At 54.5% G+C, this 113,525-nt stretch carries 113 protein-coding genes, 5 tRNA genes, 8 pseudogenes and 1 riboswitch (2 of these 127 only partly in view); of the genes and pseudogenes, 79 read left to right on the forward strand and 47 right to left on the reverse strand.

What is annotated here, in order from left to right:
* The 23 genes from leuC to ACA074_RS09800 all read left to right on the forward strand — a co-directional run.
* Positions 1–549, forward strand: the end of a protein-coding gene (gene leuC, locus ACA074_RS09690; RefSeq protein ID WP_187676931.1) for a 3-isopropylmalate dehydratase large subunit. 870 nt of this gene lie to the left of the window's left edge; the window shows 549 of its 1,419 coding nt (coding positions 871–1,419); its start codon lies beyond the left edge, outside the window; it ends in the stop codon at positions 547–549.
* Positions 550–559: 10 nt separating this feature from the next.
* Positions 560–1,204, forward strand: a complete 645-nt coding sequence (gene leuD, locus ACA074_RS09695) for a 3-isopropylmalate dehydratase small subunit (RefSeq protein WP_497678868.1) — start codon at positions 560–562, stop codon at positions 1,202–1,204.
* Positions 1,205–1,340: 136 nt separating this feature from the next.
* Positions 1,341–2,108 (forward strand): class I SAM-dependent methyltransferase, encoded by a 768-nt coding sequence (locus ACA074_RS09700; RefSeq protein WP_497678869.1) that lies wholly within the window; start codon positions 1,341–1,343, stop codon positions 2,106–2,108.
* 55 nt (positions 2,109–2,163) lie between these two features.
* A complete protein-coding gene (leuB, locus tag ACA074_RS09705) occupies positions 2,164–3,246 on the forward strand; it encodes a 3-isopropylmalate dehydrogenase (protein WP_187676934.1) in 1,083 nt (360 codons plus the stop codon).
* A 66-nt stretch (positions 3,247–3,312) separates the two neighbouring features.
* Complete coding sequence (gene asd / locus ACA074_RS09710; protein WP_187676935.1) at positions 3,313–4,425, forward strand: aspartate-semialdehyde dehydrogenase; 1,113 nt, start codon at positions 3,313–3,315, stop codon at positions 4,423–4,425.
* A gap of 248 nt (positions 4,426–4,673) precedes the next feature.
* Entirely contained in the window at positions 4,674–5,684 is a 1,011-nt protein-coding gene (locus tag ACA074_RS09715; protein ID WP_401272086.1) for an aspartate-semialdehyde dehydrogenase, read from the forward strand.
* A gap of 208 nt (positions 5,685–5,892) precedes the next feature.
* Positions 5,893–8,535 (forward strand): motility hub landmark protein FimV, encoded by a 2,643-nt coding sequence (locus ACA074_RS09720; protein WP_497678870.1) that lies wholly within the window; start codon positions 5,893–5,895, stop codon positions 8,533–8,535.
* Between the two features lie 230 nt (positions 8,536–8,765).
* Positions 8,766–9,590, forward strand: a complete 825-nt coding sequence (gene truA / locus ACA074_RS09725; RefSeq protein ID WP_497679311.1) for a tRNA pseudouridine(38-40) synthase TruA — start codon at positions 8,766–8,768, stop codon at positions 9,588–9,590.
* A gap of 64 nt (positions 9,591–9,654) precedes the next feature.
* Entirely contained in the window at positions 9,655–10,275 is a 621-nt protein-coding gene (locus ACA074_RS09730; protein ID WP_401272083.1) for a phosphoribosylanthranilate isomerase, read from the forward strand.
* A gap of 205 nt (positions 10,276–10,480) precedes the next feature.
* Positions 10,481–11,401, forward strand: a complete 921-nt coding sequence (gene accD, locus ACA074_RS09735; RefSeq protein WP_016984535.1) for an acetyl-CoA carboxylase, carboxyltransferase subunit beta — start codon at positions 10,481–10,483, stop codon at positions 11,399–11,401.
* Positions 11,398–12,705, forward strand: a complete 1,308-nt coding sequence (gene folC, locus ACA074_RS09740; RefSeq protein ID WP_497659111.1) for a bifunctional tetrahydrofolate synthase/dihydrofolate synthase — start codon at positions 11,398–11,400, stop codon at positions 12,703–12,705. Before accD ends, folC begins: the two co-directional genes overlap by 4 nt.
* Positions 12,689–13,345, forward strand: a complete 657-nt coding sequence (locus tag ACA074_RS09745) for an SPOR domain-containing protein (protein WP_489878732.1) — start codon at positions 12,689–12,691, stop codon at positions 13,343–13,345. The genes folC and ACA074_RS09745 overlap by 17 nt, the downstream gene beginning before the upstream one ends.
* A 98-nt stretch (positions 13,346–13,443) precedes the next feature.
* The gene (locus ACA074_RS09750) at positions 13,444–14,004 is read left to right on the forward strand and encodes a CvpA family protein (protein ID WP_007913461.1); all 561 of its coding nucleotides are present in this window, start codon (positions 13,444–13,446) and stop codon (positions 14,002–14,004) included.
* 41 nt (positions 14,005–14,045) lie between these two features.
* Entirely contained in the window at positions 14,046–15,551 is a 1,506-nt protein-coding gene (purF, locus tag ACA074_RS09755; protein ID WP_086793216.1) for an amidophosphoribosyltransferase, read from the forward strand.
* A gap of 80 nt (positions 15,552–15,631) precedes the next feature.
* Positions 15,632–16,843 carry an O-succinylhomoserine sulfhydrylase gene (locus ACA074_RS09760; RefSeq protein ID WP_401271558.1) on the forward strand — a complete coding sequence of 404 codons (1,212 nt, stop codon included), beginning with the start codon at positions 15,632–15,634 and terminating at the stop codon, positions 16,841–16,843.
* The gene (locus tag ACA074_RS09765) at positions 16,840–17,616 is read left to right on the forward strand and encodes an SDR family oxidoreductase (protein WP_401271556.1); all 777 of its coding nucleotides are present in this window, start codon (positions 16,840–16,842) and stop codon (positions 17,614–17,616) included. The genes ACA074_RS09760 and ACA074_RS09765 overlap by 4 nt, the downstream gene beginning before the upstream one ends.
* Positions 17,617–17,706: 90 nt before the next feature.
* Positions 17,707–17,782 (forward strand) — tRNA-Val (locus ACA074_RS09770).
* A gap of 55 nt (positions 17,783–17,837) precedes the next feature.
* Positions 17,838–17,914: transfer RNA gene (locus ACA074_RS09775), tRNA-Asp, on the forward strand.
* A 93-nt stretch (positions 17,915–18,007) separates the two neighbouring features.
* Positions 18,008–18,084: transfer RNA gene (locus ACA074_RS09780), tRNA-Asp, on the forward strand.
* Between the two features lie 416 nt (positions 18,085–18,500).
* The gene (locus ACA074_RS09785; RefSeq protein ID WP_401271554.1) at positions 18,501–21,332 is read left to right on the forward strand and encodes a xanthine dehydrogenase family protein molybdopterin-binding subunit; all 2,832 of its coding nucleotides are present in this window, start codon (positions 18,501–18,503) and stop codon (positions 21,330–21,332) included.
* Entirely contained in the window at positions 21,325–21,864 is a 540-nt protein-coding gene (locus tag ACA074_RS09790) for a (2Fe-2S)-binding protein (protein WP_187676946.1), read from the forward strand. Before ACA074_RS09785 ends, ACA074_RS09790 begins: the two co-directional genes overlap by 8 nt.
* 2 nt (positions 21,865–21,866) lie before the next feature.
* The gene (locus ACA074_RS09795) at positions 21,867–23,102 is read left to right on the forward strand and encodes a c-type cytochrome (protein WP_497678871.1); all 1,236 of its coding nucleotides are present in this window, start codon (positions 21,867–21,869) and stop codon (positions 23,100–23,102) included.
* 1 nt (position 23,103) lies between these two features.
* The gene (locus ACA074_RS09800; RefSeq protein WP_497678872.1) at positions 23,104–24,075 is read left to right on the forward strand and encodes an XdhC family protein; all 972 of its coding nucleotides are present in this window, start codon (positions 23,104–23,106) and stop codon (positions 24,073–24,075) included.
* A 46-nt stretch (positions 24,076–24,121) separates the two neighbouring features.
* Here the strand turns inward: ACA074_RS09800 and ACA074_RS09805 are convergent, their stop codons facing one another.
* The gene (locus ACA074_RS09805; RefSeq protein WP_497678873.1) at positions 24,122–25,405 is read right to left on the reverse strand and encodes an NAD(P)/FAD-dependent oxidoreductase; all 1,284 of its coding nucleotides are present in this window, start codon (positions 25,403–25,405) and stop codon (positions 24,122–24,124) included.
* A 183-nt stretch (positions 25,406–25,588) separates the two neighbouring features.
* Between ACA074_RS09805 and ACA074_RS09810 the strand changes: the two genes are divergently transcribed.
* Positions 25,589–25,665: transfer RNA gene (locus ACA074_RS09810), tRNA-Val, on the forward strand.
* A gap of 481 nt (positions 25,666–26,146) precedes the next feature.
* Positions 26,147–26,602, forward strand: coding sequence for a DUF2214 family protein (locus ACA074_RS09815; RefSeq protein WP_489881444.1), 456 nt, complete (start codon positions 26,147–26,149; stop codon positions 26,600–26,602).
* Between the two features lie 225 nt (positions 26,603–26,827).
* Here the strand turns inward: ACA074_RS09815 and csrA are convergent, their stop codons facing one another.
* Positions 26,828–27,022: a carbon storage regulator CsrA gene (gene csrA / locus ACA074_RS09820; protein ID WP_003179932.1), complete on the reverse strand. Its 195-nt coding sequence runs from the start codon at positions 27,020–27,022 to the stop codon at positions 26,828–26,830.
* Positions 27,023–27,272: 250 nt separating this feature from the next.
* Between csrA and ACA074_RS09825 the strand changes: the two genes are divergently transcribed.
* Complete coding sequence (locus ACA074_RS09825; protein WP_497678874.1) at positions 27,273–27,641, forward strand: SPOR domain-containing protein; 369 nt, start codon at positions 27,273–27,275, stop codon at positions 27,639–27,641.
* Between the two features lie 87 nt (positions 27,642–27,728).
* Complete coding sequence (locus ACA074_RS09830) at positions 27,729–28,640, forward strand: siderophore-interacting protein (protein ID WP_497678875.1); 912 nt, start codon at positions 27,729–27,731, stop codon at positions 28,638–28,640.
* Between the two features lie 54 nt (positions 28,641–28,694).
* Here ACA074_RS09830 and ACA074_RS09835 read toward each other — a convergent pair whose 3' ends face one another.
* Together ACA074_RS09835 and ACA074_RS09840 are read right to left on the reverse strand one after the other, a co-directional pair.
* Positions 28,695–29,075 (reverse strand): endonuclease, encoded by a 381-nt coding sequence (locus tag ACA074_RS09835; protein ID WP_497678876.1) that lies wholly within the window; start codon positions 29,073–29,075, stop codon positions 28,695–28,697.
* A 98-nt stretch (positions 29,076–29,173) separates the two neighbouring features.
* Positions 29,174–29,920 carry a hypothetical protein gene (locus tag ACA074_RS09840; protein ID WP_497678877.1) on the reverse strand — a complete coding sequence of 249 codons (747 nt, stop codon included), beginning with the start codon at positions 29,918–29,920 and terminating at the stop codon, positions 29,174–29,176.
* A 229-nt stretch (positions 29,921–30,149) separates the two neighbouring features.
* On the opposite strand from ACA074_RS09840, the gene ACA074_RS09845 reads away from it, so the two are divergent.
* Positions 30,150–31,202: a DUF3800 domain-containing protein gene (locus ACA074_RS09845; RefSeq protein WP_497678878.1), complete on the forward strand. Its 1,053-nt coding sequence runs from the start codon at positions 30,150–30,152 to the stop codon at positions 31,200–31,202.
* A 29-nt stretch (positions 31,203–31,231) separates the two neighbouring features.
* Here the strand turns inward: ACA074_RS09845 and ACA074_RS09850 are convergent, their stop codons facing one another.
* Together ACA074_RS09850 and ACA074_RS09855 are read right to left on the reverse strand one after the other, a co-directional pair.
* Positions 31,232–32,608: an AbiJ-related protein gene (locus tag ACA074_RS09850; RefSeq protein ID WP_497678879.1), complete on the reverse strand. Its 1,377-nt coding sequence runs from the start codon at positions 32,606–32,608 to the stop codon at positions 31,232–31,234.
* Between the two features lie 146 nt (positions 32,609–32,754).
* Positions 32,755–33,219: a helix-turn-helix domain-containing protein gene (locus tag ACA074_RS09855; RefSeq protein ID WP_428551952.1), complete on the reverse strand. Its 465-nt coding sequence runs from the start codon at positions 33,217–33,219 to the stop codon at positions 32,755–32,757.
* A 243-nt stretch (positions 33,220–33,462) separates the two neighbouring features.
* Between ACA074_RS09855 and ACA074_RS09860 the strand changes: the two genes are divergently transcribed.
* The 3 genes from ACA074_RS09860 to ACA074_RS09870 all read left to right on the forward strand — a co-directional run bounded on the left by ACA074_RS09860 (position 33,463) and on the right by ACA074_RS09870 (position 34,868).
* Positions 33,463–33,843: a hypothetical protein gene (locus ACA074_RS09860; protein WP_497678880.1), complete on the forward strand. Its 381-nt coding sequence runs from the start codon at positions 33,463–33,465 to the stop codon at positions 33,841–33,843.
* 22 nt (positions 33,844–33,865) lie between these two features.
* Positions 33,866–34,270 (forward strand): DUF6957 family protein, encoded by a 405-nt coding sequence (locus ACA074_RS09865; protein WP_497678881.1) that lies wholly within the window; start codon positions 33,866–33,868, stop codon positions 34,268–34,270.
* Between the two features lie 76 nt (positions 34,271–34,346).
* Positions 34,347–34,868: a hypothetical protein gene (locus ACA074_RS09870; RefSeq protein ID WP_497678882.1), complete on the forward strand. Its 522-nt coding sequence runs from the start codon at positions 34,347–34,349 to the stop codon at positions 34,866–34,868.
* On the opposite strand, the gene ACA074_RS09875 is transcribed toward ACA074_RS09870, so the two are convergent.
* Positions 34,796–35,958 (reverse strand): IS3 family transposase gene (locus ACA074_RS09875; RefSeq protein WP_497677316.1). Its coding sequence is split into 2 segments (ribosomal slippage): positions 34,796–35,703 and positions 35,703–35,958, totalling 1,164 coding nucleotides; the frame shifts between segments, so codons are not numbered across the junction. The genes ACA074_RS09870 and ACA074_RS09875 overlap by 73 nt on opposite strands.
* A 294-nt stretch (positions 35,959–36,252) precedes the next feature.
* On the opposite strand from ACA074_RS09875, the gene ACA074_RS09880 reads away from it, so the two are divergent.
* Together ACA074_RS09880 and ACA074_RS09885 are read left to right on the forward strand one after the other, a co-directional pair.
* A complete protein-coding gene (locus ACA074_RS09880; RefSeq protein WP_420865094.1) occupies positions 36,253–36,405 on the forward strand; it encodes an antitoxin VbhA family protein in 153 nt (50 codons plus the stop codon).
* Between the two features lie 42 nt (positions 36,406–36,447).
* Positions 36,448–36,972, forward strand: coding sequence for an HAD domain-containing protein (locus ACA074_RS09885; RefSeq protein WP_497678883.1), 525 nt, complete (start codon positions 36,448–36,450; stop codon positions 36,970–36,972).
* A 58-nt stretch (positions 36,973–37,030) separates the two neighbouring features.
* On the opposite strand, the gene ACA074_RS09890 is transcribed toward ACA074_RS09885, so the two are convergent.
* Positions 37,031–37,330: a hypothetical protein gene (locus tag ACA074_RS09890; protein WP_497678884.1), complete on the reverse strand. Its 300-nt coding sequence runs from the start codon at positions 37,328–37,330 to the stop codon at positions 37,031–37,033.
* A 153-nt stretch (positions 37,331–37,483) separates the two neighbouring features.
* On the opposite strand from ACA074_RS09890, the gene ACA074_RS09895 reads away from it, so the two are divergent.
* Positions 37,484–37,783, forward strand: coding sequence for a hypothetical protein (locus ACA074_RS09895; RefSeq protein WP_497678885.1), 300 nt, complete (start codon positions 37,484–37,486; stop codon positions 37,781–37,783).
* Between the two features lie 358 nt (positions 37,784–38,141).
* Here the strand turns inward: ACA074_RS09895 and ACA074_RS09900 are convergent, their stop codons facing one another.
* The 3 genes from ACA074_RS09900 to ACA074_RS09910 form a co-directional block, all read right to left on the reverse strand.
* On the reverse strand, positions 38,142–38,702 hold the full coding sequence (locus ACA074_RS09900; RefSeq protein ID WP_497678886.1) for a fasciclin domain-containing protein: 561 nt from the start codon (positions 38,700–38,702) through the stop codon (positions 38,142–38,144).
* A 237-nt stretch (positions 38,703–38,939) separates the two neighbouring features.
* Positions 38,940–40,142: an HBL/NHE enterotoxin family protein gene (locus ACA074_RS09905; protein ID WP_497678887.1), complete on the reverse strand. Its 1,203-nt coding sequence runs from the start codon at positions 40,140–40,142 to the stop codon at positions 38,940–38,942.
* Positions 40,143–40,234: 92 nt separating this feature from the next.
* Positions 40,235–40,531, reverse strand: a complete 297-nt coding sequence (locus tag ACA074_RS09910; protein WP_497678888.1) for a hypothetical protein — start codon at positions 40,529–40,531, stop codon at positions 40,235–40,237.
* A gap of 387 nt (positions 40,532–40,918) precedes the next feature.
* Here ACA074_RS09910 and ACA074_RS09915 point away from each other — a divergent pair.
* The 6 genes and pseudogenes from ACA074_RS09915 to ACA074_RS09940 all read left to right on the forward strand — a co-directional run.
* Positions 40,919–41,101, forward strand: a pseudogene (locus ACA074_RS09915) (ice nucleation protein); the annotation flags it as partial.
* Positions 41,102–42,149: 1,048 nt separating this feature from the next.
* Positions 42,150–45,293: an autotransporter outer membrane beta-barrel domain-containing protein gene (locus ACA074_RS09920; RefSeq protein WP_497678889.1), complete on the forward strand. Its 3,144-nt coding sequence runs from the start codon at positions 42,150–42,152 to the stop codon at positions 45,291–45,293.
* A 118-nt stretch (positions 45,294–45,411) separates the two neighbouring features.
* The gene (gene tnpA, locus ACA074_RS09925) at positions 45,412–45,744 is read left to right on the forward strand and encodes an IS66-like element accessory protein TnpA (protein WP_497678890.1); all 333 of its coding nucleotides are present in this window, start codon (positions 45,412–45,414) and stop codon (positions 45,742–45,744) included.
* Entirely contained in the window at positions 45,741–46,076 is a 336-nt protein-coding gene (tnpB, locus tag ACA074_RS09930; protein ID WP_339493220.1) for an IS66 family insertion sequence element accessory protein TnpB, read from the forward strand. Before tnpA ends, tnpB begins: the two co-directional genes overlap by 4 nt.
* A gap of 61 nt (positions 46,077–46,137) precedes the next feature.
* Positions 46,138–47,715, forward strand: a complete 1,578-nt coding sequence (tnpC, locus tag ACA074_RS09935) for an IS66 family transposase (RefSeq protein ID WP_497678891.1) — start codon at positions 46,138–46,140, stop codon at positions 47,713–47,715.
* 22 nt (positions 47,716–47,737) lie between these two features.
* Positions 47,738–48,244: a P-loop nucleotide/nucleoside kinase family protein gene (locus ACA074_RS09940; protein ID WP_497678892.1), complete on the forward strand. Its 507-nt coding sequence runs from the start codon at positions 47,738–47,740 to the stop codon at positions 48,242–48,244.
* 338 nt (positions 48,245–48,582) lie between these two features.
* On the opposite strand, the gene umuC is transcribed toward ACA074_RS09940, so the two are convergent.
* From umuC to ACA074_RS09970, 6 genes and pseudogenes are all read right to left on the reverse strand, one after another.
* Entirely contained in the window at positions 48,583–49,863 is a 1,281-nt protein-coding gene (gene umuC, locus ACA074_RS09945) for a translesion error-prone DNA polymerase V subunit UmuC (RefSeq protein WP_497678893.1), read from the reverse strand.
* On the reverse strand, positions 49,850–50,281 hold the full coding sequence (locus tag ACA074_RS09950; protein WP_497678894.1) for a LexA family protein: 432 nt from the start codon (positions 50,279–50,281) through the stop codon (positions 49,850–49,852). The genes umuC and ACA074_RS09950 overlap by 14 nt, the downstream gene beginning before the upstream one ends.
* Before the next feature lie 488 nt (positions 50,282–50,769).
* Positions 50,770–51,798, reverse strand: coding sequence for a sensor histidine kinase (locus tag ACA074_RS09955; protein ID WP_497678895.1), 1,029 nt, complete (start codon positions 51,796–51,798; stop codon positions 50,770–50,772).
* A gap of 10 nt (positions 51,799–51,808) precedes the next feature.
* Complete coding sequence (locus ACA074_RS09960; RefSeq protein ID WP_497678896.1) at positions 51,809–53,269, reverse strand: ATPase domain-containing protein; 1,461 nt, start codon at positions 53,267–53,269, stop codon at positions 51,809–51,811.
* A complete protein-coding gene (locus ACA074_RS09965) occupies positions 53,266–53,700 on the reverse strand; it encodes a hypothetical protein (RefSeq protein WP_497678897.1) in 435 nt (144 codons plus the stop codon). The genes ACA074_RS09960 and ACA074_RS09965 overlap by 4 nt, the downstream gene beginning before the upstream one ends.
* A gap of 177 nt (positions 53,701–53,877) precedes the next feature.
* Positions 53,878–53,976 (reverse strand): annotated as a pseudogene (locus tag ACA074_RS09970) (inorganic diphosphatase); the annotation flags it as partial.
* Positions 53,968–54,029: riboswitch (Fluoride riboswitch) on the reverse strand. (Overlaps the previous pseudogene by 9 nt.)
* A gap of 410 nt (positions 54,030–54,439) precedes the next feature.
* On the opposite strand from ACA074_RS09970, the gene ACA074_RS09975 reads away from it, so the two are divergent.
* Complete coding sequence (locus ACA074_RS09975) at positions 54,440–55,294, forward strand: diguanylate cyclase domain-containing protein (protein ID WP_497678898.1); 855 nt, start codon at positions 54,440–54,442, stop codon at positions 55,292–55,294.
* 160 nt (positions 55,295–55,454) lie between these two features.
* Here ACA074_RS09975 and ACA074_RS09980 read toward each other — a convergent pair whose 3' ends face one another.
* Complete coding sequence (locus ACA074_RS09980; protein ID WP_497678899.1) at positions 55,455–56,909, reverse strand: TrkH family potassium uptake protein; 1,455 nt, start codon at positions 56,907–56,909, stop codon at positions 55,455–55,457.
* A 486-nt stretch (positions 56,910–57,395) separates the two neighbouring features.
* Here ACA074_RS09980 and ACA074_RS09985 point away from each other — a divergent pair, with 486 nt between their 5' ends.
* From ACA074_RS09985 to ACA074_RS09995, 3 genes are all read left to right on the forward strand, one after another.
* Positions 57,396–58,838, forward strand: coding sequence for an ATPase domain-containing protein (locus ACA074_RS09985; protein ID WP_497679312.1), 1,443 nt, complete (start codon positions 57,396–57,398; stop codon positions 58,836–58,838).
* A gap of 24 nt (positions 58,839–58,862) precedes the next feature.
* Positions 58,863–59,225: a response regulator gene (locus ACA074_RS09990; RefSeq protein WP_497678900.1), complete on the forward strand. Its 363-nt coding sequence runs from the start codon at positions 58,863–58,865 to the stop codon at positions 59,223–59,225.
* A 312-nt stretch (positions 59,226–59,537) separates the two neighbouring features.
* The gene (locus ACA074_RS09995) at positions 59,538–59,903 is read left to right on the forward strand and encodes a histone-like nucleoid-structuring protein, MvaT/MvaU family (RefSeq protein ID WP_497678901.1); all 366 of its coding nucleotides are present in this window, start codon (positions 59,538–59,540) and stop codon (positions 59,901–59,903) included.
* Between the two features lie 45 nt (positions 59,904–59,948).
* Here the strand turns inward: ACA074_RS09995 and ACA074_RS10000 are convergent, their stop codons facing one another.
* Complete coding sequence (locus ACA074_RS10000; protein WP_497678902.1) at positions 59,949–60,089, reverse strand: DUF2256 domain-containing protein; 141 nt, start codon at positions 60,087–60,089, stop codon at positions 59,949–59,951.
* A gap of 178 nt (positions 60,090–60,267) precedes the next feature.
* Positions 60,268–60,831: a TetR/AcrR family transcriptional regulator gene (locus tag ACA074_RS10005; protein ID WP_497678903.1), complete on the reverse strand. Its 564-nt coding sequence runs from the start codon at positions 60,829–60,831 to the stop codon at positions 60,268–60,270.
* Positions 60,832–60,977: 146 nt separating this feature from the next.
* On the opposite strand from ACA074_RS10005, the gene ACA074_RS10010 reads away from it, so the two are divergent.
* Positions 60,978–61,679: a glutathione S-transferase gene (locus ACA074_RS10010; protein ID WP_497678904.1), complete on the forward strand. Its 702-nt coding sequence runs from the start codon at positions 60,978–60,980 to the stop codon at positions 61,677–61,679.
* An 817-nt stretch (positions 61,680–62,496) separates the two neighbouring features.
* Here the strand turns inward: ACA074_RS10010 and ACA074_RS10015 are convergent.
* A complete protein-coding gene (locus tag ACA074_RS10015) occupies positions 62,497–62,919 on the reverse strand; it encodes an arsenate reductase ArsC (RefSeq protein ID WP_187680980.1) in 423 nt (140 codons plus the stop codon).
* 231 nt (positions 62,920–63,150) lie between these two features.
* On the opposite strand from ACA074_RS10015, the gene ACA074_RS10020 reads away from it, so the two are divergent.
* Both ACA074_RS10020 and ACA074_RS10025 read left to right on the forward strand, forming a co-directional pair.
* Positions 63,151–63,372 carry a hypothetical protein gene (locus tag ACA074_RS10020; RefSeq protein ID WP_187680979.1) on the forward strand — a complete coding sequence of 74 codons (222 nt, stop codon included), beginning with the start codon at positions 63,151–63,153 and terminating at the stop codon, positions 63,370–63,372.
* A 52-nt stretch (positions 63,373–63,424) separates the two neighbouring features.
* A complete protein-coding gene (locus ACA074_RS10025; protein ID WP_187680978.1) occupies positions 63,425–63,607 on the forward strand; it encodes a hypothetical protein in 183 nt (60 codons plus the stop codon).
* Positions 63,608–63,664: 57 nt separating this feature from the next.
* Here ACA074_RS10025 and ACA074_RS10030 read toward each other — a convergent pair whose 3' ends face one another.
* Entirely contained in the window at positions 63,665–64,465 is an 801-nt protein-coding gene (locus ACA074_RS10030; protein WP_187680977.1) for a CHAD domain-containing protein, read from the reverse strand.
* A 210-nt stretch (positions 64,466–64,675) separates the two neighbouring features.
* Here ACA074_RS10030 and ACA074_RS10035 point away from each other — a divergent pair, with 210 nt between their 5' ends.
* The 3 genes from ACA074_RS10035 to ACA074_RS10045 all read left to right on the forward strand — a co-directional run bounded on the left by ACA074_RS10035 (position 64,676) and on the right by ACA074_RS10045 (position 67,137).
* Positions 64,676–65,005: a YuaX family protein gene (locus tag ACA074_RS10035; protein ID WP_187680976.1), complete on the forward strand. Its 330-nt coding sequence runs from the start codon at positions 64,676–64,678 to the stop codon at positions 65,003–65,005.
* 477 nt (positions 65,006–65,482) lie between these two features.
* A complete protein-coding gene (locus ACA074_RS10040) occupies positions 65,483–65,851 on the forward strand; it encodes a hypothetical protein (protein ID WP_497678905.1) in 369 nt (122 codons plus the stop codon).
* Positions 65,848–67,137: a sensor domain-containing diguanylate cyclase gene (locus ACA074_RS10045; RefSeq protein ID WP_497678906.1), complete on the forward strand. Its 1,290-nt coding sequence runs from the start codon at positions 65,848–65,850 to the stop codon at positions 67,135–67,137. The genes ACA074_RS10040 and ACA074_RS10045 overlap by 4 nt, the downstream gene beginning before the upstream one ends.
* 366 nt (positions 67,138–67,503) lie before the next feature.
* Here ACA074_RS10045 and ACA074_RS10050 read toward each other — a convergent pair whose 3' ends face one another.
* The 3 genes and pseudogenes from ACA074_RS10050 to ACA074_RS10060 form a co-directional block, all read right to left on the reverse strand.
* Positions 67,504–67,971: a PAS domain-containing protein gene (locus tag ACA074_RS10050; RefSeq protein WP_497678907.1), complete on the reverse strand. Its 468-nt coding sequence runs from the start codon at positions 67,969–67,971 to the stop codon at positions 67,504–67,506.
* Positions 67,972–68,001: 30 nt separating this feature from the next.
* Complete coding sequence (locus ACA074_RS10055; RefSeq protein WP_497616976.1) at positions 68,002–68,160, reverse strand: DUF2256 domain-containing protein; 159 nt, start codon at positions 68,158–68,160, stop codon at positions 68,002–68,004.
* 279 nt (positions 68,161–68,439) lie between these two features.
* A pseudogene (locus tag ACA074_RS10060) lies at positions 68,440–68,670 on the reverse strand (DUF393 domain-containing protein); the annotation flags it as partial.
* A 2-nt stretch (positions 68,671–68,672) separates the two neighbouring features.
* Here ACA074_RS10060 and tnpC (ACA074_RS10065) point away from each other — a divergent pair.
* Positions 68,673–69,464, forward strand: a pseudogene (gene tnpC / locus ACA074_RS10065) (IS66 family transposase); the annotation flags it as partial.
* Positions 69,465–69,550: 86 nt separating this feature from the next.
* Here the strand turns inward: tnpC (ACA074_RS10065) and ACA074_RS10070 are convergent.
* The 5 genes and pseudogenes from ACA074_RS10070 to ACA074_RS10090 all read right to left on the reverse strand — a co-directional run bounded on the left by ACA074_RS10070 (position 69,551) and on the right by ACA074_RS10090 (position 72,734).
* Positions 69,551–69,853, reverse strand: coding sequence for a GNAT family N-acetyltransferase (locus ACA074_RS10070; protein WP_497679313.1), 303 nt, complete (start codon positions 69,851–69,853; stop codon positions 69,551–69,553).
* Positions 69,854–69,993: 140 nt separating this feature from the next.
* Positions 69,994–70,313, reverse strand: a pseudogene (locus ACA074_RS10075) (integrase core domain-containing protein); the annotation flags it as partial.
* Complete coding sequence (locus ACA074_RS10080) at positions 70,283–71,260, reverse strand: sensor domain-containing diguanylate cyclase (protein ID WP_497678908.1); 978 nt, start codon at positions 71,258–71,260, stop codon at positions 70,283–70,285. The gene ACA074_RS10080 and the pseudogene ACA074_RS10075, both read right to left, overlap by 31 nt.
* A 245-nt stretch (positions 71,261–71,505) precedes the next feature.
* Positions 71,506–71,637 (reverse strand): DUF2256 domain-containing protein, encoded by a 132-nt coding sequence (locus ACA074_RS10085; protein WP_497679314.1) that lies wholly within the window; start codon positions 71,635–71,637, stop codon positions 71,506–71,508.
* 35 nt (positions 71,638–71,672) lie between these two features.
* Complete coding sequence (locus tag ACA074_RS10090) at positions 71,673–72,734, reverse strand: SDR family oxidoreductase (RefSeq protein WP_497678909.1); 1,062 nt, start codon at positions 72,732–72,734, stop codon at positions 71,673–71,675.
* A 136-nt stretch (positions 72,735–72,870) separates the two neighbouring features.
* Here ACA074_RS10090 and ACA074_RS10095 point away from each other — a divergent pair, with 136 nt between their 5' ends.
* A complete protein-coding gene (locus ACA074_RS10095; protein ID WP_497678910.1) occupies positions 72,871–73,335 on the forward strand; it encodes a DUF3429 domain-containing protein in 465 nt (154 codons plus the stop codon).
* Positions 73,332–74,651 carry an ABC1 kinase family protein gene (locus tag ACA074_RS10100; RefSeq protein WP_497678911.1) on the forward strand — a complete coding sequence of 440 codons (1,320 nt, stop codon included), beginning with the start codon at positions 73,332–73,334 and terminating at the stop codon, positions 74,649–74,651. The genes ACA074_RS10095 and ACA074_RS10100 overlap by 4 nt, the downstream gene beginning before the upstream one ends.
* Before the next feature lie 65 nt (positions 74,652–74,716).
* On the opposite strand, the gene ACA074_RS10105 is transcribed toward ACA074_RS10100, so the two are convergent.
* Positions 74,717–75,244 (reverse strand): C40 family peptidase, encoded by a 528-nt coding sequence (locus ACA074_RS10105; RefSeq protein ID WP_497678912.1) that lies wholly within the window; start codon positions 75,242–75,244, stop codon positions 74,717–74,719.
* Positions 75,245–75,859: 615 nt separating this feature from the next.
* Between ACA074_RS10105 and ACA074_RS10110 the strand changes: the two genes are divergently transcribed.
* Positions 75,860–76,477, forward strand: a complete 618-nt coding sequence (locus ACA074_RS10110) for a hypothetical protein (protein WP_497678913.1) — start codon at positions 75,860–75,862, stop codon at positions 76,475–76,477.
* A 3-nt stretch (positions 76,478–76,480) separates the two neighbouring features.
* Here the strand turns inward: ACA074_RS10110 and ACA074_RS10115 are convergent.
* Positions 76,481–77,643, reverse strand: a protein-coding gene (locus tag ACA074_RS10115) for an IS3 family transposase (RefSeq protein WP_497677316.1) whose coding sequence is annotated in 2 segments (ribosomal slippage) — positions 76,481–77,388 and positions 77,388–77,643 — 1,164 coding nt in all. Because the reading frame shifts where the segments join, the coding sequence is not laid out codon by codon here.
* A gap of 38 nt (positions 77,644–77,681) precedes the next feature.
* Between ACA074_RS10115 and ACA074_RS10120 the strand changes: the two genes are divergently transcribed.
* Positions 77,682–80,567 carry a TrlF family AAA-like ATPase gene (locus ACA074_RS10120; protein ID WP_497678914.1) on the forward strand — a complete coding sequence of 962 codons (2,886 nt, stop codon included), beginning with the start codon at positions 77,682–77,684 and terminating at the stop codon, positions 80,565–80,567.
* A 75-nt stretch (positions 80,568–80,642) separates the two neighbouring features.
* On the opposite strand, the gene ACA074_RS10125 is transcribed toward ACA074_RS10120, so the two are convergent.
* The 12 genes and pseudogenes from ACA074_RS10125 to ACA074_RS10180 form a co-directional block, all read right to left on the reverse strand.
* Entirely contained in the window at positions 80,643–81,509 is an 867-nt protein-coding gene (locus ACA074_RS10125) for a DUF2726 domain-containing protein (RefSeq protein WP_497678915.1), read from the reverse strand.
* A 155-nt stretch (positions 81,510–81,664) separates the two neighbouring features.
* Positions 81,665–82,354, reverse strand: coding sequence for a hypothetical protein (locus ACA074_RS10130; RefSeq protein ID WP_497678916.1), 690 nt, complete (start codon positions 82,352–82,354; stop codon positions 81,665–81,667).
* A gap of 90 nt (positions 82,355–82,444) precedes the next feature.
* The gene (locus ACA074_RS10135) at positions 82,445–82,777 is read right to left on the reverse strand and encodes a DUF7693 family protein (RefSeq protein ID WP_497678917.1); all 333 of its coding nucleotides are present in this window, start codon (positions 82,775–82,777) and stop codon (positions 82,445–82,447) included.
* A 104-nt stretch (positions 82,778–82,881) separates the two neighbouring features.
* Entirely contained in the window at positions 82,882–83,208 is a 327-nt protein-coding gene (locus ACA074_RS10140) for a hypothetical protein (protein ID WP_497678918.1), read from the reverse strand.
* Positions 83,209–83,389: 181 nt separating this feature from the next.
* Positions 83,390–84,355: an endonuclease gene (locus tag ACA074_RS10145; protein ID WP_497678919.1), complete on the reverse strand. Its 966-nt coding sequence runs from the start codon at positions 84,353–84,355 to the stop codon at positions 83,390–83,392.
* A gap of 405 nt (positions 84,356–84,760) precedes the next feature.
* Entirely contained in the window at positions 84,761–85,327 is a 567-nt protein-coding gene (locus tag ACA074_RS10150; RefSeq protein ID WP_497678920.1) for a hypothetical protein, read from the reverse strand.
* Positions 85,327–87,261, reverse strand: a complete 1,935-nt coding sequence (locus tag ACA074_RS10155) for a hypothetical protein (protein ID WP_497678921.1) — start codon at positions 87,259–87,261, stop codon at positions 85,327–85,329. Before ACA074_RS10155 ends, ACA074_RS10150 begins: the two co-directional genes overlap by 1 nt.
* 10 nt (positions 87,262–87,271) lie before the next feature.
* Positions 87,272–89,518: a hypothetical protein gene (locus tag ACA074_RS10160; RefSeq protein WP_497678922.1), complete on the reverse strand. Its 2,247-nt coding sequence runs from the start codon at positions 89,516–89,518 to the stop codon at positions 87,272–87,274.
* The gene (locus tag ACA074_RS10165) at positions 89,511–90,656 is read right to left on the reverse strand and encodes a tyrosine-type recombinase/integrase (protein WP_497678923.1); all 1,146 of its coding nucleotides are present in this window, start codon (positions 90,654–90,656) and stop codon (positions 89,511–89,513) included. Before ACA074_RS10165 ends, ACA074_RS10160 begins: the two co-directional genes overlap by 8 nt.
* Before the next feature lie 95 nt (positions 90,657–90,751).
* Positions 90,752–91,120: pseudogene (locus ACA074_RS10170) on the reverse strand (endonuclease); the annotation flags it as partial.
* 4 nt (positions 91,121–91,124) lie between these two features.
* Positions 91,125–91,394: a DUF1654 domain-containing protein gene (locus ACA074_RS10175; protein WP_401271535.1), complete on the reverse strand. Its 270-nt coding sequence runs from the start codon at positions 91,392–91,394 to the stop codon at positions 91,125–91,127.
* A gap of 198 nt (positions 91,395–91,592) precedes the next feature.
* Positions 91,593–92,681: an asparaginase gene (locus ACA074_RS10180; RefSeq protein WP_187676955.1), complete on the reverse strand. Its 1,089-nt coding sequence runs from the start codon at positions 92,679–92,681 to the stop codon at positions 91,593–91,595.
* A gap of 349 nt (positions 92,682–93,030) precedes the next feature.
* Between ACA074_RS10180 and ACA074_RS10185 the strand changes: the two genes are divergently transcribed.
* The 8 genes from ACA074_RS10185 to ACA074_RS10220 all read left to right on the forward strand — a co-directional run bounded on the left by ACA074_RS10185 (position 93,031) and on the right by ACA074_RS10220 (position 100,646).
* On the forward strand, positions 93,031–93,480 hold the full coding sequence (locus ACA074_RS10185; RefSeq protein WP_401271529.1) for a hypothetical protein: 450 nt from the start codon (positions 93,031–93,033) through the stop codon (positions 93,478–93,480).
* Between the two features lie 199 nt (positions 93,481–93,679).
* Positions 93,680–94,636 carry a sugar ABC transporter substrate-binding protein gene (locus ACA074_RS10190; protein ID WP_187676957.1) on the forward strand — a complete coding sequence of 319 codons (957 nt, stop codon included), beginning with the start codon at positions 93,680–93,682 and terminating at the stop codon, positions 94,634–94,636.
* A gap of 56 nt (positions 94,637–94,692) precedes the next feature.
* Entirely contained in the window at positions 94,693–96,246 is a 1,554-nt protein-coding gene (locus tag ACA074_RS10195; RefSeq protein ID WP_497678924.1) for a sugar ABC transporter ATP-binding protein, read from the forward strand.
* Complete coding sequence (locus ACA074_RS10200; RefSeq protein ID WP_187676959.1) at positions 96,243–97,220, forward strand: ABC transporter permease; 978 nt, start codon at positions 96,243–96,245, stop codon at positions 97,218–97,220. Before ACA074_RS10195 ends, ACA074_RS10200 begins: the two co-directional genes overlap by 4 nt.
* A gap of 3 nt (positions 97,221–97,223) precedes the next feature.
* The gene (locus tag ACA074_RS10205; protein WP_497617362.1) at positions 97,224–98,243 is read left to right on the forward strand and encodes a LacI family DNA-binding transcriptional regulator; all 1,020 of its coding nucleotides are present in this window, start codon (positions 97,224–97,226) and stop codon (positions 98,241–98,243) included.
* A gap of 24 nt (positions 98,244–98,267) precedes the next feature.
* Entirely contained in the window at positions 98,268–99,185 is a 918-nt protein-coding gene (rbsK, locus tag ACA074_RS10210; RefSeq protein WP_497678925.1) for a ribokinase, read from the forward strand.
* Positions 99,182–99,586: a D-ribose pyranase gene (rbsD, locus tag ACA074_RS10215; protein ID WP_497617364.1), complete on the forward strand. Its 405-nt coding sequence runs from the start codon at positions 99,182–99,184 to the stop codon at positions 99,584–99,586. The genes rbsK and rbsD overlap by 4 nt, the downstream gene beginning before the upstream one ends.
* A 31-nt stretch (positions 99,587–99,617) precedes the next feature.
* A complete protein-coding gene (locus ACA074_RS10220) occupies positions 99,618–100,646 on the forward strand; it encodes a nucleoside hydrolase (RefSeq protein WP_123532934.1) in 1,029 nt (342 codons plus the stop codon).
* Between the two features lie 35 nt (positions 100,647–100,681).
* Here the strand turns inward: ACA074_RS10220 and ACA074_RS10225 are convergent, their stop codons facing one another.
* Positions 100,682–100,888, reverse strand: coding sequence for a hypothetical protein (locus tag ACA074_RS10225; protein ID WP_401271515.1), 207 nt, complete (start codon positions 100,886–100,888; stop codon positions 100,682–100,684).
* Between the two features lie 132 nt (positions 100,889–101,020).
* On the opposite strand from ACA074_RS10225, the gene ACA074_RS10230 reads away from it, so the two are divergent.
* Together ACA074_RS10230 and ACA074_RS10235 are read left to right on the forward strand one after the other, a co-directional pair.
* Positions 101,021–101,326, forward strand: a complete 306-nt coding sequence (locus tag ACA074_RS10230; protein ID WP_489881451.1) for a hypothetical protein — start codon at positions 101,021–101,023, stop codon at positions 101,324–101,326.
* 168 nt (positions 101,327–101,494) lie between these two features.
* Positions 101,495–101,812: an I78 family peptidase inhibitor gene (locus ACA074_RS10235; protein ID WP_401271509.1), complete on the forward strand. Its 318-nt coding sequence runs from the start codon at positions 101,495–101,497 to the stop codon at positions 101,810–101,812.
* 72 nt (positions 101,813–101,884) lie between these two features.
* Here the strand turns inward: ACA074_RS10235 and ACA074_RS10240 are convergent, their stop codons facing one another.
* The gene (locus ACA074_RS10240) at positions 101,885–102,097 is read right to left on the reverse strand and encodes a cold-shock protein (protein WP_003179963.1); all 213 of its coding nucleotides are present in this window, start codon (positions 102,095–102,097) and stop codon (positions 101,885–101,887) included.
* A gap of 288 nt (positions 102,098–102,385) precedes the next feature.
* Positions 102,386–102,688, reverse strand: coding sequence for a hypothetical protein (locus ACA074_RS10245; RefSeq protein WP_497678926.1), 303 nt, complete (start codon positions 102,686–102,688; stop codon positions 102,386–102,388).
* 372 nt (positions 102,689–103,060) lie between these two features.
* Here ACA074_RS10245 and thrS point away from each other — a divergent pair, with 372 nt between their 5' ends.
* The 14 genes and pseudogenes from thrS to ACA074_RS10315 form a co-directional block, all read left to right on the forward strand.
* Complete coding sequence (gene thrS / locus ACA074_RS10250) at positions 103,061–104,983, forward strand: threonine--tRNA ligase (RefSeq protein ID WP_497678927.1); 1,923 nt, start codon at positions 103,061–103,063, stop codon at positions 104,981–104,983.
* Entirely contained in the window at positions 104,983–105,534 is a 552-nt protein-coding gene (gene infC / locus ACA074_RS10255) for a translation initiation factor IF-3 (RefSeq protein ID WP_170827566.1), read from the forward strand. Before thrS ends, infC begins: the two co-directional genes overlap by 1 nt.
* A gap of 59 nt (positions 105,535–105,593) precedes the next feature.
* Entirely contained in the window at positions 105,594–105,788 is a 195-nt protein-coding gene (gene rpmI, locus ACA074_RS10260; RefSeq protein ID WP_002553160.1) for a 50S ribosomal protein L35, read from the forward strand.
* 28 nt (positions 105,789–105,816) lie between these two features.
* A complete protein-coding gene (rplT, locus tag ACA074_RS10265) occupies positions 105,817–106,173 on the forward strand; it encodes a 50S ribosomal protein L20 (RefSeq protein WP_003219940.1) in 357 nt (118 codons plus the stop codon).
* 109 nt (positions 106,174–106,282) lie between these two features.
* Positions 106,283–107,299 carry a phenylalanine--tRNA ligase subunit alpha gene (gene pheS / locus ACA074_RS10270; RefSeq protein WP_003226365.1) on the forward strand — a complete coding sequence of 339 codons (1,017 nt, stop codon included), beginning with the start codon at positions 106,283–106,285 and terminating at the stop codon, positions 107,297–107,299.
* 26 nt (positions 107,300–107,325) lie between these two features.
* Positions 107,326–109,704: a phenylalanine--tRNA ligase subunit beta gene (gene pheT / locus ACA074_RS10275; protein WP_489881455.1), complete on the forward strand. Its 2,379-nt coding sequence runs from the start codon at positions 107,326–107,328 to the stop codon at positions 109,702–109,704.
* 3 nt (positions 109,705–109,707) lie between these two features.
* Positions 109,708–110,010: an integration host factor subunit alpha gene (gene ihfA / locus ACA074_RS10280; RefSeq protein ID WP_002553164.1), complete on the forward strand. Its 303-nt coding sequence runs from the start codon at positions 109,708–109,710 to the stop codon at positions 110,008–110,010.
* Positions 109,991–110,347, forward strand: coding sequence for a MerR family transcriptional regulator (locus tag ACA074_RS10285; RefSeq protein WP_003179985.1), 357 nt, complete (start codon positions 109,991–109,993; stop codon positions 110,345–110,347). The genes ihfA and ACA074_RS10285 overlap by 20 nt, the downstream gene beginning before the upstream one ends.
* Before the next feature lie 89 nt (positions 110,348–110,436).
* Positions 110,437–110,513, forward strand: a tRNA-Pro gene (locus ACA074_RS10290).
* Between the two features lie 777 nt (positions 110,514–111,290).
* Positions 111,291–111,572, forward strand: a complete 282-nt coding sequence (locus tag ACA074_RS10295) for a hypothetical protein (protein WP_497678928.1) — start codon at positions 111,291–111,293, stop codon at positions 111,570–111,572.
* Positions 111,573–111,647: 75 nt separating this feature from the next.
* Positions 111,648–112,415, forward strand: coding sequence for a hypothetical protein (locus ACA074_RS10300; protein ID WP_497678929.1), 768 nt, complete (start codon positions 111,648–111,650; stop codon positions 112,413–112,415).
* A gap of 3 nt (positions 112,416–112,418) precedes the next feature.
* Entirely contained in the window at positions 112,419–112,838 is a 420-nt protein-coding gene (locus tag ACA074_RS10305; RefSeq protein WP_497678930.1) for a tail fiber assembly protein, read from the forward strand.
* A 62-nt stretch (positions 112,839–112,900) separates the two neighbouring features.
* Positions 112,901–113,321, forward strand: a pseudogene (locus ACA074_RS10310) (cell wall hydrolase).
* A gap of 35 nt (positions 113,322–113,356) precedes the next feature.
* Positions 113,357–113,525 (forward strand): annotated as a pseudogene (locus ACA074_RS10315) (lysis system spanin subunit); its annotated part runs 131 nt beyond the window's last position; the annotation flags it as partial.

The raw sequence follows: 113,525 nt of genomic DNA on the forward strand, positions 1-113,525 counted from the left end.
CCGCAAGTCAGCTGGGGCACTTCGCCGGAAATGGTTTTGGCCGTTGATCAGAACGTGCCGGACCCGGCCAAAGAGATGGATCTGGTCAAACGCGACTCGATCGTCCGCGCCTTGAAATACATGGGTTTGACCGCCAATCAGGCGATCACCGACATTCAGCTCGATCGCGTGTTTATCGGCTCCTGCACCAACTCGCGAATTGAAGACTTGCGCGCTGCCGCCGTGATCGCCAAGGGCCGCAAGGTGGCTTCGACTATCAAGCAAGCGATCGTGGTGCCGGGTTCGGGTCTGGTGAAGGCGCAGGCTGAATCCGAAGGTCTGGACAAGATTTTCCTCGAAGCCGGTTTCGAATGGCGCGAGCCGGGTTGCTCGATGTGCCTGGCGATGAACCCGGACCGCTTGGAGTCCGGCGAGCATTGCGCCTCGACCTCCAACCGTAACTTCGAAGGCCGTCAGGGCGCCGGTGGCCGTACCCACCTCGTCAGCCCGGCCATGGCTGCTGCGGCAGCGGTGAACGGTCGTTTCATCGACGTTCGTGAATTGATTTAAGGAGCGCAGCATGAAAGCTTTTACCCAGCACACTGGCCTTGTCGCGCCCTTGGATCGTGCCAACGTCGACACCGATCAGATCATTCCGAAGCAGTTCTTGAAGTCGATCAAGCGCACCGGTTTCGGCCCTAACCTGTTCGACGAATGGCGTTACCTGGATGTCGGTCAGCCGTACCAGGACAACTCCAAGCGCCCGCTGAACAAGGACTTCGTCCTTAACGCCGAGCGTTATCAAGGCGCCAGCGTGTTGCTGGCACGCGAGAACTTCGGTTGCGGCTCCAGCCGTGAACACGCGCCGTGGGCGCTGGAAGAATACGGTTTCCGCAGCATCATCGCGCCGAGCTACGCCGACATCTTCTTCAACAACAGCTTCAAGAACGGCTTGCTGCCGATCATCCTCAGCGACGCTGAAGTCGACGAACTGTTCAAACAGGTCGAAGCCGAGCCGGGCTATCAATTGCAGGTTGATCTGCAAGCACAGACCGTGACCCGCCCGGATGGCAAGGTTTACAGCTTTGAGATCGATGCGTTCCGTAAGCATTGCTTGCTCAACGGTCTGGACGATATTGGCCTGACCTTGCAAGACCACGAAGCGATTGCGACGTTCGAGGCCAGGCACCGTGTGAGCCAGCCTTGGCTGTTCCGCGACGCTTGATTGATTTGAGACTCATGTAGTTAGAGCGGGCCTCTTCGCGAGCAGGCTCGCTCCCACATTGGAATGCATTTCAAATGTGGGAGCGAGCCTGCTCGCGAAGACGGCAGCTCAAACAACACAAATGCAGGATGAGACCATGACCAGCACCACCCAGCACACTCAGGTCGTACAGAAGCAATTCGGTGAACAGGCCGCCGCCTACCTGAGCAGCGCCGTTCACGCTCAAGGCACTGAATTTGCGCTGCTACAGGCTGAACTGGCAGGGCAGGGCGAGGCTCGGGTGTTGGATCTGGGGTGTGGCGCCGGCCATGTGAGTTTTCACGTGGCGCCGCTGGTCAAGGAAGTGGTCGCCTATGACCTGTCGCAGCAGATGCTCGACGTGGTGGCTACCGCTGCCGTTGATCGCGGTCTGAACAATATTTCCACGGTCAACGGCGCCGCCGAGCGTCTGCCGTTTGCCGATGGCGAGTTCGACTTCGTGTTCAGCCGTTATTCGGCGCATCACTGGAGCGACCTCGGTCTGGCCCTGCGCGAAGTGCGTCGGGTGCTGAAGCCGGGCGGCGTGGCGGCGTTTGTTGACGTGTTGTCACCGGGCAGCCCGTTGTTCGACACTTACCTGCAAAGCGTCGAAGTGCTGCGCGACACCAGCCATGTGCGCGATTATTCCGCCGGCGAGTGGTTGCGTCAGGTCAGCGAAGCCGGTCTGCATACCCGCAGCACCACGCGTCAACGCCTGCGTCTGGAATACAGCAGTTGGGTCGAGCGCATGCGCACACCCGAAGTGATGCGCGCGGCGATCCGCCAGTTGCAGCAGTCGATGGGCAACGAAGTGCGCGAATATTTTGAGATTGATGCCGATGGCTCGTTCAGTACAGATGTGATTGTGTTGATGGCTGAACGCTAAGAATTTTTCCGGGAGTGCCAGTAAACGGCGCACCGATTGAAGACACGAGGAAAGCATGAGCAAGCAGATTCTGATTCTCCCAGGTGACGGTATTGGTCCGGAAATCATGGCCGAAGCGGTCAAGGTGCTGGAGCTGGCCAACGACAAATACAGCCTGGGCTTCGAGCTGAGTCATGACGTGATCGGTGGCGCGGCCATCGACAAGCACGGCGTGCCGCTGGCTGACGAAACCCTCGACCGTGCCCGCGCTGCCGATGCTGTGCTGCTGGGCGCCGTGGGTGGGCCGAAATGGGACACCATCGAGCGCGACATTCGCCCTGAGCGCGGTCTGCTGAAAATTCGTGCGCAACTGGGCCTGTTCGGCAACCTGCGTCCGGCGATTCTCTATCCGCAATTAGCCGACGCTTCCAGCCTGAAGCCGGAAATCGTTGCCGGTCTGGACATCCTGATCGTCCGTGAGCTGACCGGTGGCATCTACTTCGGCGCGCCGCGTGGCACCCGCGAACTGGAAAACGGCGAGCGTCAGGCCTACGACACGCTGCCGTACAGCGAAAGCGAAATCCGCCGCATCGCCCGCGTTGGTTTCGATATGGCCATGGTGCGTGGCAAGAAGCTGTGCTCGGTGGACAAGGCCAACGTGCTGGCGTCCAGCCAACTGTGGCGTGAAGTGGTTGAGCAGGTGGCCAAGGATTACCCGGAAGTCGAACTGAGCCACATGTACGTCGACAACGCCGCCATGCAACTGGTGCGCGCGCCGAAGCAGTTCGACGTGATCGTCACCGACAACCTGTTCGGCGACATCCTGTCCGACGAAGCGTCGATGCTCACCGGCTCCATCGGCATGCTGCCGTCGGCCTCGCTGGATGCCAACAACAAGGGCATGTACGAGCCTTGCCACGGTTCGGCGCCAGACATCGCCGGAAAGGGCATTGCCAACCCGTTGGCGACGATTCTGTCGGTGTCGATGATGCTGCGTTATAGCTTCAATCTGCAGGATGCGGCCGATGCCATCGAGAAAGCCGTCAGCGTCGTGCTCGATCAAGGGCTGCGCACCGGCGACATCTATTCGGCCGGTTGCACTAAAGTCGGTACGCAGGAAATGGGCGACGCAGTAGTCGCCGCGCTGCGGAATCTGTAATCTCTCGGGCCCGCTGCGAAATTCAATACAAAGCAGCGGCCCACTTTTCAAGAAGGTGTAGTTGCGATGAAACGTGTAGGTCTGATCGGTTGGCGCGGTATGGTCGGTTCCGTGCTCATGCAGCGGATGCTGGAAGAGCAGGATTTCGATCTTATCGAGCCGGTGTTTTTCACCACTTCCAATGTCGGTGGCCAAGGCCCGTCCGTGGGCAAGGATATTGCTCCGCTCAAGGACGCTTACAGCATTGAAGAGCTGAAAACCCTCGACGTGATCCTGACGTGCCAGGGCGGCGACTACACCAGCGAAGTGTTCCCCAAGCTGCGCGAAGCCGGCTGGCAGGGTTACTGGATCGACGCGGCTTCCAGCCTGCGCATGAACGATGACGCGGTCATCATTCTCGATCCGGTCAACCGCAAGGTTATCGACCAGCAACTGGATGCGGGCACCAAGAACTACATCGGCGGCAACTGCACCGTCAGCCTGATGCTTATGGGCCTGGGCGGTCTGTTCGAGGCCGGTCTGGTCGAGTGGATGAGCGCCATGACCTATCAGGCGGCCTCCGGTGCCGGCGCGCAGAACATGCGTGAACTGATCAAGCAGATGGGCGCGACTCACGCCGCTGTTGCCGATCAACTGGCCGATCCCGCCAGCGCGATCCTCGACATCGATCGTCGCGTGGCTGAAGCCATGCGCAGCGAAGCGTACCCGACCGAGAACTTCGGCGTGCCGCTGGCCGGCAGCCTGATCCCGTGGATCGACAAGGAATTGCCGAACGGCCAGAGCCGCGAAGAGTGGAAGGCCCAGGCCGAGACCAACAAGATTCTGGGTCGCTTCAAGAGCCCGATCCCGGTCGACGGCATCTGCGTGCGCATCGGCGCCATGCGTTGCCACAGCCAGGCGCTGACCATCAAGCTGAACAAAGACGTACCGATCGCCGACATCGAAGGGCTGATCAGCCAGCACAATCCTTGGGTCAAACTGGTGCCGAACCAGCGCGAGATCAGCATGCAGGAGCTGAGCCCGACCAAGGTCACCGGCACTCTGAATGTTCCGGTCGGCCGTTTGCGCAAGCTGAACATGGGTTCGCAGTTCGTCGGTGCTTTCACCGTCGGCGACCAACTGCTGTGGGGCGCGGCCGAACCGCTGCGTCGCATGCTGCGGATCCTGTTGGAACGTTGATCGATTGAAGCCATGAAAGAACCCGTGCCTTGTGAGAGGTGCGGGTTTTTTTATGTCCTAAGTTTCTCGGGCGACTGTGCCAGCCTCTTCGCGAGCAGGCTCGCTCCCACAGGGGAATGCATTTCAAGGTGGGAGCGAGCCTGCTCGCGAAGGGGCCGGTCGAGGCACCGCAAATCCCGGACAGAAATTGCCTGTGCGGCACTCACCCGGTAAAGTGCCGCTCCCCCCGTTTCGCCAGAGGCCGCACCATGACCCAGACCCTAGATATTGCCGTGATCGGCGCCACCGGTACTGTCGGCGAAACCCTTGTACAGATTCTCCAAGAGCGCGACTTCCCGGTCGGCAACCTGCACCTGCTGGCCAGCAGTGAATCCGCTGGCAGTTCGGTGCTGTTCCGTAACAAAAACGTGCGCGTGCGTGAAGTCGACGAGTTCGATTTCAGCAAGGTCAAACTGGTGTTCTTTGCCGCCGGTGCTGCCGTCTCGCTAAGCTACGCCGCTCGCGCTCATGCTGCCGGTTGCTCGCTGATCGATCTGTCCGGCGCCTTGCCGGCCGATCAGGCGCCGCAAGTGGTGCCGGAAGCCAACGCCGCTGTACTCGCCGGTTTGAAAGCGCCGTTCCAGGTCAGCAGTCCAAGCCCGTCGGCGACCACGCTCGCCGTGGTGCTGGCGCCGCTGCTTGATCTGATCGACCTGCAATACGTCAATGTCACCGCCAATCTGGCCGTTTCCGCCCAAGGTCGCGAAGCTGTGACCGAACTGGCGAGACAGACCGCCGAACTGCTGAACATGCGCCCGCTGGAGCCAACATTTTTCGACCGTCAAATGGCTTTCAACCTGCTGGCGCAGGTCGGCACCCCCGACGCACAAGGCCATACGCTGCTGGAAAAACGCCTGGTGCGTGAGTTGCGTCAGGTGCTGGCGCAGCCTTTATTAAAGATTTCCGCAACTTGCGTTCAAGCCCCGGTGTTTTTTGGCGATAGCTTTAGCGTGACCTTGCAGTCAACGAAGGCCGTGGACCTGGAAAAGGTCAATGCCGCGCTCGAAGCTGCGTCGGGTATCGAACTGGTCGAAGCGGGTGATTACCCGACAGCAGTCGGTGATGCGGTCGGGCAGGACGTTGTTTATGTCGGGCGCGTGCGCAGTGGTGTCGACGACCCGGCGGAACTAAATCTGTGGCTGACGTCAGATAACGTACGCAAAGGCGCCGCCCTCAATGCTGTGCAGGTGGCTGAATTGTTGATAAAAGACCTGCTGTAAAAGATACTTGGCAACAATTTGTCGACTGAATCTAGGTGAGCGCTATGCTTGGCCGGAGCACTCGATAACGTTTTACCCTCCGGGACTTTCCGGGGCATCAAAGAAATGATCGCGCGCGACACCTGTCGTCGTCGCGCGCAATGCCTTACGGCAGCGGCAATCAACATCTTCTCGCTGGCCGAGGAACGTTCAAACAAAGGATGAGGCTATGGTTCAAGTTCGCAAACTGGTGTTAGCAATAGCGGCCGCCTCGGCGCTGTCCTCCGGTATGGCGCATGCCCTCGGGCTCGGGGAGCTGACCCTGAAGTCGACCCTGAACCAGCCGCTGGTGGCCGAGATCGAGCTGCTCGACGTCAAGGATCTCACCGCTGCCGAAGTGGTGCCGAGCCTGGCCTCGCCGGAAGATTTCGCCAAGGCCGGTGTTGATCGCCAGGCCTTCCTTAACGATCTGACGTTTACCCCGGTGCTCAACGCCAGCGGCAAGAGCGTGTTGCGCGTGACCTCGAGCAAGCCACTGTCGGAACCGATGGTGAAATTCCTCGTCCAGGTGATGTGGCCGAACGGCCGTCTGCTGCGCGATTACAGCGTGCTGCTGGATCCGTCTAAGTTCTCGCCGCAGACCGCAGATGCTGCCGCTCAGCCAGCACCGTCGCAAACCGTCACTGCGCCGACCACTGGCGCCACTCACTCGAATCAATACACCACCACGCTGCGCGATACCCTGTGGGAAATCGCCGCGAAGGCGCGCACCGGCGGTTCGGTGCAGCAAACCATGCTGGCCATTCAAGCGCTGAACCCGGATGCGTTCATTGGCGGCAATATCAATCGATTGAAAACCGGCCAGGTGCTGCGTCTGCCTGACTCGGTACAAAGTACTTCGCTGCCACAGTCGAAAGCTATTGCTGAAGTCGCTGCACAAAACGAAGCATGGCGTCAGGGGCGTCGTTACGTGGCCAAGCCTGGCACTGGCCAACAGCAACTCGATGCGACCAATCGTGGTCGCGGCAATGCCGGCGCTGCGCCCAATGCCCAGGACAATCTGAGCCTGGTCTCCGCCGAAAGCGCCAAGGCGCGCGGCAACGGCCCGGCCGGCGATGCCAAGGCCCTGAGCAACAAGCTCGCCGTGACCCAGGAAAGCCTCGACACGACCCGTCGTGACAACGAGGAACTGAAAAGCCGCATGTCCGATCTGCAAAGTCAGCTGGACAAGCTGCAAAAGCTGATCGAACTGAAGAACAATCAACTGGCGAAGATGCAGGCCGAAGGGTCGGGCGCTGCGCCAGCCGCTAATCCTGCCGTTTCACCGGTTCCAGCGATCACTGCCGAACTGGCCGCCACTCCGCCAGCCACGCCAGCAGAAGCGGCATCGCCTACGCCGGAATCGGCTATTGCGCCGCCGGCTGAGACACCGGCTGAAACTCCGGTGGTCGAGCCGAAACCGTTTGTCGATGACGAGAAGACGTTCAACGAGCTGCTGACCAATCCGATCCTGCTGGGTCTGATCGGTGGCGGTGCTGTGGTTCTGCTGCTCCTGCTGTTGCTTTTGGCCCGTCGCCGTAAAGCCCAGCAGGAAGCCGAGAAACATGTGCGCATGGCCCGCGCCTTGGCTGAAGAACAAGAGTTCTCCGCCGAGCAGGATTTGCCGGAAAGCAGCTTTGAAGGTCTGGAAACACCGGCCGCCAGCGTCAAACTGAACACGCCAACCCCTGCGCCATCTCCAATCCCGGCAGCAGTAGTTGCGCCGGTGGTCATGGCCGAACCGATTGCCGCGCCACTGGTTGCCCCGGCAGCCGAGCGCTCCGACGACGTGCTGGACAAGGCGCAGTCGCACATCAATGCCGGTCGCCTGAATCAGGCAGCCGCGTTGCTGGAAGAGGGCGTCAGCTTTGAGCCACAGCGCAGCGACCTGCGTCTGAAGCTGATGGAAGTTTACGGTCAGCAAGGTGATCGTGATGCGTTCGTTGCTCAGGAGCGTCAGTTGGTGGCCAATGGCGACAACTTCGCCAAGGTCGAAGAGCTGAAAAGCCGCTTCCCGGCCATGGCCGTAGCGGTCGCCGGCGGTCTGGCGGCAGCGGCTATTGCTGCCGAGCTGGATGCGCAGTACGTCAAGGATCTGCTGCTGGATGAGCCGCAAGCGCCGGAATCGACTCCTGTTGAAGACAATCTCGACAGCGCGTTTGATCTGAGTCTGGACGATCTCGACAACATTACCCCGGTTGAGCCTGCGCCAGTGGTCGAGCCAGAAGCTCCGATCGAGCTCGACGAGTTCCCGTCGGACGATGACCTGAGCTTCGAGTCGGTGCTGCAACAGCAGACCGAAATCAAAGAGAATCTGGACGATCTGTCGGACTTCGACCTGGACATGGACCTTGGCGCTGAGCCTGCGCCCGTGGCATTGGCCGATGACGACTTCCTGCTGGATCTGGACGAAGGCGTGAAGGATCTGCCAGCTGTCGAGGCGCCGGTCGTTGCCGACGTGCCGCAGGATGACCTGGAGCTGCCAGCCGATTTCGATCTGTCGCTGGCTGACGAAATGGACAGCAATCCGGCCGAGCCTGATGCGTTTGCTGCCGAACTGGACGATGTCAACGCCGAGCTGGATCGTCTGTCGCAAAGCATCGCCGAACCGACCTTCACCGAAGCCGATGCGGCAATGGGTGATGATCTGGGCGAAGATGATTTCGATTTCCTTGCCGGTACTGACGAAGCGGCCACCAAACTCGATCTGGCCCAGGCCTACATCGATATGGGCGACAGCGAAGGTGCACGCGACATCCTCAACGAAGTGTTGACCGAAGGTGACGAGAAACAGCGCGGCGAAGCGAAGGAAATGCTTTCCAACCTGGCCTGAGTCAGCGTTCAGCAGTCAATAAAACGGCAGCCCATCGAGGCTGCCGTTTTTGTTTGTTTTTCCAGAGGCAAAAGATCGCAGCCTTCGGTAGCTCCTACATCGGGATCCGCGTTTTTATGTAGGAGCTGTCGAAGGCTGCGATCTTTTGATCTTGAGGCCCTATAATGCCCGCCTTTGCAAAAACAGCAGGCTGTCCCACCTTGGCAAACATAGATAACCCGGTCGCCGAAATGGCCCCCGACGGCTTTTACCGCGTCGCGCTTGGCGTTGAATACAAAGGCTCGCGCTACAGCGGCTGGCAGCGTCAGTTAACGGGTGTGGCGACGGTGCAGGAAGAGCTTGAGAAAGCCCTGTCGAAAGTCGCCAATGCGCCGGTTTCCCTGCAGTGTGCCGGCCGTACCGACGCAGGCGTGCACGCCTGCGGACAAGTGGTGCATTTCGACACTCAGGTCAATCGCTCGCTGAAAGCCTGGGTGATGGGCGCCAATATCAACCTGCCTCACGACATCAGCGTCAGTTGGGCGCGGGTCATGCCGGCGCATTTTCATGCGCGGTTCAAAGCCATCGCCCGGCGTTATCGTTACGTCATCTACAACGACCAGATTCGTCCGGCGCATCTCAACGAAGAAATCACCTGGAACCACCGCCCGCTGGATGTCGAGCGCATGGCCGAGGCCGCTCAGTATCTGATAGGCACTCATGATTTCAGCGCCTTCCGCGCAGGGCAATGTCAGGCCAAATCACCGATCAAGAAGATGCATCACCTGCGCGTCACCCGTCACGGCAAGATGATCGTGCTCGACATTCGCGCCAACGCCTTCCTGCATCACATGGTGCGCAATATCGCCGGTGTACTGATGACCATCGGAGCTGGCGAGCGGCCAGTTGAGTGGATGAAGGAAGTGCTGGAAAGCCGCGAACGCCGTTCCGGCGGTGTCACGGCGCATCCATATGGGTTGTATCTCGTGCAGGTCGAGTACCACGACGAATTCCCGTTGCCCGAACGTTTTATCGGGCCACACTTCCTTACGGGTTTCTCGGAACTTGACGGCTGACGCCCTCGAACGCTTTTGTTACCATCCGGGACTTTCCCGGATTTGCCTCGGAGTTTTTCTCGACATGTCAGCCGTTCGCAGCAAGATCTGCGGGATTACCCGCATAGAAGATGCGCTGGCCGCCGTTGAGGCTGGGGCGGATGCGATCGGATTCGTGTTTTACCCCAAGAGCCCGCGCGCGGTAACCGTGCAGCAGGCTCGGGCGATCATCAAGGCATTGCCGCCGTTCGTGACCACGGTAGGGCTGTTCGTTAATGCCAGCCGCTGCGAGTTGGGGGAAATCCTCGATGCCGTGCCGCTGGATCTGTTGCAGTTTCACGGTGACGAGACCGCTGAGGAGTGTGAAGGCTGGCATCGTCCGTACATCAAGGCGCTGCGAGTCAAGGCTGGCGATGATATTGCTGCCGCCTGCAACGCTTATCCGAGTGCCAGCGGCGTATTGCTTGATACCTACGTTGAAGGTGTGCCCGGCGGAACCGGCGAGGCGTTTGACTGGTCATTGATTCCTCGGGAGTTGAGTAAGCCGCTGATTCTGGCGGGCGGGCTCACTCCAGAGAACGTCGCAGATGCGGTGGCGCGGGTTCACCCGTATGCAGTCGATGTCAGCGGCGGGGTAGAGGCGAGCAAGGGCATCAAGGATCACGCAAAGATTCGCGCGTTTATCAACGCTGTACGCGGGATATGAATGTGACGGCTGGCGAACTGCCGCCGTCCATCAATGCACCTGCATAAAGCAGGCGAGGCTGAGGGTTTCCGGATGGCACGCAGGTCATGTTTCGCACTGACCGTGGCTGTCCAGCAATCATCGCCACACACATGAATTTAGCTGAAGGGCATACGCGGGGCTGCGAACCAGAGCGTTCGGGCCGCCGGTACTGGAGAAAGAAAGCATGAGCAACTGGTTAGTAGACAAACTGATCCCTTCGATCATGCGTTCGGAGGTCAAGAAGAGCTCGGTGCCTGAAGGTCTGTGGCACAAATGCCCGTCCTGCGAGGCTGTGCTGTATCGTCCGGAGCTGGAAAAGACCCTGGACGTTTGCCCCAAGTGCAACCACCACATGCGCATCGGCGCACGTGCGCGTATCGACATCTTCCTCGATGCCGAAGGTCGCAACGAACTGGGTGCCGATCTGGAGCCGGTTGACCGTCTGAAATTCCGCGACGGCAAGAAGTACAAGGATCGCCTGACCGCTGCGCAGAAGCAGACTGGCGAAAAAGACGCACTGATCTCCGTAAGTGGCACCCTGCTGGGCATGCCGGTGGTGGTTTCGGCGTTTGAATTCAGCTTCATGGGCGGCTCCATGGGCGCCATCGTTGGTGAGCGTTTCGTACGCGCTGCCAACTACGCACTGGAAAATCGTTGCCCGATGATTTGCTTCGCCGCCTCCGGTGGTGCGCGTATGCAGGAAGCCCTGATCTCGCTGATGCAGATGGCCAAGACTTCGGCCGTGCTGGCGCGTCTGCGTGAAGAAGGCATTCCGTTCATCTCCGTACTGACCGATCCGGTCTACGGCGGCGTTTCCGCCAGTCTGGCGATGCTCGGCGACGTGATCGTCGGCGAACCTAAGGCTCTGATCGGTTTCGCCGGTCCGCGTGTCATCGAGCAGACCGTACGTGAAAAACTTCCGGAAGGCTTCCAGCGCAGTGAATTCCTGCTGGAGCACGGTGCGATCGACATGATCATCCACCGTCAGGAACTTCGCCCACGTCTGGGTAACCTGCTGGCACAAATGACTGGCAAGCCGACGCCAAAATTCGTCGCGGCGCCAATCGAGCCGATCGTGGTTCCGCCCGTGCCTGCTGGCCTATGACCGAGCGCACCCTTGGCGAGTGGCTCGCCTACCTTGAGCAGTTGCATCCGTCGGCCATCGACATGGGCCTGGAGCGTTCGCAACAGGTAGCGTCCCGCATGGGGCTGGGCCAGCCGGCGCCTCGGGTGATTACGGTCACCGGCACCAACGGCAAGGGGTCGACCTGCGCATTCGTGGCTTCGTTGCTACGGGCGCAGGGCCTGAGCGTTGGTGTCTACAATTCTCCGCACCTGCTGCGTTACAACGAGCGGGTGCAGCTCAATGGTGTCGAAGCCACTGACGCACAGCTGTGCGAAGCCTTTGCAGCGGTCGAGGCCGGGCGCGGCGAAACTTCCCTGACTTACTTCGAAATGGGCACCCTGGCGGCGTTCTGGCTGTTTCAACAGGCCGGGCTCGATGCGGTGGTGCTGGAAGTCGGTCTGGGCGGGCGTCTGGACACGGTCAACGTGGTAGACGCCGATATCGCGCTGGTCACCAGCATTGGCGTCGATCACGCCGATTATCTGGGCGACACCCGTGAGTCGGTGGCCTTCGAGAAGGCCGGTATCTTCCGCCAGGGCAAGCCTGCCTTGTGTGGCGACCTGAATCCTCCGCAACCGTTGCTCGATAAAGCGCGCGAACTGGCATGCCCGTTCTTTCTGCGTGGACGCGACTTTGACCTTGGCATCACTGACCAGAACTGGCAGTGGCGCGGCACCGATGCGCAGGGCCAGGTTGTCGAATTGCACGACTTGCCATTGCTCGATCTGCCGATGGAAAACGCCGCGCTGGCGTTGCAGGCTTATCTGCTGCTCGGTTTGCCATGGAGTGCCCGGCAAATTGTGGCCGCCTTGCAGGCGACTCGCGTGGTCGGTCGGCTGGATCGTCGTTCGTTCCAATGGAACGGCAAGCGCCTGAATCTGTTACTGGATGTGGGTCATAACCCGCACGCGGCCGAGTATTTAGCCCGTTGTCTGGCCTCGCGACCTCCGGTCGGCAAGCGTCTGGCGGTGTTCGGCTTGCTGGCGGACAAGGATCTGGATGGTGTTGTCAGCGAATTGAATGCTAGTGTCCAGCACTGGGCCGTGGCGCCGCTGGATTCGCCGCGCGCGCGTCCGGTAGCAGAATTGCATGCGACCTTGCAGAACCTTGGCGCATCGGTCACGTCTTACGACAGTGTTGCCGCCGCTTTGGAAGGGCAGTGCGCAGTCGCAACCCGCGACGACGAGATTCTGTTGTTCGGATCATTTTATTGTGTCGCCGAGGCCCTTGAATGGCTGGCCCGGCGCTCCACGGAGGAAGCGGCAAATGGCTTTGCTGGATAAAGCGTACAAGCAGCGCATGGTTGGCGCGCTGGTGCTGGTAGCGCTGGCGGTGATTTTCCTGCCGATGCTGTTTTCCCGTCAGGACGAACAGCGGCAAGTGACTGTCGAGGCCCCGGCTGCTCCGCAAGCCCCTTCTGTGCCGCAGGTGCAATTGGAATCGGTGGCCGTGCCTGAGCCGCAAGCTTTGCCGCAAGAACCTGTGCCAACGGATGAAGAGGTCGCAGAAGACACTGCACCTGCTGCACCGATCGCGCCTGCCCCGGCGCCGACAGCTCCCATAGCAATCGCCAAACCGACTGCGCCGCCTGCGGTGGCCAAGCCGATTCCGGCGCCTGCTCAGCCGATCGCTGCTGCGTCGACCAAGCCTGATGCCGCGCAAAGCCGTGTCGATGCCAATGGTCTGTCGGTGAGCTGGTCGGTTCAACTGGCGAGCCTGTCGAGTCGCGCCAGCGCCGAAAGCTTGCAAAAAAACCTGCGCAGCCAGGGGTATAACGCTTACATCCGCTCTGCCGATGGCAAGAATCGGGTGTTCGTCGGGCCGCTGATCGAGCGTGCCGAGGCCGATCGTCTGCGTGATCTGTTGAGCCGTCAGCAGAACCTCAAGGGCTTTGTCGTGCGCTTCCAGCCCGAGCGTGGCTAAGATCTATCGATTCGATTGAAATGCACTGAAAATCGCAGCTTACCGATAGCCATGCGCTCTGCTAAAATGCGCCGCCTTATCCGTCTGTAGGCTGCACTGTGCCATTTACCTGGGTTGACTGGGCGATCGTTGCAATCATCGCCATCTCCGCTTTGATCAGTTTGAGCCGCGGCTTCGTCAAGGAAGCATTATCGCTGGTGACCTGGATCATCGCAGGAGTCGTCGCCTGGATGTTCGGTGGCTCACTGTCCGAGTACCTCGCCGGATACATCGAAACCCCATCGGCTCGCGTGATCGCGGGCTGTGCCATCATGTTTGTCGCCACACTGATCGTGGGCGCAATGATCAATTATCTTATCGGCGAGTTGGTTCGCGTCACCGGGTTGTCCGGGACCGACCGATTCCTGGGCATGGCCTTCGGCGCTGCGCGTGGCGTGTTGCTGGTGGTCGTGGCAGTCGGGCTATTGAGCCTGGGGCCGGTACAGCAGGACGGGTGGTGGAAAGAATCACAGCTCGTGCCAAAGTTTCTATTGGTCGCCGACTGGTCCAAAAACCTGATTCTCGGGTGGAGCAGTCAGTGGCTTGCCAGCGGAATCAGCGTACCCGCTGATATTCCGTTCAAGGAGCAACTCTTGCCGTCGGCGAAAACGCCACAGTGAGTGTTGTTCAGTTCAGATCCATTAAGTAGGGGTTGCGTCGCATGTGTGGCATCGTCGGTATCGTCGGTAAGTCGAACGTCAATCAGGCGCTGTATGACGCGCTAACCGTGCTCCAGCACCGCGGCCAGGACGCTGCCGGTATCGTGACCAGCCATGATGGCCGGTTGTTCTTGCGCAAGGACAATGGCCTGGTGCGTGACGTGTTTCATCAGCGCCACATGCAGCGTCTGGTCGGCCATATGGGTATCGGCCACGTCCGCTACCCGACAGCGGGCAGCTCGACTTCGGCCGAAGCCCAGCCGTTTTACGTCAACTCGCCTTACGGCATCACTCTGGCGCATAACGGTAACCTGACCAACGTTGAGCAGTTGGCCAAAGAAATCTACGAATCCGATCTGCGTCACGTCAACACCAGTTCCGACTCGGAAGTGCTGCTCAACGTGTTCGCTCACGAGCTGGCCCAGCGCGGCAAGCTGCAACCGACCGAAGAAGACGTGTTTGCCGCGGTGACCGATGTGCACAACCGTTGCGTCGGCGGTTACGCGGTAGTAGCGATGATCACCGGTTACGGCATCGTCGGTTTCCGCGACCCACACGGCATCCGCCCGATCGTGTTCGGCCAGCGTCATACCGACGAAGGCGTCGAGTACATGATCGCCTCGGAAAGCGTTTCGCTGGACGTGCTCGGTTTCACCCTGATTCGCGACCTGGCGCCGGGCGAAGCGGTCTACATCACTGAAGACGGCAAGCTGCACACCCGTCAGTGCGCGACCAACCCGTCCCTGACCCCGTGCATCTTCGAACACGTCTATCTGGCGCGTCCGGACTCGATCATCGACGGTGTGTCGGTGTACAAGGCTCGTCTGCGCATGGGTGAGAAGCTTGCCGAGAAGATCCTTCGCGAGCGTCCTGAGCACGACATCGACGTGGTCATCCCGATTCCGGACACCAGCCGCACCGCAGCGCTGGAGCTGGCCAATCATCTGGGCGTGAAATTCCGCGAAGGTTTCGTCAAGAACCGTTACATCGGCCGTACCTTCATCATGCCGGGCCAGGCTGCCCGCAAGAAATCGGTACGCCAGAAGCTCAACGCCATCGAACTGGAATTCCGCGGCAAGAACGTGATGCTGGTGGATGACTCCATCGTGCGCGGCACCACGTGCAAGCAGATCATTCAGATGGCCCGCGAAGCCGGCGCGAAAAACGTCTACTTCTGCTCGGCTGCTCCGGCAGTGCGCTTCCCGAACGTCTACGGCATCGACATGCCGAGCGCTCACGAGCTGATCGCCCATAACCGTTCGACTCAGGACGTGGCTGATCTGATCGGCGCAGACTGGCTGATCTATCAGGACTTGCCTGACTTGATCGAAGCGGTCGGTGGCGGCAAGATCAAGATCGAGAACTTCGATTGCGCGGTGTTCGACGGCAAGTACGTCACCGGCGACGTCGACGAGGCTTATCTGGACAAGATCGAACAGGCACGCAACGATGCCTCGAAGGTCAAGACCCAGGCGGTCAGTGCGATCATCGATCTGTACAACAACTGAGTTTCTACCGGCCCTGAGGGGCCGGTTTTGTATCTGGCAAAAGACTTTTATTTATTTAGAACAGGGCGAGGAGTGACAGCATGAGTCAGGAATGGGATGCCGGTCGGCTGGACAGCGATCTCGAAGGCGTAGCGTTCGATACCCTGGCCGTACGTGCCGGTCAGCACCGTACGCCGGAAGGCGAGCACGGTGATCCGATGTTCTTCACCTCCAGCTATGTGTTCCGCACCGCTGCTGACGCGGCCGCGCGGTTTGCCGGGGAAGTGCCGGGCAACGTTTACTCGCGTTACACCAATCCGACCGTGCGCGCGTTCGAAGAGCGCATTGCCGCGCTGGAAAGTGCCGAGCAGGCAGTTGCGACTGCGACCGGTATGGCCGCGATCATGGCTGTGGTCATGAGCCTGTGCAGTGCCGGCGATCACGTGCTGGTATCGCGCAGCGTTTTCGGTTCGACCATCAGTCTGTTCGAGAAGTACTTCAAGCGTTTCGGCGTGGAAGTCGATTACGTACCGTTGGCCGAGCTGTCGGCCTGGGATGCGGCGATCAAGTCCAACACAAAATTGCTCTTTGTCGAGTCGCCGTCCAATCCGCTGGCTGAGCTGGTGGACATCGCTGCGCTGGCGCAAATCGCTCACGCCAAAGGCGCAATGCTGGTGGTCGACAACTGCTTCTGCACGCCTGCGTTGCAGCAGCCGCTGAAGCTCGGCGCCGATATCGTCGTGCATTCTGCGACCAAGTTCATCGACGGCCAGGGCCGTTGCATGGGCGGCGTGGTTGCCGGTCGCGGCGAGCAGATGAAAGAGGTTGTCGGCTTCCTGCGTACCGCCGGGCCGACCCTGAGTCCGTTCAACGCGTGGATCTTCCTCAAAGGTCTGGAAACCCTGAACCTGCGGATGAAGGCCCACTGTGCCAATGCCCAGCAACTGGCCGAATGGCTGGAGCAGCAGGATGGCATCGAGAAAGTCCATTACGCCGGTCTCAAGAGTCATCCGCAGCATGAGCTGGCGCAGCGTCAGCAGAAGGGCTTCGGTGCAGTGGTGAGTTTTGAGGTCAAGGGCGGCAAAGAGGGCGCGTGGCGCTTTATCGATGCGACGCGGTTGATTTCGATCACCGCCAACCTCGGCGACAGCAAAACAACCATCACCCACCCGAGCACCACGTCCCACGGTCGTCTGGCGCCGCAGGAGCGTGAAGCGGCGGGCATTCGTGACAGTCTGATTCGCGTTGCGGTCGGTCTGGAAGACGTGGCTGATCTGCAAGCCGATCTGGCGCGCGGTCTGGCGGCGTTGTGATCGAGTTGTCCACTCCGAAAGCCGCCACCCATGGCCGCGTTGCGCTGGTCACGGGGGCTGCGCGCGGCATCGGTCTTGGTATCGCGGCATGGCTGATCAGTGAAGGCTGGCAAGTGGTGCTGACTGACCTGGATCGTGCGCGTGGTTCGAAAGTGGCGAAAGTGCTGGGCGAAAACGCCTGGTTCATTGCCATGGACGTTGCCGATGAAAGTCAGGTGGCTCTCGGTGTGGCCGAAGTGCTGGGGCAGTTTGGCCGTCTCGATGCGCTGGTGTGCAACGCGGCGGTGGCCGATCCGCACAACATCACCCTGGAAAGCCTTGATCTGGCTTACTGGAACCGGGTGTTGGCGGTGAATCTCAGTGGGCCGATGCTGTTGGCCAAGCACTGCGCGCCGTATCTGCGTGCGCATAACGGCTCGATCGTCAATCTGGCATCGACGCGTGCCGGGCAGTCTGAGCCGGATACTGAGGCCTATGCAGCGAGCAAGGGTGGATTGCTGGCACTGACGCATGCGCTGGCCATCAGCCTTGGGCCGGAGATTCGCGTCAATGCGGTCAGCCCGGGCTGGATCGATGCGCGGGATCCGTCTGCGCGTCGGGCTGAGCCTCTGGCTGATGCCGATCATGCCCAGCATCCGGCGGGCAGGGTAGGGACGGTCGAGGATGTGGCGGCGATGGTTGCCTGGCTGCTGTCGCGCAATGCCGGGTTTGTTACCGGGCAGGAATTTGTGGTCGATGGCGGTATGACCAAGAAGATGATCTATACGGAATGACTCTATTTCGTCTTTTTTAGAAAAACTTCAATCCTGCTATTGACTTAGGTTCGCTACCTGCGTAAATTTCGCGGCCTCGGAGATGCAAACGGGTGATTAGCTCAGCTGGGAGAGCGTCTGCCTTACAAGCAGAATGTCGGCGGTTCGATCCCGTCATCACCCACCACTTCCGAGTAACTTGCTAAAGCAAGAGCGTAGGCTGAAAGTGCCTGCACCGACGCGCAGCGGTAGTTCAGTCGGTTAGAATACCGGCCTGTCACGCCGGGGGTCGCGGGTTCGAGTCCCGTCCGCTGCGCCATATTTAACGAATCAGACATGTCTGGTTCGCGATTGCAAAGCACCGAAGCTTTCAGTCAAAACGAGTTACTTGAGCGCAAGCTCAAAGCGATACGCAGCGGTAGTTCAGTCGGTTAGAATACCGGCCTGTCACGCCGGGGGTCGCGGGTTCGAGTCCCGTCCGCTGCGCCATATCTGCTTCAAGGACCCACTGAACGCCTTGAAGCACCGAAGTCAGCATTGCTGAGTCGGATCCGATAGCAAAGACCCTGGTCGAAAGACCGGGGTTTTTTGTGTCTGAAATTTGACCCTCCACTCTCTCTCTTCCTGTTCCCCCCATCCACTGTCCAATACAGATCCCGCATAGGCACGCCTGGTTATCCCTACGGACCTGCTGCGATGCCACGTCGCATTGATTTTTTGATTCTTTAGTCAAATTTTTGTAACTGGTTGTTTGCCGCGGCCGAAGAAACCTTTAAAGTTAACCTTTCGGTCAGCTTTGCACTGTCAACACAGCTCTTTGCTTCGCCAGAAAGAGCTTCTGCAAGACTCGAGATTCCCAGTAGATAACCAGAAGGGCGGACACATAACCGCCCAGAGGATGATCCATGTCCAACCGTGAAATATCCCGGCGCTCGTTCCTCCAGGGCGGGCTGGTGGCGGGTGTGAGCGTCACGCTCACGCCGCTCAGCAGTCAGGCGCTGGCTGCCTTGATGGAAAACAGCGTGACCGTGCCGTCCGAGAAGTGGCTCGGCAACAACGGCAAGGCGCGCCAGCGTAACGATGCCTTGTCTAAAGTCTGCGGCAGCAAAGTGTTTGCCCGAGACATCCGCTCCAAGGACATGCCGGGCTGGCCTGAGCAACAAGGCCACGCCATGCTGCTGAAAACCATCAAGGCCGACCGTATCTACGAGGGTTACGATCTGTCGTGGCTCGGCGCCGACTTGCAGCCTGATCGCATCGTCACCGCTGCCGACTTGGTCAAGGACGGCATCGTGTTTCCGGAAGAGCACGCGCCGGACCCTTTGCTGCCGGAAGGCAAGGTGCCGATGTTCATCGGTCACCCGGTGGCGATCCTGATCTGGAACGACTTCGAGCGTTTCCGTCAGGCGAAGAACAAACTCAAATTCAATGACAAGGCGATTCGTTACGGTGCTCAAGTGCCGTTCTACGAAGGCGATCCCTACGGCAGCTTCCGCTACGTGCGCGTCGGCGGCCCAACCTCTGCCGATGAAGACGAGTTCGCCAGCCTCAAGGACTCGATCCTGTTCCCGATGCTGAAAAACCGTCGCCCGGTGTGGAATTCACAGCCGAACCTGCACGGTAACCTGACCGAGCGGGGCCTGTTCTACGCCGAGCGCATGAAGAAAGAGATCGACACACCACCGGACAACTGGCTGGTGTTCGACGAACGCTACAAGACCCCGTCGATCGAGCCTGCCGCCATGGAGCCGGATAACGGCAACGGTTGGTACGATCCGAAAACCAAGACTTTGCACTTCGTCGTGGCCACCCAGTGTCCACTGGAAACTGCGACCGAGACTGCGAAAATGATCGGGCCGTCGCGATTCGGGCTGACCAATCTGAACATGCACCCCGGTTACACCGTGGGTTACGGTTCCAAAGACCACAACATCTTCGTCTACTACGCAGCCCTCGCTGCGCTGTATGGCGCCGGTGTGCCGGTGCGCTTGGCCAACGACCGTTACGAGCAGTTCCAGAGCGGCATCAAGCGTCACCCGTTCGACATCCGCTACCAGTTGGCCGTGGACAAGAATGACTACAGCTTCAAGATCTTCCGCGCCGAAATGAGCGTCGACGGTGGCGGTCGCATCAACTACAGCCCATCGGTAGCTGCGGTTGGCGCTACGGCGGCGCAGTCGATCTACTACATGCCGCAGAACGACTTGCAAGTCACCGCTTACCACTCCCGTGCTGTTGAGGCGGGTTCGATGCGCGGTTACGGTACGCTGCAGAGCATGGCCTCGACCGAAATGATGGTCGACGAAATCGCCAATCGCCTCGGTGTCGACGCCATCGATCTGCGTCGCAAGAACGCCCTGCGTTCCGGCATGAAAAACACTCAGGGTGCGATCCCGGCCGGTGCGCTGCGCCTGCACGAAATTCTCGACAAGGCCTCGGTGCACGAAGTCTGGAAAAACCGCGACGCGATCAAGAAGCAGCGCGAAGCGGCCGATCCGGATAACTGGTACGGCGTTGGTTTCGCCATTTGCCAGAAAGACTTCGGCACCGGTTCCGAAGCGCCGATGGCCAGCATCGAATTCACCGCTGACGGTCGCATCACCTTGCGCCACATCGGCATCGAAATCGGCACCGGCATGTCTACTTCGCAAGCCCTGGTAGTCGCCGATTTCCTTGGCAGTCCCGCCCACGAAGTAAAGACGGGCGAAACCGAATGGAAGGAAATGCAGCTGATCACCAGCGGCAACCCATACATCATGAGCCAGGCCGAGCAGGACAATCTGCTGCGCAATCCGCGTTGGGTTGGCAAGTTGGCCTCGGCGTCGTCGGCGACCAACTCGGCTTACTACTTCAGCCACGCCACCCGCGAAGCGGCGCGTGTGTTGTTCAACCACGGCTTGTGGCCAGCGGCGCTGGAGATCTGGCGTCAGGGCCCTTATGGCGGTCAGGCCAACCCTTATGTTGTGCGTCGCGAAGATGCGCATTGGGTTGACGGCAAACTCACCGCCAACGGCATGCAGCCGCTGAGCTTCGAGGAGCTGGCAAAGCGTGCTCACGAGCGCGGTCTGGTCACTGGCGCCACGGTGCATGGTTTCAACCGTTGGAGCTGGGCCGAGGCCGAATACAGCATCGACGGTGTGAAAGAGCGTCTGCCGCTCGACGGTCTTGCGGTCAAGTACGGCGACGGCGCACCGAAAGCCAAGCAGGCGCTGATGAGCACTGCCGGTTTCCACCTGCTGGATCGCCAGAACATCAACTATCCGGTAACGCAACTGAACAACGCGGCGGTGACTTACTACAGCCCTGTGGCCACGTTGGTCGAGTTGAAGGTCAACAAAGGCTCGGCAGAAGTCGAAGTGCTCAACCACCATTCGTGGGTCGAATGTGGTCGTGTGCTGGTCGAAGAACTGGTCAAGGGTCAGCTCGAAGGCGGCATCGCCATGGGTATCGGTCACGCGCTGATGGAAGAAATGCCGCTGTACGAAGGTGGGCCAGGGGAGGGTGACTGGAACTTCAACCGTTACCGTCTGCCGATGGCGCGCCACGTCGCGGTGTGGAAGCAGACGGCGGAAATTCTGCCGCCGCTGTCGCCAAGCGACCCGTCCAAAGGCATTGCCGAAGTGGTGATGATCCCGGTGGTCGGTGCCATCGGTAACGCCGTGGCACACGCCATCGGTAAACGTGTTCGCGATCTGCCTATCACTGCTGCGCGCATCAAGGAGGCCCTCAATGGCTAACCGTCCGCTTCAACTGACCCTTAATGGTCAATCCGTCGGCCCGGTGGACATCCCTGATGACCTGCCGATGATCGACTACTTGCACGAATACAAAAATCTCACCGGTTCGCGTCTGGGTTGTGGCCAGGGTATTTGCCACGCCTGCGTGGTGATCGTCGACAACCCGGACGGCACCAGCGAAGAAGTGCGCACCTGCATCACTGGCGCGCATTACTTCGAAGGCAAAAAAGTCCGCACCATCGAAGGCCATGCGACCCGCGATGAGCAGGGACAGGTCACTGAGCTGAATCCGATCCAGCAACGCTTCGTCGATGAATTCGCCTTCCAGTGCAGCTACTGCGCGCCGGGCTTCGTCAACGCCGCGACCGTTTTGGTTGAAAAGCTGCAACGCCAGCCGATCGTCAAAAGCAAACTGGAACAAGTCATTGAGGACAGCCTCGGTCACCACGTCTGCCGTTGCACCGGGTACGTGCGTTACTACAACGCCACCCGCAACGTGTTAACCGATCTCGGCCTGGTCAAGGAGGGTTAAGCATGAAGCTTTTAATCACCCGCCTGACCCTGGCGGTCGGGCTGGCTGCGCCGGTATTTTTTGCCCATGCCGATGATCAGGTCAAGCGCGGCGAGTACCTTGCCCGCGCCGCCGACTGCATGGCCTGCCATACCGCGCCAGGTGGCGCGCCGTATGCTGGCGGCCTGCCGATTGTGTCGCCGTTTGGCACGATTTACGGCACCAACATCACTCCGAGCAAAGAGCACGGCATCGGTTTGTATACCGATGACGAGTTCTTCGCTGCGCTGACCGCAGGCAAGCGTCGCGATGGTGCGAACCTGTATCCGGCAATGCCGTATACCTCGTATCACTTGGTGCCGCGTGAAGATTCGGACGCGATTCATGCGTACCTGAAAACCGTCGAGCCAATCGAGCGCGCGGCTCCGGTCACCAGCCTCAGCTTTCCGTTCAACGTGCGTCTGGGCCTGATGGGTTGGAACATGATGTACGGCAAAGACGTGAAACTTGAGTCTGGCGAAGGCAAAAGTGAAGCCTGGAAGCGCGGGCAATACATGGTCGACGTCCTCGGCCACTGCGGCGAGTGCCATACGCCACGCGGCCTGCCGGGCGCGATGCAGATGGACAAACGCATGACTGGCGGCATCCTCAATGGCTATCTGGCGCCGAGCCTGCTGGCCACTGATCTGGCGGCGCGCGGCTGGAATCATCAGGACCTGAGCACGTTTCTCAAGCACGGCATGAGTGCCCAAGGGACGATGTTCAACGAGATGTTCCCGGTGTTCCACAACAGCACCCAGGGGCTGAACGACACCGATCTGGCAGCGATGGCCACCTTCCTGCTTGGCGATAAACCGCCGGCAGCCAAAGCACTGGTCGAAGTGCCAGTGGACAAGCTCAGCCCAAGCGCCCAGCGCGGTCGTCAGGACTATTTGAACGTCTGCGCCGGTTGCCACGCCGCTGGTGGCGAAGGCAAGCCGCACACTGCGGTGGCCATGCGCGGCAACACCACACTGCGACTGGAAGATCCACGCAATCTGTTGCGCGTGATCGAAGACGGTATCGGTGAACAAAAGTTCGCCGGTTTCGAGCACATGCAGCCGATGCCGGGTTTTGCCGATAAGTTGAGCCCTGAACAGCTGACTGATCTGCTGAACTACCTGCGACAAGGCTGGGGCGGTCAGTCCGGTGAACTGGCGGTGACCGAGGTGCAGAAGCTGCAAGCCGAAGCGCCGTCCATTGAGCACAAGGCGCACTGACATGCAGCATCTTGATCTACAAGTGGTGCGACGGGCACTGGAGTGGTCGGTGGCGGGGCGGCGAATCTGGCTCTGCACCGTGCTGACCACTTATGGCTCGGCACCGCGTGCGCCGGGTTCGCTGCTGGCAGTGAATGATGGCGGACTGTGGATCGGGTCGCTGTCCGGCGGTTGCGTCGAGGAGGATTTTCTCGAGCGCGTCGCCGAAGGTGCGTTTCTCGATTCGGTCAACGTGGTGCGCTACGGCGAAGGCGACGATCCGCGTTCGCGGGTCAGCCTGCCCTGTGGCGGCATTCTCGATGTGCTGGTAGAGAAATTTGACGCTGACTGTGATGTGCAGGCGCATTTGCGTGAACTGGAGTCGGCGCTGCTTGGTCAGCGTCGGCTGATTCGTGAGGTCGATCTGGCCAGTGGTGCGCGCAGTCTGTTTGCTGATCGTGAGCAGGGTGCGCGGATCGAGCGTGAGATCGATCGGGTGCGTATCCGTGTCGGCGCGGCGCAGCGCTTGTTGCTCGCCGGGTATTCCAGCGTGGCGCAGGCGTGTGCCGAGTTTGCCGTGGGATTGGGCTTCGAAGTGATTCTCTGTGACCCGCGCGATGAAGTGCTTGAAGGCGTGGTTCTCAATGGTGTGGAGATTCGTCGGCAACTGCCGTCGGTGTTCATTGCCGACGGTGGTTGCCACCGCGACACGGCAGTGGTGGCACTGACCCACGATCCACGTATCGACGATCTGGCGATGATGGAAGCGGTACGCACCGAGGCGTTCTACATTGGTGTCATGGGTTCACAGCAGACATCGCAGAAGCGCTTCGAGCGTTTGCGTCGTATCGGCGGGTTGGGGGAGGGCGAGTTGGCGCGGATTCATGCGCCGATTGGTCTTAACCTCGGCAGCAAGACGCCGGCAGAGATTGCCTTGGCAGTGCTTGCCGATATCTTGCGGATTCGTAGCGGGATTGCTCGCGATCAGCTCTGACAGTGTTTCGCTCTCAATAAAAGGCCGCTTTTCCAGCGGCCTTCTTTTACATTCCAAACTTGTCGCGCAGTCCGTAATACCAAGCGCCTAGCGCTGCAAACGGTGTGCGCAACATTTGTCCACCCGGGAACGGGTAGTGCGGCAGATCAGCGAACGCATCAAAACGCTCGGCCTGACCACGCAATGCCTCGGCCAACACCTTGCCGGCCAGATGCGTATAAGTCACACCATGGCCGCTGCAGCCTTGCGAGTAATAGATGTTGTCACCCAAGCGCCCAACCTGAGGCAAACGCGACAGCGTCAGCAGGAAATTTCCTGTCCAGGCGTAGTCGATCTTCACGTCCTTGAGCTGCGGAAAGGCTTTGAGCATTTTCGGGCGGATGATTGCTTCGATGTTGGCCGGATCCCGTGCGCCATAAACCACGCCGCCGCCGAAGATCAGGCGCTTGTCGCCCGTCAGGCGGTAATAATCGAGCAAGTAGTTGCAGTCCTCGACGCAGTAGTCCTGAGGCAGCAAGGTCTTTGCCAGTTCATCACCCAGCGGCTCCGTGGTAATCACCTGGGTGCCGCACGGCATGGATTTGGCTGCCAGCTCCGGCACCAGATTGCCGAGGTAGGCGTTGCCGGCGACGATGATGAATTTTGCTCTGACCTTGCCTTGCGGTGTATGCACGACCGGGTTTGCGCCGCGCTCGATGCGCACGGCGGGCGATTGTTCATAGACAGTGCCGCCGAGGGATTCAACGGCGGCCGCTTCGCCGAGCGCCAGGTTCAGTGGATGTATGTGGCCACCGCTCATGTCGAGCATCCCGCCGACGTATTGATCGCAGGCGACCACTTCGCGAATACGGCGCTGATCCAGCAACTCTAATTGCGTGTGGCCGAAACGCTCCCACAGGCGTTTCTGCGATTCCAGATGGCCCATTTGTTTTGCTGTCAGTGCGGCAAACACGCCCCCATCCTTCAGATCGCACTGAATGTTGTACTTGGCCACGCGTTCGCGAATGATCCGCCCGCCCTCAAAAGCCATCTGCCCGAGTAGTTGCGCCTGTTTAGGGCCAACGGTACGCTCGATCACGTCGATGTCGCGGCTGTAGCTGTTGACGATCTGGCCACCATTACGGCCCGACGCGCCGAAACCGACCTTGGCCGCTTCCAGTACGGTCACGCGAAAACCGTTCTCCAGCAGGAACAGGGCGGAGGACAGCCCGGTATACCCGGCGCCAATCACGCAGACGTCGGTCTCCACATCATCCTGCAAGGCTGGACGTGGCGGTACGGCATTGGCCGACGCGGCGTAATAAGACTCTGGGTAAAGGGTATTCGCCATCCTGCTGCCTCTGTTTAATATATTTTACGAGTGCGCCGATCCTACCCGAGTTGAAAAACCTCCGCCAGCCACCGGAAAATCTTCTTCTCTGGCCAGAAATTAAATATTTTGCATATTCATAGGGTTAGGTGAAAAAAAGGTGTTGACACCCCTCCGGAATTCCGTAGAATGCCGCCTCACAGCAGGCACGTAGCTCAGTTGGTTAGAGCACCACCTTGACATGGTGGGGGTCGTTGGTTCGAGTCCAATCGCGCCTACCAAACAAAATCCGCTCTGCTGGGCGGTCTGGAAGGGCTCACCGAAAGGTGGGCCCTTTTTTGTTGTCTGCGATTTTAAATCTCTTTCAAAGCTCTTCGTTTCGCTCCCTTCTGATGTATTGGTTTGGGCGAGTACCGCTGTTTTTCGATGTAGATCGCTCGGAACTGAAAATTTCAACGGGTCGACTTTTTCGACCATTAAATAGTGTTGATATTTAATGGCTTACGGATGTTACGAACCAACCGGTTATCAAAAAATCGTTGTTACCGATCGTGGAATTCAGTAACATCCGCCCCGCGTTTACCACCACGGTTTATGCATTTTTAAATCCCAAGCTTCCATCAGCTGCTTGGGATTTTTTTTGCCTGCGATTTGGCTTTCGCAGTGCTTCTCTTTGTTCCTGCGATCCTGCGCGGGCAAATCCGTACTTTTTCAACTACTACTGACTGGCCGAATTCCAACCCTTTCCAAAGGAGTGTGTCGATGCTGGTTCACTGGTTTCTAGCGGCTATTCATCTACTGGCTTTTGCCTTGGGCTTTTGGGCCGTGCTGACGCGCGGAGCGGCGTTCAGTCGCTTGGCGGCCGGCACGGGGGAGGCCGGGCGGGTTTTGCTTGCCGATAATCTATGGGGCGTTTCTGCGTTGATTCTGCTTGTGACGGGTGGGATGCGGGCGTTTGGCGGATATGAAAAGGGCACTGACTATTATCTTCATCAGCCACTGTTCCATCTGAAGATGACGTTGTTTGTGCTTATTCTGTTGATAGAGCTTGCGCCGATGATCACGTTGGTCAAATGGCGGATTGCGTCAGCGCGGGGTGCGGCGTTCGATACCGGACGTGCAAAGCTGTACGCACGAATCAGTCATGTCGAGGCATTGCTGCTGGTGCTCATGGTGGTAGCCGCCACAGGTATGGCGCGTGGCGTGACATTCGCTTAGCAGAGCAAATTCCCTGCGCTCTATCGGAAACGTCCGACAGCCAGCCTCGGGAATGGCGGGTAGTATCGGGCGGCAACTGGGATGGGGTACAGCAATGAATCGGAAGGGGATTCGCGTGTCAGGCGCCGTGCCCAGCAGAGTGGGGAGCAGATGGCGATACGGCGCGTGAATCTTTAGCCAGTCATTACACGAGGCAAACGAACTGGCTACTGACTGCGAGGCGTTTCAGGGAGTTTGTGGCTTGTCCGGAGCGGTCAGGCCAGCCTGAATGCGCTGGTAAATCTCTTCACGGTGCACCGCAACGTTCTTCGGGGCATTGATGCCAATTCGTACTTGCTGGCCGCTAACGCCCAGGATAGTGATAGTAATGTCATCACCAATATTTATGCTTTCACCGACTTTGCGGGTGAGTATCAGCATGGTCTTCTCCTTGATTGCTTTGTAGGGCACCTGATTCAGACAGTGCAGAGGTCGGTGGTACGTATAGATTAGTGCGAAGTCTCATGGTTTGGGTGCCTCTTTCTGACGCGCAGATGCGGCATTAATTCCCAGGGCGTAACTATACAGAGGCTGCAATCATCAATCTCGTTGTTTTGTGCCCATTTTGCGGGGCTCGCGAAGTATTTATGAATGATAAGATCGCCGCTTTGAGATTTCCGAGGAAAGCGTTGTGCGCAAATTGGTCTGGATGGTCGCAACACTGGCATTGGCAGGATGTGGTGAAGGCAAGAGTGTAGACGTGCAGAAGCCGAAAGCGGCGGTGGTGAGTGCTCCAGCGGTGGTCTCTGCTCCACAGTGGGATCTGGAAGTGCGCGGCGAAACCCCTCAGGCAGTCAGTGACCTGAGTGGCTGGTTGATCGAACATGCTTTCGTTCCGACAGTCATCAAGGACAGTAGCGGCAAGACGCGGATTCTGATTGGTCCGTTCAATTCCCAGGCCGAGGCAGAAGCTCGAAAGGTGCAAGTTGATGCAGCATTGGTGAAGGCCAAAAAGCAGAATGTTGAATCGGTGCTGGTTGAACATCCGCTCACGCCGTAAACGATCCATTCGGCGGAGCTGCCTAAAGGTTGTCAAACGCGATTCGTTCCTTTTGAAGTCGCCGATGATTTCCAGAAGGAGCTCCGCATGGCCTCCGCCAATCCCTACAAATTATTCGATGTCATCCTGCATCGTAAAACGCAGTTGACCCCGCACATGATGCGGATCACGCTCAGCGGCCCGCCAGTCAATGAAATGGCTACTTGGGCGCCGGATCAACGGGTGAAGCTGTTTTTTCCTGCCGCCGACGGTTCGCAATCCAGGCTTTCCCAGAGCGAAGGCTGGTACGCTCGCTTCCGGGCGATGCTGGCGGATCGACGTCCGGCGATGCGCACTTACACCATTCGCCATTTGCGCGCCTCACAGGGTGAAGTGGATATCGATTTCGTCCTGCACGGCGAGACTGGGCCGGCATCTCGCTGGGCGCTTCGAGCGCAACCCGGTGAGTCGATGCAGATCCTCGCTCCCGACAGCCATTTCTCGGCGCAGGATGCCGGAGGATTTGAATGGAAACCGCCGCAAGTCCTCAAGCTGGTTTTGCTCGTCGCCGACGCGACGGCGCTGCCGGCTGCCATGGGTATTCTGGATGAGTTGGCAGTGCTCGCCGAGCCGCCGCAAGTCCAGGCATTTTTCGAAGTCGATAGCGCACAGGACATGCTTGCCGTTCCTCATTGGCCGGGGCTGTCGGTGCAGTGGTTAATCCGCGATCAAACGGGTGAAACGGTCACTGGAGCATTGATGGTTGAGGCGGTGCGTGAGGCAAAGCTGCCCATTCATAGGTCGGCAGCAGGGCGTGCAGTCGAGTTGGCCGATGTCGACATCGACAAGGACATTCTCTGGGAAATTGCCGAGACGGCTCCCGAAGGATTTTACGGTTGGGTTGCTGGAGAGTCTGCGGCGGTGATGAGCTTGCGCAGATACCTGATCAAGGAATGCGGTATCCCTCGCGAGTCGCTCAACCTGATGGGGTATTGGCGCTACAACAAGTCTGGCAGCTAGCCACAAAAAAGGCCTCGAACATAACGTTCGAGGCCTTTCTTTTTTGCGTTGCAATCAGCCGCAGGCTTTCATGTTCACCGGGCCGACAAATTCATTGCCGCGTCCCATCACGCACGCCACGCTTTGATTGCGCTGGCGTTCCCACTCTTGCACCGGGTAGGTCTTATCCCACGCCTCATACAATTGCCGATCCTGTTTCGACAAACGCAAGCCGTACTGCTTGCTCATGTAGAAATAGGTGCGGGCGATCATGCCGCGAATCGAAGGGCGAGGCATGACCTTCTTGGCCTTGAAGTCGACTTGGGTCAGGCACGAGCCGTACTGACCGGATTGCACCGGCAGCCAGCCGTAGCTGAAGTTACTGCGGTCGCCGTTGACAATGATATCGAATGTGACGATTTGTTGACTTGTCTCATTGATCCTAGAAATGTCCATATAGATCAGCCTACTAGCTGATCTCCGTTTGGTGTGATGCCTTTAAAAATCTTGTCAACGTTGACATCTAGGCATTGCTAGGCTCCCGACAAACGGTCTTAATCTTGGGCTTTGGTGTGGCGCTGTTCAGGCGCAGAAGGAGGGCTAATCGACCCGATGTAAAGCTCGGTGAAGCTTCGAACAATCCTACGGATTTCGCTCAAAGGCATGGGTTTGGACACAGGCGGCTCTCTCACATCTGAGTGACGCGCCGATAGGCCAGTGTGGAAGTTGTTACAGGTTTGTTTCAATTGTCTGAGGACGTTGCCCGAGACTGTCTGGAGGATGTTTGCGTCCACAGACTGGATAAACTCCATAATTTTGTACAAACCCTCGTAAGACTCGGCATTGGGTTGGCCCCAGTAATCCATCAGGGTTGCCAGTCTCTGAAGGTTCTCAGGGAGAATCTTGGAGAAGTCTATACCCGCTGGTTCTGTGGGGCTGAAGCCTCCCAGATTGGTGACTTTGAATACCAGCCTCAGCGGGATGGCTACATGCCTGTTGTTTTCATGGTCGTAGTCGACATGGTGCGTCATTTCGATCAAGCCCGGTTGGCCAGAGCTTACGGCAATGCCATTCATTCGGGTTATGGCTTGCATGGCTAGGTCGAATTGCCGGTTTGAATCAGCCTCATGTTGATCGTCGGGTATGAATGCCTCCCATTCTGAGCGGTTGGCTACAAACTCTATTGACCACCAAGGACTGACCGATGGCAGGCATTCCAAGGACGAACGTGGCCCTTTGACGAGGAACGCCCAATTGCATTTTTTCATGTCACCTACGCTAGTTTGAGGTTGGGTGGTCATCGGTGAATACTGCTCCGGTGGTTTGTGGCCGCGACTTTTTCAAGGTTTGGCTGGGTTGCCGTCATTAGGGGAAGAGAACATTCGCTGTTCTCTTCGATCGCTTCCTTTTCACTCAACAATCCGTCTTGCCTGATCAAGATTGAGGCTGCGCTCCAGGGCTGGGTGGACGGACGGTTATGGATAGTACAATCTGGTCTCATCTGAGCCATCGGGATATGGAGTGATCTGCATGGAATGCTTTCGAATAGATGAGAGCGGCTACACCGGATTCGATCTGCTGAACGAAGCGCAACCCTTTCAGGGGGCGGCAGCAATCGGAATCGATGACGCAGAGGCTGCGCGTCTGATTCGTGAGTATTTCCCTAAGCTTCAGGCACCTGAGCTGAAGTACCGGTCGCTTTCGAAGCGTGCGAGCAACCATCCCAGGCTTTTGGGCCTGATCAGCGATCTGCTGGCTAATCACAAGTGCATTACCTACCTTTGTGACAAGCGCTTCGCATTGCTTTTGAAGTTTGTGGATTATGGGGTTGAGCCTCATTACTACGAGCGAAACATCGATTTCTACAAGGACGGGCGAAATTACGCCTTAGCGTGTGTGTTGTATTACGCTGGGGCTCGATTGCTGGGTGAGGGGGCGATGAAGCATCTGGAATGTGCATTTCAAAATGCCATGAAGCTCAAAAGCCCCGGAGCGCTCTCCGACCTAGTTACCGCCGCCCGGCAGACCGATTGGAGAAAGCTCGCAGATGCTATGGGGCCTCTGGTACACGCCGATCCTGATTGTCTAGGCGCCATTGCAATGCCGGGTGTTACGACCGACATGGCATTACCCGTTCTCTTGGCACTCATCACTCGGATGGAGCAGATGAGCGACGGGCCGTATAGGGTGGAGCATGATCAGTCGAAGAATCTGCTGACCTACCATGATCTGCTCCAGCGTCAGATCGATCACACGGATGAGGCTGAATTTCGACAGTCTGCGCTCGCGAGTATTCGGTATCCGCTGAAGCTCAGCGAGGTAACCCAGGTCGACTCCAAGACGAGTCCAGCCGTCCAGCTTGCGGATGTTCTCATCGGAGCCACGATTGAGTCCGCGCAGCGTATGACTGGAAGGATCACTGATGGGTTGGATCCCCAGCGTCTTGGTGAGTTGTATCGCGATGATCAGATTATCCACATGCTGCCATCCGTGGATTTGGAGGAGCAGCGTGAATTCAGGAAGGGGACGCAGGCTGCGGCGTTGATCGACTACTTCGCGGAAAATTTTTCACCGACCCGGTAACGCGATCTTCTGCTCATGGGCTCAGTGAATCACTGGGCTGGCAACAGCGAATACCGCTCAAACAGCGAGCGATAGAACCCAATCAGCACCTCCTCAGCATTGGGCTCCAGGAGCTCGGAAGCACCAAATCGGTAGACCTCATACCCCACAAGCCTCAGAGCCCTGTCAGCGGCCATCATCTCGGCGTAGAGGCGGGGGCTTGAGCGTCCGTCAGGCTCGGAGTAATGGTGTTTGCCATCAACCTCGATGACAATCCGTACGCCACCAGGAAGCAACAGGAGGAAGTCCATGCGCGACCTCAGCAAGGCCTCCTTGCCACGTCGTGAGACCGTCAGGGGATCCCAGTGAAACCAGACCTCGGGCAGCAAGACCGGAAGCTCCGGAATCGCTGTCGTGAAGGCTTTGAAGAAGCTGGTGAAGGCGAGCGCTTGAGGGGGCGATGATTTTGGCAGGCAGGCTTTCAGGCGTTGGTACAGGCGATTTTTGGCCTGGTCTTGATCGATGCCATAGGTATGGGCATACCAAGCCTGGAGTTCGCGCCATACGAGCCCGGAACTCCCGATAGGGCGATCATAAATCAGGACATCCTCGATGCCGGTGACGACTTCGATATCATTGTCCAGCGCATTGCCCAGACGCAGGTCGGGCTTCGTGGTGGAAGCGAAGATTAGGTTCTTGGGTGATGACTGCTTGCCCGACCCCACGTAGGCCAAGCAGGCGGTCAGGAATGCATCCTCTCCCATTCCTACGACAATGTGGACTCCACATGTTTTGAGGATATCGTTGACGATCCCGATAAATTTTCGTTGAGCGGGTTCGCTGGGCAACACCCGCGACGACGCCAGGGCTTCGACGAATCGGCCAAACCGGGCGTGTGATGATTTAAATGCACCGAGCTTGTCGAAGAGCGTTACCGCATCCCAATCGGGATTTTCGATGTAGTGACGGACAATTTCCTGGCGGAGTGTTGGGGTTGGTCGGAGCAAGTCCACGAACGAGATTGTGTCGATTCGCCAGAACTCGCTGAGCACCTGTTCGAACGCAACTCTGTCTATGTACAGGTCGATGGTGTTGAGCTTTTCTGCCAGCTCTCGCCGGTAGCGACCGGGGATGACAGGCGCTGTTCCATCGTCCCACACCAGCTCTTGAAGCTGGTCGCGTTCGTGAACCTCAAGGCCAATCAGTTCCAAGGCTTTCTGAGCTGCAGCCACCCGTTGTGCATCATTCGCGTCCTCTACCGCTTTCTCAAGATGGCGTCTTTTTGAGCTGTACTCATTGCAATCATCGAGACCCAACGAGAAGAGCAGCTCAGGGATTTGTGTATCCGTGTAGTGCTCTTTCTGGTTGCCCAATATCTGACTGAAGGTGTCTCTAAGGCTGGTGAGGTTTTGCTGGGTTCGAGGCATGCGCAAGGGTTCGGACTGATGTCGTTCTGGACGATGCTAGCACTTACAGACGCAGCGTTAAGCCAAGCCCAGTTGTCAGCGCCTATGCCCGGTCACGACTCAGGCAGGATGAGGTGTATCGTGCTGAAGATTCTGCCCATGAAGGCCTACCCCTTTTGCCAATACCGCTGAACAGTCGATGTAGGCAAACCTAATTCACGTGCAGCTTCGGCTTGTGTCAGGCCCTGCTTTTTCAGTTCAACAACTGCACTGACCCTCTGAGCATCCGCTCGAGTTCCTCGAGATCGTTTTTTCAATGCGCCGTCTTGAATCTGATCCTCCATGATTTTAAGGCCGCCAGATTCGATGAAGCCTTGAAGCTCTTTCTGCGCATTTTTTATCAAATGTTCAGGAGCCTCTTTGTCACGGATCGCCAAGCACAACGCCAATAGAGTCAGAAGATTGATATCGAGCGTTTCGGCGATCTTGACGAGGGTAGGTAGCGTCGCCTGGATTTTCCCTTGCTCGAGCAAGCTAAGGTTGCTCTGGCTGATTGTTCCCGCCAGGGCCTCATAACCCAATCCTTTCATTTGCCGGATGGCGCGCAGCGTGACGGCTAGCTCTTCCTTCACGTTCAGTTTCTCAAAATGAAGGATAGAGCCATACTCGCATTGGCCCACCAAATATCTCTAATTGTTAATGGTGGGATATTTGCTTATGATGGCCATTCAACAGGATGCATAGCGCCAAGGAATCGCGTGCCTTTCGGCAGCATCCCTATCCGGTTGCCAGAAGCATGAGCAGGGTCAATCGAAGACTGCCTTACGCTGAGCTTATTCAGAGCTTGGCAGGGTTTGAAATAGGGTTTATCCGCAGTGTTTGTAACCAATAGCAGCTATTTGCAGGGGCAATTTAGAACTCCAGACAGCATTCGAATGCTCTGGAAATCGGTCGATATCAGTCGGTGCGAGTACTCGTTTCTGATTGAGGGAATGGGATTAGAGGATGGTGGCTTTAGTCCGGTTGCTCACTTAGTTACGGATGTGGAAACCGTTCAGATGATGCGTGCAGCAGAGCAGGGTGAATTCCTGATCGTGACGAACATCCATCTCATACTTCCACCCACAAAGTGCGAGCAGGCGTCATACGCAATGGAGCTTCTCTCTGAAATTCGCATCCAACCTGGCACCGAGGAAAACCCCGTCTACGAGTTCATCACCGGAACGGGCCATATCTACACCAGTGCACGCACATGATGGTTCAAACACTGGAGGCGCCATGTCAGTAACACTTGATGAGATTGCTCAGTTTTTTTACGGAAGTGGAGAAGTCGTTCTTGGTTGGCATGGCGCGCAAGAAGAAGTAATAGGGCTCGCCGAAAAGACTTTTCCGGGGAAGCCTTTCTGCCTAGTGAAGCAATGGATCATCGCTGATCTCCAGCTCACTCAGGCGGAGCAGGATCGACTCGCATCAATGGGGCTGCTACCCAAAGCTGTCTATTCCCATGAGGTCGTCCTGGACAGCCGCCGACGTTTTTCTCCCGGCCACTGGGTGCGCACCAATTTCGGAGTTTCGCATGACCACCCGTACATGTTTGAAACTAAGAGCACGGTCTACCTATTGCTTGGTGATGGTGTAAGGAAGCCAGCAGCACTTAGTACCGTTTTCTCGTTTCGACCGTAACTGACTCAACACTTCACCCACGCTGCCATTCAGGCAGTGCGATTGGCTACGCCTATAAAAATTGCAGGAGCACGTTTTGATTCGATTTGATTGCCGGCAGGTCACTGGAGTGATCGAGAAGCCACGAGTGATTGCTACTGAGCAGGGGACTGTGACCGCGCGCATCGTTATCGATGGGCAGGTGTTGCCGAATGTTTTGCTGCCAGGAAAGATTTTTGAAGAGATCGAGGCGGGGGAGCGTGTGACCCTGTACGGCATCTTCACAAAGAAAAAAGACAAGACTGAGAACAAAGCCATCATCTACGCAGTAAAGGGCTCGAGCGGCAAGCTTGTCGCGGCGAAGCAGTACCAGATCAAAGTACCGGTTTTAATGCTCGTTGCAACGGTACCCCTGATGATTGCGGTGGCCGTTGCTGGTTGCTTCATTTCACCTTATCCGATCCACCTCGTAACGGGTAGCGTCAACCCTAGTTATCTAGTTCCGGCGACGTTTAAGGCCGCGGCTTGGGAAGCAGTCTGTAGTGGTCAACCAATCCCGGACACGACGTTAAGTTCTTCCTCGGCCCGCGCTGGTGCCAACCCCTCGTTGAACTGGTGAGGCCGAATCCAGTTGTAGCGATGCATCAAAAAGTGGCTGATATCGCGCTGTGCTTCCTGCGCAGTTCGATAGCCCACGGTCGGTATCCATTCTGTTTTCAAGCTACGAAATACGCGCTCCATCGGTGCGTTATCCCAGCAGTTTCCTCGTCGACTCATGCTCTGACGCATGCGGTATCGCCACAACCGCTGGCGAAAGAGTCGGCTTGCATATTGCGATCCCTGGTCCGAGTGGAATAGCAGATCCGAAGGCCTGCCACGCTGCTCGTAAGCCATATCCAGCGCTTTGATCACCAACTCAGCGTCTGGCTTTTCCGACAGCGCCCAGCCCACGATCCGACGCGTACAAAGATCCAGGACGACAGCCAGGTAATGCCACTTTCCTTGTGCCCAAATGTAGGTGATATCGCCGCACCAGACTTGATTGGGCGCAGGCACGTCGAACTCGCGATTCAATGTGTTCGGGATATCCAGTCTTTCTACTGTTGCTCGTTTGTAGGCATGGGAGCCGGGTTGTTTGCTGACTAAATCAAGCTCGCGCATCAAGCTACGCACTTTGAATCGACCGAGTTGCTCACCGTCTTCACGCATCAGTGACAGGATGCTGCGACTGCCCGCAGAGCTGCGACTTTGCGAGAACAGCTCACTTACGCGACTACGCAATCGAAGCCGTTCGACATCCGGCGTGCGGCGCCGCAGGCGCTGGGCGTAGTAACACGAGCGAGTGACGTCAAACACCTTGCACAGCCAATCAACCGGCTCATGTGCCCTCAACTGGTCAATCAGCGCGAACGCTCGTGATCTTCCGACATCAAGAGCGCGGTAGCCTTTTTTAGTATTGATTTCTCTCGCTCAAGCCGAGCAATCCGGGCTTCCAGCTCCTGAATTTTTTGCTGTTCCGGAGTCAGTGCCTTGCTCTGCGGAGTGACGCCTTTATGTTCTTTCTGAATCTGGTCAACCCAGCGGCGCAATGCCGACTCACCAATGCCGAGCGAACGGCTGGCTTCGATGTAGCTGTAGTTTTGTTTGAGCACAAGGTCAGCAGCCTCGCGCTTGAATTCAGGAGTAAAGGAGCGGCGTTGTTTAGTCATCTGACACCTCGATCTGGCGAGCATTCTCGCCTAAATGGGTGTCCGGTTTCATTAGACCACTACAGTCGCTGCTGGCGTGTTCATGGTTGGATGTGCGATCAACTTTATTCGGAAAAGTAGCCAACCGGAAAGCTGGGCAGTGATCGATGCTGTGACACTTTCTCAGCGCTTCAGTAAGGCGTTTAAGTAAACACTTCATAGCCAGGCTTCCCCTTTGGTGGAGGCTTCGGCGAGGCGAAGGGGAGGTGGCACGTGCAGATCGATGATCTCGAGCGCGAACGACGTCGTAAAGCAGTGGCAGAGGTTCTTGGTTGTCAGGCACTCGAAGGTGTGAGGCCTTCCTCTACGCACCTTGCTGAGTTGCAGCGATATGCGGATGGCCTGGTCAGTCTTGACGAACTTCTGATGGAGTTGATTGAGTCCATACGGCAGTGCTCTCCACGGTAAGCAGTTAACTTTCAGGAAGGCCGGCTTTGACAGATCTTTACCATGCTTGATTCGAACCCCCAGACAAGCAGCCGGCTGGCGCCGAATGATCGAGTTCTATTTCTCGATTTTGATGGAGTGCTGCACCCAGACGACGTTTACCGTACCCGGAGTGGTTTGGAGTTGCGTGCACCCGGGCAACTCATGATGCATGCCGGAATCCTGGTAGCGATACTGAAGGAATTTCCTCAAGTCAAAATCAGCTTATCGACAAGCTGGGCGCGCATCCTCGGTTACCGCCGTGCACGCGCCGCCTTGCCGCCAGAGTTGCAAGCTCTCACCGTGAGCAGTACTTGGCACTCAAGGATGCCCAGGGCTCCGTTTGAGGGCTACGACATGCACAGCCGATATCAGCAGATCCGTGCTGCGGTAACTAGGGCCGGCCTGACGAATTGGATCGCCCTAGATGATGATCCTTTTGAAAGCTGGCCGGATCACGATCAACGGCTGATCCGGACTGATCCTGACCTAGGTCTTAGCTCAGTGCTGACCCAGGAGGAGCTACGGTTCAAACTGAGAGCCTTATGAGGACGTAAAAACACTTCCCGAGACGCTTTGCATTGCTGAAAAACATGAGTTTATTGCTTCAGTAACCGTATTCGCTCAGCAATTTGCGCAGGAATTCACACCGCCTTTGAGCGATGCACAGAATAAGGTAATCACGCTCGTAGTCCTTGGTCGAGAGGTGTCCGGCATCCACAAGGCCATGGATGTAGCCTTCTGCTTTGCCTCTCACTTCGAGCAGTGCTTCTATTGTGGTGCTTTGGTACATGTTTTCAGCCAGCAGTCGCCACCGTTTCTTTTGGTGCTGCCCGACTGGGCCGTCCGAAAACTTTGGGGCGTTGATCAGGGTATTGAAATCGGCACGTGCGTCAGGTGTGTTCAAAGCGGGTTCTCAGAACAGTGATATCTGTACCGAGGTTATCACGCGCACACTTAATGGCCTGCTGTTGGCTGGTTTACGTAGGCGCTGTCGCGAAGGAACGATTTTTATGATGGCGCAGGCTTTCGATTGCGGCTGTGAAACCTGGAGTTCGATATGGGGCACCTTAGCCTTGAGGACGTCTACCCCGACGACGTAAAAAAATACGGCCATCTGCGAGTGGGATTGACCGACTTCTACGTAAAAGAAAATCACGCCACTTATGGTGTGGTTACGCGTGGCCAATACCGCGAACTGACCAGTAGATTACTGCGTGACGAATCGGTGCAAATGATCATCAGCGCTAAGCTCGCCGCATTGCCAGAGGACTACGATCCGTGGATTTGGCGGATCGAACGCAATCGCGCCCTACGCGCTAGGTATGGGGAAAAATTCGATCCTTGGGGAGACGACTGACAGCTCCCTTCGTCCAATCACCAATGCAGCGCCTCACCTTTTTCGGCCGATCTGGTGGTAACGCATCTCATCGACCCATTGATACTGTAGGCAGTGGAACCAAAAACTCCAGGCGCTTAGGTGTACTGGCGGCTAGATCAGCGTTGCCAAATCGTACTGCACTTGACCACCCGCTTTCATCCGTTCTGAACTGCCATTTGCATTGGACTTGACCTGTACGGTTAGCACTCAGGAGCGGGGCGGAGCGATCCATTGCAGCGCATCGGCACCGGCAGAGATCGGCCAGAAGTAGCCGGTCAGAAGCCGCTTTTCGACCCATAGCAGACGCTCTGAAGAGCGTCTGCCGAGGCTGGCAGAATCAATTAGGCAGCATGACCGTATCGATCACGTGAATCACGCCATTGGATTGCATGACGTCGGCGATGGTAACGGTAGCCTTGTCTCCTTTGGCGTCCTCTACCCACAACTTGCCATCGTGCAGCATCACGCTCAGTGATTCGCCCTGGACGGTTTTCAGCATCACTTTGCCTCCGTTCATTTTGGCGTCCTCCATCAACTGTTTGGCAGTGTGAGTGCCGGCCACTACGTGGTAAGTCAGGATTTTTGTCAGGTCAGCTTTGTGTTCTGGTTTGATCAGCGTATCGACGGTTCCGGCGGGTAACTTGGCGAAGGCCTCATTGGTGGGGGCGAAGACGGTGAACGGCCCTTTACTGTTCAGCGTATCAACCAGTCCGGCAGCTTTGACCGCTGCGACGAGCGTCGTGTGATCTTTGGAGTTGACGGCGTTTTCGACGATTGTCTTGGTCGGATACATGGCGGCGCCACCGACCATCACGGTGTCGGCAGCGAAAGCCAATCCAGTGCCGAGTGACAGCACAGTAAGGCAGGTAATGGCGAAGCGTTTGATGGACTTGTGCATGATGCGTCTCCTTGATTCTTCGACCCTTCGAATGAGGGTGCTGAATTTACGGAGCAGCTGCTGAAACGGATGCAACTCAGGGTAAATATTTTTCGAATGCCTGTTTCTGGGCAGAAGCGGCCGTTGATGAGCGGCTGTTTTCGGCCAATAGCGGACAGTCAGTTGTACATAAATTTGCTCCTTTTTGCGGATGTGCGGCGGAGAGCTCACGCCTTCAAAAGGCATGAGCTGATATAATTATCCCTTCATCAATTCTAATACGGTTTTGGTAGGGTCGACGTTTATTTGAGGTGTCGCAGTTGAGCGAGATTCGTGAAAGTAAAATACCGAGTCACGTTCTTTATTGTTTATAATCGACCTGGTTTTTTGATGGATGCCAGAGTATTGTTCTTCGATGAGTTTTATATTTGTACCTAAGTTTTTGATTTCGTTGATCACTGCTCCGCACATAATTCTAATGAGGATTTTTTTGGCATATTCTTTACTGGCGAGGTTTTGATCTTTTGTAATTAGCGAGATCATAGAGTCCAGCCCATCACCTAACAAGTTCCAGGTGTTCGCCATGTTTTTTGCTGCGTTATAAGCGTCCTGAGAGTGTTGCGCCAAGCCTGTATAGCCTGCGACTAGGTTTTGTGTAGCTTTGATTTCATCCTGTAAAGCTACCTGTTTGTTAACTAATTCCGACTTTTCTTGTATTAGTTGCCAAAGCCTAACCCCTGTGGCTGCTTCACCGCCAATGCCTGCCGCGAGGAGTCCGATACCTCCTATCACTGCTGCTGTACTTGCGTTAGCAGTGAAAACCTCGGTGGCTGCGCCTACAAAAATAAGCACGCCGCCCGCGAGGATGCCCAGACCGCTTGCCGCAGCTAACGCAATATCCAAACTTATGTCATGTTGAATAGTTGTTATTTGATCAGTAATATTCTTCAACTCATCCACGTCGCCACCAGTTTTTGAGTGAAAGTCAGATACAAGTTTGCCGAACGCAGAAGAATCACTAGTTAAAGAGTCGCGCAGTGTTGTGAGTTTTGCTACGACGTCGTTTGCTGTGTTTCGGTAATCGGACGTACTGTTTTTTAAGCTTGTTAGAATGTCCAAAAAATCTTGGATAGGCATGTCGGCGTTCAAAAAGTTTGTTGATGACTGGTGCAGAGCGATATAATTTTCCATATCCGCTAGCGACCGTAATATTTTTGGTTGTAGGTCGTCTAGATAGTCCTTGGCGTGGGCTTTTGCACCGGAAAGGGCAAAGTTGATCTTGTATTCTTCGTCTTTAAGGTGTGGAAAATTATGGAGCTCCATTGGTTGTTGGTTTAAGATGCTCAGCGCGTAAGCTTGTATGGTGATTTCCGCGCCGATATGTATTTGCTGCATTGATGTTATGGATTGCAGTGCTGGTGTGAGAGTGTCTGGTATTTCATTTTCTTGATGAGCGTTCATTTTATTTCCTTATAAGATTTTGGCTTTATTTGCTTAAGTCGCTGAGTGCTCTTGATGGTTTTTGCAGTTGTAGTTTAAATGCGAGCCAGTCGTTATCTGCATCCCGTGAAAAAGAGCTTTTGATCTCCGATAGCTTGTAGTCCATCCAAATAATATTTGACACTTAATTTAAATAAGCTTTGAGTTGCAGCTAGTGGGATTGCATCCAAGCCACTTTCTGCGAAGATTGAATCAATCGGGATTTGTGCCGTCAATACTAGGGCGCTCTGCTGAGCCACTATATCCGCGTGGGTGAGTTTTTCGTTCTTAAGTGAAGTCTGGTGCACGGACAAAGAAGATTTTCCATAAATTGCAGGAGTTATAGGGCGGCTCTCAAGTTTCATTTTCATCTTAAAGTCCTTTTGATTTTGGTCTTCATGTTGGTGCGTAATGTTTGTTGCTGTTTTAACAACTATTCGAATTTTTCGTGGCGAGCTCCGGGTTTTTAATTATATTTGCGGCGTGAGCAATCCTCTGGAGCCAAGCTAGATAGCATCACTGAATATAGAATGGTTCGGAAAGCGTGCCAAGAAAAAATGCTTGTAATTTTGGATTAGTGAAAACTCTAATGATTTCATAAGATTGTTGATTCCAGATGATGTCACTCTGAGTCTGATGCTTTATTGACGGTTTTGGTATCGAAGCTTAGCCTTCAATAGGCGCGTCCCCTGGGTGATACGTCGATGGCGAGTTCTGCACGCTGGCGGCGGGCTGCAAATGGACGTTAACCTGACTGCCGGTTAATCGGCAGCCTGGGCTCAACTCTGACTGGCGGGGAGAACTCGACACTGATTTTCAGATGCTGGGACGGGAAGCGCTATACCAACAAGGTAGTCAACACAGGAAAAAATGGAGTAGAGGCTGATACGCCGTATCAAGTAGATGAAAATGGAAATATTGTGAATAAAGCAGAGGAGTAATAACGATATTTTCGAGGTGTGTAATCCCTAAGCAGTGAGGAATTATTTAATCGAGGCTGCCGCTCTTTGGAAGGGCATTCTGCACCATGGTGACTAGGAGTTATGTTGAGTGTCCGCTCGTGGCCGATTTCTGCATGTCGCGAAGGGCTGAAATCGGTCAGAAGCAGACGCTCTGGTCAGAACCCCGTGAAACCCGAAAACCAAGGTAAAACAGCGCGACTGTTATGCCCTTCGTACTTCGCTTGTCCTCGAAGATCATTGAGGCATAGAAATAAACTGATTGTGGCTGGAATAGATAGAACGTTTAGCATCCAGAAAACGACATTGCTGGATTCAAGCGTCACCAGCGCGACGATGTTAATGACTACCATGCTGATTATCAGAATATTGTATTTGAGGTGCTGACGTCTGAAGGATGAAAAGCTTTTCCAGTCATAAATCAGCCATTCATGATTAAAGACTTCGCATTCGGGGCACTTATGGGTGGGCGACAGCCTGATGGGGATATGGCCACAGTTGGGGCACCGAGCCGTCATAGCGTTTTCCATTGTTAGATGATGTCCCTGATTACGTTTTCTTGGCGATGTCATGGCGAAAGGCGCCAAGCCTATCAAGGCGCGCTCGATCCTGGTGGCGAGATTAGCAGGGCCCCTCTTTTATCACCTTCTTGCCCGGTAGCCACTTTTAGCTTAGTACCATTGGAGCTGAAAGGCTGCATACCGCTGGTTTCTACCACTGCTGACCGGCAGCTTTGAGGCGAACGCAGTCGTCTATGAGCGTCTGCTTCTGGCCGATTGCTTACTGTCGCGAAGGGCAGGAAACGCCTAATACCTACCCCTCAATTCCGCTAGGTCTCATCTGTAAGTAGACGGTGATACGAGTTGCTGAGTGCCAAAAAGAGCGGCTCACGCGTAGGAAATTTCCTACAACTCCGTCGGAAGAGCCTGAGTTTTTGCCGCTAAATTTCCTGTTCAAATCTCTCCTCAATGACTTTCCAGCGCCAGCTTGTTTAAGCGTGTCCTGAAAAAAACCAATGAGTGAGGGATTTATGAACAGCATTTACCGAACTATATGGAATCGCACGCGCACCTACTTTACGTTGCCGTCGGAGTCGGCGTCTGACGCTTTAAAATCGCGCAACAGCCTTGTGCGCTTTTCTTCAAAAGCTCCGGCTTTTGCCTTGAACACACTGTCCGCCAGCTTGTTGTTGGCTTTTTCCAGCATGGGGCACGCCGCTGTTATGGTCGTCGACGGCACGACCTATAGCGGAACCGGGACAGTGGCGGCATCAGGTAACAACAACCCTGCATTGCAGGTTATGAATGACGGTGAGGCGACTTGGAGCAGCGGCATTCTCAGCACTTCAGGCACCGGCTTAGGCGCTGTTCTGGTAGGAAGCAACTCCACGCTGAATTTGATCGGCATGACCGTAAATTCCCTCAAGGCCAAGACGTCTGGGTTGATGGCGTCTGGCGGCTCTACGGTAAACCTTCAAAATACCCAAGTCGCTGCACTGGGTGACAGCGTCGCGTTGAATGTCAAAGAAGCAAGCCAGCTACGTGGTAACGATGTGCAGATCAACAGCGCAGGCTCGGGCCTGCTCGTGACGAATTCGACGGCCGATGTCAGCAACCTCGATATTGTTACCCACGGATATCACGGGTATGCAATTGCAACAACAGGAACCAGTAACGTCAACGTTCGCGGAGTCTCCATTAAAACCACCAATCACAGGGGCTATGGAATATACGCCCTCCCAGGCGGGACGGTGGTGGCGAACGATATCGTGATCAGTACCTCGGGCGCCAATGGTATTGGAGTGCAGGCTAACGGAAAGGGTGCTGATATAAGTCTGGACGGCGGCAGTATCACCACAAGCGGAACTGGTGACAGTTACGGAGTTAATGCCTATGGAGGGGGGGCCGTTAATGTCAAGAACATGGACATTGCCTCTAAAAGCGAAGCGATAAGGGCTGAAGCTGGAGGGACGGCGAATGTTGAGTCGTCAAACCTGCACTCAACGGATACTGCCATCTCTGTCGCAAATGGAGGCATTGTCAATGCGAACAATGTGAATATCAAAAACAGCGGCACGAATGCGCCAATGGTTTGGGCGCTTGCTAATTCATACGTAAATCTTGTCAACAGCGATATTGAAATGTCGGGGAGCGATGGAATCTATGCTGATGCTGGAAATGTAACCCTCGATAACGTTCGTATTCACGGTGAAGTAGGTGGCTCGGGTATTGTCGCCCGCAATGGGGGCACAGTTGTGGGCAATAACGTCGATATTGCTATGAGTCTGGCTGATGATAGCGTCAAAGAGGACAACATAGGCCTGGGGCTGGCCTCTAGTTCACCTGTTTCCACTGTTAGCTTCGATAATTCAAGTATTAAGGTGAATGGCAAATTTGCCACTGCTATTGGCGCTTATGGATCGCTTCAGAAAAACGCCCTGCTTAAGAATACTGTAGTCAGTTCCGATAATGTTGCTATCAAGGCGGGCGACTCCGTTGCTTTTGATGTGACTGCTGACAGCTCTACCATCGAAGGTAAAACATTAATGGCCGGCGGGACTGCCAAATCGGGAGGACAGCGAGTTGTGAGCGTAGCACTGAGCGCCACTAACGGCTCCCGACTTAAAGGGAACGTGGAGATCGACCGTGATTACACCCTCGACAGCAGCCTTAACCTTAACGAAGCTTCTACCTGGAAAGGCGCATCGACTGGTTTACATAATCTGAGCCTTCGTGGTGGCAGTATGTGGACTATGACTGGCGACTCTTCGGTGAGCGCTCTTTCGTTGAACGACGGCCGTGTAAATTTCGACCACTCCAACGGCTTGTTCAAAACGCTGACGGTGGGCAATTTGAGCGGCAATGGCAGCTTCTTGCTCAACACTGACTTGGCGACGCTGCAAGGCGACTTGCTCAAGGTTGAAGGGCAAGTTGACGGGGAGCACACGCTGATCGTTGCCGATTCCGGCCGCCAGGCCCAAGGTGAAGCACTGATGCTGGTGGATACCAATGGCGGCGCGGGGAAGTTCGATTTGTACGGCGGTAAAGTCGACGTGGGTGCCTTCCGTTATGGCCTCGAGCAGCGCGGCGATGACTGGTACCTGGCCGGCACTGCCGAGGATGCGGGCGGTGGTGAAGGGCCAGTGGTTGATACCGGTGGCGGTGCGGGCGATGGCGAGGAGTCAGTGGGTAATACCGGTGGCGGTGCCGGAGGTATCGTTGCGCCCGTTAAACCAGTTATTAGCAATCCTCAGCCGGAGAATCTGAGTAAGGGCGCGAACGCTGCCATCGCTCAACAGGCGGCGGCCACAGGACTCATCGGTGCACAGATGAATGCCTTGACCAAACGACTGGGCGAGTTGCGTATGGGCAATGATGAGGGTGGTCTGTGGACTCGTGGCTTCGGGAAGGAGCAGCGCATCGATACAGGTTCCAGCCGTGCCTTTGAGCAGCAGGTCAACGGTTTCGAGATCGGCGCCGACAAGGCCATTCCTTTCTACAACGGCAAGCTGTACATCGGCGGTATGGCCGGACAAGGTGAGGCTCGTCAGAACTTCGGCGAAGGCAGCAAAGGCCAGATCGACAGCGCCATGCTCGGCACCTATGCAACCTACATCGACCAAAGCGGCGTGTACGTTGACAGCGTGCTGAAGTACACCCACTTGGACAACAAGGTCGACATCACCAGCAATATGGGTAAGAAGGTGGATGGTAAATACAAGAATCACGCAATCGCGGCGAGCGTAGAGGTTGGCAAGCAAATCGATCTTGGACAAGGCTGGTTCGTCGAACCACAACTGGAAGTGCAAGCGTTCCGCGTGGGCAGTGGCGATTACACCGCAAGCAATGGCTTGAAAGTCGAACAGGACGCCGTTACTTCCGTTCAGAGCCGAGTTGGCAGCCTGTTCGGTCGCAACATGAAACTGAATAACGGTATGTCAGTGCAGCCATACGCCAAAGCATCGTGGATTACCGAACATGCCGGTGACAGCAAGGTGAGCGTCAACGATGTGAGACTGGACAGCAAGTTGCCAGGTTCGCGGGCCGAAATCGGTGGCGGGGTAATCCTACAAACCGTCGAGAAGCACAAGTTCTTCATCGATGCGGAATACACCAAGGGCAATGGCATCGAACAGCCTTATTCGGTGAACGTAGGCTACCGCTACGCTTGGTAAAATCCTCTCCTGAAGGTATGCGTCCGGCCAAGTCATCTACCCAGCCCCGCGAGGCCAGGACATGGTGTGCACTTAAATTTAGGTGGACACCAGTTCTAGCCTTTTAAGCGGGTATTTCATGCAGCCACAACGCCGTTCCTACTCCAAGTCCTTCAAGGCCCAAGTCATTCAAGAGTGTGCCCAGCCCGGCGCTTCTATTGCCAGCATCGCGCTCAGCCATAGCCTCAACGCAAACCTCGTCCATAAATGGATTCGGGTACAAGCGCAGAAAAACACGGCGCCGCAACCTGCGTTTATTCCGTTACCCATGCAGCTGGCCGGAGTAAATTCGCAAGCTGCATCATCGAATATCTGCGTTGAGATCCAGCACCCGCGTGGCACCGTCAAAGTGAACTGGCCAACTGAAAGTGCTGCTGCGTGCGCGACCTTTCTTCGAGACCTGCTGCGATGATTCGCATCGACTCCATCTGGCTCGCTACCGAGCCGATGGACATGCGAGCAGGCACCGAGACCGCGTTGGCCAGAGTGATAGCGGTGTTCGGTGCGGCGAAGCCGCACTGTGCTTATCTGTTCGCCAACCGCCGCGCCACTCGGATGAAAGTTCTGGTGCATGACGGCTTCGGCATCTGGCTGGCTGCTCGCCGGTTGAACCAAGGTAAGTTCCACTGGCCAGGCATTCGCCATGGCTCTGAAATAGAGCTGGATACCGAGCAACTCCAGGCCCTGGTGTTGGGCCTGCCGTGGCAGCGCGCGGGCTCCGGCGGTGCGATCACACTGCTTTAACGGCTGCCATTAGCCTATCGGTCTATCGCCGCGAATTGCCTGGTCTGGCAAAATCGGCACCATGACTTCGCTCCCCAATCTCGATCACCTTACCCCTGAACAACTGCGCACTTTGGCGGCGCAGTTGATACAGCGTGTCGATACACTCGACCAGCAAGTCGAGACGATGGGCAAGACGGTCGAGACCATGGGCAAGAAGATCAGCCGCGACCAAACGCTGATCGAAAAATTGACCCACGAGATCGCGCAACTCAAGCGTTTGAAATTTGCCAAGCGTAGCGAGCAGATGAATCCCGAGCAGGCCAGCCTGCTCGATGATCTGATCGACACCGATATCGCCGCAATTGAAGCAGAGCTTCAAAGCTTGCAGGCAGTGATAACTCCGGCTGAGAAAAAGCAGAAGCCCAAGCGCACCGCATTACCGGCTGAGTTTCCACGCACACTGATCCATCACGAACCGGACAATACTCACTGCCCATGCGGCTGCGCCCTAAAGCGCATCGGCGAGGACGTCAGCGAGAAGCTGGACTACACGCCCGGCGTATTTACCGTCGAGCGCCATGTCCGTGGCAAGTGGGTATGCGATGACTGCGAAACACTGATCCAGGCACCCGTTCCGGCACAGGTCATCGACAAGGGTATCCCGACCGCCGGCCTGTTGGCCCACGTCATGATCGCGAAGTTTGCCGACCATCTGCCTCTTTACCGTCAGGAATCGATTTTCGGTAGAGCGGGCCTGGCGATTCCACGCTCAACCTTGGCCCAATGGGTTGGAGTTACTGGCGTGCAGTTGCAACCTCTGGTCGATGCGCTGCGCGATGTAGTGCTCGGGCACCAGGTCATCCACGCCGATGAAACACCCGTGCAAATGCTCGCTCCGGGCTCGAAGAAAACCCATCGTTCTTATGTGTGGGCCTACGCCACCAGCCAATTCTGCGAAACAGCGGCTGTCGTTTATGACTTCAGCCCCAGCAGAGCCGGTGAGCACGCTCGCAACTTCCTGCAAGACTGGAAGGGCAAGCTGGTGTGTGATGATTTTGGCGGTTACAAGGCCAGTTTTGAACTCGGCGTGACCGAGATCGGCTGCATGGCCCATGCGCGGCGCAAGTTCTTCGAACTGCACGCCACCAACAAGAGCCTGCTCGCCGAGCAGGCTCTGCGTTATATCCAGTTGCTGTACGAAATCGAGAGCGAAGCCCGCGACCTTGAACCGGATTTACGGCGCCGAATACGGCAAGAAAAAGCCTTACCGGTGATGGATATGCTGCATGCCTGGATGATCGCCCAGCGTGATCTTGTGCCCGAAGGTTCGGCTATCAGCAGAGCGTTGGATTACAGCCTGAAACGCTGGGCAGCGCTGTCGCGCTACCTCGATGACGGGGCCGTACCCATTGACAACAACTGGGCCGAGAATCAAATCCACCCATGGGCTCTTGGACGTAAGAACTGGCTCTTTGCAGGGTCGATACGCAGCGGAAAACGGGCGGCGGCGATCATGAGTTTGATCCAGTCTGCGCGGTTGAATGGGCATGATCCGTGTGCTTATTTGAAGGATGTTCTCACGCGGCTGCCGACACAGCGGGCGAGTGAAATCGACCAGTTGCTGCCGCATAACTGGCAGCCACCTAAACTGGGTTAACTCACTAACCTAAGGACATAGAATGCTCATTGTCTTCAGCGGCCTTCCAGGTACCGGAAAAACGACTATCGCAAGTGACCTTGCCACCAAAACAAGTGCCGTGTATCTGCGGATCGATACGATTGAGCAGGCTATTCGAGACTCCGGTGCTCTTGCACAAGACGTAGGGCGGAGCGGTTACATGGTCGCCAATGAGCTTGCTCTGAGCAATCTTCGTTTTGGCAGCACGGTCATAGTTGACTGTGTTAACCCAGTAATCGAAAGCCGAAAGGCGTGGAGCGATGTCGCCACACGCTCTGGTGCTCCATTAGTGAACATCCAAGTGATCTGCTCTGATAAACATGAACACCAGCGCCGGGTAGAAACCAGAAAGATTGATATTCCTGGGCTGACTCCACCAACCTGGCAGTCTGTACTGGATCATGAATACGAGGCGTGGGAAAGCGCTCCGTTTAATATAGACACAGCCCTGACGTCTCCGGCGCAGGCGGTGGCGATGATCACCGAACTATTTTTATCCCAGGAGTAGCGCCAGCTAAAGGCCCAAGGTCGCAAGGTCGCAAGGTGTGATTAGCAGACGCTTACTCCTGAAGGCAGTTTCAAATAAGCGAACAAGACCCGGATCTATGAATTCGGGTCTTGTTCGTTTGTGTTGTTAATATGAATCGCCAGTTGCATTTCGTCATTCGAGGCAAGAACCGATTCCTACATGAAAACCAACTGTGCCTTTAGCCAATAGGGTCGCATGACTTGTATGCGATTGACGTTTGGGTTGGCAGTTGTAGGTTTAGGCCACTGCCCACTTATGGCCGAAAGCCTTCATTCACAAGGGCGCTATTTAAGCCGCAATTGCTTATTGCGGCGACGTTATCGTGCTCTCACCGTCCACAGCTCATTTACCTTGGTCGTGTAGCTCTGACTCATCAGCTCTCTACGCATCGCCCAACCTGGCGCTATAGGCACACTGGCCACCCTGAGAACTCCCTTTCCCCAGCGGCCATTGATCTCATCCAGAACGCTCATGACCTTGTCTGCCATCACCGGCTGCGAGTGCGCGAACAGATCATCGGTGAACTCGCCAGGTTGCCGTAGATCCATCAGCAGAACCTCCGCCTTGCTGTACTTGAAGCCCGGTCTAAAGATACGATTGACCGCTTCGGTCGCAGCCTTGGTCATGAGTCGAACATCGTTTGTCGGGTAGGGTAGTTCGACGAGTGCGCCATTCGCATATTTCGCTTCTTCGGGATTGAACATGCCTGTCCTAATACTCACACGGATCTTCTTGCACAGCGAGTTTTGCGCTCTGAGCTTTTCCGCCGCGCGTTGGGTGTAAGTAGCTATCGCCTCCTTGATTGATTCAATGTCGGTGAGGCGTGTTCCGAACATCCGGCTGCAGCAGATTTCCTGTTTGGGTGGGTCAGCCTCACCTAGCTCGAGACAGGGAGTACCGGCGAGTTCGCGCGCCGTCTTTTCAATCACCACGCTGAATTTCTGGCGAAGCATCGTCGGGTCGGCTTTCGCTAAATCCATGGCCGTTCTGATGCCCATCACTTCCAGGTGAGCTTTCATGCGCCTGCCGATTCCCCAAACTTCTCCAACATCGGTGTTGCGCAGCGTCCAGTCCCGCTTGAACGGGTCGCATAGATCGACCACGCCGCCGGTGATATCCAGCAGACGTTTGGCGGTGTGGTTGGCGAGTTTGGCCAGTGTCTTGGTGCGTGCAATACCCACTCCGACAGGGATGCCCGTGCGCTTGAGAAGAGTGGAGCGCACGTGTCGCCCAAAAGCAGGTAGATCGCCAGGGATGCCAGTGAGATCGGCGAACGCCTCATCGATGCTGTAGACCTCGAGCGCTGGCACCATCGATTCGATAATCGTCATGACGCGTTCGCTCATGTCGCCGTACAGAGCGTAATTACTGCTGAACGCGACGATACCGTTACGTCGCAGATGGTCTTTGATCTGGAAGTACGGCTGCCCCATCTTTACTAATGGCTTGGCGTCGTAGCTGCGCGCAATCACACAGCCGTCGTTGTTGGACAAAACCACAATGGGCGTCTTTGCCAGGTCGGGTCTGAACACTCGCTCGCAGCTCGCGTAGAAGCTGTTGCAGTCAATCAGGGCAAAGACGGGCTCACGTGTTTTCATGATCGCGGACGCTGTATTTCACCACACCCCAGATCACGAGCTCATCGCCCTCCATGACATGTCTTGCCGGATATTTCGGATTCTCCGACAGGAGGAGTACGGCGTTCTCACGCAGAAGTAGGCGCTTGCAGAAAGGCTCCGAGTTCAGCGCTGCTATGACGATATCGCCACTGACCGCATCGATGCTTCGATCAACAACCACAAGATCCCCTGAATAGATTCCTGCGCCCTGCATGCTGTCCCCATCGATTCTCACCAGGTACACGTGCGGCGCGCGGATATCGAACAGCTCATCAAGGGAAATGTGTTTTTCGATGTGATCAGCCGCAGGGGAGGGGAAGCCCGCCGGCACCCTGGATGAATAGAGGGGCAGCTTCCTACCGCCAGACGCGAGAGGGCCGAGGATGGTGACGCTCATGATGCAAGCCTTTTGAGGTTAACTGTACATGCATACAGTTAACGATTTGGTTTGCTTGCGGTCAATCTCATAGCTACGACAATTCGACGGGTGACACCATCTGCGGACGCTACTCGATCTATGAATCGATGGATCACTACCTCAAGGAGCTTGCGCCAAGGCAGCTGTTGATTAATGGCTATGATCTTCATCGCCTTCGTCGACTGGAACATTGAGCACGCTTCTAGATTGCGTGTGGGGTTGAGCTAATCGGAGGCATAGTCATCTATTCCTGACTTGGCAGATTCGGTTTTCAGGATTCCCGAAAATATGCAAACCACTGCCGATGCTGGATCTTGGTTTGCAGGAGTCAGGTTCTTCGCTGGATAGCTATGCAATGAAAAACTTGCGGTGCCACGGAGGTCATGAGTTTGATCCAGTCAGCGCGGCTAAGGAGGGAATGTGTAGTGGTCGAATCGATTGAGGACAATAAGTTTCGCCTTCACCACCTAAGTGGCAATTACCAAGGGTAACGTCATTACAAATTCGCTACCCTTATCTTCGCCTGCGCTTTTACCAGTCACGGTGCCGCCGTGGGCTTCGATCAACTCACGCACCACTGTCAGACCAATCCCCAGGCCTGCCCCATTGAACCCAACCGCGTGAACATCCTGTACAAATGGCTCAAAGATGAACGGCAGTGCTTTGGGGGTTATACCAATGCCGTTATCGCAAATACGAATCTCCAGGTGCTCGGCATCTTTTTTCGCTGTGAGAGTAACCGTACCATCCTTAGGCGTGTACTTGGCTGCGTTGCCCAGTAGATTGCCAAGGATTTGAGCGAGGCGTGCCGGATCGCCGTTTACCATCAACACACACTCCGGCAACTCCGAGCTGAAATGTAACCCGTGGGCGACCATGACCGGTGTGCAGGCCTCTATCGCCTCATGGATGATCTGTGCCATATCTACTGGCTGGCGATCAAGGCGGAACTTGCCGGTGCTGGCTCGGGCAATATCAAGCAAGTCTTCGACCAACCGAGACATCTGTTTCACCTGTCCCTCTATTAACATCTGCATGCGCGGCAACTCTTCGCTAGGCACACGTACCAGTCTGCCAGCAATCATGCTAATGGGAGTTAGAGGGTTGCGAAGTTCGTGAGCCACCAGGTTGAGGAAATTGCGTTGCTGCTCCAGCGCATGTTCCGCTGCAACCTGCAGGTCTTGTGCGCTAAGCGCGGCTATCACCAATTGTTCATTGGCTTCGCGCATCTCCAGGTACATTTGCTGCTCTGCTTGAGCGAATTCCGGACTTTCAGCATCCGATTGCGCCGACAGAATTGCCAGCACTAACTGCTGGTTGGCTTCAATCAGTTGCTCGACGTGCTGGCTATTGACGAGCTGGGTATTGGCTTGGTTGAGTTCCTTATGCACCGCCGCGAGCACCGCCCGCGCCGCGACCGTTTTCCGTCCGAGCAGGAATAGCTCGCGTGCTGCAGTGGCTATCGCTCGCTCATTCTTTCCGTCGGCCTCACTCATGATATTTCGCTCATCCTTCGACTGTGCCCAAGCGCTGCTGGGTAGGTCGTCCACCAAGCAATCCTTCTTTATCCGGCAACATTTCGCCGATCTGTAAGCCATCATTGTCGATGCGGTACAGCCGCAGTTCATCGGAGTGGGCACTGGCCCGCAATTTGACCACGGCCATGATCCGCAGTAACCGGCTTTCTACTTCGATATAGCGTTGGACAATGATCGCGTCGGTTAGAAACGCTGTGCCGTAAGGGCTGAAGCGCAGATCGGTGTAGCGGTCTTCCAGCTCAGAGGTCATCAGCACGCTGACGCCGACGCTGGTGAGGGCTGTAACCATGCGCGACAGAGACTCACGGAAGTCTTCGCGGAAGGTCGGCGCCAGCGCCAGTTCGAAGCCTGACAGTGAGTCAATCACCACGCGTGTGGCATTCAGCCGTTTGATCTCGCTCAACAGCAACTGGACGATTTCGTCGATGGACAAGTCCGGCGCGCGGCTGTCCACCAGTCCGATCTGTCCGCTCTGGATAAGACTCGCGAGGGTGGTGTTCTGGGAGTGATTGGGCCGTTGCTCGAACATTGCGATCACGCCGGTTTCGCCGTTGCGCGCACCTTCAGCGAGAAAGGTCGCAGCCAGAATGCTTTTGCCCGAACCTGATGGGCCTGCCACAAGTAGTGAGTAACCCCGGGGTAAGCCCCCGCCAAGCATCTCGTCGAGCTGTGGCACACCCATTTTCAGGCGCTGCATTGGAAGCGTCGGGGGGGCTTCAACCTGGTTGAGTTGGGCTGGCGCAAAAACCTTGATGCCCGATGTAGCGATGCGGAAGGTGTGCAGGCCTGGCAGCGTTGGCTGGCCGCGCATCTTCATGATTTCCAGCTTGCGCACCATCGAGTTGCGCTGAACGCTCTGTCGCAACCAGATCAGGCCATCGGCCACGGTGAAAATCGGGTTGGTGTCGGTTTCGGTGAAGTATTCGCCAATCAGGAAGGTCGTCGCCTGCCAGGTGGTCATCAACATGCCCAGTTGCTGAACGAATTGCGGCAAGTTGTTGTTGGGGTTGTCCTGCGCCTGGCTCGCGAGCACGACTGAACGAAACGAGTCGACGAACACCAGCGCCGGAGAGTAAGCCTCTACGTCAGCGACGATGCGGCGTAACACTTCATCCAAATCCCCCGCCAGGGTGTCACTGGCCAGGTTGATGTAACGGATCGACTGATTGATGGCTTCGTCGTCGAAAAAGTCGAATTGCTGTTGGTAACGCAGCATCTTCAACGGAGGTTCGCCGAGCACGGTGAAGAACAATGCCGGACGCTCGGGCGTCGCCAAGGCGAACATCATTTGATGCGCCAGGGTGGTTTTGCCACAGCCAGGCGGGCCGGCGATAAGGTTGAACGAAAACTCCGGCAATCCCCCGCCCAGCACCTCGTCCAATCCTGGCACCCCGGTGGCCAGGCGGTTGATAGTCACTTTGGTGTTCATGGCGAATTTTCCTGCGCAGATGTGTCGCTCAAAGAAGGTTTCCACACGTCACGAAGCAAGCGTGCGGTGAGCGAGGGCCCGATCAGCGTAGTCAGCAGTTCGTAGAAGGTGATCAGTAGCACTTCACCAAAAAACAAGGCGTCTGCTTCGCTTTCTGTAACGAGTTCAGAATTAAGAGCGTTCAGATCCTGCGCTGTTTGCGCACGATCAGATATGTGGGCCAGGCGCGGATGGCGGGAGGCGCAGAGATGAAGGCTGCGTCGATAAAGCGCTACGACCCCCTGCTGACCAATGATGGGGGTAAGCGCAGCGTCCATTGCCTGCAAAATTGAAACAATCGCTTGAGCGATGCTTGCAGTATCAGCATTAGGGCCAACCTGGTGCGCCAGAGAAGCTACGATCTGGCGGCTCTCTTCGTTTAGCGCGGACATGGCTAGCTGATTTCTAAAGGGCAGAGCTTGATGGTACACCCTATAACGAATGCCAGAGGCTCAATTGGCTATTGATCAGTAGATACTATCATTTTCAATGATTTATCAGCCATACAGGGTTGTTCCTCGATCCATCAGGTTTACAAGGACAAATTGCTATCGCGGTACAACTACACAAGGAACTGCGATTACCTTGGCATCCGTTCCAGCTTCGCCTGTCATGTACATCACACCAACCTGGCGACTACGAATGACAACGCCAAGCGATACCGGGTAGGCATCATCAGCACGAAGGCGGTTAAAGGAGGAATGCCATCTCCTAATTTGATCTTGTAGCATCAGCGCCAATGGCATCAAGAGCACCTGCATGCGAGCGATCTTAAGGCCACTTTGGCGAGGCAGGATGTTTCATCTTTGATCCCGGTACGGGCCGATCATTCGCCTAATCAGGCCAGTTGGGGCTTCTACACCGATTTAACCGATAAGACCTCAACATACTTGTACTTCTTCCTGGCAGCCTTCACAGCCTCCTGCTCAGCAAGCAAGGAGCTCAACGTATCAGCCTCGTGAGTCAACTCAGTGATTATTCCCTCAAATTCGTTTCCAACTCGGAGCGTGGGTGAAGAAATCGCGTACCGTGCTCATACTCTGAGGATACCTTATGCTTACAAGATTCCTCGCAGTCCACCCTATAAATCGGGATATGATCGCGCTCTACGACTCAGATCCCACATGACTTATGGCCATCGATTTACAAGCGCTCTACCCCAAACTGATCCACCTAATGCTGGATACTGTTTTTGTGGTTGATGAAAGCGATCACATTGTTTTTGTGAGTGATGCCTGTAAGGCCCTGTTGGGCTACCGCCCTGATGAACTGATTGGCACCAATATCACCAGCTATATGCATCCTGAAGATTTGGATGCGACGCGAGGTTCGATTACCCGGGTGATGAATGGTCAACCTCACTTCGATTTCCGGAACCGTTACATCCGCAAGGATGGGGCAGTCGTTTACATCCTGTGGGCTGCATTCTGGTCGGAGGAGGTTGGTGCTAGGATTGGGGTCGCAAGAAACGTTACAGCTTTAGCTAAAGCAGAGGAGGAATTGCGCTTCCTTGCTCATCACGATCCGCTGACGAAATTAACCAATCGTTCGCTCTTTAGTGATCGACTGATATCTGCACTGCAGACTGCGCAGCGCCACGGTAATGAACTAGCTTTGCTATTTTTGGATATAAATGACTTCAAGAGTATCAATGATGTCCATGGTCACGCAGCGGGAGATCGTGTTCTGTGCATTATTGCCCAACGTCTCAAAAGCTGTGTGCGTGAGACAGACACCGTGGCTCGGATTGGCGGCGATGAATTCACGCTGCTGCTGACAGAAGTCCAGTCGAGGGAAGCGGTTTCCAAAAAGCTAGATCAGATTCACAAAGTCATGTCTGAGCCACTGGCTCCTGAATTCGGCACACTCAAGATGCCATTGTGCAGTATCGGCGTTGCATATTATCCCGAGCACGGAAAGGATGCCGATACACTGCTCTCTCACTCGGATAGTGAAATGTACCGTATGAAGAGGTATCGCAACTAGAGAGTTAAGAGTGGGGCGATAAGCTGCACTAATAAGGTTGTAAGAAGTAATGTTAGTTTGTTTTAGAAATTTCATGCAGCGTTTTATAGTAACTCAATAGAGATTAATGTGAATGACAGGCTCTTTTGCGCCTATGGTATTCACCTATCTATTAAGAGGACTAATACTTCCAAAAAACCGGTGTGATGAGTACCAGCACGGTGAGTATCTCCAACCGTCCCAGCAGCATACCGATGGTGAGCAACCATTTTGCTGCGTCAGGCAATGATGAGAAGTTACCAGCAGGCCCGATGATTGTGCCTAAGCCTGGCCCCACGTTGCACACTGCAGTGGCGGCTCCGCTCAACGCTGTTGTCCAATCTAGTCCGATCAGGGCGAGTCCTAGGGCGATCACTGCAATGGTGATGGTGAAGAAGAATGAGAAGGTCAAAAGCGAACGCAAGATCTCTTCATCAATCGGATGACCGTTGTACTTCTTCTGAATCACTGCACGAGGATGGATCAACTGCTTCAGGCTACTCACTAATAGAGCGCCAGCAACTTGGAAACGGAAAATTTTAAGGCCTCCAGCTGTTGAGCCTGAACACCCACCGACGAAGGTCAGATAGAAAAAAAGCAAGACCGCGAAGCTGCCCCACAAGGTGTAATCGCCTAGAGCAACTCCTGTGGTTGTGACGACCGAGGTCACATTGACGGCCACGATACGAAACGCATCCCACCATCCGTGGTCGCTGTGAAAACACAGCCATGTCCCCACCGCTAGCCAAGTAGCAATCAGGAAACCAATAAACCCGCGTACCTGGTGATCCTTGAGCAGCGCACGCCGATTGCCGCGCAATGTAGCGACATAGAGGGTAAACGGTAGGCTGCCCAGAATCATGATGACCACCGCTATCCAGTGAATCGCTGGCTGCGTCCAATGCCCAAGCGAGGCGTCCGAAGTAGAGAATCCGCCAGTAGAGATCAGCGACATGGCGTGGTTGACCGCTTCAAACGGCGTCATTCCCGCTATCCAGAGTGCCAGAGCCCCGATGCCAGTAAGTCCCAGATAGAGAAAGAGGATGTACTTGGCTGCCACATGGGAACGTGGCGTCACTTTCTCCGACCAGTCTGAGGACTCTGTCTGGAAAAGACGCATGCCACCTACTCGCAACAGTGGAAGGATCGCCACAGCCATGCCGATGAAGCCGATACCACCCAGCCAGTGCAGCATCGAGCGCCAGATCAACAACCCAGGAGAGGCTGTATCCAATCCGCTCAGTACAGTTGAACCGGTGGTTGTGATGCCAGACATCGTTTCAAAGAACGCGTCGGTGTAGCTGATGTCGCTGATGAACACCATTGGCAACGCTGCGAAGGTGCACACCACCACCCAACTACCGGTAGTCAGCAGGTACATATCCCTCGGACGAAGCTGGCCAGTATCTGGGCGCCCTCGCATGATTAGCAGGAGGCCACAGATGAAGGTAATCAAACTCGACCAGAGAAAGGCTGACAGATCGTCGCTGCGCTCATAGACCACCAGCGTGATCATGGGAATTACCATGCTAACAGCCAGCGTGATCAGGAAAATGCCTAAGATGAAGCCGATAAGCCGCATTGCTGCGAGAGACATAAAAGTAGCCTGCCAAATTAGCGCCGCGCAGTATCGGATGCTCAACCTCCAAGCCCCGTAAATTTTGCGTAAAATTTCTACGGGCAATCAGTCAATTAAGGTTCGCCTGTTATGTGGCAGAAGCTAGCTCGCCTTCATTCGCTCACAAATCCTCCTCGAATCATACTGATCAAAATTTGACCGGCAAATAAAAAACCCGACACTTGGCCGGGTTTTTACCTGCGCTTCTCAACTACGCAGTTCCCAACTGAGAGGGATGGAGAACTGACAAAAGAAGCGCAGGTGGCTGATATTGGCAAAAGGAAATTCTCAAAGCAATCCGCCCAAAGCGAGGTAGTAGGTCGTCCGAGTAAGCGGCGGCCTTGGATCGGGACAAACAACTTTCTTAGCTAGCCATGATCTAGGCCCAATGGCTCTAGAACGAAAATGGCGTTAGCATTCCGCCTCACCTCGGCTTGAACAGCCTGTTTTTCAGATCAGGGTCGCATTGTGGAAAAGCTAAAACGCCTCGAAAGTGGAATTGAAGGGCTTGACGCTCTGCTCAAGGGCGGGCTAGTAGCAGGCTCTTCATACATAATCCAAGGGCGCCCAGGGTCTGGAAAAACGATCCTCGCGAACCAGCTTGGGTTCCATCATGCGAGTAATGGAGGCCGGGTTCTGGTCGCCACGCTGCTGGCCGAATCGCACGACCGTCTCTTTCAGTTCCTTTCTACTCTAAGCTTTTTCGACTCTTCCAAGGTAGGCGCCGAAATTCAGTTTGTCAGCGCGTTTGACACTCTGGAAAACGACGGTTTGGATGAAGTAGTGAAACTGCTTCGGCGTGAGATAAGCCGTCAGAAAGCCACAGTGATGGTGGTAGACGGTTTGCTCAATGCGCGTTCAAAAGCCGATTCGCACATCGACACCAAGAAATTCATTTCTGAACTGCAAGGGCATGCCGCTTTTGCTGGTTGCACGGTGCTGTTTCTTACCAGCTCCCGCCTCGACGACGGCAGTCCTGAGCACACCATGGTTGATGGCGTGATTGAGATGGGGGAAGAGCTATATGGCACTCGCTCAGTGCGTCGAATTCAGCTGCGCAAAACTCGCGGCAGCGGAGCCATGACCGGTCTTCACGAGTGTGAAATTACCGACAAGGGCTTGGTGGTTTACCCGCGACTCGAATGTCTCTACAGCCACCCGTCTTCTCCCGACAGCGCTGACATGACGCGTATCGCCAGTGGCATTAAATCACTGGACGGCATATTAGGCGGAGGTCTGCACAGCTCTAGTGTGTCTCTGGTCATAGGCCCCTCTGGGATTGGTAAAACGACGCTGGGCCTTAAGTTCCTGGCCGAGTCGACTGTGGAAGCGCCGGGCCTACATTTTGGCTTCTACGAAAGCCCACAACGGCTGCGGCTCAAAGGCCAATCACTTGGTATCGATATCAAGGGAATGGAAGATAGCGGCGCGTTGAGCATTGCCTGGCAGCCCACCACAGAGGGACTTCTGGATGGGCTGGGTGCACGGCTGTTGAGTATCGTCGAAGAAAAGGGCATCAAGCGTTTGTTCATCGATAGCCTAAGCGGCATGACGCGAGTCACGACAAATCCAGCGCGGATTACTGACTTCTTCAGTGCTCTGATGAACGAGCTGCGATCCAGGGGCGTTACGGTATTTGCATCCTGGGAAATGCGCGATCTGTTCGGTTCAGAAGTAAGCGCGCCGAACTCTGACCTGTCCAGCATCGTCGACAACCTAATGCTGATGCGATTCTATGAGAATCACTCTGAACTAAGCAGGACGCTTTCCATTCTTAAAGTACGAGACAGCTCTTACGACCCTTCGCGGTTTGAGGTCGTCATCCGTGACCAAGATGTTTTCCTGAAAAAGGCTTCGAGACATGAACCTTCAGTCCCGACTGAGATATCGCCCGGTTCAAAATCTTAAGCCTTTGTGTGGGTTGAATTTAACATGACCACCATCCTGGTCGTCGACGACGAGTATCTGATCGCTGACATTCTCAGTTTCGCGCTGGAGGATGAGGGGTTCATGGTGGTGACGGCCAGCAACGGTCAGAAAGGGCTCGAGGTGCTCGATAGAGAGCGGCCTGCCTTGATCATTACTGACTTTATGATGCCGGTCATGGACGGCCTTGAATTCGCCACTGCCGTTCGAGCTCTGCCTTCGGCGAATCAAATGCCGATCATTCTGATGAGCGGTGCTCAGGCCCACATCGGTATGGAGAGATCGGATCTGTTTGATGCGGTTTTGGCAAAGCCATTCAACATCGACTTGATCATTGCCGAAGTTAAAAAGCTTTTGGCTTCTGATTAGTGGGTGTTCGACCTGCATACCCAGATCATCCTCAGCCCCCCTCAACTAAGCCTCAGTTGTTCGGCTGGCAGAGCTTGTAGGCAAGGTGCTTAGCACGGGCGTAATAGATGCCATTCGCTCCGATTCGATCAATATGTAAAGCGCAACCGCGTCTACGATTTGGATAGCTTTCGATAAACCCAGCACGCCATCACCTCGTAATCTGTCCAGCGGCTTTGATTAGGAGCTGAAGCAGTAAAACACGACTGTGTGTAAGTTCGCGATGTAATTTATGGTGTAACCTTCTGGTATCACACACATCGAGAACTTTTTATGTCGAAACTCGCAGAATTCCGCCAACTCGAAAAACACCTCGCCGAGCAGCTCCAAGCTCTCGAGGCCTTGAAGGGTGATGCTGGCCTCAAGAAAGAAATCGAATTCGAAACGAAGCTGCGCGATTTGCTCGCAAAATACGGCTACAGCTTGAAGGACGTGATCAACCTGCTAGATCCACAAGCAGGCCGCCGCGCTCCAGCCGTCGAGTCGAAAGCTGGCAGTCGTAAGCCTCGGCAGTTGAAGGTATACAAGAATCCCCACACTGGCGAAGTCGTCGAAACCAAGGGCGGTAATCACAAAACGCTTAAAGATTGGAAAGCGAAGCACGGCGCCTCGACTGTCGAGTCTTGGTTAGCCAAGTGATTTTGGTATGAGTACAAAAGGGCCTGTGATGGCCCTTTTTTTGGCTCAGCATTTAGCAAGTTTACTGCGTCGGCAGCGCTCCGAGCAGTAACGGACATCTTCCCAGCAGCGTGCCCACTTCTTCCTCCATGTGAAGGGAAGGCCGCAGGTCATGCAGGTTTTGACTGGGAGCTGACTCTTTTTCAAAATGACCCACCATCATTTAATTTGATGAGCAGTCCCTAATGAAACAACCAAGAAGGGATTCGATTCCTTCTCACATTCACAGGTAGATCAGACCATATTTTTGCTGGATCTGGAGCAGTTCTTCCGGACTGGGCTATGCAAGGGCGAGGAGACTCCTCTGCTTTTACAACGGCTGCGTTCAAGCTGGAATTAACCCTGCTTCCTGATAGCTTGAAATCAAATCGTCGAACAGGTTGATATCCTCCCGGGTTCGAGCTATCAGCTGCGCGCCCGCAACTGCGGTGTAGATCGCAAGAGCACGTCGTTCACAACTTTCAGCATCACCCCATTTGTTGTCAGCGAGAACGTCTGCAAGCCACTTTACGTTTACGTCTGCGAACGCCTTCACTTCCTTGAATACTTGACCAGGAAGGTCTTCAAATTCCGCAGCCATGAAGCTCGAGAGACAGAGCCTATTCTTGTCCTCTAGGGATTTACGGAAAATCGATGGGTAGAGCTGCAGACACCGCTTCGGGTCAGTATGGGAAAGCCGGAGGTCACTGAGCACCTTCATCGTGTCCTGCCAATACCGTTCCGCAACAGCTGCTCCGAGATCAGCTTTGCTTTGGAAATGGTAGTAAATGCTCGCATTCTTGATACCTACCTCCTCAGCAATGCTGCGGAAGTTAATTCCGCCGTAACCGTGCAACTGAGCCGCAGCTTTAGCCGCTGCCAGGATTCGCTCTCGAGCATTCTCGCTCACGTCACACCTTCCTTAACTGGGTTCAACTGAATGTCCCGCTGATCGTACTCCCTCTGCCTCTACCTGCCAATTGGCAGGTAGAGGGTTGACGGCAAGAAAATTGCGGCGCAATCTTCGCCTACCAACTGACAGGCAGGTAACTCCTCATGACTACTACACAACAACACGCTGACGTATCGACCATCTCTCCAATGAAGATCTATGACTGGTTTGATGGCCCATACCCAGCCCGAGTCCGCATCGCACTCGCCGAAAAAGACATGTTGCCGAAGATTGAGTTCGTCTCGGTGAATCTGTGGACTGGCGAGCACAAAGAGCCTGAATTTCTGGCGATAAACTACTCCGGCACCCTTCCGGTGCTTGAACTGAAGGATGGAACACGGATCGCTGAATGCACCGCTATTACCCAATATTTGGATGGCTTGGATGGTAACCCGACCTTGACCGGAGAAACGCCTCTCGAGAATGGTCTGATCCACATGATGACCAAACGTGCGGAAATCGAATTCCTCGACGCAGTTAGTGTTTATTTCCACCACGCAACGCCGGGACTTGGGCCAAAGGTCGAGCTTTACCAGAACGCCGAATGGGGCGCGAAGATGGGAGAAAAAGCGACCCGAGGCATGCGTTACTTCGACAAGCTCCTCCAGCAACAGTCCTATGTTGCCGGCGACAAGTTTTCGATGGCGGACATCGCAGTCATCGGCGGGATGATCTTCGCGTCGCTAGTGAAGCTGCCAGTTCCTGAAGAATGTGAAGCGTTGCACGCTTGGTATGCAAGAATGCAAGAGCGTCCGAGCTATAAGACTTGGCGCGCTTTGGTTGACCAGGGCGCTCCTCAGAGCTGATAGCTAACGGACTCGGTACCCGCCATCTCCATGTCGATGGCGGTGCGGGGGCGTCGGGGCGAATCCTGGCAAAAAGCCGTATCGGTCGTACGAAGACTTTCTGTTTAGAATCAACTGGGCATTTAAGAGATGTTTGAAGCTTTCGTACCTGCTTGCTGAGTTGCCAACCAATGGACTTTTTTTCGTTCTCCGCTGCCAGGCTGGCTCAAGGCGTAATCACCGACACTGGGTAGATCGCCGTGAATGCTCCGGCATCTACAATGAGTGCGCGGCAATAACGCCCTAGACCTGCGCTAGATTTTCCGGGGTCGATGTGGCTCTCGTGGGCCGCAGCAAACGCACGATGCTTTGATCAAGCTTGAGCGTGTGATCAGGAAACGTTTCAGATGACTTGTTTTTGGTCAATCCAAAGCGCCGTATAAGTGATAGGACATCAGGTGAGATCCAACCTCTGATAGCGCCCGGTAGAGGGGAACGAGCTGTCCAACAAGGCTTCTACTTCAGCAGCGCTTACAAGTCCCAATGGATATCTCTGTAAAAGGGCAGCCTGGTATTCCGCTGTACCGATCACTGGAGAATTACGGCCACAAAGCGCACTAATAATCTTCCTTCGTGAACTGAGGTTGGCAGCTATGCGCCGAGTCTTTAGCCAGCACGCACTATTCATAAAGCCTCCTTTGAGCATCTTGGCGAAGGGAAACCTAGGCGAATAATGTGACAGTTAGAGGGCAGAGCGATGACGATGGATCAACGGCTATTGGCTGACATTCTGGACGACCGTTTTTGACCGCCTCAGGCTCTGAAGTGATGGGTAGGTCTACGCTGATGTATTGCGAGTTTTTACCGTGACGAACATCTTTATGCGGTCATGGATTTCCTGGAGGGCATGACGAAAAGGCTCAGGCTTTTCACTGGTTGCCGGATCCTCGAAGTTCCAAGTCATTATCTCTTCCGATGATGGCATCCGGGATGCTTCCTCAGATGATTTGTCACACAAGGTGACAACGTAGTGAAAATCCTGCCCCTGAAATTCGTCGATTGACTTGCTTCGTAGCCCAGTTGAATCGACGCCAATATGCCCGAGCGTTTCGAGCGTGCGCTGATCGGTTTCACCAACGGTCAGCCCTGCGCTGAATGCCTCAAAGTGGCCGGAGTCAGTGTGTCTTAACAAAGCCTCAGCTAACAGTGAGCGAACGTCGTTTTTCGCACACACGAACAGCACTCGGTACTTCTCTGACATGGTTATCTCCCAGTTAGAGCAGATGGTTAAGCCTTGGCCAGATCCTCAGTGATTACAGCAGCATTTAGAAGGCTCACGGAGTTTCTCGACGAACAGCATTGAGCCTCTGTATTAGCCTTCTAAACGCGACTTCGCTCCAGAGGGGATGCACGGCATACCAGCGGCGCTTTCGTAATGCAATCCGGCGCGGGGCGTCTGCTAAGCTCAATTTTGTATTGATGAGGTGGCGTCATGTCAGTTCAAAACCAGCTGTCAGCTATTTTGGAAGCCCTCCACGAAAACCAGCTCGCGCTGGCGGATGCTGTCGAGTCGATAGGGATGTGGATTGATCAGCGAGGTGGAACGGAAGCTTCCAGCACCATCTTGGGGGCGGTGTCGACACTCGATATCAATTCGGAACGCATCAGAGCACAGATCAATGCGCTGAAGGAGCTAGACTCCAATTCTCTCTGAAGGGAGCGCCACCCATTCCGCCCTGATGCCACCCAGCGAAAGGACTCCAAGGATGTTGATCAAAATCGAAGAGGCAGACACGGATACCGGATGGTTTGTTGTGCTCGACACCTGCCGTGTCAGGTTCTCTACCTATATCGAGGCGGAGGCATTTGTCATTCGGCTGACAGATCGGATAAATGCACCGCACTCCCTGCCAGAGCACATCTATCTCGCTGACGAGGCACTGTCATGAAGATGACTCAAAAGAGTCAGCATAATGTCGGCATACATCGTGCTCATCGCGGGCTCTTTACTTAGCTGCCAACTTAGGCAGCTTTTTTTTGCTCAGCGATTTTGGAAGTTGCTTTGCTGCTTCCGACAACCGGGCCTCAGCCTCTTCAAGGGCGGCTGCAGCGCAGGCCGTCCATACAGCCTGTAATGGAAGTAGATCCTTTTCAATCAACGCCTGCTGGCACCACTGGTAGTGGTCGTGCCAATCACCTAGAGCTGATTGCAAGCTTTTCAATATCTTGTTCTCGCTATTCGACAGCGGGGACAGCGCCGGAAACGCGTCCGTCAGGTAGCGAGTGCGTTTTACCAACACCCTCAATTCGTGTCGGTCAAACTCCTTATTTTCTATCGCGACATGGAGCCGGTCGACCTGCTTTTTGATCGTTTTTTCAATACTCGGCTGGATACCCGACCATCCTCCTTTGAGCTCAACTGCACGGAAACCTTGAGGCCACGCATCGAGTGCCGCCATTAGCCGTTTCAGCGGCAAGCCATTGAGGACGGCCTCATAGAAGTTGTTCAGCTTGAGACGTCTGGGTTGTGCCAGCTGGGGTAGTTTTCTATTTTCTAGTTCTTGGATGAGGACTTCCAGATCGCGCGCCGGCGTAGTCTGCTGACCAACCTCCGCAGCAGCCTCGCTCAGCACCTGCATCTCCTCTACTGAGCGGAAAGGTCTCAGCAGGCTTCTAATTCGTCGTACGGCTATCCTTAGATCGTGTAACGCCTCACCATCCGTGCGCGCCTCAAGACGTGCATGTGCGTTGTACAGTCTCACTTGTAGACTCAGTATTTCAGCCACAAATTTGTCGGCGAACGACATGCAGTGAGCCTCCCCTGTGATCACACCTCGAAAAGACTAGCAGCAATTGGTGCCGTCTCCATTTCGCGCAACGAACGACATTGATCCCTATCAGTCGCCACACGCCTTGCTCACTGTAGCCTACAATTTTATTTCAGTTTCAAGTCAGCGCACTGAACGCAGCGCGCTCTTTCTATCCCACCCAATTAACCTCACTAAGGATAGTGGACGATGCAGATATCCCTAGACGCAGTTCGTGAACAGATGCGTGATGCAGAGGCCATATTGCAGCAGCTTGATCTAACGCTAGAGGCGATTCGCTTTGACCCGTCCATTCCCGCCAGTGTCGCGGCGGCTGCCAAGCAAACATCGGCGGTAATCGACTCGCACTTAGCTGGATTTAGGGGCAACCCGGTGCTTGCTCCGCTGGCAGATCAATTAAAGATCCAATACCTGGAAAACATCGAGCACAAGGTTGTGGCGTCCAAGAGCGCTCAGCTTAAGGCGGCCAATCCGCTTGCAAGAGCTTGGAATATTCTTCGGGGAAGCAGCAGAGCGTAATAGTGAACTAGGCCCTTGCCATGATTGACCAGTAGACGGCAACGCGAAGTGCGATATTGCAAAGGCCTGCGTCGAGAAGCCAATGCTTTGTTAAGCTCAAGTGCGCCGTAGCCAGAGGCGCTTGAGTATCAATATCAAAAAAACCTCCATAAAGGATCGATAGCTCCCCTGATTGATAGTCAGGGAGCGGGTTAAAAAACTGAGTGGGCAGCCTAATGTAAAATGAGGAGCTATTCTTGATTTGATACTACACTGTATTGCAGCGTACCGAAGGGAGGCGCTTGAGATGCGAGACAGTGGAACAGGGCCTCAAGGTTAAATTGGCAAAAACCCGTCCGTTCTCAAAAAATTTTCGGTTGCTGATATGTCAGCATTGAATACTGAAAAGAGAGGGCGCTCATTACAGTGCGGTTAGGTGGATAAAGCCAGCCCAGGATGTGCTCAAATCAACATTTTACTTCGCGAGTGAGCAGGGAAATGAATCTTACATTCGAAGAAGCATCGATACAGGCATTGTTGGCCGCACCTGACCGACTGGACGATCTAGACTTTGGTGTTATTGGCTTTAATGGCAGCTCAGAAGTGGTGGTGTACAATGCTTATGAAGCCTCAAGTGCGGCCTTAAGGCAGGCGCGTGTTTTAGGTAAGAACTTATTTCTGGAAATTGCTCCATGTTTAAATAATGCTATGGTCGCTAAAAGATTTGACAATGAATCTGAGTTGGATGAGATCATTTCTTATGTCCTCGCACTTAGAATGCGGCCAATCCCCGTTAGGTTAAGATTGCTTAAAGAAAGTGATTCGAGCACCCGCTTCCTGTTGGTTGATCGGGCGATTTCAAAATGATTAGTGATGAGCAGAGTGATGATTCAATTGAGTTAGAGTATGAAGCGCTACTGTCATTTATGTATCTGTCGCCAGTGGGTTTGGTAAGAACCGATCCAGGCGGCAAGATTGATATGCTTAATCCGATGGCAACTCAATTGTTGATGCCGCTAGTTAAGTCTCTAGGGCTTGAAAACTTGTTTGAGACGCTTTCTTCTGTGGCGCCTGAATTGCGTAACCTCGTAACAAGCTTTAGAGCGTCGTGCGGATCAATATGTGTAAATCATAGAGTTCACGTGTCGTCAGCAGCAGACGGAGGTATTGTCCTTGCATGTACAATCGTAAAGGTCAATGAAGATGTCCTGATAACAGTTTTGACTGATATCTCTTGTCAAGTCGCAACAGAAAGGAGATTAAGGCAGACCGACTCGTGGTTAGACGCCATCTATACGATTGTTAACGACTTTGCAGTTCTCGGTTTGACTAAGCAGGGGGTAATCAATAGCTGGAGCCCTTCGGCAGAGCGTTTAACAGGTTTCACAGAATCCGAGGCTATTGGTGAGAAGCTGGGTCGCTTCTGTAATTTGTCCGCCTTGGAAGTTGATATTTTGGATGAGCAACTCACATTCGCCCGCGAAGAAGGTTGGCACTCACGAGACTATCTTTGCCAACACAAATCAGGACACAATTTTTTTGCTCAAACAATGATCGCCGTCCTGCGTGACGAAGATGATGAGTTTTCTGGCTATACTGTTGTATTTCGAGATATCACCGAGCGAAAGGTGTCGAGTGATAATCTGGCTAATTTACTCACTAAAGACCACCTTACAGGCGCAGTTAATCGCGCTCACTTTTTCAACTTGGCAGAGAAAGAATTTGCTAGGGCACATCGATATCAACACTCAATATCTATAGTCATGCTAGACGCCGATCACTTCAAGCGTGTTAATGATAGCTGGGGGCATCCAGTTGGCGACGAAGTTCTTAAGTCTATAGTGAAAATTGCTGAGGGAGTTCTTCGTCCCGGAGATACGATAGCTAGGTTTGGGGGCGAAGAATTTGTCGTTATGTTGCCTAAGATCAATAGTATCGAGGCGTCCGTTATTGCTGAGCGACTTAGGAGCAGTATTGAGGCGTCTAGTGTGGATGCTGGTGGTGAGAAAATAAAAATCACTGTCAGTATTGGCTGCGCCTCAATGAATGAGTCGAGAGCCACTCTCAAGCAGTTGTTAGTCTCCGCAGATAGCGCGCTCTACCATGCAAAATCTAAGGGTAGAAATCGCATAGTTGATATTGACGACCTGTAGTGAAAGGTGTTTGGGGGTGACTGGCGTAAGTCAGGCGGGAAAAATACACGCATTTTAGTTTCTTCTAGAGGGGCGCCGCAATATGTCAGATCGTCAATCTCTACTGGCATGAATTAATTTAAATATTCATAACCAGTTGCAGGCTTTTTGAGTTATGGCGTGCCGAGCATGTTTTAATAAGTATCCGATATGCCTGTGATGCGATGGGGTTTTTTCATGTTTTTAAGTGTCAGGGTCATTGCTTGCTCATAGTTGGGGGGGTGGCGTAATGTCACGTTTAATTGACGAATGGCGCGTTACTACCCACAGCTCGAAAACTAGAAAAATTAGCTGTTGCAAGTACAAAAAATAGGATGGCCAAGGCATTTAATCCTCATTTTTTTGGGCGTTTCGTTTTGCTTGATTTAGTTGATCCTTCAAGTTCGCGATTTCAACTTCTAGTTCGTATACGCGCTCGCTAGCCTCAACCTGGATACTAACGTCTTTCTGGATACCGATGTAATAAGTGAGTTGATCCGCGTCGTTGAATACTGGGGTAATCGACAGCTCATTCCAGAAAGCACTACCGTCTTTTCGATAGTTTCGAATGATTTGGCGGCAAGGCTGAAAATTCTTTATTGCCTCGCGGATAGCGGCAAGGCCAGGTTGGTCTCGGTCATCCCCCTGCAGGAACCGGCAGTCCTGATACAGGATGTCATCAGTGCTATAGCCGGTCAGGAGCTGGAATGCTTGGTTGGCGTAGATAAGGATGTTCTCATCGCCTTCCTGCTCTGCCACAACGATGCCATCGTTGGAGGTCTCGATCATCAGTTTCAGCAGTTCGGCATTAATCATTTTCAGAGTCCCTGTTAGTTTCAAGGAAGTCTATACCAACTTTTCCGATCTGACTTTTAGAGGCGATTTGCGCCGGCAACGCTCCGAGCAGTAGCGTACCTCCTCCCAGCAGCGTGCCCACTTCTTCCTCCATGTGAAGGGAAGGCCGCAGGTCATGCAGGTTTTAACTGGGAGCCCACTCTTCTTCAAAATGCCCCCCCATGCATCAAGTCACGCGAGCAGTTTCTGGCCGCGTTCCCAGAGCGATCTTTGTTTGGGTTCTCGCCTGCGCCTACGAGAATTTGACGGTAGTGCTCGACTAATGACGGAGTCATTTTAATTTCTCGCAGCCCTGTTGCTCTTGATGTGGCGGCAATCCTTCGCTGTAGGGAAGTGCCTGTTGCGCACCAGAAAACACGTTGCTCACAAGATCAGTGATGACTAAGGTACTTCGGCGGCCAATCAATGACAAAACGAAGCTTTCTAGGTCTACTTTGTTTTCAAAGTGGGCCGCTTGTCTTGTGCGGGGTTTGACTCCGGCACCCCGTAACGGTCATCGACGCAGCGACGGCGGCCATCAGGGTGAGGAAGCCACGCCAAATAGGGGCGCAAGCGGCAGAATAGGCGATAACCTAAATCAAGCAGCGGTCGGATGGCACGCCATGTCAATGGCGCAGCCCAACCCCCCAAGCCGGCGGCTCGCCAACTCCACAAGGTAGCGCGTGGTTCACGCCGATGAAACGCCGTTACAAATGCTGGCGCCCGGCGAGAAGAAAACCCACCGCACTTACGTTTGGGCCTACAGCTCTACGCCGTTTTCGGCCCTCAAGGCCGTGATCTACGACTTCAGCCCCAGCCGTGCCGGTGAACACGCACGCAGCTTCCTGGGCACTTGGAACGACAAGCTGGTCTGCGATGACTTCGCCGGCTACAAGGCCAGCTTCGAGCTGGGCATCACCGAAATCGGCTGCATGGCGCATGCGCGCCGCAATTTCTTCGACCTGCATGTGGCCAATAAAAGCCAGTTGGCGGAGCAGGCGCTTCACTCGATTGGTGGGCTGTACGAAGTCGAGCGACACGCCAAGGAAATGAGCGACGAAGATCGCTGGCGACTACGCCAGGAAACGGCGGTGCCCATCGCTGAAAAACTACATGAGTGGATGCTGGCCCAGCGTGGACTTGTGCCCGAGGGTTTGGCCACAGCCAAAGCTCTGGATTACAGCCTCAAACGCTGGGTAGCGCTGACGCGCTACCTGGACGATGGTGCTGTGCCCATCGACAACAACCAGATCGAGAACTTGATCCGGCAATGGGCGCTTGGGCAGTCGAACTGGTTGTTTGCAGGCTCGTTACGCAGTGGCAAACGCGCGGCTGCAATCATGAGTTTGATTCAGTCTGCGCGGCTCAATGGGCATGATCCGTACGCTTATTTGAAGGACGTGCTCACGCGCCTACCGACGCAGCGAGCGAGTGAGATTATGGAGTTGCTGCCGCACAATTGGACGCCCGCGTAGTTACGCAAGGTCTGATGGGCTTACGCTTGTAAGCAACACCAAGGGCACCCGAACCAGTGCAGGTCACCTGTGGGCGACGCTGACAGTTAGAGAGTCTTGATCATCAACACCGTCTCAAGCCCCTCAAAAACGCCTGAGTTCGGGAAAAAATCCCCAACGGCTACAAACCCCGCGTTCGTGTATGCCTTGATGGCTTTGGGGTTCGACTTGTCGGGATCAATGATGATGGTTTCAATACAAGGATCAACTTCTGCCTTGTAGAAATTGATAAAGGCTTCGAGTGTTGGCCCCACGAGACCAATGCCCAAAAAGGATTCTTCTCCAATCAAGAAGTCTAGGCTCGCAGTTGTCCCCGACGCTGACAGATGGTCAATCCATAGCTCTGGAATATCGGAATCGTGTGCCTATTTCAAGGTTGCTCTGACACGATTCTCTACGCAGCGAGCGATTGAAATTGCGAAGCTGCTGCCTCACAGGTGGCAACCGGTGTAATTACACAAGATGGGATCGCAGAACGCTTACGTTTCGACGCCATCACCCGCTCGTAAGCAGTCGGCGGCAGATACCCTAATTTTGAGTGCAGCAGTCCGTTGTTGTAAAACCAAACGATGTATTCAGTAATGTCTCGGATAGCTTCAGCATGGTTGGCATAATCACGTCGCCATACCCGCTCCATTTCAAGCTTAGGAAGAAGCGCTCCATCACCGCGTTGTCCCAGCTGTTACCTTTACGGCTCATGCTCTGCTGCACGTCGTTTCGCGCCAGCAACGCTCTGCAACTTGCGCTCGCGTATTGACTGCCAAGGTCTGACTGGGCGATCAGTATTGGTGGCGGCTGGCCCTGAGCGATTGTTTGCGTTCATACATGGCGCGATCAGCGTGCGCCAACAGGTCTTCCGCATTTGTGTGAAGCTCGGGATTATATTCGATCTGACCGACGCTGAAGCGGATGGCATAACCACGGTGCAAAGTGGCATTTTCCTCCTCCAACAACTCCTTGAGCCGCGCCATGACCGCAGAGGTTTCGACTTGATTGGAGCCTGTGAGTAATGCAACAAATTCATCGCTTCCCAGACGTCCCACCACATCGCATTCTCGAAAAGCGATGCGGAGCACATCAGCAAAGGCCTTGATAGCGTTGTCTCCTTCAGCATGCCCATAAAGGTCATTGATTTTCTTGAAATCGTTCAGGTCAAAAAACAGCAGGGTGGCTGATCTGTCGTTTCGCTGACACGCGCCTAATGCATGTTGTGCAAGGGTCATGAAACCACGTCGGTTAGATAGCCATGTCAGCTCGTCGATGCTTTCCATCTGAACGGCCATCAGTTCTTGTTCGGCCATGCCGGCCAGATCGCGCAGTAGCGCGTACTCTTCAGCATCGAAATGGCGAGGTTTGAAATCGATTAGGCACAAGGTGCCCATCTTGTGGCCATCGGGAACAGTCAAAGGGTAACCGGCATAGAAACGGATATACGGTTTCCCCGTTACCAGTGGATTGTCCCAAAAGCGTTCATCCTTGCAAGCGTCTGGCACCAGAAGCATTTCATTCTTCAAGATTGCATGTCCGCAGAATGAAACTTCGCGCGACATTTCAGTTACGCTGAGCCCAACGCAAGACTTGAACCACTGCCGATGCTCGTCCACCAGAGACACGAGTGCAATCGGAACATCAAACAGACGCTTAGCCAGGCGCGTCAGGCGATCAAAACGCTCTTCAGGGGCAGTGTCCAGGACATGGAGGTCTTGCAACGCCTTTACTCGATCATCTTCGTTAGCTGGTTCACCGGGTACTAACATCGCACACTCCATTGGTAGCACTGTCTTTGAGCATAGACTTGTTTGGCAGAAGTGGCGTCAACGGCGATGTGGATCTTTCGGGCCGATTGGCCCGGCTATGAATTGGTTCCGCGTCTGATGGTAGAAACCTGTCCTGAACGCTTTCTGTTCCTAGCGCTTCCACCGCCGCAACATGACGTAGCGAAGGAAGAAAACGAGAGACACGATTACAGCTAGGCCAGGACTTCCCGTACCCACCTTTCGGTTCAGCTTTTACTGCGCCGGCACCGCTCCGAGCAGTAGCGCACTTCCTCCCAGCAGCGTGACCACTTCTTCCTCCATGAGAAGGGAAATCCGCAGGTCAGGCAGGTCTTAGCAGGGAGCTCACTCTTCTTCAAAACGTCCCCCATGCATCGGGTCTAGCGGGCAGTGTCTAGGGTATCAAGTGCATCTCGCGTAGTTTGTCGAACACGTCGAAAAATGCTTGATCACTCGCTTGGTAGGCAGTGAAGCCCATGGCACGGCTTTTCGACATATCAGTGACGACTTCGATTGGTCGACCGAGGTCAGCATCGGTATGCCATGGGGATATCAGACGACCAATATCGGCTTCTTTCAAACCGTGCTCCGCGACTATCTGCGTCCACACGGCTTGGTCGTCAGCCATTTGCCTCTCAAGAGGTGAGAGTGAGGCGGGATAATCGGCAGCAGGCAAGTCGAAGTATTCGGCAATTCGGCTCCACATCCACTTCCAACGAAATACATCACCATTAGTCACGTTGAATGCCTGATTGGCCGCAGCGGGCGTGGTGGCCGCCCATAATTGTTGTTTCGCCAACTGCCGGGCATCCGTCATATCGGTAAGGCTGTCCCACTGCACTCTTGATCCGGGAAACACAAAAGGGCGCTTGGTTTGTTTGCAAATCGAGGCATAGACGGCGAGGGTGGTTGCCATGTTCATCGCGTTGCCTACAGCAACCCCGGTGACGGTATGCGGGCGATGAACGCTCCACGTGAAGCCGTCTTTTTCAGCCGCGGCGAAGAGTTCGTCCTCCTGGGCGTAATAGAAATTCTCGACATCCAGACGACCTTGCTCTTCGCGGAACGGTGTTTGCGGAAGGCTGCCTTTACCATAGGCTTCGAATGGGCCGAGGTAGTGTTTCAGGCCAGTGACCAACGCTACGTGCTCGACGCTCTTGGCTGGGCGAATGGCGGTGAGCACATTGCGAACCATGGCTGCGTTAACACGAATGTTCTCGGCCTCCGTGGCTTGCCGTGACCATGTGGTACTGAACACATGAGTGGGTTTCAAATCCGCCAGCGCATGTTCCAGCGAAGCAGGATCCTGAAGGTCTGCCGCGACAGGTATCACGCCTTGCACTTGCGACGGGTGCCTCGATAGCGCCGCGACCTGCCACTTGTTGTCGATTAGTAACTGAGTGATGGTGCTGCCGACGATGCCGCTGGCGCCAACGACCAAAGCTGTCTGGGTCATACATTTCTCCTGGATTTAGGTTTGGGAGTCCACCTAAGCAACAGAGGTTCAACCTAAACCGGATCCGTACAATATCTCGCCCAAACGGGGCTTTTGGGCCTACAGTCTTGAGTTTCGCTCACTGCAAGGAATACAAATGAACGTGTTGCCTTCAACGTCTCCGCCAAAGTACGTCAGCCTGCTGGGTCATGGCGGTCTGTTGCCGTTTATCTTTCTGGCGCTGCTGATCCCGTTCTCTCTCGACTATCGGCCGTTGTTTGCGATTGCGCTTGTTAACTATGGCGCAGTCATCCTGAGCTTCGTCGGCGCATTACACTGGGGCTTCGCCATGACCGTGCAAGACATGAACGCCGAGCAGGGCCGCGACCGATTCATCTGGAGTGTCATTCCTGCGCTTATTGCTTGGATTGCCACGTTACTGCCAATGCCATTGGGTTGCTTATTGTTGGTCATCGGTTTAGTTGTCCACTTCCGGCAGGACAGGCAGCTGTTGCGGGTTATGAGCTTGCCCGCTTGGTACATGCTGATGCGATTACGGCTTACCCTCGTGGCAAGCGTCTGCTTGCTGCTTGCAGCGATCGTTGAGGCGCTTCACTTATGAAGCCTCGTGTGCCCGGCTCGTTGCCCGTGCCTGGCAGCCGCTTATCGCGGTTGATGCGTTTTGGCAGTTTGGCCTCGGGCGTCGCGGGCGGCATGCTAGCCGAAGGCGCTCGGCAGTGGGTTGAGGGCAAACGTCCGGCGCTTAGAGAACTGCTGTTGACGTCGGGCAATGTGCATCGGGTGGTCGAGCAACTGTCGCAACTGCGTGGCGCCGCCATGAAGGTTGGGCAGTTGTTATCGATGGATGCAGGTGATTTATTGCCGCGCGAGTTCAGCGAAATCCTTTCTCGCCTGCGTTGCGACGCTCATCCTATGCCCATGAGCCAGTTGGTGGCAGTCCTCAACGAAAGCTGGGGCAAGGGTTGGGAAGGGCGCTTCGAACGGTTTTCCTTCACGCCATTGGCGGCAGCGTCCATCGGCCAGGTTCATGAGGCGAAAGGTAAGGACGGCCAACGCCTGGCGATCAAGGTGCAATACCCCGGCGTGCGCGAGAGTATTTCCAGCGATGTGGATAACGTTGCTACCTTGCTGCGAATGTCCGGGATGCTGCCTAAGAGCATGGATGTCGGCCCATTGCTCCAAGAGGCCAAGCGTCAGCTCCAGGATGAAGCGGACTACCTGAAAGAAACCGAGCACTTACGGCGCTTTGATCAACTGCTGGCCGACAGTCCTGACTTTCTGGTTCCTCGTGCGTATGCCCAGTTCAGCACGCCGAATATTTTGGTGATGTCCTTCGTCGACGGAGTAGCGGTGGAGTCGCTCGAGCACGCGCCCCAGGCAGAGCGCGACCGGATCATCATGTTGCTATTCGGCCTGTTTCTGCGCGAGGTGTTCGAGTTCCAGTGCGTGCAGACCGACCCTAACTTTGCCAATTACCGTTATCAGCAAGACTCCGGTCGCATGGTGTTGTTGGACTTCGGCGCCACGCGACTTTATAACCGCTGCAGTACAGAGGCTTATCGCCGCTTGCTGATGGCTGGCCTGCATGAAGACCGTGCCGCCATCACCAACGCCGCGTTGGACGTTGGCTACTTTCAGTCTGAAACTCTGCCCAAACACCAAGCGGTGCTGACTGACCTCATTACACAGGCCTGCGAACCATTGCGGCAACAAGGCGCCTATGATTTTGCCACGTCTGACCTGGCCGTACGCCTGCGTGATACCGGTTGGGATCTAGGTGTCGACCGCGACTTCTGGCACACGCCACCTCTGGATGTACTGTTGCTGCATCGCAAGGTGGGAGGATTGTACCTGTTGGCCGCGAAACTGAAGGCTCGGGTGAATGTCCGGAGGCTGTTCGAGCCTTACGTCACTTGAGCGATTCATGACCGAGTTTCAGATGAGCTCGTTGGCGGAGTACCGAGCAAAACGAAATTTTTATTTCAACTCGATGACTCCTCCGTAAAGCGAAGAGAGTCGAAATAGCGCTCGTTCCAGTACCTATTGTCCAGAGAGTCAGTACGTATTGTTTTGCCTGTTCTGGGGGAGTGGATGAACTGGTTATCGCCTATGTATAGCCCTACGTGATTCACTTGTCCCTGATCACCGTGCTTGAAAAAAACGGCATCACCGGGTTGCAGGTCAGCACGATCTATACGCGGGAACCCTTCATTTATCATAACTTTAGTTGTCCGAGGTAACTCCACACCTGCTTCGCTGCGGAACAGATAAACCAGCAATCCGCTGCAGTCGAACCCCGTCTCTTCGCTCGTGCCTCCCCACTTGTAGGGAGTGCCGATCAGTTCTTGCGCCCGCAGGATGATGCGTTCACTGGTGTCCGATTCATTGACAGCATCGGAGTTACTCTGAATTGAGGCAGTGTATAGGGGGGGAGGCTGATCATTCGCTCCACAACTAAGCGAAGCGGAGCTCAAAACCACGATGGATAGTGCAAATGCTGGGATGTTCACCTTCTTACCACTCGGGAGATTTCGACGAGCAGAAGTTTAGGGTTGCAGTGGTGAAGGCAATGCCGGAAATAGGCTTAAGATTCGTAGGAAATTTCCGAAGCCCTTTTCAGTTGTTTGCCGCTTTTGCCAGCTTGATTGGCAAGATCAAATCCACTCCCTGATTGCGCTCGTTCCCAACCTCCCGACCAACTGGAAATCACTCAGACGCCAGCGTAGGTCTACAGCATGACTTAGCGATTTCGTCCTCAACGTCAAATGCGTCGGCGAAGACGTCAGCGAGAAGCCGGATGCACGCTGGGAGTGTTCTCGGTCTAGCAACGCGGCGACCGATGCCGTGTGTGAGTGGTATCGGCGAGAAAGAACGATTAAATTGCAGGTGGGCAGGTCGGCGCGCAGTTTGCATCCTGAGCGGGTATCCTTATGCGCAGACTTTAGGATACGGTTTCGAACGGCTGGCGCTGTTAAAAATCGTAGTCTTTGCGTTGCTATGAAAGTTAGCTACTGCGCCCACGGCATGGACACATTGCAGCGTGCATAACCGGGAAGGCGTGAAATTGTTGGAGGCCTATGTGCCTCTCTAACTAATCAATTCCTAAGCTTTGTACCGGAAAACTTATGACTCAGGTTGCTCAATATTACCTTGGCGTATGGAAGCGGCGTTTGATCCAGCGCCCCTCAGGGTACTCGGACAGCGAAACTCAAGTGTATTGGCTACAGACACCGCGATTGTTTGCAGATCTGCGTATTCCCCAAAATCCGCTTCCACGCCTTGCGCTAGAGAATCTTAGCGACTCTCAGTGCCAGGCGTTATGTGAACAGCAGGGTTTTGCTGGGGTGACCCAAGTAGACGCCGACATTTGCCAATGGCATCGTAAAATGGACTATCAGCCGGACAGCGGCGATGAGGACATTGGACGCATGCACTTTGTAACCAATGATTGCCTCATAGAAACAGCTTTGGACGAAAGCTACTACGAAATATGGGATCGATTGCCCTTGTCTCTTGGCGCTTGTCGTGGCCAATGGTTGCAGGCGATGGATGATCCATCGCGTCAGGGCTGTTTGCTATTAGCCGGAGACTACTTTCTGTTCGCCGCTAGCCGTCCTGGGCCACCGTTGTCGGGCACTCATTTGCGAGAAATGTTCAGCCAATCTGAAAACTCAAAAGCAACCGCTTCTCTTTTTGAGTGCGAATTATCTTTTGGCCAACATCACGCAGGGGATGCACTGTAGTGGTCAACCAATCCCGGACACGACGTTAAGTTCTTCCTCGGCCCGCGCTGGTGCCAACCCCTCGTTGAACTGGTGAGGCCGAATCCAGTTGTAGCGATGCATCAAAAAGTGGCTGATATCGCGCTGTGCTTCCTGCGCAGTTCGATAGCCCACGGTCGGTATCCATTCTGTTTTCAAGCTACGAAATACGCGCTCCATCGGTGCGTTATCCCAGCAGTTTCCTCGTCGACTCATGCTCTGACGCATGCGGTATCGCCACAACCGCTGGCGAAAGAGTCGGCTTGCATATTGCGATCCCTGGTCCGAGTGGAATAGCAGATCCGAAGGCCTGCCACGCTGCTCGTAAGCCATATCCAGCGCTTTGATCACCAACTCAGCGTCTGGCTTTTCCGACAGCGCCCAGCCCACGATCCGACGCGTACAAAGATCCAGGACGACAGCCAGGTAATGCCACTTTCCTTGTGCCCAAATGTAGGTGATATCGCCGCACCAGACTTGATTGGGCGCAGGCACGTCGAACTCGCGATTCAATGTGTTCGGGATATCCAGTCTTTCTACTGTTGCTCGTTTGTAGGCATGGGAGCCGGGTTGTTTGCTGACTAAATCAAGCTCGCGCATCAAGCTACGCACTTTGAATCGACCGAGTTGCTCACCGTCTTCACGCATCAGTGACAGGATGCTGCGACTGCCCGCAGAGCTGCGACTTTGCGAGAACAGCTCACTTACGCGACTACGCAATCGAAGCCGTTCGACATCCGGCGTGCGGCGCCGCAGGCGCTGGGCGTAGTAACACGAGCGAGTGACGTCAAACACCTTGCACAGCCAATCAACCGGCTCATGTGCCCTCAACTGGTCAATCAGCGCGAACGCTCGTGATCTTCCGACATCAAGAGCGCGGTAGCCTTTTTTAGTATTGATTTCTCTCGCTCAAGCCGAGCAATCCGGGCTTCCAGCTCCTGAATTTTTTGCTGTTCCGGAGTCAGTGCCTTGCTCTGCGGAGTGACGCCTTTATGTTCTTTCTGAATCTGGTCAACCCAGCGGCGCAATGCCGACTCACCAATGCCGAGCGAACGGCTGGCTTCGATGTAGCTGTAGTTTTGTTTGAGCACAAGGTCAGCAGCCTCGCGCTTGAATTCAGGAGTAAAGGAGCGGCGTTGTTTAGTCATCTGACACCTCGATCTGGCGAGCATTCTCGCCTAAATGGGTGTCCGGTTTCATTAGACTACTACATCTTGCGAATATTGAGCTTGTTCTTCCTGTCGTGGAGCTACGACTAGATAAATTTGGCGGAATTCTAGAGCAAAGCGAGGAGGGGTATAGGCCATCGAGTTGGAGTCGTATCAACCTCCATGTCGTTTTCGATCAGGTTGACCCTCAGCTCATTCGTGAGCAATTTATGCCTGCCATTTCTCAGGGGTACTCCCTCGTACCTGGATCCCCTAGCGACCGTTGGGCTGGAGTCATTACTAGGGATAACCTGATTGAGCTTGGGGAGCGTGTCGTTGCCTCAATGCCAGCGGCTATGCGGGGCCGGGCCTCCTCACCACTAAAGGTCGGCTTCAATAACCTCAATGTTAGCTTTGAAGCTGTTCGGGCAGCTCTCAAGACGCAGCACTTTGATGGTAAGCACATCATTGCGATGGGTAAGAGCGAGTGGGACAGCCTGCGGTGGAACGATCATACGATCGCGGACAAGAAGACGATTATTAATGAAGCCGATCTGGTATTCACTGCCGCAGCCAACCCTGAGGCCTACGTGAGAGCTCGTGATGGGTTGAAGGCTGCTCAGGTCAATGCGCGCCTTCTTGATTGCTCAGATGCACACTCGCTTAGCACCTCAACCGACAAAGACCGCGTTGGAAACTGTTTTACTTGGATCAAGGCAGACTCAACATTTCAGGGGCTCCTTCAAGCGATCCATGAGTTCGATGATCGCGTGTATGTAGGCGATGCCCCTCCCAAACGAAAGAAGATCGAGCAGAACAAAACCAAATTTATAAGCTCAATCAAGGTTAAGAAGGTCGAAGACTCGGGGCTTTCTGAACCTTGGTTCGATTTGGACATCCCGCTCAACCCTGATCTGGTGGCAATCATCGGCAACAAAGGCAGTGGTAAGAGCGCTCTTTCCGATGTCATCGCGTTGGTCGGCAACACAAAGCATTACGCGAAATTTTCATTCCTCAAAAACACGCGGTTCCGTAGCCCGAAGCGCAAGTTCGCAGAACATTTTTTGGGCTCATTGACCTGGCTCGATGGCTCTGTGATGGAGAAGACTTTGCAGGAGGATCCTGAGCCAAGCAGCGTCGAGCGGGTCAAATATCTACCGCAAAGCTATTTGGAAGATCTATGCAATGAACTGGGTGAGGGCGGATCCTCAACTTTTGATGCGGAGCTGCGAAAAATTATTTACTCCCACGTGCCCGAGGAGGAGAGGCTCGGCAAGGCTTCTATGGACGAACTACTAGATTTCAAGGTCGCAGAAATTGAGCAGGCTCGCAAAGGTGTGAGGGAGAGTATCACCAAGATTAACGCGGAAATTATTGAGGTGGAGCGCCGGGCGACAAATGATTTTCTGAGATCGTTGCAAGAATTAATGGCGGCTAAGCAGGGGGAAATCGCCGCGCTGGAGGATGCCCAGCCACAACCGGTACTCGACCCAAGTGCTTCACCTGAAGCTTTGGCTGAGTCAAAGCAGGCGGCTGAACAGGTGGATATTCTCGAGAGCGAGGGCCGTAAGATTGAAGCTGAGGAGGCTGCGCTCAAGAGCACAAGAGCGACGGCGCTTAAAAGAGAAGCGGTTGCCAAAAGAATTTCTACCGCACTGACTAATTACGGTAATCAACATGCGACCTTCGTTGCGGAGCTGAAAGATTTACTCGCTGATCTGGATGTAGAGTTGCCGATCGATTCCCTAGTGCAATTGAAGGTCGATGCCGGGCCGGTCGATGCCATCGCAGCAACGGCTCAAGCGCAGGTGGCTGCGATTGACGCTGACTTAAAAAACGAAGATCAGGGCAGCATTTCACAGCGAAGGTTGCTCGCTGCGGCCCAGCTTGTTGAAGCCAAAAGCCAGCTCGGAGAGGCGCAACGACTTTATGTTCTCTACAAAGAAAATTTAGCGAGCTGGGAGCGTGCCAAAGCGGAGCTGATTGGATCACCAGATAAGCCAAGTAGCCTTTTGCAGCTGCAAGATGAAATTGCTTCCTTGGCAAATTTGCCGGAGCAGCAAGCGAGGCTTCGTACTGAACGCTCCGAAAAGACTCGTGAAATGCATGGCTTGATTCAGGCCATGGTTGATGAGTTCAGCCGACTCTATCTCCCTGTCCAGCGCTTCGTTAATTCTGAGGAGCAGCGTGAGCTCAATCTACCTCTGGATTTCCAGGTTCGGATCGAAGAAAAAGGCTTCTCAGACCAACTATTGAGGCGCATCAATCAAAGGGTCAGGGGATCCTTCATGGGGGTCGACGAGAGCTCTCAGATGCTGCGCAACTTATTGTTGGCTGCCAGTTTCGAAACGGCAGATGAGGCCGTGGCGTTTACAGACGCGATTGATGATTTGCTTCATTTTGATCGTCGAGAAGGAATGCCTGAGAGGCCGATGCTCCTATCTGAGCAACTCGCACGTACCGTCACAGCGCAGGATCTTCTGGATTACTTGTACTGCCTGGATTATTTAGCTCCTCGGTATTCATTGACTTACGAGGGACAGGAAATCGGTCAGCTTTCACCTGGCGAGCGTGGATTGCTTCTTCTGGTTTTCTACCTTTTGGTCGATGAAGATGACATACCGATTGTCATCGATCAGCCCGAAGAGAACCTGGACAACCAGACTATTTTTCGAGTTCTGGTGAAGTGCATCAAGCGAGCGAAGGAGCGCCGGCAAGTAATCATGGTGACGCACAACCCCAACCTGGCCGTGGTGTGTGATGCTGAACAGATCATTCATGCGGCGTGTGACAAGGCTGCGAGCCGGTTCGATTACGAAGCCGGGGCGATAGAACATCCTCTGATCAAAGCACGTGTGGTCGAAATACTCGAGGGCACTGAGCCTGCTTTCAAGAACCGGCAAGGTAAGTATCGATTGCAGTAAACCGACAACCGAAGCATGCACGCTGCACTATCTGTTGGATTTGACGAGATGGGTAAGCGTGCTGTTCGGATAACGTTATCTTATAGGGTTTGTGGTTTGCATCACATCAAGCACCAGTAGTTCGAACTCTGGGACGGTTAATGCTTTCTGTCCGAAACCTCTGATCCGAATCAGCTTAACGTTTGCCGCTTGGAAGATGGCATCCTTCATCGCGTCGTTTTCCTTGGCGTAGGCACTGTCGTGAAGAATGCTGTCGAGTTCGAAGAAAAACTTCGGGGAGTAGCTATCTCGAGCGTCGAACACCACGCTGTCCACAACCGCTTTGAAGAAATAGCTCCGCTCCTTCTGGGTCAGGTTGTCTTTGAATGCCTCAATGTCCAGCACGCTGCTTAAGGCCACGTTGGGGTAAGGGTTGTAGGTGGGGAAGACCCGTCGGACTGCCTCAAAGAAGTTTTCTTCCTGTTGGGATTTGAACAACTTCACGATCTTTGGGGCTGCAGCGTGCACTTGATTAGCTTTGACGCTGATGTCTCCGCGGCGAGCCTGAGCGATCTGTTCCGGCTGTGTATTTCGACTCTGATTTACGATCTGTTTTGCCAGTGGACGATGCTGATTTGAAAGGGCAAAACTGAGTAGTGAGGGCATCTCCAGTTCCTGCATAACCTTAAGCTTCTCGTCAACGAAACGATCGGTGAAGGCTTTGGAAAAACCATGCTTTCCGAGCTCAATCATCACCGCGATGGACTCGAAGGATTGGTACCGAACGGCGCTGGCATGGCTCGAGCTGTGTGCAAAAAACTCGTTCTCAAAGATCGCCACTGCCTGCAAGGTTATAGGGTCGTTTTTCAACTCTTTGGCGTGTGAAACGAGCGTGTTCGACAGTCCCTCCCAGTCCCGATTAGCAAGCATCTGGTACATGGATTCCCTTTCGAATGCGGCCATTGCTACCTCGCGTTTGATCTAGTTGGTTTTTTGCTCGCTCAGATTCGATTTGACCTGTGATAGACGAGCATAGCGCTGGATGTGCTCACGGTAATGGCGCAGTTTCTGGCGCCGCGTCACGTGCTTGCCGCAGATAGGCCCGGATAATGATGTTCTTACCAGCCCGCGTAATGAGTAACCAGGTGGCCCCAGGCCGAGAGCGCCGGCCCATTGTCGCGAAGGATGTTTATCGCCTCGGCAGCAGGAATTTTGGTTGGACAGCCCCCGATCAGAAAAACCTTGTCTTTGCCTTGGTTGTACAAATGCATAACCGTCAAAACCATGATCTGTTGTAGCGGCGACATTACGCGATAACTTTGACGCATTGCCTTCAACGATTCGGGGACAGGATCTTCTCCGCCTGCCCAATCGAAGCCGCGAGGCCGCAAGTTGTAATGGCTGCCTTCGCTACCATAGGCGGGCTCGACGTGCTCAAAACATCCCTCAAGCGAGTAAGCCTCTACGATTCCCCAAACTGCTTGTCCAAAAATATTTCCTCGCTCTGTTGCACTGGGGAACTTAGGGATAGAAGCTCCGCAAACCATCGACAGCGCCGTAAGCTCAGCACCGTCCATACAAGGCACGTTATCCACCATATCGACCAACGCCCAGTTGGGAAAACGGCCAGCAGCAAACGTGGGGTTAACTGCCGCGTAAGCCGCCAGCGCTACTGGTTGTAGTGAGTGGTGGATGTAGGCTTGGCTGGCAGTGTGAACATCCGTGAATGCCCAAACACCTTTCGAAAGCTGGTGGATACCAATCTCGGACAGAAGAGCTTTAGCTTGGTCAACGTAGTTGTTGTTCATGCATTCGAATTCCTTTGCCTTGGTGCCCATTGGCCAATGGCTCTGTTAGGGGGAGTCGCAAGAGATGCCTTAGCGCACGATGGTTTTCGATCACGCGTTCTCAGATTTCCAAGTGTAGTGTTGGATGAGTTGTTTTTTACCTAAAGTAAACTGCAAACATAATGCTGATGGGCCCGTCACCTGATCAAGGGTTTGGGAAGTACCGACTTGACCGTCAGGCGACCTGCAGTATTCGCAGTAGTCCAGGGTGTCACAGTCATTGAAGAGGGTGAGTCGCCAGCCATCGATCTTGACAGACATCAGGCCGTGATAGATCTCATTCCATGACTGGATAAAGCTTCTCATCATGATGCGTTTGCCGAGCGCGACGTCCGTCAGTACCTGGCAGACCTCGCGCGCGGTGATAGGAGAGGTTGTGTTCAAATCAATTTCGATTTAAGTCACGACGCATCCATAGCGGTGAAGCGTCGGTGACTCAAGGGTTTTAGCTGAGTGAACGGGCTACGCAGAGAGCGAAATGGGCTGCTCTAGAGTCCTAGGCCATTTGCTAAACCAATCTTTTTGATAAGTCTAATGGCTGAGTCTCTGTCGTATTTTTCTGGCTGTGCTTCATTTTTATCCAGAGAGTGGCGAAGGGCACTGAAAGCGTTGCACATTTCTATTTGGAGAGGTGTGATGCTTGCACGCTTTGAGGCCCAGCTTTCTAAAATTGAAGCGAAAGCAGCGTCGTAGCGTTGCATCGCTACCTGAGGCTCAAGCATGCCAATTCCATTTAGAGAGGGGTGTATATTGCTTACGCTCGTTTGTTTCGAAATCAGCTCAGGACTCATTCTTTTTTCTTTCAGAAGTTGCAAGGGGTAAGCCTCATTGTACGTCTAGCGTAGTGAGGCCATGAGTGCGATTGCTTGCGTTGCGCAGCTGTCACCCTAAGAATCGGTTACCCTCATCCAGATGCTCAAAGGATATCGCTCTTTCGGGCCCTCGAGGCCCGGCTCAATGTAAAGCTCATCGAGCCGGAACTCAATATTTACCAAGCTATTTACAGTTACCTGCTTTGCGATAACCCGCCGCTACGGCATCAGACTCTGACGAGAAAGAAATCTGGTTCTTCGCAGAAACTTGACCATAACCAGGGCACCCAATTGAGAGGTGGTACACCTGACTCTTTCTGTTACCAATGACCGTACCAACTCCGTTTGCACTCGCAAGGGTTGGCTGGGCTGCGGCCTTCGGAGGATTAACAGGAGCGGTGCCAATCACCCCATCACCAACTGTCTTATATCCTTGCGACCATCGACGTTTGCCAGTCACGAATGGATTGGAGTGCCCCATGATTGCTGAAATTCGGCGATCCCGCTCTTTCTCCCAAGGCGAAACAGGGTATTGCTTGTCCCATGCCATCAGTAACTGTTGCTGCTGCCGAGACATGCTCAGGTTGTATCTATCGAACATGTAAAAGGTTGTCCTAGCGACTAGTCCCTTGACCTCGTCACGCGGCTCTGCGGTTTTTTGGTTGAAATCAACCCGGGTCTTGCATTGCCCGTACTGCGGTGTCACCCCAGAGGCCATCCCGTAGTTGAAATTACTCCGGTCGCCATTCACCTCCCCAACTGATGGGTACAGGTTGAATAGGTCGGCTTCCATTGCTCGGAACACCGGATCATCGTTCACACAATTTTCTCGACCACCGTTTTGCCAGCATTGGCGCTGGTTGCCGAACGTATAGGCGGGAACAATGTGTTCCCATTCAGTCCGTTCTGCTCGGTTTTCTTGCTTTCTGGCCTTGAGACCGCATGAGTCGGCGTCGATACGACCACCTGATTTGCCAACCCACGTCCATTTGCAGCCGCAATACAACTCGCCCATCGAGCTGTTCGCCTGGTCGAGGTAGATTTTCTGCTTTGCTATAACCTTCGCTTCGGAAAAGGTCGACGGAGGGTTTGAGAAGGCGGGGGTTGTTATCGAAAGGGTCAGGATTATTACGGACAGCAGTTTTTTCATCGGTAAGCTTAATCGGTTAATGGGACGCGCAGTATACGCTTGACTTCATGACTGTCGATGGAGGCCAAAGGCTAGGGGGATGAGTATTCCACTGAGACATACGAGGGAAATCTATTAAGAGGGCAAGTTCCCTAGTCACTGAGTGCTGCTCGATACATAAAACAACGAACCATGATTTTATTTCTTTGCGGAATGGTCTTTGCACATGGCCGAATAATACATATTTTTTATGTTGTAATTGTAGCGGGCGTATGCGAGTTGAGTGGTCGCAGGGGATGATGACTTTTCTAAGAAAGATTTAGTATAAAGTGGAGGGGGGTGAAGAGGTTGTTGTACGGTGATGTAGTGATTGCCCCAAATGATCGTTTGTCGGTGGTTCTGTCATTAAGTCGTGTGCCAGTATGTCTAGGATTTGTTTAGTGCAGATATGAGTTCCTGATTTTGAAGTCTGAGGTTTATGTTCTCTTTTTTCAGTCTTGCAATCTCCAATTCTTGTTCTTCGATTTTGGCTACGAGTGCTGATTTTGATTCTGTGAGATTTTCCCGGATTGCTGCGGTTAGAGCTTCAGCTAAGCGTAGATTTGTTAAGTTTTCAATCTCGGTTTTCATTTTGTTAAATTGAGAGACTATTTCGCTTTTTGTCATTTTGCGTCCACTTCTGCTGTGGGACGCTTTTAAAGAAGACCAATAAACCTCTAGTTCAGCGTTTTTTTTATTTATGAATTCGACGAGGTCGGGCTGTCGTCTTGGCGTGATTAAGCTATGGTTCACATTTCCAATGGTTGCTAGTCTGCGTAGTACGATTTTTCTAGACCTTAAAGGCATGCTCGCAGTAGTGGACATTTCCTGTTTGATTGATTCGAATAATTCCAATGCCTTGATGTATAAAGCTCTTGTTGTCTCGGATTTGATCCAGGTAGGCTCTTCGGCTTTGATGTATTTTTTGTGATATTTATCAAGTTCTTCGCTCATTATTTGCTTCTCAATCTGCGATCGATAATTCTTACAACTTCTGCACTCATTTTTTTTGAAAACTCAAGTGGGTGCATCATGGCTATATTTTCATGAGCAATTTTAATGCGCTCAAGATAATTCCTCTGCTGTTCGTTGTACATGTGGTGCGGGCACCCGGAGCAAATCTCTGGTGCACTATGCACGTCTACTTTTGGGAGATTTGTTTCGGAGTCAATGCATTTGGCTCTGTTGTTGTTTTTTGGAAGTACGCAAAATCCCCACTCAAATGCAGTGAGTCGGCTGTAGTTGGATGCGTTATCTCTTATGTGGATATTTAGTTCTCTGGGGGTTAGCATTAAAAATTTAGCTATATCGTTTTTAACCTTATTTGCCGCAGGCCCATGAAGCCGGTCTTCGATTTTATTAGCTGCTATGCGATGGATTATTTCCTCTAGGTAATCAAGCTCCATGTAGTGCTGTACTGACTCATGGAGTTTCTCATCAGTGTACCTGCGGAAATTAAGTGACCCGGCGCTATGTCGAAAATGCTCTCTTAGATGAGCGCTAACGTTTTGATCAAACCGACGAAGTGTGAACTCAGAAAAAGAGTGACGAGCCTGGTGTGGGTGCACTGATTTCTGGATTTCTGCTAGATCCGGATTCTTAGGGAGTACATGAGTTTCATAAAACTGTTTAAACCAGTAGCTGAGAGTTACCTTGGAATATCTTGCTTCGTGCATCCACCGCTCTATAGTCCATCCACCCCAGCCAAGGGCGGCGTCATAAGCATGTCCGCGAAATCCAGCGTGGAATAAAGGGATATTGTGCTTTTCTGCATCCAAAGCGGAAAGGCTTACCATTATGTCGGCAGCTTTAGCTACGAGTCCATGTAATGAACGCCCTATTACGGCACCACTTTCAGTTTTCGGATTCTCTGTATTAAACCACCAAGAACCATCAGGTTTTTTGTAGTAGTCATTAACATCAATCGGCTCGAGTTCGCTAATTCGAAAGCCGCTTAGAAGAAGGAATGTTGTTAGTCCCGCCTTCATTGTTAGCTCGCAGTAGTCGCCAAATTCGCGCAAGTTTTTCCAAGGAAGTTTTGGTGGTACCTCTATTCCATGGTTGCGTATTTCCTGCGCCAGATAGCTAAAGCGCTCAATGGTCAGACTGTCATATCTTGCGGGCAAACCAAAGTGTCTCCACTCGTGATATTTCGTGAGAATATCATAGCTGTTAGTTCCATTTTCGAACCACTTTGTAGGAGATTTTGGATACTGCCTGAATGTCTTAAATACAGATTGTGCGATCTTCGTATCGTCTGACTCTAATATGGCGATAGCTTCATTCAGCATAACGGAGCTACAAATCATTGCGATGGAGCCATAACTCCCACCTTTATACCATTCACTATATTCCAACCCTAGCTCATCAAGGATTGGAGCCATGGTGTCGCGCTTGAGTTTTTTGTCGATGAAAAATTTAACTCCATCATTTAGCCTTCCGTTGTTATAGAGTTTGTAGGATTCATTAAGAATGGCGCAAAAAGCGTTTAACGCGCTTCGGCCGAGGGTGCCATTCGTTCCGTAAAACATAAACTGTCGTACTATAAGTTGTATTTCTAGTAGGTTGAGCGACTTGAGTTGTCTGTTGGGGAAGTCGCGTTGTAGTTGTTCACACAAGAAACGAACAGAAGCAAGGTCTGCGCGAGCGGCGCTGATGCTTGTTGGAGTAATTCTATTTTGTTTGTCTGCATATCCCCGAAACGATTTTCCATTAAGAAGGAGCATTTGACCGAAAATTAATAAATGTTTTGAACAGTTCCAAGAGAAATTGAACTCTATGGTTTTGCCGGTGCGAGGATCTTCTAAGAGAAATACCCTGTCACCAGGTGTGTTTGGAATATTAGCAGATGCCTTTGATGTTAGGGGGCGGCGCGTAAGGGATTTCATTAGTAGGGCCTTATCGGATAATTGGTAAAGGTAAATCATAGTCACTCACGATCTTTTCCCCCTCAAGTATTGTCTTTCGGTCAAATTTTTCCAGTACGGCCTCGATATAAGCAATTTGCATTACCAAAGCGCTACCACGATCAGTTTCGTATTCTGAAAGCTCTTCAAGTCTTTTATTGCATGCGATGCGGTAAGTAATTAGCAGCGCAGCCTCAACTGGAGAAACAATAATTATTCGATGGCCGTTCATCTCAAGCTCTCCGAATGGAGTAACTGCCCAGCCCTCTTTCTGCAGTTTTTCAATAACGGCATCAAACTCTTCGATGTCATTAGACTTTAGAAGGTCTTTTTTCCATCCCAGTTCGATTTGTAACTCGTCGATTGTTATATATTTGTTAGCGTCTCGAAGCTGAGTGATTTTTCGAGCGTCTGCCTCCATGAGGCTACCTGCTGCGCTGGCGAAACTGGCTCTTTTGTCCCAGCGGTATTTAGTCGCGCTCCTATTGAGATAAGTTTTTTGCTTTACATCCAGAGTGTGAGAGGTGGCTTCAGCACCTACAACTTGTTGTGAGTATTTGTCATAGTTTTGATCGCTAGATGTAGGAAGAGGAATATTCTGATTTCTGGTGTCCGTTTCTAATTTGGCGGGGTAGTCATCTAGTATGGCGCGAGACTGGCCAATTTTATTAGCCGTTATTGATTGTCGCCGTATATGGTTAAAGGCGATTTTTTGTTTTATGGTTTCAAGTCTTTTGATAGAGTCTTTATTAGAGTTACGATCCGTTCGAATTGCAGTGGCGATTGCGGATTTCTCCTGAAGTATCGAGTTGTTTTTTGCGACATTTTCGATTATTTCCGCAAATGCTGTGATCTCTGAGTGCTCAGATTTCATCGACTTATAAAGGGTTGTGTGTGGAAGGGCTGCGACAATTATAGGTCTAAAAATATCGCTGTCTAAAACTTGTAGGGAGGCGCAGCTCGCGTTGTCAAAAACATGGTTGCCGGCATGTGGGAAAAGATTCAAGTATGATTGGCGTGTACTGAAATATTTTGCAAGTGACCTATATTGCAATGTGTCATGTCTGTGATGAAGAGTTTCTTTGTGGATTTCGCTACTTCTGCGTTTTATATGTGCTACGGAAGCAGAGCTTGAGGTGATTAGTATGTCGTGCATTTGCAGTGACTCAATCCCCGATAGCTGTACTCTATCGGCGGCTAGAAGCCAAGACATGCAAATTTCTTCGGAAGGGGTTGGCTTTATTAAGAATAGGAAATCAAGATTTGTGAATAGAAGAGGTGCTGGCCACAGTGGATTCGCATATTCTAGATTTCCTTTTGAAGTCAGTCCGTTTTTAATGTAGGTGTTGGCGTCGCTGAGCGTTAGTGGCTGTGCGCTTATTTTTAAATTTTCTACAAAGCTTTTTCTATTGGAGAGAAAGTATTCTTTTAGTCTTATGTCACTCGACTCTAATATTGCATAAGTAATCGACTTGTATAGTGTCTTGAATTTTGTATTTTTCGTAGCCCATCTTAGTTTTTCCGTGTCTCCTTTACAGGAGTCTAATAGTGATTTAAGACTCTTCTGAACGTTTGGACTTTCGAGAAGAGTCGTTCTGAAGTCATTTAGCATCTTTAGAAAAAAGCAGCAAAATCGAATTACAGAGCGAATTAGTAATAGCTCGTCGTGGCAGCTGCACTCTGTTATTTGACTCAAACTTTCGTGGGTGCTTTCGCGGCGATTAGGGATCGAAGGTATGAAAGCGTAGATTTTGGTGAGCTCAAGGAGTTCAATTGTGTGATTGGGGCCCGAATACATGCTGTTCATGCCCCAGTTTATGTAGACCCTTAATTTTGCAATGTACTCACATTGAGTTGATTGTTTGGCATCGTTTTCTTGTAGGTGGTCGGAGTATTTTTTAATAATGTCCGCAGGTAGTTCAGACGTGGGGAATGATTTTTCGCTGAGCCATTCAAAGAAACGGGCAATCATTCTATATTTTGCATAGTTCGATCGCGTATCATCGGTTTGGGTTTGATTGAGGTGATTTATGAGCGCGATACATAAGGGTGTTTGTGAGTACTCGGCAGGGCAGGTTAGTTCATATAGCTTGGGTTTTGCATTTTTGCCACTATTGCCAATTACATAGGCACGTTTTTGTGAATAGTCGATAGGATAATATTTCGCTATATCGTAACCACTATTTGTTTCGGCATTCAGCTTTGCACCGCTATCCACTGGAAAGTATGGCTTATTCACAATACTCTTCCTCCAGTGCTTTCAGTACACGTTCGCGTCGGTGGATCATTGCTTCGAATATTATGTAGGATTTTGTCGTCAATTTTTTATTGTGCCCCATTTGTTCTGGAACGTGCTGCCATGGATCTATTCCATGCTTGTAGCAAAAGTCTACTAAGTTGGTTGCGTAGGTATGGCGCAGGCAGTGGAATGTAAGGGCGGAATAAGAAGCTTCGTCAATGTAATAGGTGAATTGATCAGTCTCTGGTTTTTTTTCAAGTAAGTGGTGGGCTTCAGGGGCGATCGAGCGGATTGCTCTCTTAAATGCATTAGTTGCATGGGCCTTTCCTAAAGTCTCTCCTCTGGTTGAGCAAATAAGATGACCATCTGGTATTTTTGCTCGCCTTCCGTTGAGAAACCACTTAATGCGCTGTGCTAGTTTCGGAGGTACGTCAACATTTCTATGTTTATTTCCCTTTCCGAAAATTTTTATGATGATGGAGTTGGTTTTGTTTTTTTCGGCTTCTTCTAATAGTTTTCTTAAGGTCTTTGTGCTTAGGTTTCTTTTGTCAGTAACTTCGCTAGAGCGTAAGCCGCAATAGTATCCAAGGGAGATAACTAGTTCGTCGCGCTCTCTGATGAATGATGACTTTGCTACTACCCCACTCATTATTATATTGATTAATAGGTGGTTTATGTATTTAGAGCGAAGGTTGAAGTTTGGCGCGTTTGAACTATCGCCTTGGGCTGTAGTTTTTTGTTTTTTGTAGTTGTATGTGAAATTTGGAGGGGAGTCGATTAGTCCGGATTTCCAGCCAAACTGAAAAAAACCTTTCAATGTGGAAATGTGTCGCTCAATCGTTGATTCGCCAACTCGTTTGGCCAATATTAAATCTTCATGAATATATCTTGTGATTTCTTCATCGTAAAGATTTCTCCAGTCAAGATTTTTTCTCTCGAGGTACTCAAAAAAAGCACGAATATCCTCGGCGTTAGCCTTTTGAGAATTATCTTCTTTGCCAATTTGAGCACGGCTCAAAAGATAGAGGGTGGGAGCAAGAATTATTGAGGTCTCGGTCAGTGGGCCGGGCTTCGTGACCGTCCAGGAACTGAGTCCTATGCCTGACCATTCGATCTGATCAACCTTGCGCACCTTCATTGACTGGATCTCTCAACCTAATCGACGACATCCTGAAGCGTAGGTGAGAGCTAATGTTTGTCAACAAATGTGCGTTCCTAAGCCGCTCTTAGATAAACCTCGCCAATACTCGGCACCAGGTTGTGCAGGTCGGCCTCGGCCTTCTGATAGCCTGGATCGTAACGTGTGCAATTCTTGCGTCCACCTTCCTGCCAGCATTGGCGCTGATGGCCGAACTGCCAGGCCGGTACGATATGCTCCCACTCGATGCGCGAAGCACGCTTGGCATTTTTGCGTGGTACGTAACCGCAAGCTTTCAGATCGACCTTGTTGCCGGTGTATTTGCACCCGCAATAAAACTCGGTGGACTGCGGTGCATATAACTTCCAGGCAACCTTCTTGGCTTCCGTGAATGTACGAGGTGCACCCGCCTGGGCGCCCGTGGCGATGAACAGCAACAGCAAAGCAAAACAGCGGACAATCATTGAATCAATCTTCCTTCGGCACAACCCAAAAAATCTGCACGCCGCCATCGTCGCGGTAGGCGAGGGTGACGTTGTCGTTCTCGTCGATTTCCTCGAGCAGCTGTTCCCATTTATCCATCGGCTCATCCGGCAAGCGGAAGATCAGTGCGGCTTTGGCTTTTTGTGCGGTAGGGGAGTTGATGATTTTTTGAACGCGCATACCCATGCGTTCATAAGCGTCAGGAGCATCAGAGGAGGTGGCCACGAGGTTATCCTTATTAAGCTGTACGTGCATACAGTATTTAACTGTAGGCGTTTTCGCAACTGCTTAAAATTCAAGAAAATCCTCTGACAGCGGTTTTCTGACTTTGGTGTGAGTTCTGTCGGTTTTTTTGTGAGAAAAATGCTTGAGTGCTGTAGGCGACGCACCGCTCGCCGAAGAGGCGAGTGGTGCGAAGGTTGCCCGACCGAGAGTTGATCGGGCGAAGGTCAATCAGTATTCCCAGAACATCCTTTGCAGCTCTTTGCTGTCGTTGGTTTTGGTCAGTGCAACCATCGCCAGAATGCGGGCTTTTTGCGGATTCAGGTCGTGAGCAACGACCCAGTCGTACTTGTCGTCAGGCTGTTCGGCGTTGCGCAGAACGAAGCCGCCAGCGTTGACGTGGGAAGAGCGGATGATTTGCACGCCATCCTTGCGCAGTGCCTGCAGGGATGGAACCACGCGGGAGGACACCGAGCCGTTGCCGGTACCGGCGTGGATAATGGCTTTGGCGCCGGATTGGGCGAGTGCCTTGTAGGCGGTATCGCTCACGTTGCCGTAGGAATAGGCGATTTCTACGTCAGGAAGGCTCTTGATGTTTTTGATGTCGAATTCCGAATCCATGGTGTGACGCTTGGCCGGCATGCGGAACCAGTAGGATTTGCCTTCAACCACCATGCCCAGCGGGCCCCAGGCACTTTTGAATGCCTCGGTCTTTATGTTGATCGTTTTGCTGACGTCGCGACCGGACTGGATTTCATCGTTCATGGTCACCAGGACGCCTTTGCCGCGAGCCTCCTTGCTGCTGGCCACGGCCACGGCGTTGTACAGGTTGAGCATGCCGTCCGCCGACATGGCGGTGCCCGGACGCATGGAGCCGACAACAATGATCGGCTTGTCGGTCTTCTCGACCAGGTTCAGGAAGTAGGCGGTCTCTTCCAGGGTGTCGGTGCCGTGGGTGATGACGATGCCGTCGACGTCTTTGCTGTCTGCCAGTTCGGAGACACGACGACCCAGTTGCAGCAGGTTGTCGTTGGTGATGCTTTCCGAGGCGATCTGCATGACTTGTTCGCCACGCACATTGGCCAGTTTGCTCAGTTCAGGAATGCCGGCAATCAATTGCTCGACACCGACTTTGGCGGCCTGATAAGTCGCGCTGTTGGCTGCGCTGGCCCCGGCCCCGGCGATGGTGCCGCCAGTGGCGAGAACCACGACGTTGGCGAGTTTGGTCTGGGTTTCGACTTCTTTTGCCTGAAGGGCGGCAGGCAGGAGCAGGAGGAGGGCCAAAGCGCCCGGAACGAAGGTGTTGAAAGCAGATTTCATTATTTTTCTCTCTAGTAGTGAGACGGTGCTGATGCAGGTTCATCTAGATTCACCCCGAGCCGATCTGAATGCCCGGGTGCGGTGAAGGGAGCAGGATCTGTACCAGCCGTACTTTGCGTCAGAGAAATGTTTAACCTTATGATTTAAAACAATATTTTGTGATCTGTAAAATTCACTGTTGATTCGTTTATCCGGGTTTCCGAACAATGCACGCTTTCACGTTCGGCTCTCCGAAAAGGACTACCGCGTCTGTCGAACGAATCGGGTTGTCGGTATCGGGTTTTCTGCTAAAGAATCCATCGCGCAGGCCGATGCGTGTTCAAGGGCACTAAATTTCTAGGGAGTTCACATGTCACTTACAGTCGGTTTTTCAAACCCTGGCGCAGTCACCATCGGCGGCAAAACCGCAGCCACAATCAGTGCACTGAGTGAGGCGGAAGAGAACGCTGCCGCCGAGGCGTCAGGTGCTGATAAAGATGATGGCAATCAAGTCAGAACCGGTGGTGCTGCCCAGGAAGAAAGTAAGGCCGAAAGCGGCGATAACCTGAGTATCACCGTCAAAATGCTGCTGAAGCGGATGCAGGAATTGCAAAAGCAGCTTCAGGAGCAGCAGCAGCAATTGGCTGCGGCACAGGCGGCGAGCTATCCGACACCCGAAGCCAAGGCGCAGGTGGTCATGTCCATGCAGGGGCAAATCGCGGACACCAACAGCGCGCTGTCGGAAGTCACCAATGCATTGGTCAAGGAAATGGCCAAGGACTCCAGCAGCAGCGGCGGCCTGGTCAATACCACGGCATAAGCATCGCGGGGCGGTCAGAAGAATCGCCCTACAATAAATGACGATTTCTGATTGTTGACAAATGTCGGCGGGATTCGCATAGTTCGGTCTACGCAAACGTTTGCGCGGCTTTCCCGATGAACTATGCCGTCGGCGAAAGTGACGTAGCTTACGCCAGCGCAAGCGTTGCTCACAATAATCATAAGATCGGAGTGAACCCATGAAGCTGCCATTCGCTGGACGTCTTCTTGCTGTCGCTATGCTGGCTGCCACAGCCGCTGCACTGCCTGTCTCTTCGGCGTTCGCCGAATCCCCGGAAAAACCAAAAGTCGCGCTGGTCATGAAATCTCTGGCCAACGAATTCTTCCTGACCATGGAAGATGGCGCCAAGGCCTACCAGAAAGAACACTCTGCCGAATTCGACCTGATCTCCAACGGCATCAAGGACGAAACCGACACAGCAGGCCAGACTCGCATCGTCGAGCAAATGATTCTGGCCAAGGTCAACGCCCTGGTCATCGCGCCTTCTGACTCCAAGGCCATGGTGCCGGTGATCAAGAAAGCCGTTGATGCCGGTATTACCGTGATCAACATCGACAACCAGCTCGATCCGCAAATCGTCAAAAGCAAAAATATCAGCGTGCCATTCGTAGGCCCGGATAACCGCAAAGGTGCGCGTCTGGTTGGTGAGTACCTGGCCAAACAGCTCAAGGCTGGTGACGAAGTCGGCATCATTGAGGGTGTGTCCACGACGACCAACGCTCAGCAGCGTACCGCTGGCTTCAAGGATGCGATGGAAGCGGCGCAGATCAAGGTTGTGTCCCTGCAGTCCGGTGACTGGGAGATCGACAAAGGCAACAAGGTAGCCGCTTCGATTCTCAGCGAATACCCGGATGTCAAAGCATTGCTGGCAGGCAACGACAGCATGGCTGTCGGTGCCGTTTCCGCCGTGCGGGCCGCTGGCAAGGCTGGTCAGGTGCAGGTTGTCGGCTACGACAACATCAACGCGATCAAGCCAATGTTGAAGGACGGTCGCGTACTGGCGACTGCCGATCAATATGCCGCGAAACAAGCCGTATTCGGCATCGAGACTGCGCTGAAAATCATCAAGGGCGAGAAGGTCGACAGCGGTGCCAATGGCGTGATTGAAACGCCGGTCGAGCTGGTCACCAAGTAAGTCCTCTGGCGACACAATGGCGCTCGTCCGTCCGGGCGAGCGCATGGAGATTTTTTATGTCAGTTTCCGCCCCGAACGCTGTCCTCTCGGTCAGCGGTATCGGTAAGACCTATGCGCAACCGGTGCTTGCCGGCATCGATTTGACGCTGATGCGCGGTGAAGTGCTGGCGCTGACCGGCGAGAATGGTGCCGGTAAAAGCACGCTTTCGAAGATCATTGGTGGTCTGGTCACGCCGACCACTGGCCAGATGCAATTTCAGGGCAAGGAGTATCGTCCGGGCAGCCGTACCCAGGCTGAAGATCTTGGCGTGCGCATGGTCATGCAAGAACTCAATCTGCTGCCGACGCTGTCGGTAGCGGAGAACCTGTTCCTCGACAACCTGCCGAGTAACGGTGGCTGGATCAGCCGCAAGCAATTGCGAAAAGCAGCGATCGAGGCCATGGCCCAGGTTGGGCTCGACGCGATCGATCCGGACACACTGGTCGGCGAGTTGGGCATCGGGCATCAGCAGATGGTCGAAATCGCTCGCAACCTGATCGGCGATTGCCATGTGCTGATTCTTGATGAGCCGACCGCGATGCTCACCGCGCGCGAAGTCGAAATGCTCTTCGAGCAGATCACCCGATTGCAGGCTCGCGGCGTCTCGATCATTTACATTTCCCACCGTCTTGAAGAGCTGGCGCGAGTCGCCCAGCGCATTGCCGTGCTGCGCGACGGAAATCTGGTCTGCGTCGAGCCGATGGCCAATTACAACAGCGAACAGTTGGTCACGCTGATGGTCGGCCGGGAGCTGGGCGAACACATCGATTTGGGACCGCGCAAGATTGGCGCTCCGGCGTTGACGGTCAACGGCCTGACTCGCTCAGACAAAGTGCGCGATGTCTCGTTCGAAGTGCGCGCCGGGGAGATCTTCGGGATTTCCGGGCTGATTGGAGCGGGGCGCACAGAACTGCTGCGTTTGATCTTCGGTGCCGATGTCGCCGACAGTGGCACGATCGCATTGGGTTCGCCTGCTCAAGTGGTGAGCGTACGATCACCTGTCGATGCTGTACGTAATGGCATTGCGTTGATCACCGAGGACCGCAAGGGCGAAGGCCTGCTGCTCAGTCAGTCAATCAGCGCCAACATCGCCTTGGGCAACATGCCGGAAATTTCCAGCGGTGGTTTCGTCAATAACGGCGACGAGATCTCGTTGGCGCAACGTCAGATTGCCGCCATGCGCATCCGCAGTTCCAGCCCGACACAGCTGGTGTCAGAGCTGTCCGGCGGCAACCAGCAGAAGGTCGTGATTGGCCGTTGGCTGGAACGCGATTGTTCGGTGCTGTTGTTCGACGAGCCCACGCGCGGTATCGACGTCGGTGCCAAGTTCGACATTTATGCCTTGCTCGGGGAACTGACTCGCCAGGGTAAAGCGCTGGTGGTGGTGTCCAGTGACCTGCGTGAATTGATGCTGATCTGCGACCGGATCGGCGTGCTGTCGGCAGGGCGTCTGATCGACACCTTCGAGCGCGACAGCTGGACCCAGGATGATTTGCTTGCCGCCGCGTTCGCCGGCTACCAAAAACGTGATGCGTTGCTCAACGAAGCAGCGCCTAGGGATCTCCCATGAAAACTGCATCTCCTGCCGGCAAACGTAGTGGCAATTTTTACGGACTGGGTACCTATCTGGGTCTGGCCGGTGCCTTGCTGGCGATGATCGCGCTGTTCTCGGTCTTGAGCAGCCACTTTTTGTCCTATAACACCTTCAGTACGCTGGCCAACCAGATCCCCGATCTGATGGTGCTGGCGGTCGGCATGACCTTCGTGCTGATCATCGGTGGCATCGACCTTTCGGTGGGCTCGGTGCTGGCGCTGGCGGCATCGACGGTCAGCGTCGCCATGCTCGGCTGGGGCTGGAGCGTCTTGCCCTCGGCGTTGCTCGGTATGGCGGTAGCGGCATTGGCCGGCACCATTACCGGTTCGATCACTGTGGCCTGGCGGATTCCATCGTTCATCGTTTCCCTCGGTGTGCTGGAAATGGCCCGCGGTCTGGCGTATCAGATGACTGGCTCGCGCACGGCTTATATCGGTGATTCCTTTGCCTGGCTGTCGAACCCGATCGCTTTCGGCATCTCGCCGTCGTTCATCATTGCCCTGCTGGTGATCTTTATTGCACAAGCGGTTTTGACGCGCACCGTGTTCGGCCGTTACCTGATCGGCATCGGCACCAACGAAGAGGCGGTGCGTCTGGCGGGCATCAACCCGAAGCCCTACAAGATTCTGGTATTCAGCCTGATGGGCCTGCTGGCCGGTGTCGCCGCACTGTTTCAGATCTCCCGCCTGGAAGCGGCTGACCCGAATGCCGGTTCCGGTCTGGAACTGCAAGTGATTGCCGCTGTAGTGATCGGTGGCACCAGTCTGATGGGCGGCCGGGGTTCGGTAATCAGCACGTTCTTTGGCGTATTGATCATTTCGGTGCTGGCGGCCGGGCTCGCGCAGATTGGCGCAACTGAACCGACCAAGCGCATCATCACCGGTGCAGTGATTGTCATTGCGGTAGTGCTCGATACTTATCGCAGCCAGCGCGCCAGTCGGCGGGGCTGAGACATGGCGACGATCAAGGATGTAGCGGCGCTCGCGGGAATTTCCTATACGACCGTGTCTCATGTGGTGAACAACACCCGCCCGGTCAGTCAGGAGGTGCGGCTGAAAGTCGAAGCGGCCATCAAGACCCTCGACTATGTGCCGAGCGCGGTGGCGCGTTCGCTGAAAGCCAAGACCACTGCAACTATTGGCCTCTTGGTGCCCAACAGTCTCAACCCGTACTTTGCCGAGCTGGCGCGGGGCATTGAGGATTACTGTGAGCGTAATGGCTACTGCGTGATTCTCTGCAACTCCGATGACAACCCCGAGAAACAGCGCAGCTATTTACGTGTTCTGCTGGAGAAACGCATCGATGGTCTGATCGTCGCCTCAGCCGGTGGTGACAGTGGCCTGGCGCAAGGGCTGGCCGGTGTGAAGACGCCGATGGTGATTGTCGACCGTGGCCTGGATGGCGTGGATGCGGATCTGGTACGTATCGATCATGAATACGGCGCTTACCTCGCCACCCGGCATCTGCTGGAGCTTGGTCATCGCGACATAGCGACTATCGGCGGCCCGGCGAGCACTAGCGTTGCGCAGATGCGCCAAGCCGGATATTGCCGTGCGCTGAAAGAGGCGGGTATAGAAGTACGCCCGGCGCGCATGCTGGAAAGCGATTTCACCAGCACTGGGGGTTACAACGCAGCGGCGGTCCTGCTCGAAAAGAATCCGCCGAGTGCGATTTTTGCCGGTAACGACATGATCGGTATCGGTGTGTTGCGCGCAGCGGCAGAACGCAACGTGCGGGTGCCGACCGAGCTATCGGTGATCGGTTTCGACGATATCCAGATGAGTCGTTACGTTTACCCGGCGCTGACCACCGTCGGCCAGTCGATCCTGCAACTGGGCGAGATGGCGGCCGAAGTGTTGCTGCGAAGGATTGCTACCCCGAGTCTGGGCACTGATCAACGAATCGTGACCCCGAGTATTGTCTTGCGCGAGTCGACCGCGCCGCTGTCCGGCGTGTTCACCGAATACCGCTGAAACCGAATTGACGAGTAATGATGTATGCCAGCAAATGTAGTGGTAATAGGCAGCCTGAACATGGACCTGGTGACCCGGGCGCCACGGTTGCCCCGGGGTGGAGAAACACTGATCGGTCATTCGTTTACCACCGTATCTGGTGGCAAGGGCGCCAATCAGGCCGTGGCTGCTGCGCGATTGGGCGCGCAAGTGGCGATGGTTGGTTGTGTTGGCAACGACGATTACGGCGTGCAACTGCGTGACGCCTTGTTGGCTGAGCAGATTGACTGCCAGGCGGTGAGCGTTGTCGAGGATTCCAGTGGTGTTGCGCTGATCGTGGTCGATGACAACAGTCAGAACGCTATTGTGATTGTCGCCGGAGCCAACGGCGCAACGACGCCCGGGGTGATCGACCGGTTCGACCCGGTTTTGCAGGCCGCTGAAGTTGTCATCTGCCAGCTCGAGATCCCGGATGCAACGGTGGGCCATGCGCTCAAACGCGCACATGCGCTGGGCAAGACCGTCATCCTCAATCCGGCACCCGCCAGCCGTCCATTGCCGGCCGACTGGTTCGCGGCCATCGATTATCTGATTCCCAATGAAAGCGAAGCTGCCGCGTTGAGCGGCCTACCGGTCGACTCGCTGGACACCGCGAAAAGCGCGGCGAGTCATTTGATCGCGATGGGGGCTGGCAAAGTCATCATCACTCTCGGCGCCGAGGGTTCGTTATTCGCCAACGGCAAAGGTTTCGAGCATTTCCCCGCTCCGAAAGTGAAAGCTGTCGATACCACGGCGGCGGGGGACACTTTCGTCGGTGGTTTCGCCGCTGCGCTGGCCGCTGGCAAGTCCGAGGCCGAAGCGATTCGCTACGGACAGATTGCCGCCGCATTGTCAGTGACTCGCGCCGGTGCACAGCCATCTATCCCAACAATGTCCGACGTACAGGCGTTTAAACCCGCATGAAGAAGACTCCATTGCTCAACATTGCGTTGTCGCGGCTGATTGCCTCCCTGGGTCATGGCGACATGGTGGTCATTGGTGATGCCGGATTGCCGGTGCCGCCCGGTGTCGAACTGATCGATCTGGCACTGACCCATGGTGTCCCCGATTTCGTCAGCACGCTGAAAGTCGTGCTCAGCGAAATGCAGGTGGAAAGTCATGTGCTGGCCAAAGAGATCTTCGACAAGCAGCCAACAGCGCTGATCACGCTGGACGAGTTGAATGAAGAGGGCGCCTTGGGTCGTCGAGAACTACTCAGTCACGAGCAATTCAAGGTTCTCAGCCGACAGGCACGGGCGATTGTTCGTACAGGCGAATGTCAGCCTTACTGCAACATCGTTTTGTTGGCAGGTGTTACGTTCTAACTTTCGATTTCTCATGCACAAGGAATGCGCCATGCAACGCTATGCTCAAAAACTGCATCAACTAATCCGGAGTCTGCTGCTTTTGTCAGTGATAACTGCAACCGGCGCTCATGCGGCGGAAAAAATCGACCTGATCATCGACACTGACCCGGGTGCCGACGACGTGGTCGCCTTGCTGTTCGCGCTGGCCTCGCCGGACGAGCTGAACATTCGTGCGCTGACCACTGTGGCCGGCAACGTGCGCCTCGACAAGACTTCGCGTAACGCGCGTCTGGCTCGCGAGTGGGCGGGGCGCGAGGATGTGCCCGTCTATGCCGGCGCACCGAAGCCGCTGATGCGTACGCCGATCTACGCGGAGAACATCCATGGCAAGGAAGGCCTGTCGGGTGTCACTGTGCACGAACCGAAAAAAGGCCTGGCTGAAGGCAATGCGGTCAATTATCTGATCGACACCCTGAAAAAAGCCAAGCCGCACAGCATCACCATCGCCATGCTCGGCCCGCAGACCAACCTGGCACTGGCGTTGATCCAGGAGCCGGAGATTGTCCAGGGCATCAAGGAAGTGGTGATCATGGGTGGTGCGCACTTCAATGGTGGCAACATCACCCCGGTGGCTGAATTCAACCTGTTTGCCGATCCGCAAGCTGCAGAAGTGGTGCTCAAGAGCGGCGTGAAGCTGACCTATCTGCCACTGGATGTGACCCACAAGATTCTCACCAGCGATGCGCGCCTGAAGCAGATTGCCGCACTCAACAATAACGCGAGCAAAATTGTCGGCGACATCCTTAACGAATACATCAAAGGCGATATGGAGCACTACGGCATTCCGGGTGGCCCGGTGCATGACGCCACCGTCGTGGCTTATCTGCTCAAGCCCGAACTCTTCACCGGTCGTTCGGTGAATGTCGTGGTTGATAGTCGTGAAGGCCCGACTTTCGGTCAGACCATTGTCGATTGGTATGACGGCCTCAAGGCACCGAAGAATGCCTTCTGGGTGGAAAATGGCGATGCCCAGGGTTTCTTCGATCTGTTGACCGAACGCCTGAAACGCCTGAAGTAAATGAGCGACCCGCAGGTGCCAGCCTGCGGGTTTTTTTATTCTCCCGGCTCTTGTTCGACCTGCTCGGTCGGGTACCTTTCGAAAATCTGCTGGATGAAATGCTGGGCCGCTTGTGTTCCCAGATCCTTGACCAGCAGATCAATACCAATCAGCGCCAACTCTTCTGTGGTTCCCGGGCTGTAGGAGCTGTGTCCGTCGGCCCATTTGGCTTTGATGTCGGCTTCGATGCTTAGGCTGGTCATGATGAGGCTCGGAAAGTCGGGAGGTCTGTGCGTCGAGTTAACCATTTTGTCGGGCGTTTGGCACTGCGACTTAGGCATGAGCGGAGCGCTATGCGACACTTGGTCTTTTCCGGCTTATCCAAGGATTGTGCTTTGCAGATCGATTTGAGTACTCCTGACGGCCTTGCCCTCGATGCAGTACGTCAATTGCTGGCGTCGGCCAGCGATGATAAGCACACGCAACTGCGTGTGACCAAGGGCGGTATCGCCTACATCTCTTCGGGGGTGACGGGCGGCCAAAACATCGACGGCCTGTTGTTTCGTCTTGAAACCTGGGCCAAGGGCTCGGGTTATGTGGGTAATGTCGCGGCCAGTGATGAAGTGTGGGTAATGCAGATCTTCAACGCGCTAAAAGAGAATTGGCCGAATCCGCCATATGACTACATCGACGTCTACTGAGCGTCGTTAATATTCAGTCACGATTGAGATATGAGGCGATGGGTGCTGCTCAGGCACACTCGGCGTTTTTCCGGTCATGGGGCAGGGTGATGGCATTTGTCATGCAACCAAACGCCGGAACGGCGGTCGCACGATCTCAGCTTAATAATTTGAAAACAAGGAGGCTTCATGCCTTTGAAGTTCGCGTCACTGGGTGCACTTATGGCCGTTGCCATGTTGGCCGGTTGCAGTACGACCTCCAGCGAGTCGGCAAAGGAATCTGTGGCGACCGATGCTGGTCATGGCCGCTGTGAAGCAACGGCGGCGGAATTCGCCATTGGCAAGAAAGCTTCGCCAGAGTTGCTGGAGCAGGCTCGCGCCAAGGCCGGTGCGCAAAACGCCCGTTTCCTCAAGCCAGATGACATGATCACCCTGGAATACCGCTCGGATCGCTTGAACCTCAATACCGATAACAACCTGGTGATTACTCGCGTCAACTGCGGCTGATTGCTGGCAGCTTTTATGTCAGGCATAAAAAACCCCGTCACATGGACGGGGTTTTTTTAGTGCGCCGAGAAATTACTCTGGGCGAACCTGTGCAGCTTGCATACCCTTTTGGCCTTTCTCAGCCACGAAGGAAACGGTCTGGCCTTCTTTCAGGCTTTTGAAACCGTCGCTTTCGATAGCTTTGAAGTGTACGAACAGGTCGTCACCGCCACCTTGAGGAGTGATGAAGCCGAAGCCTTTTTCATCGTTGAACCACTTAACGGTGCCGGTTTGGCGATTAGACATGGTGTATCTCCAAGAAACATATATTTTTCAGTACTGTGCTGCTCAGGCCAACTGGGCACACCCGGGTATCATAGTCGAAATGTTCGCTTTGGTAGCCCCCCGGACGTGCTGTTTGCCAATCCGTCGTGTTTTCTTTACCGCCTGTTTCGGCTGAAAGCCCCGGTTTGAAAGGGTTTTAGCGAAAAGTAAAGACAATAAAAAAACCTGTAAAACCTGCATAAATCGTCTGAAAAGGCTCAAATTCAGCCGTTTTTTTCGGCGTTGAGTCGAGTCAGATCACATTTTTTCTTACTTTTTCGCTGGAGCGTTGGCCTTGCATTTGGCGATTTGGCCCAGCGCTTTCTGCTGCAGTTCAGGGGTGGCCTTGTTGTCCATCAGCGCTTGAATGTCGCCGGCCGGGTAAGACTTGATGGCATCGGCGCCACAGGCGCAGTGAGACTTGGCCGCGGCGGCGCCAATCTGCGGAGTCGCCGCCTGGGTGCACTGGACCATGTATTTGTCGCGCTCGCCCTTTGGCCAGTCGGCATGGGCGCTCAGCGGCAGCAGCAGAACAATGGGGGCGACTACGGCGAATAAGGTATTCAGACGCATGCGAGGATGCTCCTTGTGGGTCAATGTCTTGTTATCTGAGGGCATAAGGGCCCATCAAGTTCAGCACTCTGGCATAAAAGCGGACGATTTGCCTTCTGGTGAAACAGAGGCATTAAGTGACCGCTCATCTGTGCTAGCATGCCGGGCTCAAGCGTTCTCAGGCTCCGGATGACTTTCAGTCCCGGCGGCGGTCAACGTGCGAATATTCTGATTTGAATCCCAGTCACTCTGGTTCGGTTTTCCGGTTGGCCGCAAGGCTCCTGCCGCTGTAAGGCAGGCGTTCGTCATTGAATGGCCTGGATCGGATCTTGTACTGGCTCATCCCAACCCACGTGACCTTTGGTAGGGGTCACCACTAGGAGAGGAGGCGCCATGCCAACTATTACTCTTCCCGACGGCAGTCAACGTTCATTCGATCACCCGGTTTCCGTAGCCGAGGTCGCCGCATCCATTGGTGCAGGTCTGGCCAAGGCCACTCTGGCCGGCAAGGTCAATGGCCAGTTGGTCGACGCCAGCGACATCATCGACAGCGACGCTACGCTGCAAATCATTACGCCAAAGGATGAAGAGGGGCTGGAGATCATTCGCCACTCTTGCGCCCACCTGGTTGGCCATGCGGTCAAGCAGCTCTACCCGACTGCCAAAATGGTGATCGGGCCGGTCATCGATGAAGGCTTCTATTACGACATCGCCTTCGAGCGTCCTTTTACTCCGGACGACATGGCGGCCATCGAACAGCGCATGCAGCAGCTGATCGAGAAAGATTACGACGTCATCAAGAAAGTCACTCCGCGTGCCGAAGTGATCGAAGTGTTCAAGGCTCGCGGCGAAGACTACAAGCTGCGTCTGGTCGAGGACATGCCGAATGAACAGGCCATGGGTCTGTACTATCACGAAGAATATGTCGACATGTGCCGCGGCCCGCATGTGCCGAACACCCGCTTCCTGAAATCCTTCAAGCTGACCAAGCTGTCCGGTGCCTACTGGCGCGGCGACGCCAAGAATGAGCAGTTGCAGCGCGTTTACGGCACTGCGTGGGCGGATAAAAAGCAGTTGGCGGCTTACATTCAGCGCATCGAAGAAGCCGAGAAGCGCGATCACCGCAAGATCGGCAAGCGCCTTGGTCTGTTCCACACTCAGGAAGAATCCCCGGGCATGGTGTTCTGGCACCCGAACGGCTGGACTCTGTACCAGGTGCTCGAGCAGTACATGCGCAAAGTACAGCATGACAACGGCTACCTTGAGATCAAGACGCCGCAAGTGGTTGACCGCAGCCTGTGGGAGAAATCCGGGCACTGGGCCAACTACGCCGACAACATGTTCACCACTCAGTCGGAAAACCGCGACTACGCGATCAAGCCGATGAACTGCCCTTGCCACGTGCAGGTGTTCAATCAAGGCCTGAAGAGCTACCGCGAGCTGCCGATGCGTCTGGCAGAGTTCGGTGCCTGCCACCGTAACGAGCCGTCGGGTGCGCTGCACGGCATCATGCGTGTGCGCGCGTTCACTCAGGACGACGCCCACATCTTCTGCACAGAAGAGCAGATGCAGGCTGAATCCGCTGCGTTCATCAAGCTGACAATGGACGTATATCGTGACTTCGGCTTTACCGATGTCGAGATGAAACTGTCCACTCGTCCGGAAAAGCGCGTCGGTTCCGACGAGCTGTGGGATCGCGCCGAAGCTGCATTGGCTGCAGCCCTTGATTCTGCGGGCTTGCCGTACGATCTGCAGCCGGGTGAGGGTGCGTTCTACGGTCCGAAGATCGAATTTTCGCTGAAAGATTGCCTCGGTCGTGTGTGGCAGTGTGGTACCTTGCAGCTCGATTTTAACCTGCCTGTCCGTCTCGGCGCCGAATACGTCTCCGAAGACAATAGTCGCAAACACCCGGTGATGTTGCACCGCGCGATCCTTGGATCCTTCGAGCGTTTCGTCGGAATCCTGATCGAGCATTACGAAGGTGCATTCCCTGCGTGGCTGGCGCCAACCCAGGCAGTGATCATGAATATCACTGATAAACAGGCGGATTTCGTCGCCGAAGTTGAAAAAACTCTCGCTGAAAGCGGATTTCGTGCCAAGTCCGACTTGAGAAATGAAAAGATCGGCTTTAAAATCCGCGAGCATACTTTGCTCAAGGTTCCTTTTCTCTTGGTTATCGGAGATAAGGAAGTCGAGATGCAGACTGTCGCTGTGCGTACTCGTGAAGGTGCTGACCTGGGCTCGATGCCCGTCGCCCAGTTCGCTGAGTTTCTCGCGCAAGCGGTTTCCCGGCGTGGTCGCCCAGATTCGGAGTAATTACTATTAAGCGTGAAATGAGACAAGATAAACGAGCTGCACCGAAAGCCCCGATCAACGAGAATATCTCGGCACGCGAGGTTCGGTTAATTGGAGCTGAAGGTGAACAGCTTGGGATTGTGTCAATTGAAGACGCGCTTCTTAAGGCTGAAGAGGCCAAACTGGATTTGGTGGAAATTTCCGCCGATGCAGTACCCCCTGTTTGCAAACTGATGGACTACGGCAAATCGATCTTCGAAAAGAAGAAGCAGGTTGCCGCAGCCAAGAAAAACCAGAAGCAGATTCAGGTTAAAGAAATCAAGTTTCGTCCAGGGACGGAGGAAGGGGATTACCAGGTAAAACTGCGCAACCTGGTACGTTTCCTGAGTGATGGGGACAGGGCCAAGGTATCCTTGCGATTCCGCGGCCGTGAGATGGCCCACCAGGAGCTGGGGATGGAACTCCTCAAGCGGGTTGAAGCTGACCTGCTCGAGTACGGTTCGGTCGAACAGCATCCTAAGATGGAAGGACGCCAGCTGATCATGGTCATCGCCCCGAAAAAGAAGAAGTAATCAATAGGGCACGGCAGGCCTTCTGATTATGTTTATCAACTGAATGCGGAGTACCGAACATGCCAAAGATGAAAACTAAAAGTGGTGCTGCTAAGCGGTTTCTGAAAACTGCTAACGGTATCAAGCACAAGCACGCTTTCAAGAGCCACATCCTGACTAAAATGTCGACCAAGCGTAAGCGTCAACTGCGCGGTAGCAGCTTGCTGCATCCGTCGGACGTCGCAAAAGTCGAGCGCATGCTGCGCCTTCGTTAATTTTAGTCAAGAATAGAGGAAGTAACTCATGGCTCGTGTAAAGCGTGGCGTCATGGCGCGTAAGCGCCACAAGAAAATTCTGAAACTTGCTAAAGGCTACTACGGCGCACGCTCCCGCGTATTCCGTGTTGCCAAGCAAGCGGTTATCAAGGCTGGCCAATACGCCTACCGTGACCGTCGTCAGAAAAAACGTCAGTTCCGCGCTCTGTGGATCGCTCGTATCAACGCTGGTGCTCGTGTTAACGGTCTGTCCTACAGCCGTTTCATCGCTGGCCTGAAAAAAGCTTCCATCGAGATCGACCGTAAGGTTCTGGCTGATCTGGCAGTGAACGAAAAAGCGGCGTTTGCTGCGATTGTCGAGAAAGCTAAAGCCACCTTGGCTTAAGTACCCCCGACAGTCACCCGGCCTCACCTCTGTGGGGTCAGGTGTTAAACGTCATAAATAGGGGAAGAGCCTTCAAGCTCTTCCCCTATTTTGTATCTGGAGTCTGTACATGGAAAACCTGGATGCGCTGGTCTCTCAAGCACTAGAGGCTGTGCAAAGCGCTGAAGATATCAATGCCCTGGAGCAAATCCGGGTTCAATACCTTGGCAAAAAGGGTGAATTGACTCAGGTGATGAAGACCCTGGGGAATTTGCCGGCAGAAGAGCGTCCGCAAGTCGGCGCGCTGATCAACGTTGCTAAGGAACGTGTTACAGGCGTTCTCAATGCGCGCATGGCGCTGTTTGAGGAAGCCGAACTGGCTGCCAAACTGTCTGCCGAATCCATTGATGTGACGTTGCCGGGCCGTGGCCAGACCTCCGGTGGTCTGCATCCGGTTACCCGGACTCTGGAGCGTGTCGAACAGTTCTTTACTCGTATTGGCTACGGCATCGCCGAAGGCCCCGAAGTCGAAGACGACTATCACAACTTTGAAGCGCTCAACATCCCAGGCCATCACCCGGCCCGGTCGATGCACGACACCTTCTATTTCAACGCAAACATGTTGCTGCGCACCCATACCTCGCCGGTACAGGTCCGCACCATGGAATCGAAACAGCCGCCGATCCGCATTGTCTGCCCAGGCCGTGTGTACCGTAGCGACTCCGATATCACCCACTCGCCGATGTTCCACCAGGTCGAAGGCCTGCTGGTTGATCGCGATATCAATTTTGCCGATCTCAAAGGCACCATCGAAGAATTCCTGCGCGTGTTCTTCGAGAAAGAACTGGCCGTACGCTTCCGTCCTTCGTACTTCCCGTTCACCGAGCCGTCCGCTGAAGTCGACATGGAATGCGTGATGTGCAGCGGTAAAGGCTGCCGTGTCTGCAAGCAGACTGGCTGGCTGGAAGTGATGGGCTGCGGCATGGTTCACCCGAACGTGCTGCGCATGTCTGGTATCGATCCGGAAGAGTTCTCCGGCTTTGCCTTCGGCATGGGCGTCGAGCGTCTGGCCATGCTCCGTTACGGCGTGAACGACTTGCGTCTGTTCTTCGACAACGACTTGCGGTTCCTCGCGCAATTTCGCTAGTCGTAACGAATTCTTAGGAGAGCAGGATGAAATTCAGTGAACAATGGCTGCGTGGCTGGGTTAGCCCGCAGGTAAATCGCGACGAGCTGGTTGCCCGTCTGTCGATGGCCGGTCTTGAGGTCGATAGCGTGACCCCGGCCGCCGGTGTATTCAGTGGCGTGGTAGTGGGCGAGGTGCTGAGCACCGAGCAGCACCCTGATGCCGACAAATTGCGTGTGTGCCAGGTCAGCAATGGTGCGGAAACCTTCCAGGTCGTGTGCGGTGCGCCAAACGTGCGTCCGGGCCTGAAGATTCCATTCGCCATGATCGGTGCCGAGTTGCCGGGCGACTTCAAGATCAAGAAGGCCAAGCTGCGCGGCGTCGAGTCCAACGGTATGTTGTGCTCGCAAGCCGAGCTGCAGGTCGGTGAAGGCAATGACGGTCTGATGGAACTGCCGGCTGACGCGCCGGTGGGCGAAGATTTCCGCGTGTATCTGGAACTGGAAGACGCCAGCATCGAGGTCGACCTGACCCCGAACCGTGGCGACTGCTTGTCGCTGGCTGGTCTGGCCCGTGAAGTTGGCGCGTTGTACGCCGCTCCGGTCACCCGTCCAGTGGTGCTTGCCGTTCCTGCCGTGCATGACGAAGTGCGTTCGGTAGAAGTGCTGGCGCCAGCCGCGTGCCCGCGTTACTTGGGTCGTGTCATTCGCAACGTTGATCTGTCCAAGCCAACACCGCTGTGGATGGTTGAGCGTCTGCGTCGCGCCGACGTGCGCAGCATCGACGCTGCTGTCGACATCACCAACTACGTGATGCTCGAACTGGGTCAACCGCTGCACGCCTTCGATCTCGCCGAAATCAATGGCGGCATCCGTGTGCGCATGGCGGAAGAGGGCGAGAAGCTGGTATTGCTCGACGGCCAGGAAGTTAGCCTGCGTAGCGATACGCTGGTGATTGCCGACCACACACGTGCCCTGGCGATTGCCGGTGTGATGGGTGGCGAGCACAGCGGTGTATCCGCGACTACTCGCGATGTGTTTCTTGAAAGTGCGTTCTTCGACCAGATCGCTGTCGCCGGCAAGGCTCGTTCGTACGGCCTGCACACCGATGCTTCGCACCGCTATGAGCGTGGCGTGGACTGGCAACTGGCCCGTGAAGCCATGGAGCGCGCTACTGGCTTGCTGCTGGAAATCACTGGTGGTGAAGCCGGTCCGATCATCGAGACGGTCAGCGAGCAGCACTTGCCGTCGATTGCCCCGATTACACTGCGTGCGCAGCGCATCACCCAAATGCTGGGCATGGAAATGGATTCGGCACAGGTCGAGCGTCTGCTCAATGGCCTCGGCCTGAATATTTCCGCCGACGGAGCAGGGCAGTGGCGCGTTGAAGTGCCAAGCCATCGCTTCGACATCAGTCTGGAAGTCGACTTGATCGAAGAACTGGCCCGTTTGTACGGTTACAACCGTCTGCCGGTTCGTTACCCGCAAGCGCGCCTGGCGCCGCAAGCCAAGGCCGAAGCACGTAGCGATCTGCCTGAACTGCGCCGTCTGCTGGTGGCTCGTGGTTATCAGGAAGCGATCACTTACAGCTTCATCGATCCAAAGCAGTTCGAACTGTTCAGCCCGGGCGTCGAGCCGCTGTTGCTGGCTAACCCGATCTCCAACGACATGGCAGCCATGCGCTCGTCGCTGTGGCCGGGTCTGGTCAAGGCGTTGCAGCACAACCTGAACCGTCAACAGGATCGCGTGCGTCTGTTCGAAAGTGGCCTGCGCTTTGTCGGTCAACTGGAAGGCCTGAAGCAAGAGCCGATGCTCTCCGGTGTTGTTTGCGGTAGCCGTCTGCCGGAAGGTTGGGCGCAAGGTCGCGACACGGTCGATTTCTTCGACGTCAAAGCTGACGTGGAAGCCGTACTGGGTTTCGCCGGTGCTCTGGATTCGTTCACTTTCGCCCCGGGCAAACACCCGGCGCTGCATCCGGGTCAAACCGCACGCATTGAGCGGGAAGGGCGAGAAGTCGGCTTTATCGGCGCTATTCATCCTGAACTGTCGAAATCCCTCGGCCTCGATCGTCCGGTTTTCGTTTTCGAGCTGGTTCTGGCGGAAGTGGCGCTCGGTAAAATGCCGAAATTCCACGAGTTGTCGCGCTTTCCTGAAGTGCGTCGTGACCTTGCATTGATTGCGCACAAAGACGTTGCAGCTTCGGCTGTATTGGACGTAATCCGTGAAAATGCAGGCGAATGGCTCACAGATCTCAGGCTGTTTGACGTATATCAGGGTAAAGGTATTGATCCTGATAGAAAAAGCCTTGCAGTTGGCTTGACCTGGCAGCATCCATCGCGCACTCTTAATGACGATGAGGTGAATTCGACGACGCAAAATATCCTCACCTCGCTCGAACAAAGGTTGAACGCCACGTTAAGGAAGTGACGTATGGGGGCTTTGACGAAAGCTGAGATGGCGGAACGTCTGTATGAAGAGCTGGGCCTGAACAAGCGGGAAGCCAAGGAATTGGTAGAACTGTTTTTCGAGGAAATCAGGCACGCTCTTGAAGACAACGAGCAGGTCAAATTGTCCGGTTTCGGCAACTTTGACCTTCGGGACAAGCGCCAGCGGCCTGGCCGCAACCCGAAAACGGGGGAAGAAATCCCGATCACGGCTCGCCGTGTGGTCACCTTTCGTCCAGGGCAGAAGTTGAAAGCCCGAGTTGAGGCTTATGCTGGAACCAAGTCATAACGACGAACTACCCGTCATCCCGGGCAAACGCTACTTCACCATTGGTGAAGTCAGCGAGCTGTGTGCCGTAAAGCCACACGTGCTGCGCTACTGGGAGCAGGAGTTTCCTCAACTCAACCCCGTCAAACGCCGCGGAAACCGCCGCTATTATCAGCGCCAGGATGTGCTGATGATCCGGCAGATCCGCGCGCTCCTTTACGATCAAGGTTTCACCATTGGAGGCGCGCGCTTGCGTCTCTCCGGCGATGAAGCCAAAGATGACACAACCCAATACAAGCAGATGATCCGCCAGATGATCGCCGAACTCGAAGATGTGCTGGTGGTACTCAAGAAATAAAAAGCAGCGTTTGAATACTTCCAGTTTTCAAAAGCTTGCGATATATTCTTGAGCGTTCTTCGAGGTGAAGAGCGAGTTGCAAAACCAGTCGGGGCGTAGCGCAGTCCGGTAGCGCACTAGCATGGGGTGCTAGGGGTCGAGTGTTCGAATCACTCCGTCCCGACCATATTTTTCAATGGCTTAGCCGAACTCTCACCAGTTCGGCTTTTTCATGCGTAGGGACTTTTGCGGGGGTTCATCCCGTTTTCTGTGAGTTCACGCTGTTTTTGGCCCTTTTTCGCGCTGCCTTTGGCACCAATACTGTTTGATATTTCTCTTCCTTTCTCAGCTTTTTCGCATGTCAGATGGTCTTGCCTAACGCCTTGTTTCCGGGCAATTAGGGCGTTTTCCCTCACCCGCTCCGCGACGCTAAACCCTGGAAGCTCAGTTCCGATTCTTCGTTCTTAAAGGTCACCATCCCAAATCATCGAAACCGGCTGTACGTCACGCGGGCCGTGCCTTTGAAGACAAACGGAAGCAGCGAAAGCACCTTTAGGCCTGACTTCCGATTGTGCGCTCGGGAAACGGAACAGAGCGCGGGGAGGGCGCATCTATTCGAATTGATTGCTGACGGGCTGTGGGCCTCCTGAAGACCCTTTGATCACAAGGCCCAGGGGCCGATTTGGAATCAAACCATCGCGTCCGAGAGCCTGCCTCATACCTCCAAATTCGACGTTTTTGGGCCCAAACCGCAGTGCCAAACAGACCGCAAATTCACCCGACTTCTTGCTGTTTTGGTGACAAACCATTTTGCAGGTAGTTGGCACCGATTGAGTGCCGCTGAACCCTCGAAAGATCCGTCGGCCGCGGCTTCTAGCGATCAGCTCGGAATCTCTTGCAAGGTACTGGTCGGTGCCAAATCCGCTGCTAACTCACAGATGGCTTCCGACCAGACGATTTCGGCGTGGTCCTTCTGGTAGTTTTTGGTCAGACAGCGATGTCGATCGCTCCTCCCTATTTGGGTGCGACCAGTGGATCAGGTGCCTACGCGATTGCCCCGATGCAGGGATATGTGAAGGACTCGGCTGACGCGTTGCGCGCATTGGTCAATCAATTCGGCGGCGTGCTTGCTGTGCTGGGGGAGGACCCAACTTTGCCAGGTGTTCGTACGGCGCTTGGCCTGTCGAACACTGACGGCCTCACCGAAGGCGCGACGAACAAATACTTCACCGATGCAAAAGTTTGAGCGACCGCTCTCACGGGATTCACATTGCCCGGGGCTGTCTCTGCTGTTGTCGCAACCGACACCGTCCTCGCTGCCTTGGCGAAGTTGCAATTCAGCAAGGCCGGCAAAGGGCTAAACGGCGACATTACCGAGATGACCGGTTTGACCGTGCCACTATCGCGCGAGCAAGGCGGGAACGGCGGTGCGCTTGGCTGCATTGAAGGCCTGACGCTGACCTGGGTGTCGGCGACGTCGATTGCCGTCGGCGCCGGCAGCGCTTTCGTAACTTCGGCCGGAAAGGTGATCGCCTACGCCGGCGGAACCATCACGCCTACCGGTGGCGCAAACAGCTTCATTCATCTGTATCTGACGCCGGCGGGTGCCGTTGAGCAGAGTGCGACAGCGCCAGTTCGGTATTACAACCAAGCTCACCAGAAGACGAGCGACAACTCGCGGCGCTACATCGGCTTTCTGTTGGTGCGCTCCACGGCGAACCAGATTTATAAATTCGACCATCACCCTGAGCAAGGCTACGTCTCATACAAGCATGGCGACCCGCAGACCGTGCCGTTCATTCTTCTGAGCGCCGCCGCAGGGGTTGCGTCCTTCTCGACGAGGCCTTGCACGCCGGTGACTGCCCATACGCTTGAGGGTGCTTGGCAAAATCCCGGTACCGGGTACGCGCAGTTCACGCCTTCTGATGCGGGCACGTCCATTACTTCAGGTTGGACGGTCTTTGTTCAGGCTGGACCTGTGCTGAATGCAAGGTGCGCTATCTCAGCGGTTGACGGCTCGATCACGTATCAAGCATCGGGCGCCGCGAGAGCATCCGTCTACTGCATCGGCTACTACTTCGACAGGTGAAATATGGCCTACGCAATTACCCAGACAGGCTGGAGAGCAATCAACGCTGATATGGCGCTGATGGAGGGCGAGGTCTACGTTGACGAGATCCCCCAGACCCTGATTGACGCTATCGACGCGCAGGATGTACTGCGCGTTGCGACCGCCGATCTCAACGCCAAGACTCGCCTCGCCACAGCGCAAGTGACTGCTCTTCAAAGCCGCGTCGATGCAATCAATGACGCGATTAACGGAGATTACGCTTTGCCTGAGGAGGTCGAAGAAAAACCATTGCGAGTTTCCGCGCTGGCCGACTGGAAGAAATACCGCGTTTTTCTGGGGCGCGTGACAGGCCAGCCAATTTGGCCGACCGATCCGGCGTGGCCCGAGCAGCCGGAGCCGTACACCGAAGAAACGACTTTCGCCCGCGTGAATCAGTCCTGACTTGATTGATGCGCCAAATCACATCCGCCATCGAGCGGGTATTTTTTGCCTGGAGAAAGCTGATGAGTGTTACCCAGAAAGATCGAGAAATCCTCGCCCGAACGCCGTGGGGAGAGGCGCGTGGCGAAGGAACTGCTGGCCAGATCGCCGCGGCATGGACGATCCGCAACCGCGTATTTGATGGAAAGACCAATTCCTGGTGGGGAGGGCTACGCTGGCGCCTGCCAGAGGCCGTATCAGTTCAGCTGCTGGAACAAGACCGACCCCAACTATCAGTTCCTGATCGGCGTAAAGGAGATCCCGTTCCGCGAACTGGCGCAATGTCGTATCGCTGCTGACCAGGTGATCGACGGCAAGGCGCCAGATCCTACCGGCGGCGCCACGCATTACTACGCGACCAGCATCAAGGCGCCGGCTTGGTCGGCGAAGGCGAAGCAGACGCTCAAGCTGGGCGGGCACGTCTTCTTCAAGGACGTGCCGTGATGGTCGTTCCGTGGAAAGCGGTCGGCGCAGTGGTGCTGGAGCTTGAGCAGCGCCTGTCCGCCGGTGAGCAATCCCACTACAAGGAACTGAGCGATGCTCAAAAGCACCAAGATCGCCTGCGCGATCGCCTTGCCACTTCTGATTTGCGGCTGTCAGTCCTCCTCGATGCAGCCGACGTTGCCAAAGGCTTCGACGTGCCAGCCA

Source organism: Pseudomonas sp. LBUM1655, assembly GCF_059716085.1.

Bases quoted from the DNA above. Each gene is read 5' to 3' on its own strand.
- leuD (WP_497678868.1), top strand. From the start codon at position 560: ATGAAAGCTTTTACCCAGCACACTGGCCTTGTCGCGCCCTTGGATCGT.
- ACA074_RS09700 (WP_497678869.1), top strand. From the start codon at position 1,341: ATGACCAGCACCACCCAGCACACTCAGGTCGTACAGAAGCAATTCGGT.
- leuB (WP_187676934.1), top strand. From the start codon at position 2,164: ATGAGCAAGCAGATTCTGATTCTCCCAGGTGACGGTATTGGTCCGGAA.
- asd (WP_187676935.1), top strand. From the start codon at position 3,313: ATGAAACGTGTAGGTCTGATCGGTTGGCGCGGTATGGTCGGTTCCGTG.
- ACA074_RS09715 (WP_401272086.1), top strand. From the start codon at position 4,674: ATGACCCAGACCCTAGATATTGCCGTGATCGGCGCCACCGGTACTGTC.
- ACA074_RS09720 (WP_497678870.1), top strand. From the start codon at position 5,893: ATGGTTCAAGTTCGCAAACTGGTGTTAGCAATAGCGGCCGCCTCGGCG.
- truA (WP_497679311.1), top strand. From the start codon at position 8,766: ATGGCCCCCGACGGCTTTTACCGCGTCGCGCTTGGCGTTGAATACAAA.
- ACA074_RS09730 (WP_401272083.1), top strand. From the start codon at position 9,655: ATGTCAGCCGTTCGCAGCAAGATCTGCGGGATTACCCGCATAGAAGAT.
- accD (WP_016984535.1), top strand. From the start codon at position 10,481: ATGAGCAACTGGTTAGTAGACAAACTGATCCCTTCGATCATGCGTTCG.
- folC (WP_497659111.1), top strand. From the start codon at position 11,398: ATGACCGAGCGCACCCTTGGCGAGTGGCTCGCCTACCTTGAGCAGTTG.
- ACA074_RS09745 (WP_489878732.1), top strand. From the start codon at position 12,689: ATGGCTTTGCTGGATAAAGCGTACAAGCAGCGCATGGTTGGCGCGCTG.
- purF (WP_086793216.1), top strand. From the start codon at position 14,046: ATGTGTGGCATCGTCGGTATCGTCGGTAAGTCGAACGTCAATCAGGCG.
- ACA074_RS09760 (WP_401271558.1), top strand. From the start codon at position 15,632: ATGAGTCAGGAATGGGATGCCGGTCGGCTGGACAGCGATCTCGAAGGC.
- ACA074_RS09785 (WP_401271554.1), top strand. From the start codon at position 18,501: ATGTCCAACCGTGAAATATCCCGGCGCTCGTTCCTCCAGGGCGGGCTG.
- ACA074_RS09790 (WP_187676946.1), top strand. From the start codon at position 21,325: ATGGCTAACCGTCCGCTTCAACTGACCCTTAATGGTCAATCCGTCGGC.
- ACA074_RS09795 (WP_497678871.1), top strand. From the start codon at position 21,867: ATGAAGCTTTTAATCACCCGCCTGACCCTGGCGGTCGGGCTGGCTGCG.
- ACA074_RS09800 (WP_497678872.1), top strand. From the start codon at position 23,104: ATGCAGCATCTTGATCTACAAGTGGTGCGACGGGCACTGGAGTGGTCG.
- ACA074_RS09805 (WP_497678873.1), bottom strand. From the start codon at position 25,405: ATGGCGAATACCCTTTACCCAGAGTCTTATTACGCCGCGTCGGCCAAT.
- ACA074_RS09815 (WP_489881444.1), top strand. From the start codon at position 26,147: ATGCTGGTTCACTGGTTTCTAGCGGCTATTCATCTACTGGCTTTTGCC.
- csrA (WP_003179932.1), bottom strand. From the start codon at position 27,022: ATGCTGATACTCACCCGCAAAGTCGGTGAAAGCATAAATATTGGTGAT.
- ACA074_RS09830 (WP_497678875.1), top strand. From the start codon at position 27,729: ATGGCCTCCGCCAATCCCTACAAATTATTCGATGTCATCCTGCATCGT.
- ACA074_RS09835 (WP_497678876.1), bottom strand. From the start codon at position 29,075: ATGGACATTTCTAGGATCAATGAGACAAGTCAACAAATCGTCACATTC.
- ACA074_RS09840 (WP_497678877.1), bottom strand. From the start codon at position 29,920: ATGACCACCCAACCTCAAACTAGCGTAGGTGACATGAAAAAATGCAAT.
- ACA074_RS09845 (WP_497678878.1), top strand. From the start codon at position 30,150: ATGGAATGCTTTCGAATAGATGAGAGCGGCTACACCGGATTCGATCTG.
- ACA074_RS09850 (WP_497678879.1), bottom strand. From the start codon at position 32,608: ATGCCTCGAACCCAGCAAAACCTCACCAGCCTTAGAGACACCTTCAGT.
- ACA074_RS09865 (WP_497678881.1), top strand. From the start codon at position 33,866: ATGTCAGTAACACTTGATGAGATTGCTCAGTTTTTTTACGGAAGTGGA.
- ACA074_RS09885 (WP_497678883.1), top strand. From the start codon at position 36,448: ATGCTTGATTCGAACCCCCAGACAAGCAGCCGGCTGGCGCCGAATGAT.
- ACA074_RS09895 (WP_497678885.1), top strand. From the start codon at position 37,484: ATGGGGCACCTTAGCCTTGAGGACGTCTACCCCGACGACGTAAAAAAA.
- ACA074_RS09900 (WP_497678886.1), bottom strand. From the start codon at position 38,702: ATGCACAAGTCCATCAAACGCTTCGCCATTACCTGCCTTACTGTGCTG.
- ACA074_RS09905 (WP_497678887.1), bottom strand. From the start codon at position 40,142: ATGAACGCTCATCAAGAAAATGAAATACCAGACACTCTCACACCAGCA.
- ACA074_RS09910 (WP_497678888.1), bottom strand. From the start codon at position 40,531: ATGAAAATGAAACTTGAGAGCCGCCCTATAACTCCTGCAATTTATGGA.
- ACA074_RS09920 (WP_497678889.1), top strand. From the start codon at position 42,150: ATGAACAGCATTTACCGAACTATATGGAATCGCACGCGCACCTACTTT.
- tnpA (WP_497678890.1), top strand. From the start codon at position 45,412: ATGCAGCCACAACGCCGTTCCTACTCCAAGTCCTTCAAGGCCCAAGTC.
- tnpB (WP_339493220.1), top strand. From the start codon at position 45,741: ATGATTCGCATCGACTCCATCTGGCTCGCTACCGAGCCGATGGACATG.
- tnpC (WP_497678891.1), top strand. From the start codon at position 46,138: ATGACTTCGCTCCCCAATCTCGATCACCTTACCCCTGAACAACTGCGC.
- ACA074_RS09940 (WP_497678892.1), top strand. From the start codon at position 47,738: ATGCTCATTGTCTTCAGCGGCCTTCCAGGTACCGGAAAAACGACTATC.
- umuC (WP_497678893.1), bottom strand. From the start codon at position 49,863: ATGAAAACACGTGAGCCCGTCTTTGCCCTGATTGACTGCAACAGCTTC.
- ACA074_RS09950 (WP_497678894.1), bottom strand. From the start codon at position 50,281: ATGAGCGTCACCATCCTCGGCCCTCTCGCGTCTGGCGGTAGGAAGCTG.
- ACA074_RS09955 (WP_497678895.1), bottom strand. From the start codon at position 51,798: ATGAGTGAGGCCGACGGAAAGAATGAGCGAGCGATAGCCACTGCAGCA.
- ACA074_RS09960 (WP_497678896.1), bottom strand. From the start codon at position 53,269: ATGAACACCAAAGTGACTATCAACCGCCTGGCCACCGGGGTGCCAGGA.
- ACA074_RS09965 (WP_497678897.1), bottom strand. From the start codon at position 53,700: ATGTCCGCGCTAAACGAAGAGAGCCGCCAGATCGTAGCTTCTCTGGCG.
- ACA074_RS09975 (WP_497678898.1), top strand. From the start codon at position 54,440: ATGGCCATCGATTTACAAGCGCTCTACCCCAAACTGATCCACCTAATG.
- ACA074_RS09980 (WP_497678899.1), bottom strand. From the start codon at position 56,909: ATGTCTCTCGCAGCAATGCGGCTTATCGGCTTCATCTTAGGCATTTTC.
- ACA074_RS09990 (WP_497678900.1), top strand. From the start codon at position 58,863: ATGACCACCATCCTGGTCGTCGACGACGAGTATCTGATCGCTGACATT.
- ACA074_RS09995 (WP_497678901.1), top strand. From the start codon at position 59,538: ATGTCGAAACTCGCAGAATTCCGCCAACTCGAAAAACACCTCGCCGAG.
- ACA074_RS10010 (WP_497678904.1), top strand. From the start codon at position 60,978: ATGACTACTACACAACAACACGCTGACGTATCGACCATCTCTCCAATG.
- ACA074_RS10015 (WP_187680980.1), bottom strand. From the start codon at position 62,919: ATGTCAGAGAAGTACCGAGTGCTGTTCGTGTGTGCGAAAAACGACGTT.
- ACA074_RS10020 (WP_187680979.1), top strand. From the start codon at position 63,151: ATGTCAGTTCAAAACCAGCTGTCAGCTATTTTGGAAGCCCTCCACGAA.
- ACA074_RS10025 (WP_187680978.1), top strand. From the start codon at position 63,425: ATGTTGATCAAAATCGAAGAGGCAGACACGGATACCGGATGGTTTGTT.
- ACA074_RS10030 (WP_187680977.1), bottom strand. From the start codon at position 64,465: ATGTCGTTCGCCGACAAATTTGTGGCTGAAATACTGAGTCTACAAGTG.
- ACA074_RS10035 (WP_187680976.1), top strand. From the start codon at position 64,676: ATGCAGATATCCCTAGACGCAGTTCGTGAACAGATGCGTGATGCAGAG.
- ACA074_RS10040 (WP_497678905.1), top strand. From the start codon at position 65,483: ATGAATCTTACATTCGAAGAAGCATCGATACAGGCATTGTTGGCCGCA.
- ACA074_RS10045 (WP_497678906.1), top strand. From the start codon at position 65,848: ATGATTAGTGATGAGCAGAGTGATGATTCAATTGAGTTAGAGTATGAA.
- ACA074_RS10050 (WP_497678907.1), bottom strand. From the start codon at position 67,971: ATGATTAATGCCGAACTGCTGAAACTGATGATCGAGACCTCCAACGAT.
- ACA074_RS10080 (WP_497678908.1), bottom strand. From the start codon at position 71,260: ATGTTAGTACCCGGTGAACCAGCTAACGAAGATGATCGAGTAAAGGCG.
- ACA074_RS10090 (WP_497678909.1), bottom strand. From the start codon at position 72,734: ATGACCCAGACAGCTTTGGTCGTTGGCGCCAGCGGCATCGTCGGCAGC.
- ACA074_RS10095 (WP_497678910.1), top strand. From the start codon at position 72,871: ATGAACGTGTTGCCTTCAACGTCTCCGCCAAAGTACGTCAGCCTGCTG.
- ACA074_RS10100 (WP_497678911.1), top strand. From the start codon at position 73,332: ATGAAGCCTCGTGTGCCCGGCTCGTTGCCCGTGCCTGGCAGCCGCTTA.
- ACA074_RS10110 (WP_497678913.1), top strand. From the start codon at position 75,860: ATGACTCAGGTTGCTCAATATTACCTTGGCGTATGGAAGCGGCGTTTG.
- ACA074_RS10125 (WP_497678915.1), bottom strand. From the start codon at position 81,509: ATGGCCGCATTCGAAAGGGAATCCATGTACCAGATGCTTGCTAATCGG.
- ACA074_RS10130 (WP_497678916.1), bottom strand. From the start codon at position 82,354: ATGAACAACAACTACGTTGACCAAGCTAAAGCTCTTCTGTCCGAGATT.
- ACA074_RS10145 (WP_497678919.1), bottom strand. From the start codon at position 84,355: ATGAAAAAACTGCTGTCCGTAATAATCCTGACCCTTTCGATAACAACC.
- ACA074_RS10150 (WP_497678920.1), bottom strand. From the start codon at position 85,327: ATGAGCGAAGAACTTGATAAATATCACAAAAAATACATCAAAGCCGAA.
- ACA074_RS10155 (WP_497678921.1), bottom strand. From the start codon at position 87,261: ATGAAATCCCTTACGCGCCGCCCCCTAACATCAAAGGCATCTGCTAAT.
- ACA074_RS10165 (WP_497678923.1), bottom strand. From the start codon at position 90,656: ATGAAGGTGCGCAAGGTTGATCAGATCGAATGGTCAGGCATAGGACTC.
- ACA074_RS10175 (WP_401271535.1), bottom strand. From the start codon at position 91,394: ATGCACGTACAGCTTAATAAGGATAACCTCGTGGCCACCTCCTCTGAT.
- ACA074_RS10180 (WP_187676955.1), bottom strand. From the start codon at position 92,681: ATGAAATCTGCTTTCAACACCTTCGTTCCGGGCGCTTTGGCCCTCCTC.
- ACA074_RS10185 (WP_401271529.1), top strand. From the start codon at position 93,031: ATGTCACTTACAGTCGGTTTTTCAAACCCTGGCGCAGTCACCATCGGC.
- ACA074_RS10190 (WP_187676957.1), top strand. From the start codon at position 93,680: ATGAAGCTGCCATTCGCTGGACGTCTTCTTGCTGTCGCTATGCTGGCT.
- ACA074_RS10195 (WP_497678924.1), top strand. From the start codon at position 94,693: ATGTCAGTTTCCGCCCCGAACGCTGTCCTCTCGGTCAGCGGTATCGGT.
- ACA074_RS10200 (WP_187676959.1), top strand. From the start codon at position 96,243: ATGAAAACTGCATCTCCTGCCGGCAAACGTAGTGGCAATTTTTACGGA.
- ACA074_RS10205 (WP_497617362.1), top strand. From the start codon at position 97,224: ATGGCGACGATCAAGGATGTAGCGGCGCTCGCGGGAATTTCCTATACG.
- rbsK (WP_497678925.1), top strand. From the start codon at position 98,268: ATGCCAGCAAATGTAGTGGTAATAGGCAGCCTGAACATGGACCTGGTG.
- rbsD (WP_497617364.1), top strand. From the start codon at position 99,182: ATGAAGAAGACTCCATTGCTCAACATTGCGTTGTCGCGGCTGATTGCC.
- ACA074_RS10220 (WP_123532934.1), top strand. From the start codon at position 99,618: ATGCAACGCTATGCTCAAAAACTGCATCAACTAATCCGGAGTCTGCTG.
- ACA074_RS10225 (WP_401271515.1), bottom strand. From the start codon at position 100,888: ATGACCAGCCTAAGCATCGAAGCCGACATCAAAGCCAAATGGGCCGAC.
- ACA074_RS10235 (WP_401271509.1), top strand. From the start codon at position 101,495: ATGCCTTTGAAGTTCGCGTCACTGGGTGCACTTATGGCCGTTGCCATG.
- ACA074_RS10240 (WP_003179963.1), bottom strand. From the start codon at position 102,097: ATGTCTAATCGCCAAACCGGCACCGTTAAGTGGTTCAACGATGAAAAA.
- ACA074_RS10245 (WP_497678926.1), bottom strand. From the start codon at position 102,688: ATGCGTCTGAATACCTTATTCGCCGTAGTCGCCCCCATTGTTCTGCTG.
- thrS (WP_497678927.1), top strand. From the start codon at position 103,061: ATGCCAACTATTACTCTTCCCGACGGCAGTCAACGTTCATTCGATCAC.
- rpmI (WP_002553160.1), top strand. From the start codon at position 105,594: ATGCCAAAGATGAAAACTAAAAGTGGTGCTGCTAAGCGGTTTCTGAAA.
- rplT (WP_003219940.1), top strand. From the start codon at position 105,817: ATGGCTCGTGTAAAGCGTGGCGTCATGGCGCGTAAGCGCCACAAGAAA.
- pheS (WP_003226365.1), top strand. From the start codon at position 106,283: ATGGAAAACCTGGATGCGCTGGTCTCTCAAGCACTAGAGGCTGTGCAA.
- pheT (WP_489881455.1), top strand. From the start codon at position 107,326: ATGAAATTCAGTGAACAATGGCTGCGTGGCTGGGTTAGCCCGCAGGTA.
- ihfA (WP_002553164.1), top strand. From the start codon at position 109,708: ATGGGGGCTTTGACGAAAGCTGAGATGGCGGAACGTCTGTATGAAGAG.
- ACA074_RS10285 (WP_003179985.1), top strand. From the start codon at position 109,991: ATGCTGGAACCAAGTCATAACGACGAACTACCCGTCATCCCGGGCAAA.
- ACA074_RS10305 (WP_497678930.1), top strand. From the start codon at position 112,419: ATGGCCTACGCAATTACCCAGACAGGCTGGAGAGCAATCAACGCTGAT.